We start from the raw sequence: 114,323 nt of genomic DNA on the forward strand, positions 1-114,323 counted from the left end.
CGGCCGAACAGTGTCTGGGTATAACCCACCTTGCGCGCCTGCTCCACCACCTCGTACAGGTAGTCCCGGATGCCGCCGAAACGGGCGAAGTAGACCTCCATCTGCTCCTTCGCCTCGGCGGTGCTGATCTTCAGTTGCGCGGACAGACCGTAGGAACTCAACCCGTAGGCCAGCCCGTAGGACATCGCCTTGATCCGGCGGCGCATCTCCGGGCTCACCTCGGAGATCGGGATGTCGAACGCTTTCGACGCCACGAAGCTGTGCAGATCCTCGCCCGAGTTGAACGCCTCGATCAGCCCCTCGTCCCCGGACAGATGCGCCATGATCCGCATCTCGATCTGGCTGTAGTCCGCGGTCATCAGCGACTGGTAGCCGGCGCCGACGACGAAGGTGTCGCGGATCTGCCTGCCGGTGTCGGTGCGGATCGGGATGTTCTGCAGGTTCGGTTCGGTGGAGGACAACCGGCCGGTGGCCGCGATGGTCTGGTTGAACGTGGTGTGGATGCGGCCGTCCTCGGCGACACACTTGAGCAGGCCGTCGACGGTGACCTTCAGGCGGGTGGCGTCCCGGTGCGCGAGCAGGTGCTCCAGGAACGCGTGCTGGGTCTTCTCGTACAGCGACTCGAGCGCGTCCGCGTCGGTGGTGTAGCCGGTCTTGGTGCGCTTGGTCTTCGGCATGTCCAGCTCGTCGAACAGCACCACCTGCAACTGCTTGGGCGAGCCCAGGTTGATCTGCTTGCCGATCACGTCGTAGGCCGCCTCGGCCGCCTCGGCGACCCGGTCGGCGAACTGGCGCTGCAGCGTCGCCAGCTGGTCGGTGTCCACCGCGATGCCCGCCTCCTCCAAGGTGGACAGCACGCCGAGCAGCGGCAGCTCCATGTCCGCCAGCAACGGGGTGGACTCGATCTGGGCCAGTTCCCCGTCGAGCGCGTCGGCCAGGTCCGCGACGGCCCGCGCGCGCAGCATCTGCGCCCGCGCCAGTTCGGCGTCGACGGCGTCCTCGTCGTCGAGCAGCGACAGCTGCGGGGTCTCGCCGACCTCGGCGCGCAGTTCCCGGTGCAGGTAGCGCAACGACAGGTCGTCGAGGTTGAACGTGCGCTGGCCGGGACGGACCAGATACGCCGCCAACGCGGTATCGCTGGTCAATCCGCCAAGGGTCCAGCCGCGGCCGCGCAGGGCGTGCAGCGCGGCCTTGGCCTCGTGCAGCGCCTTCGGCACCGCCGGGTCGGCGAGCCAAGCCCCCAGCGCGGCCTCGTCCTCCGGGGTGAGCACCGTGACGTCGATGTAACCGCTCTCGCCGTCGCCCGCCGCGATGGCGAGCGCGCGCACGTCGCCACCGGCCGGAGAACCCGTACCGGCGATCGAGACACCATGGCGCACACCGGCTTTCGCGTGCTCGGCCAGCCAGCCCGCGACCGCGCCGATCTCCAGCGCGCCGCCGCTGATCTCGAAACCGGCCTCCGCCTCGGGCTCCGGCGGAGCCAGCGTCTCGAACAGCCGGTCGCGCAGCACGCGGAACTCGAGATCGTCGAACAGCTGATGGATCTTCTCGCGATCCCACGGCCCCTGCGCCAGCTGATCGGGGGTGTAGGGCAACGGCACCTCCCGCATCAGCTCGGTGAGCTGCCGGTTGAGCACCACGCTGCTCAGGTTCGCCCGCAGCGCGTCGCCGACCTTGCCCTTCACCTGGTCGACCTTCTCCACCAAGGTGTTCAGGTCGCCGTACTCGCGGATCCACTTGGCGGCGGTCTTCTCCCCCACCCCCGGGATACCCGGCAGGTTGTCGCTGGGATCACCGCGCAGCGCGGCGTAGTCGGGGTACTGGTTCGGGGTGAGGCCGTATTTGGCCATCACTTCCTCCGGCGTGAACCGGGTGAGGTCGGAGACGCCCTTGCGTGGGTACAACACCGTGACGTTCTCGTCGACCAACTGGATCGAGTCCCGGTCGCCGGTGACGATGAGCACGCGGAAACCGGCGGCCGTCGCCTGCGTGGCGAGCGTGGCGATGATGTCGTCGGCCTCGAAGCCGTCGATCGCCATCACCGGGATGCCCAGGGCGCCCAGCACGTCCTTGGTGAGTTCGACTTGGCCGCGGAACTCGTCCGGCGTCGTGGTGCGGTTGGCCTTGTACTCCGGGTACGCCTCGGCGCGGAAGGTCTGGCGCGAGACATCGAACGCGGCGGCCACATGCGTCGGCTTCTCGTCGCGCAGCAGGTTGATCAGCATCGCGGTGAAGCCGTACACCGCGTTCGTGGTCTGCCCGGTGACCGTCTTGAAATTCTCCGCCGGTAGCGCGAAGAACGCGCGGTAGGCGATCGAATGCCCGTCCAGCAGCAGCAGCGTCGGCCGGTCTGCCGAGCCGGGATCGCCGGAGCCGGACGCGGGGGCAGGACGGGGAGCGGTCGTGGGTGAACTCACGTCCCAGAGTCTAGGGACCGGCACCGACAAGGCGATACGCCGACACCCGGCAGCCGCGAGCGGCCGGGTACCGGTACTCCGGCTCGCGGGGCGCGGACGTCGGCCGCGCCCCGCGGCCTCACAGCGTGGCGACCAGTTCCCGCAGCACGGGCAGGCTCACCGACCCGGAACCGAGCACCACGTCGTGGAAGGCCTTGATGTCGAAGGCCGCGCCGAGCCGCTCGGTGGCCGCGACCCGCTGGCGCAGGATCTCCAGCTGACCGATCTTGTAGCCGACCGCCTGGCCCGGCATCGCGATGTAGCGGTCCACTTCCACGGTGATCTCGGCCAGCCCGACCGGCGCGTTGGCCACCATGAAGTCGATGGCCTGCTGCCTGCTCCATCCCTTCGCGTGCAGGCCGGTGTCGACCACCAGGCGGCAGGAGCGCCAGGAGTCCCCGGCCAGCATGCCGAGCCGGCCGAGATCGTCCTCGTACAACCCCATTTCGTCGGCCAGCCGCTCGGTGTAGAGCGCCCAGCCTTCGACGAAGGCGGTGTTGGCGAAGGACTGGCGCTGGAAGCGCGGCAGATGGTCGAGTTCGTTGGCGATGGTCAACTGCAGATGGTGGCCGGGAATCGCCTCGTGATAGGCCACCGACGCGGTCTCGAAGCGGCCGCGGCCGGTGGGATGGTGCTGGTTGACGAAATACGTGCCCGGCCGGGAACCGTCGGCCGCGGGCGGGAAGTAGTACGCCGCAGGCGCATCCGCGGCCAGGAACTCGGGCACCGGCACGATGTCGCAGGACTCCTTCGGCAGGCGCCCGAACCAATTCCCCATCTCGGCGGTGGCCAGGGCCAGCGCCCGGCGGGCGTCGAACATGATCTGCTCGGCGTCGTCGTAGCACAGCGCGGGATCCTCGCGCAGCCGGGCGAAGATCTCGCCGAGATCGGCGGCGCCGAACAGGCGCGCGCCCACCGTCGCGTATTCCTCGCGCAGCTTCGCCAGCTCCGCGAGCCCCAGGTCGTGGATCTCGTCGGCGCCGAGCTCGGGCAGCGTCGTGTGATGGCGCAGCAGCCGCCGGTAGATGTCCTCGCCGTCGGCGCCGAGCCAGCACAGGCCCGGCCGGTCGTCGGGACGGGCGGCCGGCAGCAGTTCGTCGTAGAGCGCGTCGCGGTAGACCTGGAACGCGGGCCGGATGACATCCCGCGCCACTTCGGCCAATTCGGACCGCCACGCGGCCTCACCGTCCCAGCCCTCCGGCCCGGGGAAGGTGACGAAGGGGTCGGCGGCGATGTCCGAGTCCAAGTAGCCGTCCAACTGGTTGAGCGAGCGCTCGATGGTGATCCGCGCGGGCGGGCGGCCCGCGGCGAGTCCGGCCCGGAAGCGTTCCACGGCCTGGCCGAGCATGTCGCCGAACTGCCGGTAGCGGCGCACCAGCGCCAGCGCGTGCTCCGGCTGCGGCGCGTTCGTCTGCGGCGCCACCATCAGCACCCCCGCGTGCACGCCGTTCATCTGGTCGGAGGCCAGTTCCACCGGCCGCCATTCCAGGTGCTCGACCGCGCCGCTCAGCTCGGTGCGCAACAAGCTGCGGGTGATGCGGTCGGCCGGGCTCAATAGGTCGGCGTCGAGCGCGTCGACCGCGCGCAGCAACTCGCGCCAGGTCGACAGCAGCCGCTGTTCGGCGTCGACGGACAGATCCTCGATCCGATCGTCGAAGCGGCGGTCGCCGAGCAAGGTCGCCTCGCTCGGCGCCGCCTCGAGCACCGCGTCCCAGTACCGCTCGGCCAGGCTCATCAGCTCGTCGTGACCATCCATGGTCACGATCATGCCTCGAGCCGGGCCGCGCGGCACCGGAGCGGACACGCCCGCCGGGCGAAGCCGCCTAACCCACGCCGAGATACGCCGACTTCACCGCGGGATCGGTGAGCAATTCCGCGCCGCGACCGGTTTTGGTGACCTCCCCGGTTTCCATGATGTAGGCGCGGTCGCTGCGAGCCAGCGCCTGCTGGGCGTTCTGCTCCACCAGCAGCACCGTGGTGCCCTGCCGGTTGATCTCGCCGATGATCCGGAAGATCTGCTGGATCACCATGGGCGCCAACCCCATCGACGGCTCGTCGAGCAGCAGCAGCCGCGGCCGCGCCATCAGAGCGCGGGCGATGGCGAGCATCTGCTGCTCACCACCGGACAGCGTGCCGCCGACCTGCTTGCGCCGCTCCAGCAACCGGGGGAAGAGCTCGAAGACCCACTCCAGCGTCCGTTCGTACTCGGCCTTCTGCCGGAAACCCCGTCCGTAGCAACCCATGTCGAGGTTCTCCTGCACCGTCATGCCGGGGAACACGCCCCGGCCCTCCGGCGCCTGGATCAGCCCGTGCGTCACCCGCTCGTGCGCCTTCATCCGGGTGATGTCGCGGCCCTCGAACATGATCCGGCCCCGGGTCAGCGGCAGCAGTCCGGACATCGCACGCATCGTGGTCGTCTTGCCCGCGCCGTTGGCGCCGAGCAGGGTGACCAGCTCGCCCTCGGCGACGGTCAGCGAGATCCCGTGCAACGCCTGGATTCTGCCGTAATTGACGACCATGTCCTCGACTTCGAGCAGCGGCGCCGCGCCACCGTCGGCCTGCTTGCGCGCCGCCTCGGTCACCGGCTCGGTGACCGCCGTCTTGCCGAGCGGCACCGCTGCGGGTTCCGGACCCGGCGGCGTGACGTCGCCGGTCTCGCCGTCTCCGGTCGCGCTGCTCGCGGATTCGCTCACCTCGCTGTCCGGCACGCCCAGGTACGCCGCGATCACCGCGGGGTTGTCCCGGATGTCCGCGGGCAGCCCGTCGGCGATCTTGCGGCCGAACTCGAGCACCACGATCCGGTCGGTCACACCCATGACCAGTCGCATGTCGTGCTCGATCAGCAGGACGGTGAAGCCGTCGTCGCGGATCTTGCGGATCAGATCCATGAGCGCGGACTTCTCACTCGGATTGAACCCGGCCGCAGGCTCGTCCAGGCACAGCAGCTTCGGCTCGGTGGCCAGCGCGCGGGCGATCTCCAGACGACGCTGGTCGCCGTAGGACAGATTGCGCGCCTTCTCCACCGCGCGCGGGGCGATGCCGACGAACTCCAGCAGCGCCATGCCGCGCTCGATGGCGTCGCGTTCCTCGCGCCGATGCCGCGGCGTCCGGAACACCGCGCCCGGCACCGACGTCTTGTGCCGTGCGTCCGTGCCGACCACGACGTTCTCCAGCGCGGTCATCTCGCCGAACAGGCGCACGTTCTGGAACGTGCGCGCGATGCCGAGGCGGGTGATCGCGTTGCGCTTGGTCTTGGTCAGCGGCTTGCCGTCGAAGTACACCAGGCCGGCGGCGGGCTGGTAGACGCCGGTGATCGCGTTGAAGCAGGTGGTCTTGCCCGCGCCGTTGGGCCCGATGAGGCCGAGGATCTCGCCGCGGCGGATCTCGAAACTCACCTGGTCCAGGGCGGTGAGACCGCCGAACCGCACGGTGAGGCCCTCGGTGCGCAACAGCGGCTCGCCCACCGCGGTCTCGATATCCCGGTGCGGGGCGACGACTTCCGCGACGGTCTCGGCGTCCGCGAGGTCCGGGATCACCTGGGTGACGTCGACCGTGCCCGCGGACTCGACCTGCGGTTCGGCCGCGTAGCCCGCGGCCATGTCCTCGTTGTCGAACAGCGCGTCACCCGCGCCCGGCCCGGTCATCGGCCCGCTCCGATCGGCTCGGCCGCGGCCGGTCTGCGCACGGCCTGATACACCTGCCTGCCGTAGGTGAGCAGCTTCTGCCGCACCGGGAACAGACCCTGCGGACGCAGAATCATCATCACCACCAACGCGATACCGAAATACAGATATTTGAGGTCGCCCAGCGACTGCGCGCCGCCCTTGCGGAACAGCAGCACGCTGCCGAGCAGCAACAGCGCCAGCACGCCGGTCACCACCATGCCGGTGATCACTCCGCGGCGCGGCCACACCCCCAGCCGGGCGGCCCACAGCCGCCAGACGACGATCAGCGCGACGAACACCGCCACGTCGATCGCCAGCAGGACGTAGCCGGTCGACTCGTCGCTGACCAGCTTCACCGACTGCAGCCGGGCGGGCAGATAGGCGATGACGAACGCGCCGAAGATGACGCCGAGTTTGTTGCCCTGCCCGCCGATGACCACCGCACACAGGAACAGCATCGAGTTGATGATGTTGAAGCCGGTGGGATTGATGAACTGCACCTGCCCGGCGTAGATCGCGCCGGACATGCCGCCCACCGCGGCGCCGATCATGAACGCCCACAGCTTGAACTTGAACGTCGGCACGCCCATGATCTCGGCCGCGTCCTCGTCCTCGCGGATGGCCACCCAGGCGCGGCCGACCCGGCTGCGCTCCAGATTCCCGACCACCAGCAGCACGACGACCACCAGCGCCATGCCGAACCAGTACCAGTAGGTGCCGTAGCTGGCGCGGTCGAGCAGGTTGACGCTGTCCGGGTCACCGCTGTTGCCACCGGAGAACACGCCCTCCGGTTTGCTCGCGGATTCGCCGACGTGCGGGTAGGCGACACCCGACAGGCCGAGGCTGCCGTTGGTGATCTCGGTGAGGTTCTCGGCGAGCAGCCGGACGATCTCACCGAAACCGAGCGTCACGATCGCCAGGTAGTCGCCGCGCAGACGCAGCGTCGGCGACCCGAGGATCAGGCCCGACACCGCGGTCACCGCGACCGCGATCGGCAGGCAGGCCAGCCAGGCCCACTTCGGATCCAGCCAGCCGCCGTCGGTCTGGTTCCACGGGCTGTTGGGGCTGGTGAGCAGGCCGACGGTGTAGGCGCCGACGGCGTAGAAACCGACGTAGCCGAGGTCGAGCAGGCCCGCCTGGCCGACCACCACGTTGAGGCCGATGGCCAGCAGCGCGTACATCGCCACCTGCGCCATCACCAGGCCGAAGTTGTAGGAAGGAGTGTTCAGCAGCGGCGGCGGGAACAGCGGAAGCAGCGCGAGCAGCAGGAGGATCGGGACGCCGACGCCCCACTGCGCGGGCCTGCTCAGACCATCCCACCACGTGCGGATCGCGTCGCCGAGGCCGCGGCGCGCGGTGTCCGGCGCGGACGCCGTCTTGGTCGTGTCGGTCATGCCCGCGCCCTTCCGAGACTCTCGCCGAGGATGCCGGTCGGGCGCACCATCAGCACCAGGACCAGCACCACGAACGCGACCACGTCACGCCACTCGGTGCCGAACAGGATCTGGCCGTACTGCTCCACCACGCCGAGCACCAGCCCGCCCAGCAGCGCGCCGCGCAGGTTGCCGATGCCGCCGAGCACCGCGGCGCTGAACGCCTTGATACCGAGGATGAAACCGCCGGAGTAGATGATCCCGTTCGGGATCTTCAGCGTGTACAGCATCGCCGCCGCGCCTGCGAGCACACCGCCGATCAGGAAGGTCAGCATGATGACCCGTTCCCGCGAGACGCCCATCAGCGTCGCGGTATCGGGATCCTGCGCCACGGCGCGGATGCCGCGCCCGAACTTCGTCCGATTGATCAGCAATTCGGTGACGATCGCCAGCGCCACCGCCGCGATCACGATGAGCAGCATGATGTTGGTGACGTCCGCGCCGCCGAAACTGAACTGCACGGTGGGCTCGACGAGCCGGATGGCCTGCTGGGCGTTGGTGCCGCCGAGGTCGGGGCGGATCTTCGGCAGCACGAAGTGCACCAACTCCTGGAGCACGAACGACATGCCGATCGCGGTGATCAGGAAGGCCAGCGGTTTGGCGCCCCGCTTGCGCAGCGGTCGATAGGCCACCCGCTCCAAGCCGACGGCCGCGCCGCCGGATACCGCCATGCCCACGATCATCGCCAAACCCAGATAGACGACGGTGAGCACTACGCCTTGGGTGTAGACATCGGGACTGGCGACGAATCCGAAGATCATCAAGCCGATCAATTGCCCGAACAACCCGAGCATGAAAATTTCCGAATGGGCGAAATTGATCAGCCGCAATACGCCGTACACCAAGGTGTAGCCCACGGCGACCAAGGCATAGATGGCGCCGTAGGTCACGCCGTCCACGGTCAGTCGCCAGAAACTATCGATCAGCCCCTCGTAGTTGAAGTCGATCGAACCGGCCGCGAGTTGTATGCCACCGGCCAATGCCGTTTGTTTCATTTATTTCCGCCCTCATCCATTCGCCCACCGAACAACGGCACGTACAGGGATTCGGATGAACCCCCGTACGTGCCGTGCGCTCGGAATCCGGGACTACTTGACCTCGTACACCCAGATCAGCGCGTTCGACAGCTCACCGTTCGGGTTCCACTTGTACTGACGCGCGAGGCCGGCACCGTCGTACGTCCGCACATAGTCGAGCAGGTCGGGGCGGGTCACCTTGCCGCCGTCGATCCCCTTGGCCAGGATCGTGGTGAGGTCGTAGGCCTCGACCGAGTAGACGCCGGGCGCTTGGCCGTTGAGCGCCTCGTAGTCCTTGGCGAACTTCTCCGGCGCGGGACCGCACGGGCAGGACAGCTTCGCTCCCTTGGCCGCGCTGCCCGCCTGGGAGACGAACTGCGGGTCGTTGGTGCCGTCGGCGGAGACGAAGACCGCCTTGACGCCACCGGACTTCAACTGCTGGGCCAGCGGCGCGGCCTCGGAGTAGTAACCGGAGTAGAAGATGGCGTCCGGATTCGCGGCCGCCACCTTGGTGACCGTCGCGGAGAAATCCTTGTCGCCCTTCTTGATGCTGGCGGCGCACGCCGGGTCGGCGGCGGCGCCCAGCCCCTCCGTGATCGACTTCGCCAGCCCGGTGCCGTAATCGGTGTTGTCCTGGATGACGCAGACCTTCTTGTAGCCCGCGCTGTTGACCAGGTACTTCGCCACCGAGGGGCCCTGCACGTCGTCGTTGGCCAGACCGCGGAAGAAGGTGGTCCAGCCGTTCTGGGTCAGCGTCGCGTTGGTCGCCGAGGAGGTCACCGAGACGAGGCCCGCGTCGCTGAGGATCTTGCCGGTTGCCTTCGTCTCCCCGGAGAAGGCGGGACCCACCAGGCCGATGATCGAACGATCGTTGACGATCTGCGGGATCACCTGGGTGGCCTTCTGCGGATCACCCTCGGTGTCGAACTGCTTGAGTTCGATCTTGCACCCGGGGTTGGCTTTGTTGTGCTTGTCGAGGGCGAGCTTGACGCCGTTGACGATGTTGATGCCGAGCGCGGCGTCGGGGCCGGTCAGCGCACCCGCCATCGCGACCGCCGTGCCCGGTGCGCAGGTCGCCTTGCCGTCGCCCGCGGGATCGGCCGCCGCGGCCGCGTCGGCCTTCGGCACTTCCTTGCCCTGCTGGTCGACTTGCAGGAGCGGCTGGATGGACAGCCCACCGGCCCCGTTGGTACCCGAGGAATCCGAACCGCTGCTGGTGGATTTGTCGCTACAACCGGTCAGCACCAGCGCGGCGGCGGCGCCGACGGCCAGAACCGCTCGCATCGAGCGACTGCGCCATGTCGAACTAAGCACGTTACACCTCATCTAAGTTCTGTGCTCCCCCGGGATTGCCGAGGAGGCCGACTCACATCAGCCCGGTCAGAACATAGCGTCGGTACGTTAGTTCCGCATCACATTCGGATCATGCGCGCGACATCGTTTCGAATTCTTGTTCACGACGACGTTTCAGCTGCGTAAATTTTCTCGCTACACGGGCGCGGTCACTTCGGCGTCAGGTTCTCCAGCACCACCTCGGCGACCGCCTTCATGGTCGTGCGGCGATCCATTGCGGTGCGTTGAATCCACTTGAACGCCTGCGGCTCCGAAAGGCCCTGTGTCTGCATCAGCACACCCTTGGCCCGCTCGACCAGCTTGCGCGTCTCCAAGCGCTCGGCGAGATTCGCGACCTCGCTCTCCAACGCTGTGATCTCGTGGAAGCGGCTGGCCGCCAATTCGATGGCGGGCACCAGATCCGATTTCGTGAACGGCTTCACCAGGTAGGCCATCGCACCCGCGTCGCGTGCCCGCTCCACCAGATCGCGCTGGCTGAAAGCGGTCAGGATCACCACGGGGGCAACGCGTTTGGAGGCGATCTCCGCCGCCGCGTCGATGCCGTCGCGGCGCGGCATCTTCACGTCCATGATGACCAGGTCCGGCCGGTGCTCGACGGCCAGATCCACCGCCTGCTGGCCGTCGCCCGCCTCACCGACCACCTGATAGCCCTCTTCGGTCAGCATCTCGACCAGATCCATGCGGATGAGCGCTTCGTCTTCGGCGACGACGACCCGCTTCGCCCCGGCTTCCCGCTTGGTGCCGGCGCCCCCAGCTGCTGTGCTCATAGGTAGACCCCTCTGGTTCCGATGCCCTGTACCCGACCCAACCAAAGGAAAGCCGCGCTCGCACGGGGCGACCGCCGGCCGTCCATCGGGCTGTCGAGTGATGTAAAGAGTACCTTTCACTTCGGCATAGAACGCATATACCCTGCGCAAACCGCGCGCTCGCGCCGTACGGACCAACCCATTCGCGTCCACGCCACCCGACCCGCTATAGTTGCCACCCGGTGCGCCGAGTTGGCGGAACTGGCAGACGCGACGGTCTCAAAAACCGTTGTCCGAAAGGACGTGTGGGTTCGAGTCCCACACTCGGCACTCGCTCCTGGGTGTCCCCTGCTCGCGGAGAGCGCTTGCGGGGGGCGCTCGTTGTTTCTTCTGGGGGTGCAACCCCCAGGCCCCGCTCGGCGGGGCTTCGCCCCCCGAACCCCCCGAGACGCGTGGTTGCGTCAGGAGGGGATCAAGCGGTTTCGGTCCGGTCATCTACCGCAGGGTTCGTCCAGCACTCCCCTGCGGATTGAGCGTGCGGTGTTTCCGCTCTGGGTGTCCCCGAGACGCGTGGTGGCGTCAGGTAGGGATATGGGTGCATATGAGTGCGCTCTCGATCTCTCGAACGATGCCGCCTTCGCGCCAGGTGTGCGTCGCTTCGCCTTGCCGATTCGGTGGCCGCCCGGATGTTACGGTCGATGGCGCGTTCTGTTCATAGTTTTCTTCCCCGAGCGGCCCTCCCGGAGCGCGGCTACTCGGTGCACGGACCGGCCACACGGAGGCGGGCGGCCGATCGTCGGCAATAGGTCTCGGAGTAGTTCCGTTCGTTTCCGTCGAACCGATTCGGTCGCTGGATCGTTATTCCGTATGGCGGCATTGGGTGGCCGGGGCAGCGAGGTATGCGATGAGGGTGAACAGGACCACGGTGGACCTGTCCGAGTATCCGGATCTGGTGGTCATCTACATCGGCATGCGGGTGCGGCGGCCGCGGGGAATGCTGCGGCTGCTCGGGCTCGGGCCGAAACTCTATCGCTCGCACAAGGATCGGCCGGACGGGTTGCTGCTGCACGAAGATCTCGTCTGGGCGCTGTTCCCGCCGCACTGGGGCGCACGGCAGTACTGGCGCGATCTCGACAGCCTCGAAGCATGGACGCGGACCGCGCCGCACCGGGACTGGTGGCAGAAGTTCCTGCGCGACTCCGGTGGCACCGGGTTCTGGCACGAGGCCTATTTCGCCCGCGGCGGCATCGACGCCATGTACGACGACATGGACCCGCCGACCGGACTCGCACGGTTCGCACCGGTCGTCGCCTCCCGCGGTCACCGGTTCTCCACCCGCGGCCGGGTCCACGGCGGACCGGCCGGGATCGAACCCGTCGTGAGCGAATCCGTTTACTACCCTGGCGAATCCGAGTAGCCTGCCTGCCCGCCCCGGTCATATCACGAGGCAATCACAACGCAGCGCTTGAATTCGCGAACTCCGGGGTACAGCCAGGAGAAGAACCGAACGACACCACCTCTCGAAGTGACCTACATCGCAGGCCAACGGCCGAAAGCGGCGCACTTCGTGTACGGCGCGCTACGAACAGATGAATATGTTGTTCCCACATGTGGGACTAACGACTCGAGTCCGTCTGATAGCCTCTGCGCCGTTTATCGTTATCGGTATGCACGTCCTGTTCGTCTGCAACGGCAACGTTTGCCGTTCGGTGATCGCCGAGCGGCTCACGCGCGCCCTCGCGGTCGAACACGATCTCCCCTACCTCACCGCCGAGAGCGCCGGAACCCGTGCGCTCGTCGGATTTCCGGTCGAGCCGCTCGCCGCGCAGACCATCGCCGGGCTCGGCGCCGACGCGAGCAACTTCCGGGCCCGCCGGCTGAAGCCGGAGATGATCGACAAGGCCGACTTGGTCCTCACGATGACCGAGCAGATTCGCGAGCAAGTGATCGACCTGGCCTTCGGCGCCGGAGCGCGCACGTTCACGCTGCTGGAGGCCCACCGCATCGCGCACGTCACCGGCGCGCGCACGGTCGCCGAATTGCACCGGGCGCGCAACGACCTGTCGCTGGTCGGCCGGGAGAACATCGCCGACCCGGTCGGACTGTCGGCCCAGGCGTTCTGTGAAGTCGGCGATCGTATCGCCGAGGCGCTGGTGCCGCTGCTGCTGGCGCTGGCTCCACACGAACAACCGCGCTGGCCGCACGACGAGCGCCGGGGACTGGTGATCCGCCCCGGCGGCGCGCCCGCACCGCTGGCGACCTTCCTCGCCGCCCAACGCACCCGCTGACCCGGGGAACCTTCGCACTCGATAGCGCGCCCGGATCCACCGCGTATCAACCTGTTACCAACCGGCTGTGTTCTTTTCCGCGTCGGACGCACTAAACTCCCGCCGGACACCATTCCCGCCGTTGCTGGTTCGACACAGGACAGGAATCAGACATGCCGAAACGCATTTCGGATGTTTCGCTCCATGTTTATGTGACACCGGAAACCCTCGAACGCGTCGTCGACACCGTCCGCGCGGTGGTCGACGAACACCTCGCCGAGCGGGACGTGTTCGCCTGGCGCTTCACTTTGCCGGTCGACAGCGACGACCCGGCCCACGCGGAGCTGCAAAGCCGCTACCCCACGGATCCCCCCGACCCTGCTGCGGACCGCGCGACCTACGAGATCGCGCTCAGTCTGGTCGGCGCACCCGACCAGCTCACCGACGAGCACCTGGCCGCACTCGAACGCCAACTGCTGCGGGCCGTCTCAGCGTTGGCGCGAACCGAGCCGGGACCCGGGATCCCGGTCTCGATCCGCGCATCGCAACGCACTCACGTCGATCTCGACATCGATCGCGACCTAGAACTGCTGTGAACCCCGGACTGCGGCGAACCTCAGCGCCGCGCGGGGAAGTGGCGGATGAGCCCCTCTTGCACCGTGGTGGCCAGCAGATCACCGCTGCGGGAGTAGAAGCGGCCGGTCGCCAGGCCACGGGAGCCCGCGGCCACCGGTGACTCGGTGCAGTACAGCGCCCACTCGTCGAAACGGAACGGGCGGTGGAACCAGATCGAGTGGTTGACCGTCGCCGCGACGATGCGGTCCAGACCCCACGACAGCCCGTGGGTGGTGATGATGGAGTCCAGCACCGTGGTGTCGGACGAGTAGCCCAGCGTCGCCACGTGGATCAGCGGGTCGTCGGGCAGCCTGCCGTCCGCGCGCATCCACACGCGGTTGTGGTTGAGCCGCTCCCCCGTGCCCTTGAGAATCCACGCGGGGTCGTTGGTGTAGCGCATGTCGATCGGATGCGGCGCCTTGACGAACATCTCCAGCTTGTCCTCCAAGCCTTCGAAGCTCTCCTCCACCCGCGGCAGCGTCTCCGGATCCGGCACCTCCGGCTGGGCGTGCGCGTGCTCGAGCCCCGTGCCCCAGTCCTGGAACGCGGCGAGCATGACGAACAGCTCCTGACCGTCCTGGCTCGCGGTCACCGTCCGGTTGGCGAACGCGCGACCGTCGCGATGCCGGTCCACCCGGTACTCGATCGGCTTCTTCACGTCGCCACCGCGCACGAAGTGCGCGTTGACGGCGTGTACGGGACGGTCACCGACCGTGCGGCCCGCCGCGATGATGGCCTGCGAGACGAGCTGGCCGCCGAAGGTCCGGCTCCACACCTTCTCCGGGTGCTGGCCGACGAACACGTCCTCGTCCATCTGCTCGAGATCGAGCAGGCCGAGCAGCACATCCAGATCGGAACGCTGCGCATCCGGCTCCGCGACGCCGACGGGGCTGCTCAGGGAAGCACTCACTAATGGTCCTCCTCACCGATTCGGTGCACATGGATCAGGTTGGTGGAACCGACGGTACCGGGCGGCGACCCGGCCACGATGACCACCAGGTCACCCTTCTGGTATCGGTCCATCGACAGAAGTGCTACATCCACCTGGTGGATCATCGCGTCGGTGCTGTCCACGGTCGGCACGATGAAGGTCTCGGTGCCCCAGGTCAGCGCCAGCTGGCTGCGCACCTCCGGCAGCGGGGTGAACGCCAGCAGCGGCAGTGGCGTGTGCAGCCGGGCCAGGCGGCGCACCGTGTCGCCCGACTGGGTGAACGCGACCAGCGCCTTCGCGTTGAGCCGCTCGCCGATGTCGCGGGCGGCGTAGGAGATCACGCCGCGCTTGGTGCGCGGCACGTGAGTCAGCGGCGGCACCCGGGTCGACTCGGTCTCCACCGCGTGCACGATGCGCGCCATCGTGCGCACCGTCTCGATCGGATACTTGCCCACCGAGGTCTCGCCCGACAGCATCACCGCGTCGGCGCCGTCGAGCACCGCGTTCGCGACGTCCGATGCCTCGGCGCGGGTGGGACGGGAGTTGTCGATCATCGACTCCAGCATCTGCGTGGCGACGATGACCGGCTTGGCGTTCTCGCGGGCCATCTGGATGGCGCGCTTCTGCACGATCGGCACCTGCTCGAGCGGCAGCTCGACACCGAGGTCGCCGCGCGCGACCATCACCGCGTCGAAGGCCAGGACCACGGCCTCGAGGTTGTCGATCGCCTCCGGCTTCTCCAGCTTGCCGATCACCGGCACCCGGCGGCCCACCCGGTCCATCACGTCGTGCACCAGCTCGACGTCGGACGGGGACCGCACGAACGACAGGGCGATGAAGTCCACGCCGAGCTTCAGCGCGAACTCCAGGTCCTCGATGTCCTTCTCCGACAGGGCGGGAACCGACACATCCATGCCGGGCAGCGACACGCCTTTGTTGTTGGAGACCGGACCGCCCTCGGTCACCCGGCAGACCACGTCGTTGCCTTCGACACGGGTGACGATCAGGCCGACCTTGCCGTCGTCGACCAGGAGCCGATCGCCCGGCTTGGCGTCCTTGGCCAGTTCCTTGTAGGTGGTGGACACGCGGTCGTGGGTCCCGTCGATGTCGTCGACGGTGATGCGGACCTCTTCACCCGTCGCCCAGACGGTTCTGCCTTCCAGGAAGCGGCCGAGGCGGATCTTGGGACCCTGCAGGTCGGCGAGAATGCCGACAGCCCGGCCGAGGTGGTCGGAAGCCTGACGCACCTTCTTGTAGTTCTCGGCATGGTCGGAGTGCTCGCCGTGGCTGAAGTTCAGCCGAGCCACGTCCATACCGCTCTCGACGAGTTCGCGGATACGGTCCTCGGTGGCAGTGGCCGGCCCGAGCGTGCACACAATCTTCGTCCGTCGCATCACGAGTAGAGCCTAGTCCCGCTCGGTGTGCAGGTCCCGCCGTGGCCACGGTGAATCCTTGGTGAAAAAAATGAACGACAGCTCCATTGCAGGTACAAACGGGTAGTCATCGGGCGACATGACGGGCCAACCTCGTTTCCAGCCGGGTCTGCCCGAATCCGAGGATCAGGCAGATCACCCAGTAATACAGCGCCGCTACTCCGTAGAGCGCGAAGAAGTCGAACGTGGGAGCGGCCGCGAGCTGGGCGACGCGCAGCAGCTCGGTCACCAGGATGGTGGAGGCCAGCGAGGTGTCCTTCACCAAGGAGATCAGCGTGTTGGACAGCGGCGGCACCGCGATCCGCGCGGCCTGCGGCAGGATGACCAGCCGTAGCATCATCGGGTACGACATGCCGAGTGCCTGCGCCGCCTCCCACTGCCCCGTCGCGACGCTGAGAATCGCCGCGCGCACCACTTCGGCCGCGTATCCGCCGACATTGAGACTGAACGCGATCACCGCGGCGGGGAACGGGTCGATCACGATGCCGAATTGCGGCAGCGCGTAGAACACGATGAACAGCTGCACCAGCAAGGGCGTGCCGCGAATGATCGAGATGTAGAAGCGGGCGGCCGCGGACACCGGCCACACCGGCGACATCCTGGCCAGCGCGACGAACAGCGCGAGCACCAGGCCGATGGCGAAGCTGATCGCGGTGAGCGGAAGAGTCTTGGTCACGGTGGCCTGCAGCATCGGCCACAGGTTGTGCCAGATGAGGTCCCGGGTGGCGGCGTCCATCGACGATGCGGCTACTGGCTGACGTCGGTGCCGAAGTATTTCTCGGAGATCTTCGCCAAGGTGCCGTCGGCGCGCAGCTGGTTCAGCGCGTTGTCCACGTCGGTGATCAGCGCGTCGCCCTTGCGCGCGGCGAACGCCTGCTTGCTCACCGATCCGGTGCGGGCGGCGATCTTCACTCCGGTGTCGCCGGTCTTCTTGGTGTACTCCGCGACGGCGAGGTTGTCGTTGACGGTGGCGTCCACGCGGCCGTTCTTCAACAGCTGGATGGCCTGCACGAAGCCCTCCACCGCTTCGACTTTCGCGCCCGCGTCGGTGGCGACCTTGCTCCAGTTGCTGGTGGCCGACTGCGCACAGGTCTTCCCGTTGAGATCGGCGAGGCCGGTGACGGCGTTGTTGTCGGCCCGGGTGACGATCACACCCGCCGACGTGGTGTAGGGCGCCGACAGCGCGTATTTCGCCGTGCGCTCGTCGTTCACGGTCACCTGGTTGGCCACCAGGTCGAAGCGCTTGGACTCCAGCCCCGCGAAGATGGCGTCCCACGGCGTCTGCACGAACTCGACCCGCTTGCCCAGTTTGTCGCCGACCGCCTGGATCACCTCGACGTCGTAGCCGGTGAGTTTGCCGTCGGAGCCCTGGAAGCTGAACGGCGCGTAAGTGCCCTCGGTGCCGACCTTCAACACGTTCGGGTCGCTGTCGCCGCACGCGCTCAGCCCGGTGGCGGCGACGACGGCGAGCATGGCGGCGGCGAACAATCCACGACGCACGGGATCCCTCTCTTCGGTGCGTGGAGCTCCACACACGGCACACGAATCCGGTCATGCTACGCCCGTACCTCCGCAAGCGACAGTATCGCGATCATGGTGCGCCGAAGGGTTGGGCTCGAGGTCCGGCCCGCGACGGCATGGAGGCGGGCACGCGCCGTGCCCGCCTCCGGGTACTGCCGATACCGCCTCAGTCGCGCAGCGGGCGGCCGTTGCTGTCGGGCACCTTGCCGGTGAGCATCAGGATTCCGTCGACGATGCCCCAGATCCAGCCGACGGTGAAGCAGGTGAGCACGCTCACCACCAACTGGGCGATGCCCAGACCGGTGTATCCGAGGTAGAAACGGCCGACCCCGAAACTGCCGAGGAAGATCTGCAGCAGGCCCGCGACCAGTTTCTGCTTGTCCGACAGCGGCGCACCGAAGGGGTCGCGGCCCCAGGGCGCCTCCGGGTCGTTCGGGTTGTAGCCCTGCGGGACGCCCGGATACGGCGCGGGCGGGTAGCCGCCCGGCTGCTGACCGTAGGCGTCGACGGGCTGGCCGTACTGCGGCTGACCGTAGGGATCCGACGGCGGGCTGTACTGCGGCTGGCTCTGCGCGTCCAGTGGCTTGGTCAGGTCAGGGCCGGTGCCGGGCGGGCCGTACTGCGGGCCCCCGGCGCTCGGATTCTGCTGATAAGGGTCGGTCACTCATGTCCTCCTCATTAGTGCGGGCACCCTCTTGTCGGCCCCCGGCCTTACTGGACCGCCGAACCGCGCTCGCGACGATCGGGAGCCATTGTCACCGGGATCGACCGGCTTGTCGCCCCCGGAGGGTTCGGTCCTACGCGTGGTTATCGCCGCCGATCGCTCGATCGTTGCCCCCCGATGAGGATTCGCTGCCGACCCGACACATCACGGGGCGGGCCGAGTCCGCTCGCGCACCCGGCCCGCCCCGGACGATCAGTTCTTGTCCGAAGCCGTCTTTTCCGAATCCGCCGGTTCCGAGTCGGTTCCGGAGGGCTCGACCGTAGGCCCGGCGGTCTCATTCTCTCGTTGTCCTTCTATCGCATGGGATTCGGCCTCCGGTGCACTCTCCGCCCCATCGGCAGCGGTCCCGGTCTCGGGTCCGGCTGCCTGCGAGGGCTTCTCGGCCGGGGCCGCCCCGGCGGCACGCAGCGCGCGGAACTGCCACGGCCACGGCCGCGGGCTCCCGCCGGGTCGCAACTGCTCGGGCGTCTCGCGGCCTTTCGTCGCGAACAGGAAGTAGGCGATCGCGCAGAGGAACACGACGGCGGAGGTGAACGAATTGATCCGGATGCCCGCGATCTTCGTCGCCTCGTCGGCGCGCATCAGTTCGATGAAGAACCGTCCGAAGCAGTAGCCGGCGACGTACAACGCGAACAGGCGCCCGTGGCCGATCCGGAAACGCTTGTCCACGTACACCAGCAGCACGACGACGAGCAGGTTCCACAGCAGCTCGTACAGGAACGTGGGGTGCACGACCTTCTCCACCACACCGGTGGAGACGCCGTTCATCATGTCGAGCCGGCCGTCGTCGCCCACCCGCCGGTAGATCTCCAGACCCCACGGCAGGTCGGTCTCGCGCCCGTACAGCTCCTGGTTGAAATAGTTGCCGATTCTGCCGATGGCCTGCGCCAGCAGGATCGGCGGCGCGACGGCGTCGCCCAAGGGGGGCAACGGGATCTTGTACACCCGGCAGCCGATCCACGCCCCGACGCCGCCGAGGAGAACCGCGCCCCAGATCCCGAGTCCACCTTGGTAGATCTTCAGCGCGTCGACGGGATCGCCGTCCGCGCCGAAGTATTTCTGCCAGTCGGTGGCCACGTGATAGAGCCTGCCGCCGACCAGGCCGAACGGCACCGCGAACATCGCGACGTCCAGGATGGCGCCGGGCTGCCCGCCGCGGGCGCGCCAACGCCGTTCGCCCCACCAGATCGCGACGATGATGCCGAGGATGATGCACAGGGCATACGCCCGCAGCGGGAACGGCCCGAGCTGCCAGACGCCGCGCGCGGGGCTGGGGAGATAGGCCAGCACGGCGCCGCTGACGCCGCCGTCGGCCAGGACACTGTCTGCGAGGACTCGTAACGTCACGGGGCCACCGTAGCGGAGATGCCCGCCCGCCTCGCCACCACCGCACCGCCCTGGTCGTGGGCGGGCTCGCACACACGGCGCCGAGCGGCTGATCCGGGGTCACTGTGGCGACGGACCGGCCGGTAACGGCGACCGCCGATGCGCAGCAGCCCGTGCCCGGTCACAGGACCGGCGCGAGCGGTTAGGACGCGACGGTCGCCGACCGCACGCCCTCGGCGAGTTCCGCCGTGAGCGCCCGTACCGCGTCCAGTCCCTGCCCCGCCGCGCTCACCAGCGCCGAGCCGACGATGACGCCGTCGGCGTAGGACGCGATCTCGGCGGCCTGCGCCCCGGAGCGAACGCCGAGCCCGACGCCGATCGGGATGTCGGAATGCGCCCGGATTCGCGCGCACAACGCGGGCGCGGCCGAGGACACCATGTCCCGCGCTCCGGTGACGCCCATGGTCGAGGCCGCGTAGACGAAGCCGCGGCTGGCCTCCAGCGTCTTCACCAGGCGCTCCTCGGTGGACGACGGCGCGACCAGGAAGATGCGATCCAGATTGTGCGTGGACGAGGCGACGAACCAGTCGTCGGCCTCCTCCGGAATCAGGTTCGGAGTGATGATGCCCGAGCCGCCCGCGGCGGCCAGGTCCCGCGCGAAGCGATCCACGCCGTACTTGAGCACGGGGTTCCAGTAGCTCATCACGACGGCCTGGCCTCCGGCGCCGGTGATCGCCTCGACGACCGAGAACACGTCGCGCACCCGCACGCCGCCGCGCAGCGCCTGTTCGGCGGCGGCCTGAATGGTGGGGCCGTCCATCACGGGATCGGAGTAGGCGACGCCGACCTCGATGATGTCGCATCCGGCGTCGACCATGGCGCGCACGACCTCGATCGAGCCGGCCAGATCGGGGTAGCCCGCGGGCAGGTAGCCGATCAGCGCCGCGCGGCCCTCGGCGCGGCAGGCGGCGAAGGTGTTCGCCAAGCGGGACTGCTGGCTCACCGGCCCTGCTCCTTCGGCTCGTCGAACAGCCCGAACCACCGCGCTGCCGTGTCCATGTCCTTGTCACCCCGGCCCGAGAGGTTCACCAGGATGATCGCGCCCGGCCCGAGTTCCTTGCCCAATTGCAGCGCGCCCGCCACCGCGTGCGCCGACTCGATCGCCGGGATGATGCCCTCGCTGCGGCTCAGCAGCAGCAGCGCGTCCATCGCCTCGGTGTCGGTGATCGGCCGGTACTCGGCGCGGCCGACGTCCTTGAGATAGGCGTGCTCCGGGCCGACTCCCGGGTAGTCCAGGCCCGCCGAGATCGAGTGCGATTCGATGGTCTGGCCGTCCTCGTCCTGCAGCAGGTACGAGTAGGCGCCCTGGAACGCGCCCGGCGTCCCGCCGGTGAACGTGGCGGCGTGCCTGCCGGTGTCGACGCCGTCACCGGCCGCCTCGTAGCCGATCAGCCGGACGTCGGCGTCGTCGAGGAACGCGTGGAAGATGCCGATGGCGTTGGATCCGCCGCCGACGCACGCGACCACCGCGTCGGGCAGCCGGCCGGTGGCGGCCTGGACCTGGGCGCGGGCCTCCATGCCGATGATGCGCTGGAAATCCCGCACCAGCATCGGGAACGGGTGCGGGCCCGCCGCGGTGCCGAAGCAGTAGTAGGTGTCGTCGGCGTTGGTCACCCAGTCGCGCAGCGCCTCGTTGATGGCGTCCTTGAGCGTCTGGGAACCGGAGGTCACCGAGATCACCTCGGCGCCGAGCAGGCGCATGCGCGCCACGTTCAGCGCCTGGCGCGCGGTGTCGACCGCGCCCATGTAGACGACGCAGTCCAGGCCGAGCAGCGCGCACGCGGTCGCCGTGGCGACGCCGTGCTGGCCCGCGCCGGTCTCCGCGATCACCCGGTTCTTGCCCATCCGCTTGGCCAGCAGCGCCTGGCCGAGCACATTGTTGATCTTGTGTGAGCCGGTGTGGTTCAGGTCCTCGCGCTTGAGCAGGATGCGGGCGCCGCCCGCGTGCTCGGCCAGGCGCGTGCACTCGAACACCGGCGATGGGCGCCCGGTGTAGTCGCGCTGCAACCGGTCGAGCTCGTTGAGGAACGACTCGTCGAGCCGGGACTTCTCGTACTCGGCGGTGACCTCCTCGATGACCGCCATCAGCGCCTCGGGGACGTGCCTGCCGCCGTAGACGCCGAAGTGCCCGCCCACGTCCGGCTCGTGGCCGCTGCGCTGGGCGACGCCGTCGCTGGCCTGGGGTACCGCTGTCACGCCGGTCACCGGCCCCGCCGCGCCGGCTTCGGGCAGGACGGGTGGGTGCCCGCGGTCACCAGCTCGGAGACCGCCGCGCGCGGGTCGCCACTGGTCACCAGTCCCTCGCCGACGAGCACGGCGTCCGCGCCCGCGCCCGCGTAGGCCAGCAGGTCGGCGGTGCCGCGGATGCCGGACTCGGCGATCCGGATGACCTCGGTGGGCAGGCCGGGCGCGATTCGCGCGAACACGTCGCGGTCGACCTCGAGCGTCTTGAGGTTGCGGGCGTTCACGCCGATCACCGACGCGCCCGCCTCCAGCGCGCGGTCGGCCTCCTCCTCGGTGTGCACCTCGACCAGCGCGGTCATGCCCAGCGACTCGGTGCGGTCGATCAGCGAGGACAGCACGTCCTGCTCCAGCGCCGCCACGATCAGCAGGATGACGTCCGCGCCGTGCGCGCGCGCCTCGTGGATCTGGTACGGGCCGACGACGAAGTCCTTGCGCAGGATCGGGATGTTCACCGTGGCGCGGACCGCGTCCAGGTCGTCCAGCGACCCGTTGAAGCGGCGGCCCTCGGTGAGCACGCTGATGATCCGCGCGCCACCGTCCTCGTAGGACTTGGCCAGGCTCGCCGGGTCCGGGATGTCCGCGAGTTCGCCCTTGGACGGGCTTGCTCGCTTGACCTCGGCGATCACGCCGATGCCGTCCTCGAGCAGCGCCGCGCGGGCGTCCAGCGGCGCCGGCGCCGCCGCGGCGGCCGCCTTGACCGCCTGGAAGTCGAGAAGGGCTTCCCGAGCGGCCACATCCGCGCGGACCCCGTCGAGAATCGAGTCGAGTACCGTCATCTGGCTCGAATCCTTTCTGGGGAGACGGACTTGCTACCTGAGAATCCCCCCAGGCGCTGTCTCACCGATGCTGACAAAGAATAAATGGACCTACCGGGCGCGTATGCGCCGGGGCTCGGGTTGAACCACGCGGAAGGGCTCCGCGCAAGGTGGCACCCGCCACACCCGCCGCGCGGGGACAGCTCAGCGGCCACGTCGGCCCGCCTCGCCGTGATCCGGGTCCGCCGGCGGTTCGTGCCCGGCCGCGGGTTCGTCGGTCGGGTCCGTGCCCGCGTCCAGGGCGTCCCACAGCACGCGCTCGGACAGCTGCGGAGCGGACGGGTCGTCCGCGCGCCGCTGCGTGACTTCCGCCGAGGCGGCGGCGCGCCGGAACACCGGGTTGTCGTACTTGCCGGACAGCCGCGCCGACTCGGCGGGCATGCGGGCCAGCAGCGCGCCCGCGCCGAACGCGGCGATCGCGCCGAGCAGCGCGAGCACGGCCGGGAACGCCGACGTGGTCGCCGTCTCGACCTGGGCGCGCGCCGGGAGTTCGGCAAGCGTCGCGGCACGTTCGGCCGTCTTGCCGGAATGGGTCAGCAGCGCGAAGGCGGGTACCGCGGCCACCGCCGCGACCAACGCGATGAGCACGCCGACCACGCGGCGCAACCAGCCCTTCGTGGCCAGCACCGCCGCGATCGACGCGAGCAGCACCAGCGCCAGCGGGGTGAGCGCGCCGAACCAGACACCGCCGTCGAGGTGATCGGTGCGGGGCTGGGTGAGCCCGTCCGAGGAGGTGATAGTCACCCAGGTCATCCGGGACGACGCCCACAGCGCGGCGGCTGCGACGGCGAGCAACGCGACCGGCGCCACCGGGTAGTTGCGGCGCGGCTCGTTTCCGTCGCCCGCCTCCGCGTGCGTCGCGGAGTTCTCCGCCGCCGGCGCGTTCGCCTCCGGGACCGGTTCCCGCGCCCGGCCCGATTCGTCTTCGGGATGGGCAGCCGTCATAGCGACCCGCCGTCCGCCGTACCCGGTTCCGCGCCGTAGGCGCGCACCGTTTCGGCTGCCGCCACCGCCTTCAGCACCGCCATCGCCTTGTTGCGCGATTCCACGTCCTCGTACTCCGGATCCGAGTCCGCGACGACGCCCGCGCCCGCCTGCACGTAGGCTGTGCCGTCCTTCAGCAGCGCGGTGCGGATGGCGATCGCGGTATCGGCGTCACCGGCGAAATCCAGGTACCCGACGACGCCGCCGTAGATGCCGCGCCGGGTCGGCTCGAGCTCCTCGATCAATTCCATCGCGCGCACCTTGGGCGCACCGGACAACGTGCCCGCCGGGAAGCAGGCGCGCACCGCGTCCAGCGCGATGCGGCCGGGCGCCAACCGGCCCGACACCGTCGACACCAGGTGCATGACATGGCTGTAGCGCTCGATATGCCGGTACTCGGTGACCCGCACGCTGCCCGGCTCGCACACCCGGCCCAGGTCGTTGCGGCCGAGGTCGACGAGCATGAGGTGCTCGGCGTTCTCCTTCTCGTCGGCGAGCAGGCCCTTCTCCAGCAGCAGGTCCTCCTCCTCGGTGCCGCCGCGCCAGCGGGTCCCCGCGATCGGATGGGTCGTCGCCACACCGTCTTTCACGGTGACCAGCGCTTCCGGGCTGGAGCCGACGATGGAGAACGCGGTGCCGCCCGCGCCGTCCGGGATGTGCAGCAGATACATGTACGGGCTCGGATTGGACGCGCGCAGCATCCGGTACAGGTCGATCGGCGCCCCGTCGTAGTCCATCTCGAAACGCTGCGACAGCACCACCTGGAACGCCTCGCCCGCCTCGATCTCCTTGACCAGGCGGCGCACGCCAGCGCCGAACTCCTCGGTGGTGCGCCGGCGCCGGTACCGCGGCTCGGGCCGGTCGAACACCGACACGGTGGAATCCGCGGGCGCGCCGAGCGCGGCGGTCATCCGGTCCAGCCGGGCCACCGCGTCGTCGTAGGCCTCGTCGACCCGCTCGGCGGTGCCGTTCCAGTTGACCGCGTTGGCGATCAGCGTGATCGCCCCTTCGTGATGGTCGAACGCGGCCAGGTCGGTGGCCAGCAGCAACACCATCTCCGGCAGGTGCAAGTCGTCGACCGCCAGGCTGGGCAACCGCTCCATCCGGCGCACCGCGTCGTAGCCGAGGTATCCGACCATGCCGCCGGTCAGCGGCGGCAGCCCGGGCAGGCGCTCGGTGCGCAGCAACTCCAGCGTCTCGTGCAGGGCCAGCAGCGGGTCACCGCCGGAGGGCGCGTCGGCCGGGACGCTGCCCAGCCAGGCCGCCTCGCCGTCCACGACGGTCAGCGCCGAGGGGCTCCCGGCGCCGATGAACGACCAGCGCGACCACGACCGGCCGTTCTCCGCGGACTCGAACAGGAACGTGCCCGCCCGGTCCGCCGCGAGTTTGCGGTAGGCCGACAGCGGAGTCTCGGAGTCCGCCAAGACCTTTCGGATCACCGGGACCACCCGGTGCTCCGCGGCCAGCTGATGGAACTGTTCGCGGGTCGTGGTGGTGGGAGTGGACGCGCCTGGCATGCACTCATCATCCCAGGCCGGGCAGGGCGGCCGGTGAGCGGTGCCGATGTCGCGACGCCGGAGGCGACAAACCCGACAAATCAGGTCGACCGTCCGGTTCCCACGCGGCCGCCGGAGGTGTGGCGCCGCTCACTACACTCGCGGCGTTCCACGTCGCATGCGGTATCCATCTCGAGAGGAGACAACTGATGTACCCCTCGCCATCGGTAGCGCCCGAGGGTCCTCGGCACGTCCCGAACCACAGCGTCCCGCACCGCCACGCTCCACGGACGGCGGGCACGAGCGATCCGGTCCGCCATCACGGCGCTCCCGGCAATGCGCTCGCCTCCTTCGTCACCTACGTCAAAGCACTGGAGTCCCTGGACAAAAACCGTTTCCCCGACGAGTACGCCGTCCACAGCGACCGCATCAAAGAGCTGAGGCCGTTCCTGCGCGCCCACGGCATCCTCGATGTGATGGCGATCAAGAATCCTGAGGTGGCGGCGCTCATCGGCGCGTAGCCGCCCGCGCACCCCGGCTCGTGCCCGCCCACCGACGCGGCGATCGCATCCCAGGCGGCGCATCGACGGGCACGAGCGACAGGTTCCCGCCTCGGGAACGCGACACCACGATTCGACCAAGCGCCCGGTAGTGTTCCCGGGTATGCAGCAAGGACAGCTCGCCCCCGATTTCGAGCTTCCCGATCAGTCCGGCACCCCCCGTTCGCTCGGCGCGCTGCTGGCGGACGGCCCACTGGTCCTCTTCTTCTATCCCGCGGCCAATACGCCCGTGTGCACGGCCGAGGCCTGCCACTTCCGTGACCTCGCCGCCGAATTCGCCGCCCTCGGCGCCACCTGCGTCGGCATCAGCACCGACAAGGTCGGCACCCAGGCCGGCTTCGCCGAGAAGCAGCGCCTCGGCTATCCCTTGCTGTCCGACGCCGACGGCGCGGTCGCCGCGCAGTTCGGGGTGAAGCGCGGACTGCTGGGCAAACTCGCGCCGGTGAAGCGGCAAACGTTCGTCATCGATACCGACCGCACCATCCGCAAGATCATCACCGGCGAATTGCGCGCCGCCGTGCATGCGGACGAAGCCCTGAACTACCTGCGTAGCCGGTAGCCCGCGCGCCGCAGCCGGTTTCCGCCGACGGGGCGGCCTAGGCTGGAACCATGACTCCGACCGACGTTCAGCCGGGCGAGCGCAAACCAGCGGCAGCCGTCTGGCGCACACGGATAATCGGCGGCGCCGTCCTCGTCGCGGTCCTGGTCGTCTGCTACGTCATCCTGTCCGCGTTCATCCCGCGCTGGTGGGCGCAGCGGGTCGGGTCGATGGTGCACGGAAGCTTCGCCAAGGGCATCGGCTGGGGTCTGTTCTTCGGCGGATTCTGCACCGTCGTCGCACTTTTCCTGCTCCTGTTCGCCGTGCTGGTGTGGCGGCGAAAGGCGGGCAAGTTCCTGGCCGGGGCGGCCGCGATCGTCGCGATCCTGTTCGCGATCCCCAACTTGATGACGCTGACCATCGTGCTCGGCAACAGCAGCGCCGCCCACGCGGGCGAGCGGATCCTCGATGTCGACGCGCCCGCGTTCCGGGGCGCCGCGCTCACCGGCGCCGTGATCGCGACGGCGCTGTTCCTCCTCGCCGTCGCGCTGTTGCTTCTGCGCAGGTGGCGGCGCACACACCCGGCTACTCCGAAGACCGAGGACACGCCGGCGCGGGACGTGTGAGTGAAAACACGCCACGCAGCATCTTTATGACGGTCGAGCGAAGTCGTGGCAAACTCGATGTCGCGGGTGACTGTGCACAGGCTTTTCGACAATCACTAGGACAACGAACAAGACCACGTCACTTGGCTTGAAAGAAGGCACACAGTGACGAAGTGGCTCGACCCGGTCGAACAACGCGCGTGGCGGGCGATCGTGGCGTTGATGACGCGGCTGCCGGGGGCTCTGGATACCCAGCTGCAGCGCGAGTCCGGCGTGACGCATTTCGAGTACTGGGTACTGACCCTGTTGTCGGAGGAACCGGGCCACCGACTGCAGATGAGTGAGCTCGCCCACAAGGCAAATGCATCGTTATCGCGGCTGTCGCACGTGGTCTCCAAGCTGGAGCGCATGGGGTGGGCGCAGCGCTCCGCCACGGCGGGGCGGCGCGGCGTGCACGCCGTGCTCACCGACGAGGGCTACCTGAAGGTCGTCGAAGCCGCCCCCGGATATTTGGAGGCGGTGCGTCACTTGGTCTTCGACGGCTTGGACGATGCGCAGAAAGCCCAGGTCGCCGACCTCGGCGAGCTGCTGGCCGAGCGGCTCGCCGACACGCTCGACCAACGCGGCGGACTCGCCCCGGCCAGTCGGGACGACCACCCGAACGGCGGCTAGCCTGCCGCCGGTTCAGGAGCCCGCGGCCAGGAGCACGTCCGAATCGAAGCAGGTGTGCGTGCCGGTGTGGCAGGCCGCGCCCTCTTGATCGACCACCAGCAGGATCGTGTCGCCGTCGCAGTCGAGCCGCACTTCGTGCACGTACTGGGTGTGGCCGGAGGTCTCCCCCTTGACCCAGTACTGCTGCCTGGAGCGCGAATAGTACGTCGCCTTGCGGGTTTCCAGCGTGCGCGCCAGCGCCTCGTCGTCCATCCACGCGACCATCAGCACGTCACCGGTGGCGCGTTCCTGCGCGACGGCCGACACCAGCCCGGCATCGTTGCGCTTGAGACGGGCGGAGATTGCGGGATCGAGACTCATAGCACCGTTATAACAGGGCCGTCCGCGGCCGACGTGCGCGGTCAGCCCACGCGGGAACGCTGGAGTTCACCCAGCACCGCCCAGGTGCGCCGCTGGTCGTCCGGGGTGGTCAGATCGGTCTGCGCGAACACCACCTCCGTCGCGCCCGCCGCGAAGTACTCCGCGACGCGGGCCGCGATCAGTTCCTCGTCACCGATCACCACCAGCTCCGCCGCCCGGGACGCGCCGGACAGCTCGATCACCCGGGCATAGGACGGGATGTCGTCGTAGAACGCCGTCTGGGCCGCGGCGGCCGCACGGGCGGCGTCGACGTCGGCGGTGACCACGCCGGGGACCAGGACGGTGATCCGCGGCGCGGGGCGACCGGCCCGCTCGGCAGCCGCGGTGACGGGTGCGACGATGTGCTCCTCCAGCGCCTTGGGGCCGACCAGGTAGGGCAGGGTGCCGTCGGCCAGCTCACCGGTGACGCGCAGGGCCTGCGGGCCCATGGCAGCCACCAGGATCGGCGCGGGCGGACGCGCCCCGGCCACCGCGGCGGGCAACGGCGCCGCGGCGGTGAGCGTCTCGCCGTGGAAATCCACCGTGCCGGTGTGCAGCACGGTGCGCAACGCGGTGAGGAACTCGCGCAGCCGGGTGATGGGCCGGTCGAAGGATCCACCGAACACCGGTTCGGCGAGGAATCTCGCGCCGAGGCCGAGCCCGAGGGTGAACCGGCCTCCGGTGGCCGCCTGCGCGGTCTGCGCCTGACTGGCGATCAGCAGCGGATGACGGGCGGTGATCGGCACCGCGGAGGTGCCGACCGTCAGTCCGGGCACGGCACGGCCGACGATTCCCGCCAGCGCGATGGCGTCGTAGCTCAGCCGCTGACCCAACCACACCGACGAGACTCCGGCGGCGGCCGCCGCCGCACCCAGCGCCACCGCCGTGTCCACGGCGTTGCCGGTGGCGTCGATGGCGGACGGCGGCAGAACGATTCCGATGGTCATGCCCGATGCAACCGCACGGGGACCACCCGCCTTCCGGCGCGGCGGATTTCCGCCGATCGCTACCGGATGACGATCTTCTCCGCCCGCATCGACTCCTTGACTCGGCCGATGGTGAGGTCGCCGAAGTGGAAGACGCTGGCCGCGAGCACCGCGTCGGCGCCCGCGTGCACGGCCGGGGCGAAGTGCTCGACCGCGCCCGCGCCCCCGCTGGCGATCACCGGCACCGTGACCGCCGCCCGCACCGCGCGAATCATCGGCAGGTCGAAACCGGCCTTGGTGCCGTCGGCGTCCATCGAATTGAGCAGGATCTCGCCCACTCCGAGCTCGGCCCCGCGCACCGCCCACTCCACGGCATCGATGCCGGTGCCGCGTTTACCGCCGTGCGTGGTCACCTCCCAGCCGGAAGGCGTGTCCGGCTGCCCTTCCGGCACGGTGCGCGCGTCCACCGACAGCACGATGCACTGCGAGCCGAATCGCTCGGACATCTCGCGCAGCACCTCGGGCCGCGCGATCGCCGCGGTGTTCACCGAGACCTTGTCCGCGCCCGCGCGCAGCAGGCGGTCCACGTCCTCGACCGTGCGCACCCCGCCACCGACGGTGAGCGGGATGAAGATCTGCTCGGCGGTGCGGGTCACCACGTCGATCATGGTGCCGCGGTCGCCGGTGGAGGCGGTCACGTCGAGGAAGGTCAGCTCGTCGGCGCCCTGCGCGTCGTAGAGGGCGGCCAGTTCGACCGGATCGCCCGCGTCGCGCAGATTCTCGAAGTTGACGCCCTTGACCACGCGTCCCGCGTCGACGTCCAGACACGGGATCACCCGTACGGCCAACGTCATTGCCTCACCCTTTCTCCGCGGCCGCCGGGTCGGCCACCGTGCAGATCATGTCGAGCAGTTCCTCGTGCACGCCGGGCGCGGCCGCGAGCACGGAGCCGGAGGTGATGGTCCACGGCCGGCCCACCAGGTCGGTGACCACCCCGCCCGCCGCCCGCACCAGGGCGACGCCCGCCGCGTTGTCCCAGGGATGGTGCCCGAACACGATCGCGCCGCCGAGCACGCCGGAGGCGGTGAACGCCAGATCGATGCCGGTCGAGCCGTGCATGCGCACCCGGGAGGACAGCCTGCTCAGCGGGCCGAGCAGGTCGAAGCGGAACTGTCCGGGGATGCGGCCGTGCGAGTCCACGTTGAACGCGCCGAAACCGATCATGGCCTCGGCGAGCCTGCCGCGCGGCAACGGCGGCAGCGGCCGCCCGTCCAGCAGCACCGGACCGCCCGCCATGGCGGCGTAGCGGCGGCCGAGCAGCGGCAGCCAGGTCAGTCCCAGCACCGGTTCCCCGTCGCGGACCAAAGCGAGCAGCATGCCCGACAGCGGATGACCGGAGGAGTAGTTGAACGTGCCGTCGATCGGGTCCAGCACCCAGGCGGTGCCGGAGGTGAGCTGCGGTCCGCCGAATTCCTCGCCGTGCACCTCGATGCCGGTGCGCCGCAGCAACTCGGCGGACACGGTGCGCTCCAGCTCCAGGTCGAGTTCCGTGGCGAAATCGTTGCGGCCCTTCTCGACCGCGCTCGGCGCGCCGATGCCCTCGGCGAACCGCGAGCGCACCGAGTCCAGGACCTCGCTCGCCTCGGCGAGCAGTCGTGACAGCTCCTGGGTCATCTCACCGCGGCCAGCGCCTCGGGCAGGGTGAACCGGCCCGCGTAGAGCGCCTTGCCGACGATCGACCCTTCGACGCCGTCCGGCACCAGTTCGGCGATCGCGACCAGGTCCGCGATGGTGGAGACGCCGCCGGAGGCGATGACCGGGGCGTCGGTGGCCGCGCACACCTCGCGCAGCAGGTCCAGGTTCGGGCCGGTGAGCGTGCCGTCCTTGGTCACGTCGGTTACCACGTAGCGCGAGCAGCCGTCCCGTTCCAGGCGCTCGAGCACCTCCCACAGGTCGCCGCCGTCGCTGACCCAGCCGCGGCCGCGCAGCCGGTGCTCGCCGTCGACGATGCGCACGTCCAGGCCGACGGCGATGCGCTCGCCGTGCCGGGCGATGGCCTTCGCGCACCAGACCGGGTCCTCCAGCGCGGCGGTGCCGAGGTTGACCCGGGCGCAGCCGGTCGCCAGGGCGGCCTCGAGGCTCTCGTCGTCGCGGATGCCGCCGGACAGTTCCACTTTGACGTCGAGTTCGCCGACGACGCCCGCGAGCAGTTCCCGGTTCGAGCCGCGCCCGAAGGCCGCGTCCAGATCGACCAGGTGCACCCATTCCGCGCCGGCTTCCTGCCACGCCAGGGCCGCCTCGCGCGGCGAGCCGTAGCTGGTCTCGCTCCCGGCTTCTCCTTGCACGAGGCGCACGGCCTCTCCGTTGGCGACATCGACGGCGGGTAGCAGCACAAGACTCACGAGAGCAGCCTAGTGGTTACCCGGCCGCGTCCGGGCGCTGGGCCTGCGCGGATGCGACCTCGATCACCGCGGCGAACCGGCCGCGTGGGCGTCCAGGATGCGGGTGAGCAGCGTGACCAGGGTGTGCCGATCCCGTTCGGAGAAGCCGGGGAGCAGTTCGTCCTGGGCGGCCGTCAGTCGCTCGTCGAGGTCGTCCAGGTGGCGGGCGCCTGCCGCGGTGAGGGTGACGATGTTGCGGCGGCGATCGGCGGGATCGGGGCTGCGCTCGACGAACCCCCGCTCGGCCAGGTCGTTCACCGCGGCGACGATGTCGCTGCGGTCGATGCGGGTGCGCCTGCCCAGCTCGGCCTGACTGGCCGGACCGAATTCCGCGAGCGTGGCCAGCAGCGCGTAATGGTGACGACGGGAGCCGGTGGGCTCCAGCGCCCGCTCGCTGGCCCGGTTCGCCACGAGAGCGACCTGATTGACCAGCCTGGTCGGCAGGGCCCGGAGCCGTTCGGCGGCGCCCGCGTGCGGGATGTCCATGCGGTCACAGTACCAAAACTTGTTGGCGCTACCCACAATCTGTTACGTTGGCCTTACCAACGTTGGACTCGCCAACGTTTTACCGAAAGGTATGTCGATGCGCACGCTCCGCCTCGTTCTCCCCCTGCTGACCCTGCCGCTGGCCGCGCTCACCGCCGCCTGCGCCGCGACCACCGCGACCCCGGCCGCCGAAGTGCGCGAGCTGCTGGACCGCAGGCAGATCACCGACTTGGTCGACCGTCTCGGGCGCGCCTTGGACGAGGGCCGTTTCGACGACCTGCGGACGATCTACACCCCCGACGCGACCGCAAAGACGCCCGGCGGCACGGCGGAGGGCCGCGCGGCGCTGATCGCGCAGGCGAGCCGGAACCACGGCGCCGACCTGCGCATTCAGCACGTCATCGGCAACGTGCTAATCGACCTGCGCGGCGATGCGGCCGACGTCCGGGCCAACCTGATCGCCACCTTCGCATCCGCCTCCACCGACGGGACGATTCCACAACCGCGGTACACCCTCGGCGAGGTGTATCGCTTCGACGCGGTCCGGACCACGGAAGGCTGGCGCCTGTCCCGGGTGGAGACCACCCCGATCTGGTCCACCGGCACGCGTCCGTGATCAGCGCGTGGCGAGCGCGCGGCGGTAGCAGGCCAGGGCGGCGAGCACCGCGCACACCGCCGTCGCCGCGGCCGCGGTGATCCCCAGACCCTGACCGACCTGGAACTCCGTCGCCGCGCGTTCGATCTCGGCGAGCGTGTGCGCATGGCGGTCGTCGAACAGAATTCGGGTGACGCGGGCGGTATCGTCTCCGCTCGGCGATCACCCCCGGTCGCCGCTTCCCTTCGCACCGAGGAAGTGCATGTCACGATCCACACTGGCTGCCGCCCTGTCGCTTTCGGCAGCCGCCTGCTCCGCGGCGTTCGTCGCCGCACCCGCCGCCACCGCCGCGCCGCCGGAGGAGGCACGCCTGGCGGGCTGCGAATTCGGTTACGCCGCGGCGACTTACGACTACGCGCGGTTCGGCGAGCACGCCCGCCGGATGCTCGACCTCAGCACCGGAGAGTTCCGGGCGGAGTTCGAGAGCTTCCGCGCCAACATCCAGTCGAGCGCGGAGGCCGCGCACATCCGCGCCGAGGCCAATTCGGCCGACTGCCGCATCGTCTCCGGCGACGACCGCCGGGCCGAGGTGGACGTCGACGTGGTGCGGACGGTGACCAGCGACGAAACCGACGGTCTTCCGCAGACCAGCCGCATGGCGATGACCGTGACCGTGGACAACGCCGACGGACGCTGGCTGGTCAGCGAGGTCCGTAAGCACTGACCGGGCGGGCGGTCCCGCGCCCGATGCGCGGGACCGGCCCTACAGCGAGTTCACCCAGTTGCGCAGCAGGTGGGCGCCCGCGTCACCGGATTTCTCCGGGTGGAACTGGGTCGCCGACAGCGCGCCGTTCTCCACCGCCGCCAGGAACGGCACCCCGTGCTCGGACCACGTCAGTTTGGGCGAGGCGAAATGCTCGCTGGGCGGCAGATCCCAGGTCTGCGCGGCATAGGAGTGCACGAAGTAGAAGCGGGTGTCCGCGTCCAGCCCCGCGAACAGGACGCTGTCGGACGGGGCGGACACGGTGTTCCACCCCATGTGCGGCAGCACCGGCGCGGACAGCCGTTCCACCGTGCCGGGCCATTCGGCGCACCCATCGGTCTCCTCGCCGAATTCGACGCCCCGCTCGAACAGGATCTGCATGCCGACGCAGATGCCGAGCACCGGCCGGCCGCCCGCGAGCCGCTGACCGATCAGGCGCTCGCCCCGCACGCCGCGCAGTCCCGCCATGCACGCGGCGAACGCGCCGACACCGGGGACGACCAGGCCGTCGGCGGCCAGCACGGCCTCCGGGTCGGCGGTCACCTCGACCTGCGCGCCCGCCCGGGCCAGCGCCCGTTCGGCGGAGTGCAGGTTGCCGGAGCCGTAGTCGAGCAGAGCCACCGATTTCGCGCTCACAGCGTCCCCTTCGTCGACGGGACCCCGCTCACCCGGGGGTCGAGTTCCACCGCGGCCCGCAGCGCCCGCGCCACCGCCTTGAATTCGGCCTCGGTGACGTGGTGCTGATCGCGTCCGTAGAGCACCCGCACGTGCAGGGCGATGCGCGCGTTGAGCGCGATCGACTCGAACACGTGGCGGTTGAGCACGGTGGAGTACGGCGCGCCGGGACCGGAACCGGGAATCACCGTGTGCACCAAGTGGTCCGGCTCGCCGGTGTGCACGCAGTAGGGGCGGCCGGACACGTCGACGGCGGCGTGGGCCAGCGTCTCGTCCATCGGGATGTAGGCATCACCGAACCGGCGGATCCCCGCTTTGTCGCCCAGCGCCTTGCCCAGCGCCTGCCCGAACACGATCGCGGTGTCCTCCACCGTGTGATGCGCCTCGATCTCGATGTCGCCCTCCGCGCGCACCGTCAGATCGAAGCTCGCGTGCGCGCCCAGCGCGGTCAGCATGTGGTCGTAGAACGGCACGCCGGTGGCGATCTCGGTCTTGCCGGTGCCGTCCAGATCCAGCTCGACGACGATGCTGGATTCCTTGGTGACCCGCTCCACCCGGGCGGTCCTACTCATGCTCACGTCCAATCGGATCGGCGCCGAAGGTTGCTCGGCGCTGGTTCATCGCGGTGCCAGGTCGGTGCTCGCCAGCACCGCGCTGACCCGCAGCAGTTCGTCGTTCTCGGCGGCGAGGCCGATGGTGGTGCGCAGATAGCCGGGGAGGCCGACGTCGCGGATCAGCACGCCGTGGTCCAGGTAGCGCTGCCAGCTGGCGGCGGCGTCGGCGAAACGGCCGAACAGCAGGAAGTTGGCGTCGCTGGGAATCACGTCGTAACCGAGTTCGCGCAGTGCGGCCGCCACCCGGTCGCGCTGCGCGGCCAGTTCGGCGACGCTGCCGAGGGTCTCCTCGGCGTGCCGCAGGGCCGCGCGCGCGGCGGCCTGGGTGACCACCGACAGGTGGTAGGGCAAACGCACCAGCAGCATCGCGTCGATCACCGCGGGCGCGGCGACCAGATAGCCGAGCCGCCCGCCCGCGAACGCGAAGGCCTTGCTCATCGTCCTGGTGACCACCAGCTTCGCGGGGAACCGGTCGATCAGCCCGATGGCGCTGGGCTGCGCGGAGAACTCGCCGTAGGCCTCGTCGACCACCACGATGCCGGGCGCGGCCGCGAGGATGCGAGCCAGGTCGTCCGGCGGGATGCTGTGCCCCGTGGGGTTGTTCGGGCTGGTCACGAACACCACGTCGGGCGAGCGCTCGGCGATGGCGGCCAACGCGTGGTCGACGTCGAGGGAGAAGTCGGCGCTGCGCTCGGCTTCGATCCATTCGGTGTCGATGCCTTCGGAGATGATCGGGTGCATCGAGTAGGAGGGCACGAAACCCAAGGCGCTGCGGCCGGGCCCGCCGAATGCCTGCAACAGCTGCTGCAAGATTTCGTTGGAGCCGTTGGCCGCCCAGACGTTGCCGGCGCCGACCTCGACGCCGGTCTGCGCGGTCAGGTACCGCGCCAGGTCGGTGCGCAGCGCGACCGCGTCGCGGTCGGGATAACGGTGCAGGTCCGCGGCGGCCGCGCGGATCGACTCGGCGACGTCGTCGATCAGCGCCCGGCTGGGCGGATGCGGGTTCTCGTTCGTGTTCAGCTGCACGGGGACCGTCAATTGCGGTGCGCCGTAAGGCTTCTTGCCCCGCAGGTTCTCCCGCAGCGGCAGGTCGTCCAGGGTGAGGCCGGCGCCGGGCGCGCTCGCCGCGCGCGTCACGACAGGGCCTCGAAACGCGCCTGCACCGCCTGGCCGTGCGCGGGCAGGTCCTCGGCGTTCGCCAGCGCCACCACGTGGCCCGCGACGTCCTCGAGGGCCGCTTCGGTGTACTCCACGACGTGGATGCCGCGCAGGAAGGTCTGCACGCTCAGGCCGGAGGAGTGCCGCGCGCAGCCCGCGGTGGGCAGCACGTGATTGGAGCCCGCGCAGTAGTCGCCCAGGCTGACCGGCGCGTACGCGCCGACGAAGACCGCGCCCGCGCTGCGGACCCTGGCCGCGACCGCTGCCGCGTCGGCGGTCTGGATCTCCAGGTGCTCGGCGGCGTAGGCGTTGACCACGCGCAGGCCCTGCTCGATGTCGTCGACCAGGACGGTGCCGGACTGTTTGCCGCGCAGCGCCTCGCTCACCCGGTGGGCGTGCTTGACCACGGTCAGCTGCGCGGTCAGCGCCGCGTCCACCGCGTCGGCCAGCTGCTCGCTGTCGGTGACCAGCACGCTCGCGGCCAGCACGTCGTGCTCGGCCTGGCTGATCAGGTCGGCGGCGACGTGCACCGGGTCCGCGGTCGCGTCGGCGAGAACGGCGATCTCGGTGGGCCCCGCCTCGGCGTCGATGCCGACCAGGCCGCGGCACAGCCGCTTGGCCGCGGTGACGTAGATGTTGCCCGGGCCGGTGACCAGATCGACCGGTTCCAGCTGCGCGCCGTCGGTGTCCAGGCCGCCGTAGGACAGCAGCGCGACGCCCTGGGCGCCGCCGACCGCCCACACCTCGTCGACGCCGAGCAGCTGCGCGGCGGCCAGGATGGTGGGGTGCGGCAGCCCGCCGAACCGCGCCTGCGGCGGCGAGGCCACCACCAGCGACCCGACGCCGGCCGTCTGCGCGGGCACCACGTTCATCACCACGCTGGACGGGTAGACGGCGTTGCCGCCCGGCACGTACAGGCCGACCCGCTCGACGGGCACCCAGCGCTCGGTGACGGTGCCGCCGGGCACCACCTCGGTGGTCTTGTCGGCGCGCCGCTGATCGGCGTGCACCTTGCGCGCCCGGGCGATGGACTCCTCGAGCGCGGCGCGAACCGCCGGGTCCAGCCGCTCCAGGGCGGCCTCCAGCTCGGCCGCGGGCACCCGCACCGTCGCCGGGATCACCCCGTCGAAGCGCTCGCTGAACTCCAGCGCCGCCGACACGCCCCGATCGCGGATCGCCTCGACCACCGGACGCACCTGATGCAGCACCGAGTCCACGTCGACTCCCCCGCGCGGCAGCGCGGCGCGCAGCTCGGCGACGGAGGGAGTACGACCGCGCAGATCGACGCGGGCGAGCTCGATGCGGGATGTCATGTGGTGTCGGTCCTTGTCTCCAGCTGATTCCGCAACAGGAAAGTTGCCGCTACCAGCCTAATGGGCCGCCGCCAGCCGTTATCCGCGTGGTCGGGGCGGCCGGGCCGCGCCGGGCCGGTGTGCGCAGGTCCGGCCGCCGGAGACGTGCCCGGTGTGCGCCGAAGTGTGGCGTCGCTCTCGTCCGACCTACTGCGAGCTGTTTCCGATGAAGCTGCGGAACCTGCACGCCCCGTCAGCGGGTGTCGCTGTCGATGAGCGAGGACCCGTTGCCGGGGTTGACCAACCGGAGCGTCACCGATTTGTTCCGGCCGCCGTAGGTCACGCTGGCCACGTTGACGTCCACCGAACCGTCCGCATTGGTGCCGGACCCGCCACCGGCCGCGTCGACGGTGTTGAAGCCCGTGACCCGGTTCTGCGTCCAGTAGGTCTCGAACGCCTGCTGACTGCCGTAGACCTGCTGGGCGGCCGGGGTCAGCTGTTTCCACGCGGCGGAGAAGCTCGAGTACGTCAGATTGTTGTAGAAGTCCACCACTTGATCGATGGACTGCCGCGGGTCGGCCTTGCCGACGCTCTTCGTCTCCCCCACCGGCGCCGCGGCCGACGTCGTGTTGCCGCCCGGTCGCGTCGACGCGACCACCGACGAGGAATTTCCCTGCGCCGCATTGGTGTTCGAGCCCGATGAGCTCAGCAGGTTCACCATGAAGGCTCCCGCCACCACGATCGCTCCGATCAGCGCGCCGATCAGCACCGCGCGGCGCTTGCCCGACGACCCCTGCCGCGGCACCGGACGCGGCTGCGCCATGGTGCGCGGATGCGACGCGGTGTCCGGCTGCACCGGCGGCGCGGGCGCGGGGCGGGGACGCGGCTGGCGCTCGGTCGGCGTGTAGGGCGCCGAGGCCATCGCCGAGGGCCGCAGCTCGCGGGTCGCCGATTCCGGCTGGCCCGCTCTCGGCCGGGTGAAGGCCTCGCTGGCGGGCACGAACCCGGCGGCCACCGGGGCCGGACCGGCGTCGGCGAACGCGGCGAGGTGGTCGCGCGCGGCCCGCATGCTCGGGCGCTCGCGCGGCTCGGGGCTGAGCAGGTCGAGCAGGAAATCCGTGGCGGGCCCGGCGTTGCGCGGTTCGCTCAGCTGACCGTTGGCGGCGGCGTAGAGCACCGCGAGCGGGTTGGAGCCCGCGCCGTAGGGCGGCTCACCCTCGAGCGCGTGGAACAGCGTGGCGCCCAGCGCGAACACGTCGGAGGCGGGGCTGGGGTCGGAGCCGCGGGCGACCTCGGGCGCGAGGTAGGCGGCGGTGCCGCAGATCAGTCCGGTTTCGGTCAGGGTGACGTCGCCGGTGGCGCGGGAGATGCCGAAGTCGGTGATCTTCACCGTTCCGTGATCGTCGAGCAGGATGTTGCCCGGTTTCACGTCGCGGTGCACGATGCCCGCCTGGTGAGCGGCGATCAGCGCCGAGGCGACCTGCTCGCCGATCCGCGCGACCTGGGTCAGCGGCAGGGTGCCCTGGGCGGCGATCACGGCGGCGAGACTCTTGGACTTCAGGTACTCCATCACCAGGCAGGGGTCGCCCTCGTGCTCGGTGATGTCGAACACGACGATCGCGTTCGGATGCTGGAAGCGGGCGGCGTTGCGGGCCTCCCGGATCGCGCGCTGGCGGACCACGTCGCGTTCGGCCTCGGGCAGGCTCGGTTGGATGTGGATCTGCTTGACGGCCACGGAGCGCTGGAGGCGTTCGTCGACGGCACGCCAGACCACGCCCGTGCCGCCGCTACCAATCCGCTCGACCAGGCGGTAATGCTCCGCGATCAACTGACCGGTATCGATGGCGCCTACTCCGAACCTTCTCGAAATCGTGACATCCCGCATATTGATTACTCACGCGGTCCGGGGATGAGTGTAGCGGGCGCCGGAATGCTCGCACGCGTCAGCCGGGGCATCGCGCGGCCCCAAATCGCCCGAAACGGACTATTCGCGGGCGCGCAGCATCCGCCCCGCGGCCTCCACCGCGGGGGCGGAGCTGCCCGCGTCGCTGATGAACACCGAAAACGCCAGGTCGCCGTCGATGCCGACGAACCAGCCGTGCGCGTGCTTGTCATCGATGTACTCCGCGGTACCGGTTTTGCCGAGCAGCCCGGGAAGATCGCGCAATTGCGTCGCGGTGCCGTCGGTGACGGTCTCGCGCATCATGGCTTTCAGCTGGTCGTCTACCTGCGGCGGCAGTGCGTCCGGAGTCCGGTCGGGGGTGCCGGGCTTGCCGGCGACGAGCGTGGGAGCGGGCACGGCGCCGCGGGCGATGGACGCGGCGACCAGGGCCATCCCGAATGGCGACGCTGTCACCTGCCCTTGACCGATCGCCGACTCCACTCGCTGCGCGGAGGTGCCCGCCGCCGGAACTTTTCCGGTGACCGTGGTCAGGCCCGGTGTGACGTAATCGATGCCGAGCCCGAGTTGTGCGGCCGCTTTCGTCAGCGCGTCGGCGGGCAGTCGCACGGCGAGGGAGCCCATCGTGGTGTTGCAGGACCGGGCGAACGCGGTGTGCAGCGGCACCGAGCCGAGATCGAAGTTGTTGTCGTTGGGGATGCGGCGGCCCTCGATGTTCGCGGTGCCGGGGCAGGGCAGCACGGTATCGGGTGTCACGCTTCCCGCCTGCAACGCGGCGGAGACGGTCACCGTCTTGAACGTCGAACCCGGCGGGTAGAGCCCGGTCAGCGCGATCGGCCCCTGCGCGTCGGCCGGGGCGTTCTGCGCGACCGCGACGACCTCGCCGGTGGACGGTCGCAGGGCGACGATCGCGGCGGGCTGGGCGACCGGGGCGAGCGCCGCCTCGGCCGCGCGCTGCACGCCGAGATCGAGCGTGGTCGCGATGTCCGCGGTGGGCGTGGGATCGGTCCCGGCGACGCGCTCGGTGCCCTGCGGCGTCTGGGCCCGCACCGCCCACCCGGCGTGCGCGTCGGCGGACTGCTGCCACAGCTCGGCCAGTCCGGACAGGGTCGGCGCGGCCAGCGCCTTGTCGGTGGTCAGCAGCCGGGTCTGCGGCGCGAGGGTGACCCCGGGCAGCGCGCTCAGGCGATCCCGGATCGGGGCGAGGTCCGTCTCGCGAAGGGTGATCGCGGTGACCGGCTTTCCTTGCGCGGCGGCCAGTTCCGCCTGCAGCGACTGCGCGGAGAGGCCGGGCGCGAGCGGGCCGAGCAGATCCGCGACCGCGGGGAGGTCGGCACTGGGAGCGATGTTCACCAGCGTGACGATCTGCTCGGTCATCAGTTCGCCGCCCGCGGCGTCGAGGATGCGGGCCGGCGCCGGATAGACCCTGCTGTAGCTCAACGGTCCCGCGGCAAGCCCGGGGGCGACCGTGGCGGGATCCCACTTCACCCGCCACCCGTTCCCGTCGTCGTGGGCGGTGCCGTCGGTGGTGTAGGTCCACTCGGACTTGCCGTCGTCACCCAGCTTCCAGGTGGCGGCCAACGCGAAACCGTTGTCGCCGACCGAGCGGACCTCGAAGCGGACGTCCTTGCCGAGCCCCTCGTACAGCGCGCCGAGGGTGTCGGAGGCCGCCGCGGGGTTGTCGGTGAGCGCGGCCGCCGCGGCGATGTCGTCGCTGTTCAGCGCTTCGGCGAACTGCCCGGCCACGGTGTCGGGCTGGTCCGGTCCGGACGAGCAGGCGGCGAGCACGAGCACCGGTGCGGTGAACAGGACGAGAGAGTTCCGGTTGGTACGCACGCCGACGACCCTAGCGGGCCGCGGCGGGCCGCGAGTTCAGTCGCGCGACCACCGGGCCTGCGCCAGGGCGGCGGCGTCGCCGTCGGACAGGTCGATGTCGAAGACTTCGGCGAGGATCTTGGGCAGGTCGGCGGGTTCCAGTTCGCGCGTATCGCTCGTGCCGTCGGGGTACTCGGTGACGAAGGTGGTGCCGTCCAGCACATGGTGCACGTCCGGGTGGAAGCGCTGCACGTAAGGCCGGGTGGTGAACGGGGAGCGGGGCGAGGTCGACACGAAGTGGTTGCCGACGGCGTAGTCGATGCGGTACTGCGGATTCAGCGTGAAACTGTGCCGGTCGATCCACCCGTCGCGGCCGTATTGGTGCAGCACCCACAGCTCGGAATCCAGCTCCCCGCGGGTGCGCTCCAGCCGGAACTTCCACTCGCCCGCCGCGAATTCTCCGGTCTCCGAAGACAACTCGAACGGCGCGAGCGGTCCGGCGCCGAAGCCGACGTCGCACAGCCAGACTCGGTCGTCTGCGGCGGTCGTCACGCGCAGCAGCGCGTGGGTGGCGGGGCGCAATCCCGCGCCCGCGCCCATGCTCACCCGGCCGCTGAGCCCGGTGACGCCGAAACCGAGTCGTTCCAGCGCGGCCGCGAACAGTCCGACGTTCTCGTAGCAGTAGCCGCCGCGGCGGCGGTGCACGATCTTGTCTTGCAAGCTCGCCAGGTCGAGGGGTATCGACCGGCCGAGGATGATCTCGAGGTTCTCGAACGGGATCGCCGTGGTGTGCGCCCGTACCAGCTCGTGCAGCGTCTGGACGGTGGGGGCACGCTCACCGTCGAAACCGATCCGGGCCAGATAGGCGTCCAGGTCCAGTTCCGGTCCGTCCCAGTGGTAGGCCGGGTCTTCCGGCTTGCTCATCGCGTCCTCGCTTCGTCGTCGGTCTTCTCCGTCAACCGCGCGCAGACACGATCGTGTTCCCGCCTCACGCCGCGCACTTCGCGCCCGCGGGAGCGGGCGGTGCGGTGACGACGCCGTGCGCGACGTCCACCAGGTAGTCGCGGTCGGGGCCGTCGACCGGTTCCGTGCCGAGCAGCAGCCGCTCGACGACGCAGCCGCCCTCGAAGAAGGCCGGGCCGACGCTGTGGTCGCCCGGGGCCACCCGTCCCTCCAGGTCGCGCCCGGTGAGGACGGTGTACAGGGAGGTGGGCTTGCCCGCGGCGGCGAGCCCGGCGCGCATCTCGAGGCTGGTGGCGTAGGGCACCACGTCGTCGGCGGTGCCGTGCACGAGGAACGCGCGCCGCAGGTCCATCCGGGCGGCCAGCAGGGCGGGTGAGCGTTCGGCGTAGGCGAGCGGACAGGCGGCAGGCGGGCAACCACCCGCGTCGCGCTCGATCTGGGCGGGCAGTGCCGGATCCACCACCGCCGCGCCCAGCCACATGGTGAAATCATCGGCGGGACCGTAGTTGTCCACCCAGTAGTCGAACATCCCGCGCGGCCCGTGCGCCGCCGCGAGGCCGCTGGTGATGCCGCCCTGACTCCAGCCCCACAGCACCGTGCGGGTGATCGAGCCGTGGGTCTGCTGATACCACGCGGTCGCGGCGACGACGTCGCGCCAGCCCGCCCACAGATTCCAGTCTCCGGTGCGCCACGTGCTCTGCGCGGAGCGCAGGTCCATCGCCAGGATCGGCGTCGCGGTGCGCCGCGCGATCGACTCGAGATACGCGGCGAAGTCCGCCGACGACCCGCCGTGCCCGTGCACCGCGACCACGAGCGCCCGCGGAGTCACGTCATCCGCGGCGCACCGGTAGGGCTCGTACACCCGCCCGGTCGCCTCCTCGCCGTCCACGGGCAGCGACACCGGGCGCACCACGACCCCCGGCGTGCAGGCCGGCTCCGCCGAAACATGTGGGGCGACAGGAATTGTCACGAGCACGCCGGCCAGCGCGCAGCACAGTACGAGTACCGGATATGCCCGTCGCATCCTCGGATGATGTCACGTCGTCAGCGTCTCGGAACACCCCGTCGCAGGCGCGTCACGACGAGCGCCCCGCCCGCTGCCGCGGCGATCCCCACGACCGCGCCGAACGCGGTCACCCCGGCGCTCAACCCGTAGGCGTCGCCGAGGAGACCGGCGGTCAGCGGCAGCACCGCGGCCGGGAGATACCCGCCCACGTTCTGCGCGGCGTTCGCCTCGGCCAGCCGCTCGCCCGGCACGCTCGCGCTGATCGCCGTCAGGCCCCCGAACTGGCCGAGGCCTTGACCGGCCCCGGCGAGCACGGCCGCCGCGACGAACAGCGGAAGCGAGGCCGCGACCAGCGACCCCACCAGCGCCGCCATGCTCGTCACGGTCGCGACCGCACCGCCGAGCAGAATGACGCGCACACCGAACCGTCGTGCCAGAAATTGGATTCCGGTCGCGGCCAGGAACATGGCGAACGCCACCGCCCCGGCGAGCACGCGGTCGGCGGCGCCCAGCAGATGCGCCAGCACCGACGGCCCCAGCGACAGCACGAACGACGTCGCGGTGATGCCCGGGCCGAACACCGCGATCCCGAGCAGCACGGCGGTCCGGCCGTCCGGCGCGACCGACGGGATCCGGATCCACGGGCCGCGTTCTCCGGACCCGGCGGGCAAAGGCAGCCGGACCACGACCGCGAACGCCGTGGCGAGCACGGCAATCTCGACGAGGAACACCGTCACCGTGGGGCCGGGCAGCGTTTCGGACAGGACACCGGCCAGCAATGGCCCGCTACCGGCTCCGAGCACCATCGCGGTCGAGGCGGCCAGCGCGGCGACGCGTTTGCGCTCGGGACCGCCCACATCCGTGACCGCCGCCATTCCCGCCGACACCGCCGCGCCCACCGCCAGGCCGGTGAGCAGCCGCGCGAGCGCCAAGAGCAGGACCGACTGCGCGACGGCGAACAGCACGCAGGCCGCCGTGGCCGCCACCACCGCGGGCAGCAGCACCGGCTTGCGCCCCACCCGGTCCGACACCACACCGGCGACCAGCAGCGCCGCCAGCAAACCGGCGATGTAGCAAGCGAACACCGCGGTCAGCGTGCCGGAGGAGAACCCGATCTCCCGCTGCCACACCACATACAGCGGGGTCGGCGCGTTCGACAACACGAACACCGCGAACACCGGCCACGCCGCTCGCCACACCGGATAGCCGCCTGCCCGGCCGTCTTTCGCGTGCGGCTCCGTCACCGTCGATGCCATCATCCCTCCTTGGTTCGACTTTTCTCGTACTGGTACGACAGTAGTCGAACTTAACACCTAGTACGATATAACTCGTACAAGGGGGAGAACGGAAGGAGACGCGATGCCTGCGGCCACGGAGACGAGCACGACGCTGCCCGAGCCGGACCGCGCCGATCTGCGGCTCGACCACGTCCTCGCCGCGCTCAGCGATCCCCTGCGCCTGACCATGGTCCGCCGTCTCCTGCTGGACTCCCCGGAGACCGACCGGCCCTGCTCCTGGTTCGGCATCGATCGCCCCAAATCCACGCTGACGCACCATTTCCGGGTGCTGCGCGAGGCGGGCGTCACCCGGCAGCGGCGCTACGGATTGGAACGCCGCAGCCAGGTCCGCGTCGACGATCTGGAAGCGCGCTTCCCCGGCCTGCTCGACCTGGTCCGCGCCTGGGAACCGGAGAACTGATCCCGATTTTTGGGGGCAGGCCGCGGCGTTCGAGCCCTGTTACGGTCCGGGTATTCATTCCGAGTCCGGATGGCACGGGTCCGCGCGTTCGGACGTCCTCTCATGGAGTCAGCCATGACCTTCGCACCCCGCCGCATCCCCGACGCGACCCTGATCCACACGGCCGAGACCACCGCGGTCTGGCGAGCGCAGCTACTCGCCCAACGGAACGCATTGCGCGGGGCGAATTTCCGGGACGCCGCCGTCGCCTTGTGCGCGCTGGTGGCCGTGGCCGACGGCGCCACCGCGGCGAGGGACCACGCCCTCGTCGCCGAACTGGTCACGACGGACCCGGTCCTGCGCAATTTCCCGGTGGACGACTTGCGCGCCCTGTTCGAGGACAACTGCAATCGGCTGGCGAACGATCCGGTCCTCGGTTGCGCGCACGTGCTGCGGCAGATCGCCAAAGCGGGAGCCCGGCCGGCCGAGGCGGACGCGGTGATCCGCACCGGCATCCTGATCGGCAGCGGCGCGGGCGCCTGCGGCCCGGCCGCGACGGACGCGCTGCGCGACGCCTGCCGGGCGCTGCGCCTGGCCCCCGAGCGCTTCGGCCTCTGAACCACGATCCGAACGCTACGATTCGCCTATGCGTTCGATTGATGCCGCGCAGCGGCGCGCGCGGCTGGCGGTGCGGCACCGGCTGGCCACTCCGGAGCGAGCCGGGCAGGTCGCGGACATCGCCCGCTCGCTGGTGGCCCTGCACGCGACCGATCCGGCGACCGTCTTCCTGTCCGTCGCCGCCCGCGCCGTGGGACTGACGCCCGCGGATGTCGAACAGGCGCTCTACGAGGACCGTTCACTGCTGCGGATGCTGGCCATGCGCCGCACCATGTTCGTCGTGCCGGTGGAGTCGGTGCCGATTCTCCAGGCGTCGTGCGCGGACGCGCTGGCGCACAAGCAGCGGCGCACCTACGGCAAGTACCTGGAACAGGCGGGCATCGGGGACGGCGACGTGCGCCGCTGGTGGGCCGAAGTCGAGACCGAGACGCACAAGGCGTTGCTCGACCGCGGCGCGGCGACCGGCGCCCAGCTGAGCAAGGACGTCCCCCGGTTGCGCACCCAGGTGAACACCGCGCCGGACAAGGCGTATTCGAAGCCGACCAACATCACCACCTGGGTGCTGGTGACCCTCGGCTGCGAGGGCCGCATCGTGCGCGGCAGGCCGAACGGCGGCTGGACCAGCAGTCAGTACACCTGGGCGCCGATCGAGTCGTGGTTGCCCGACGGCGTCGCCGCGCGGCCCGCCGCCGAGGCGCGGGTCGAACTCGTCCGCCGCTGGTTGCGCGCCTTCGGACCCGCGCCGGTGTCCGATCTCAAGTGGTGGACCGGGTGGACGCTCGGCGAGGTGCGCGCGGCACTCGGCGCCCTGGATCTGGTCGAGGTCGACCTGGACGGCGTGCCCGGCGTGCTGCCGGCCGACGACCTGGACCCGGTTCCCGCACCGGAACCCTGGGCGGCGTTGCTGCCCGCCCTCGATCCCACCCCGATGGGCTGGCAGGCGCGGGAGTGGTACCTCGGCCCGCACGCGCCGCGCTTGTTCGACCGCAACGGCAACGTGGGCCCCACCGTCTGGTGGGACGGGCGGATCGTCGGCGGCTGGGCGCAGCGCAGAGACGGCGAGATCGTCTACCGCCTCCTCGAGGACGTGGGAGCGGACGCCGAAGCGCTGATCGCCGCGCAAGCGCAGCGCGTCGCCGAATGGTTCGGCGAGGTGCGCGCCATTCCCCGTTTCCGGACGCCGCTGGAACGCGAGCTCACCGCCTGAGCCGCGGGACGGCACCCGCCGGACCGGCGGGTTCGCGGATTCACCGCGACCGAACTGTGCTGCGTGCCTTGTCGGTTCGCGCACGTGCGGATCGCCGACCGACTCGCTGCGAGTACAGCCGGAATACGAGGCGGCGGTCCGCGTCTACATGTCCAGCCCGAGGTCGAGCACCCGGACCGAGTGGGTGAGGGCGCCGACGGCGAGGTAGTCGACGCCGGTGCGGGCGTAGTCGGCGGCGACATCCAGGCTCAGGCCCCCGGAGGACTCCAGTTTCGTCTGCGGGGACGCGGCGTTGCGGCGCTGCACCGCCGCCTGGGTCTGCCAGAGCGGGAAGTTGTCCAGCAGCACCAGTTCCACGTTCTCGGCGAGAACGGCGTCGAGCTGTTCGAGGCTGTCGACCTCCACCTCGCAGGCGATGTCCGGGGCGGCGGCGCGGACCGCGCGCAGCGCTTCGACCACCGATCCGGCGGCGACCACGTGGTTGTCCTTGATCAGCGCGGCGTCACCGAGGCCCATCCGGTGATTGACCCCGCCGCCCACGCGCACGGCGTACTTCTGCAACGCGCGCAGCCCGGGCAGCGTCTTGCGGCTGTCCCGGATCCGGCAGTGGGTGCCCGCGACGGCGTCCACCCAGGCGGCGGTCGCCGTGGCGATGCCCGACAGGTGGCACACGAGATTGAGCATGGTGCGCTCCGCGGTGAGCAGTCCGCGCGTCGGAGCGATCAAGGTGAGCACGGATTGTCCCGGCGACACCCGAGTGCCGTCGGCGACCCGATCGGTGACCTCGTAGGCGTCCGCGCCGATCACCTCGTCGAGCACCAGCAACCCGGCGTCGAGCCCGGCAACGGTCCCCGGTTCCCGCGACACCACCGACGCCTTGATCACCGCGTCAGCGGGTACGGTGGCCGCCGTCGTGACGTCCGGTCCATAGCGGAGATCCTCGTCCAGCGCGGCGCGAATGACGCGCAGCACCTCGTCGCGATCCAAGGCGGCATCCAGAGCCATCGAAGTGTCCTTCCTCGCCGAGCGGACGGCGGTCCCACCGGGTACCCGCTCGGCGGCTGTGATCAGGGAATGGGTGCGTACTCGGGCACGCCGTCGCCGTTCAGCCGGATCGGGAGGGCGTGCCGGAGTTCGGGCACGGCGTCCGGGTGATCCGACCGGGTGTGGCAGCCGCGGCTCTCGGTGCGGGCGAGCGCGGCGAGCAGCAGGGCGCGGGCCGTGAGCGTGAGCGCGGCGTCCTCGATCCCGGCGATCGGATCTGCGGCGGCGGTACGCGTGTCGCGGCGGGTGACCACGTCGTCGAGCCGCTTGAGCGCTTCGGCGAGCCCCGCACGGTCGCGGACCACCGAGGCGTGCGTGGTCATCAGGCGCTGCACCACGGCACGGTCGGCGTATTCGGCGGAGCGCGCGGGGATCTCGTGCACCCCGGCGCGCTCGCCGAGCCGTTCGGCCGCGGCGGCTCCGGCGCGCTCGCCGACCACCAGACCCTCCAGCAAACTGTTGGACGCCAGCCGGTTCGCCCCGTGCAGACCGGTCCGCGCGACTTCACCCGCCGCGTACAGACCGGGCACTCCGGTGCGGCCGTGGGTGTCGGTGACCACTCCCCCGCACTGGTAGTGCGCGGCAGGCGCGACCGGGATGAGGTCCGTGCGCGGATCGATGCCGGCCGCCAGGCAGGAGGCGGTGATCGTCGGAAACCGTTGCGGGAACCCGTCGATCGAGCGCGCGTCCAGGTAGACGTGCTCGGCGCCGAGCGCTCGCATGCGCGCGGCGATGGCACGGGAGACGACGTCGCGGGGAGCGAGGTCGCCGCGCGGATGCACGCCCGCGGTCACCGGGTCGCCGTCGGTGTCGACCAGGCTCGCCCCTTCGCCGCGCACCGCTTCGCTGATCAGCGGCCTGCGCCCCAGGCCACCCGGGGTGTACAGCACGGTCGGGTGGAACTGCACGAACTCGAGATCGGCGACGGTCGCACCAGCCCAGAGCCCGAGGGCGACGCCGTCCGCGGTGGCGCCCGGCGGATTGGTGCTCAGTGCGTACAGCTGTCCGAGGCCGCCGGTGGCCAGCAGCACGGCGGGCGCGTGTACGACGCCGAACCCCCGCTCCGACACCGCTACGACGCCGCGCACGCCGTTCGGCCCGGTGACGACGTCGGCGACCGCCGCGCCGAACAGCACCGGCAGCCCGGCCTCGTTCAGCGCCCGCTGCACCTCCGCACCCGTGGCGTCGCCCCCGGCGTGGATGATGCGTCGGGTGCTGTGCCCGCCTTCGCGGGTCCGCGAGATCTGGCCGTCGCGGCCGAGGTCGAACACCGCGCCCAGATCGGTGAGTGCGGCGACGGCGGCCTGCCCGCCCTCGACGATGGAGCGCACCGCGTCCACGTCGCACAGTCCGGCGCCCGCCTCCACCGTGTCGTGCACGTGCGATTCGACCGAGTCGCCGTGCGGCGCCACGACGGCGATGCCGCCCTGGGCGTACTGGGTGGACGTGTCCGTCGGCCCGCCTTTGCTGAGCGTGAGCACCCGCAGGCCACGCAGTGACGCGGTGCGCGCCGCGGTCAGTCCCGCGACGCCGCCGCCGATCACGACCAGATCGGCCTCGGCCTCCCAGTCGATCGAAACCCGGGTTGTCATCGGCCCGCGCCTCTCCGTCTTCCGATCCGCGAACACTCTCCGGTGCGGGCGCCGCGATCAGCGCGTTCCACCGGAGAGCGACCCGCCGCCAGGGCAGCGGTCGGACTCATTCACCGCCGCCGGGATTGCCGATCGCGATCATCCGCTGCACCGAGTTACGCCCCAGCGCAGCGGTTTCCGGATCGACGTGCACCTCGTCGCGGCCCTCGACCAAGCAGCGCAGCAGCGCCGCCGGGGTGATCATCTTCATGTACTTGCACGAGGCCCGGTCGTTCACGGCCTGGAAGTCGATGCCAGGGGCGGCCTTGCGCAGCTGATGCAGCATGCCGACCTCGGTCGCCACCAGCACCTGATTCGACTTCGCCGCCTTGGCCGCGTCGATCATGCCTCCGGTGGACAGGATGTGCACCCGCTCGGCCGGGAACGCGCCCTCGCCCGCCAGGTACAGCGCCGAGGTGGCGCAGCCGCATTCGGGGTGCACGAACAGCTCCGCGTCCGGATGGGTGCGCGCCTGCTCGGTCAGCTCGTCGCCGTTGATGCCCGCGTGCACGTGGCACTCGCCCGCCCAGATGTGCATGTTCGCGCGACCGGTGACCCGCTTGACGTGTGCGCCGAGGAACTGGTCGGGAAGGAACAGCACCTCGCGGTCCGGGTCGATCGAGGCGACCACGTCCACCGCGTTGGACGAGGTGCAGCAGATGTCGGTGAGGGCCTTCACCTCGGCCGTGGTGTTCACGTAGGACACGACCACCGCGTTCGGGTGCTCGGCCTTCCAGGCGCGCAGCTCGTCGGCCGTGATCGAATCCGCGAGCGAACATCCCGCGCGCTGATCCGGGATGAGCACGGTCTTGGCGGGGCTGAGAATCTTCGCGGTCTCGGCCATGAAGTGCACGCCGCAGAACACGATCGTGTCCTCGGGCGCCTCGGCCGCGATCCGCGACAGCGCCAGCGAGTCGCCGACGTGGTCGGCCACGTCCTGGATCTCCGGCAGCTGGTAGTTGTGCGCCAGGATCGTCGCGTTGCGCTCCCTGGCCAGTCGCTTGACTTCCTGCGCCCACTCCGGCCCAGCCTCGACACCCGCGAACCCGGAGGGTCCGTCGAACACCTGCCCCATCAGCGGAGGCGCCAGTTTCGCACCCGTCGTCGCCATGGATGGCTCCCTTCCTCGTGCGGTCGGCTACACCGCCGATTCGCACCAAACCAGGTTTTCGACTTATAATCGAAAACGTGGCCCATAGTAGCACCATCCACGAATCGCTCACCGCGGTGTTCCAGGTTCGTCGCTTCCCCCGGGACATCGCCGCAGGTCGCAGCTCCGTGGACCGCGCGGAGGGCATGCTGCGACGCTGTCCGCCCGATCAGCGGACCGAACTCGCGGTGCTGCTGTGGGAACGGGCGCTCGACCCGCAGAAGGGCACCTGGTCGCTGCCCGGCGGCCGCCTGCGCGACGACGAGGACCTCGACACCTCCGCGCGCCGACAGCTCGCCGAGAAGGTCGACGTGCGTGAGCTGAGCCATCTGGAGCAGCTCTCGGTGTTCAGCGCACCCGACCGGGTGCCGAGCCCGCGCCGCATCGCCTCGGCTTACCTCGGCCTCGTTCCGCTGACCGCCGACCCCCAGCTGCCCTCGGACACCGCGTGGCACCCGGTCTCGGCATTGCCGGACATGTCCTTCGACCACCGCACGGTGGTCGACCACGCCCGCACCCGCCTGGCCGCGAAACTGTCCTACACCAACATCGCCTTCGCCCTCGCGCCGGACCGGTTCACGATGTCCACCTTGCGCGAAATCTACTGCGCCGCACTCGGTTACGACGTGGACCCGACGAACCTCCAGCGGGTTCTCTCCCGCCGCAAAGTCATCACGCCCACCGGCGCCACCGCCGCACCCGGCCGGGCGGGCGGCCGCCCCGCCGCGGTCTACCGCTTCAGCGACTCCGGCCTGCGCGTCACAGACGAATTCGCCGCCCTGCGCCCGCCCGGGGCATCCTGATCAACGGCGCCCTCTGCGCGAAGCACTGTTCACACTCGCACGGCTGCTCCGTGCGCGGCCCACCCGCGAGCACTTGCGCGAAGGGGCTTCGGGTCAGTAGGCGGTGGCCACTTTCCGGTGCTTGTCCTTGCGTCGATACTGCCGCTTGCTCCGTACCGGGCGCGCGGCGTTGCTGCGGCGCAAGGCATCTCGCCGCCGCCAAGCCGCTAGATCCGCGCGCTCCGCGGCGACAGGAGGCGTCTGCGGCACCGTTTGATGTACTCGATTCATCGCTCCGCCTCCTTCGACACGCTCGCGGCTGCATCCGGTCGCCCACGCTATCCCCGCTACCGGTCCCCTTCCACTTGTTTTCGCCGCGGGCGAGCGGTGCACCCCTGCGGACCGGATACGACGGCCACGCGGAGGGCCTCGCTCACATCCCCGGGGAGGTCCGCGCACCCGCAGCCCAGCATCACGGCAGCCGACCGGGCCAGATGCCGCTGGACCGAGCGAGCCGGCCGCCCCACGCCCGGATCCGGCGTGTCACGCCGTGGAATAGGCGAGGACCGCTTGTGTCGGTTAGCTCACAAACCGAGGCGCACGGTGTCGCGAAGCGTCGGTTCGTGGCAGTGTCGACTGTTGAGACCGGGCTTTCGATGTGATCCGCTCGGCTCATCTACAGAAAAGAATGAAGTAAGCAATGGCTCAAGGCAGTGTGAAGTGGTTTAACAGCGAAAAGGGCTTCGGCTTCATCGCGCAAGACGGTGGCGGCGCCGACGTCTTCGTTCATTACTCCGCCGTGTCCGGCTCGGGATTCAAGTCCCTCGAAGAAGGACAGCGCGTGGAGTTCGAGATCGGCCAAGGACAGAAGGGCCCGCAGGCCCAGGACGTTCGCGCGATCTGATCGACGTAGCCAGGTAGGAGCCCCGCACCTTTCCGGGTGCGGGGCTTTTGCGTGTTCCGGCGCGACGTCGTAACCGATCAGGCGGTTTTCATCTGCGGGTCGGGTGGCGGGGCCTCGGTCCGCTGCGTCACCCGCGATGCGGCCCAGAAGGCCAGTTCGACCAGCCAGAACAGCAGGAGGAACACCGTCACCACGGTCACGGGAACGGCGAGGAAGAACACCGAGGGAACAGCGACGACGACGAACCGGGCGGCATCGCCCGCGCTCGCGCCACGCAACCGGTGGGCCGCGCGCACGGCCGCCCACATCATCCAGCGGCGCGGCAGCGACACCCCGAGTTCGTGCAGGCTCCGGCGGAAGATGCCGTCGGCGTCGGCCACGCTCACCGCGTTCGAACTGAGCAGATAGTCGTGCAGGATCGCGGCGCGGGTGTAACTGCCGTACCGCGGGATCAGCCAGACCAGCGCGCGCGGCACCGAGGCGAAATCGGTGCGGAAACCGGCAGGAACCACGAATTCCGCACTCGCGCCGCGATAGACGAGCGGTTCGGTCACCCGCCAGAACTTGGCGTCGAGCTCTTCGACGATCGGCCCGCCGCCGACAAACGTCACGTCCTGTTCCTTCCGCGCACGCTTCGTTCCACACCGACGGCGGGACGAAAAACCCTCCGCCGACGCGGCTGCCCGCCGGACGACGCGTCAGTACCGCGGTCGGTATTCGGGAACCGAGTACTCCTCCGAGGCAGGCTCGTAGCCACGATAGGGCAGCTCGCCCCCACTCGCAGCCGCACCGTAGGGGACCGCGGCGGGGGTGTCGTACCCCTCCTCGTCCCGGGCGGTGCGACGGCCGCTGCCGAGATCCTCCGACGTGCTGAGCGCGGCGAGGAACAGCATCACGAACGACGCGATCAGCGGCTGCACGATCAGCGCGAGCGCACTACCCAGTTCGATCGGCAACGTGACGATCTGGCCGACCGGCGGGTCGCTCGGACGCGGATGCGACCAGGCGGCGATCTGCTCCCCCACGGTGGCCATCACCCATGCGCCTACGCCGGAGCCGATCAACAGGCCGATCTGCAGCAGCGGCCCGCGTGCCGAGCGCCACCGCCACACGGCGAGCGCGCAGAGCAGCCCGAGCACCGCTCCCGCCAGCACGAAAATCGCCAGCGCGTCGAATTGATGCGCGCTCTCCCCGGTCAAGGCGACCCCGCGGCCCGGCTCCACCACGAGCAGCCGCTCGGTCGGCGACCAGAAGCCCCATGCGACACCGGCGAGCGCGCTCACCACCACCACGGCGACGGCGACCACCGCCGCCGCGCGCACCTCGCCCCGCACCGACGCCACTAGCGGCGTTCCGATGCGGCCGAGTCGATGACGCCGTGCCGGGAGCACTTGGCCCACCAGCCGTCCGGGCTCACCTGCACGATCATGCGGCGACCGCACTGTTCGCAGAAACGCGGCGGCTCCAGGCCCAGCGCGGCGGCTGCCGGGATGGCGTCGTCGAGGCCCGGCACGATTCGCTTGCCGGTGAACGGGTTGTAGCGCTCGTCCATAGTCATGACAGTACCCATGCTCGCCTGCCTCATCCTCGCAACCGAGCCGGTCAGAGCGTTTCGTTGAGCGCCTTGATCGGCATCTTCAGCTCGCCGAGCAAGTCCAGGTCCTGTTCGGCCGGGCGACCGAGGGTGGTCAGGTAATTGCCGACGATGACGGCGTTGATGCCGCCCAGAATGCCCTGCTTGGCGCCCAGATCGCCCAAGGTGATCTCGCGGCCGCCCGCGAAGCGCAGCATGGTGCGCGGCAGCGCGAGCCGGAACGCGGCGACGGCCCGCAACGCGTCGGACGCGGGCAGCACCTCCAGGTCGCCGAACGGGGTGCCCGGTCGCGGGTTGAGGAAGTTCAGCGGCACCTCGTCGGGCTCGAGTTCGGCCAGGTTCGCGGCGAACTCCGCGCGCTGCTCCAGCGTCTCGCCCATGCCCAGGATGCCGCCGCAGCACACCTCCATGCCCGCTTCGCGAACCATGCGCAGGGTGTCCCAGCGCTCCTCCCAGGTGTGCGTGGTGACCACGTTCGGGAAGTAGGAGCGCGAGGTCTCCAGGTTGTGGTTGTAGCGGTGCACGCCCATGGCGGCCAGCTGGTCGACCTGCTCCTGGGTGAGCATGCCGAGCGAGCAGGCCACCTGGATGTCGACCTCGTTGCGGATCGCCTCGACGCCCGCGGCCACCTGCGCCATCAGGCGCTCGTCGGGACCGCGCACCGCGGCCACGATGCAGAATTCGGTGGCGCCGGTCTTCGCGGTCTGCTTGGCGGCCTCGACCAGGCTCGGGATGTCCAGCCACGCGGCGCGCACCGGGGACTGGAACAGGCCCGACTGCGAGCAGAAGTGGCAGTCCTCCGGGCAGCCGCCGGTCTTGAGGCTGATGATGCCCTCGACCTCGACCTCGGGGCCGCACCACTTCATGCGCACCTCGTGGGCGAGGGCGAGCAGTTCCTCCAGCCGGTCGTCGCCCAAGCGCAGCACCTCGAGGGTCTGCTCCTGGTTCAGCCCTTCCCCGCGCTCGAGCACCTGCTCGCGGGCGATCGACAGAATGCCGGTGTCTACAGGTGCCTGGGTCACTGCAACGAATCCCTTCGTCCGGCCGAGGTGGCCGTACAACTTGAACGGTGTTCAGGCTAGGGTAGCGGTAGGAGTGAGTCAAAGCACGACGGGAAGGGCATCGAGTGCAACTGCACCGGGCGGACGTGGTCGACGGCGCCATCGCGATTCTGGACCGATACGGCCTGGCCGACCTGACCATGCGCAGACTGGCCGGTTCCCTCCAGGTCCAGCCGGGCGCGTTGTACTGGCACTTCCCCAACAAGCAGGCGCTGCTGGGCGCGGTCGCGGACAAGATCCTCGCGCCGATGGAGGACCCGATCGAGGCCGGGGAATGGTCGGGGCAGATCACCGAGTTGGCCCACCGGCTGCGCGACTGCCTGCTGGCATACCGCGACGGCGCCGAGTTGGTCTCGGCGACATACGCTTCCCGGCTCACCACGAGCAAGGGACGGGAACGTCTGGTGAGCGCCGCGATCCGGGCGGGCATGCCGCGCGAAGAGGCCGAACTCGCGGCGTTCACGCTGCTCTACTACGTCCTCGGCGAGACCGTGGACGAACAGTCGAGGATGCAGATGGACTCGGTGGGCGCCCTGCCCGAGGGCGCGTCGCCGATGGAGGAAACCACCGACGCCACCGCCCGTTTCGACTTCGGCCTGCAATTGTTCGTCGCGGGTGTGCGGCACCTGCTGGGCACCCGCGTCCGCTGACGCGGTGCGCGTCGCCACGGCGGTTCCGTATTCGGTGTAGCGAGGGGCTGCCGACAGGATCGATCGCCTCCGCCTCGCGGGTGCGCGCTCGGTGTCAGCGCAGATGCGTGTTCAGGAAGGCCAACGCATCCGGAAGCGAAGCCAGGAACGCGCCGCTGTGATCCTTGCCCGCGTATTCTTCGACCGTCACCCGTATTCCGGTATTCAGCTCCTGCAGGCGCTTCCCGTAATCGTCGGTGCCGGTGGGAAGGACGTCGATGTCGGCGGTGCCGTAGCCGATCATGAGATCACTGATGAACCGGTCTTCCGGGTACCCCGCCAAGGCGGTGATGTCGTCGGCGAATGTCGGCGTCGGCCGGTCGGGGTCGGCGAACAGGGCCGCAGGTCGGCGCCCCTCGGCGCGCATGACCAGATCCGAAAGGCATTCGTCGGCGGCCTTCTGCACGAATTCCCTGCCGAAATCGGAGAGGTACGGGATGACACTGCCGGGTTTCCACTCCTCCAGCGAGGCCAGGAAGTACGCCGCATAGGCGATCTGATTCTTCGAGCCGGTCGAAGTCGGCCGGAACATCTCCGGCAGGCTCGTGCTCGGGTCGGTCCGCAGACCGGTGGCTATCACCCCGCTCAATCCCGGCGCGGAACCGCCTTTCTCGGCATACAGGGCCGCAGCGCTCATCGCGGCGTGCGCACCTTCCGACTGGCCGATGACAACCCACCTGTGCGACAGCGGGATCGGAGTCGCGCGCAGCGCCGCGACCGCGTCCACTATCGACATGCCCTCGACGTTCGCGTTGTAGTAGCTGAACTGCCCGCCGGTGCCGAGCCCCTGATAGTCGGGAGCCAGCACCGCGTATCCGTGGTTCAGTATCTGATCGAAATAGGTTTTGTTCCGCTCGGACTGTGGCCGGCGCGAGGGTGCGCAGGCATCGCCGATGCCCGCCGTTCCGTGGGCCCACACCACCAATGGCCAGCCGCCCAGCGGCGGCAATCCCGCGGGCAGATAGAGCGCGCCGGACGCCTGCGCGGGCGCGCCGTGCTGATCGGTCGTGGTGTAGCCGATCCCGAAGGACACCGCGGCCGCGGGGAACGACCACGCGGTGTCGAGCAGCTCGAACGCGCTCAGCTGCCCGGCCTTCGGGCTTTCCGCTGTCGCCGGCGCCACCCCGAGCGTGACCGCGACGCACATGCCTATCGAGGCGGCGAGGAGACCGGATCGCCGGAGGAAGGATGTGGACATGCCGCAGCACCCTACCGACGGACGCCGGTGATCGTGCCCGAGCGACACCGGCCACCAGTGGCAATTTCCATCCCGCGGAACGGATGCGAAAGCCGTCTACCCGGTCTCGGCGGACGGCTGCCGCGCCGGTGGCGCGACCACGCCCGGAAACCATCGATGCATCGCGTAGGCGCCCGCCGCGGCGGTGAGCGCGAGCGCGATGGCCGCTCCGCCGAGCACGGTCACGGCGCTGATCGCGCCGACCGCCACCGGCCCGGCGAACATGCCGATGTCGTGGGTGAGCCGCCAGGCGCCGAGGAACTCCGCGCGCTGCCCGTCGGGCGCGACGTCGGCGCCCACCGTCATGATCAGCCCGTTGCTCATGCCGTTGGCGAGCCCGAGCAGTAGGGCGGCGCAACCGAGACCGAGCACCGAGGAGGTCCACGGCAGCACGCCGAAACCGGCGGCGAACAGGAGCATCGACGGCACGCCGGTGGCGCGTCTGCCGTAGCGATCCAGCCACACCCCCGCCGGATACGACATCAGCACGTCCATCGCGCCCGCGACGCCGAACACCAGGCTGGTGGTCGACGCGCTCACCCCGAGGTGCGCCGCCCACAACGGCAGCAGCGCCAGCCGCGCCGCCCGTGCCGCGCCGACCAGCAACGCGGCCAGGCCGAGCGTGCCGAGGGTCCTGCGGTGCTCGACCACGATCGCTGTCAACGCATGCCCCGCGCCCGGCCCACCCGATGCTTCGGGTGATCGGATCGCCGCCATGGCCGCGCCGGACACCACCGTGGTGACCAGTTGCAACCACAGCGCGCCGTGGGGACCGACCGAATGCACCACGGCCGCACCGAGAAACGGTCCACAGAAGAAGCCCAGCCGCATCGAACCGGCCAGCGTCGACATCGCGCGCCCGAGGTCGTGCGCGGGGACCACGGTTACGAGATAGGACTGGCGAGCCAGGCCCCACACCGCGCTCGCCGCGCCGTTGAGCAGCATGCCCAGCGCGAGCACGCCGACGTTCGGCGCGACGATCGCCGCGAGCACGCCGATCGCGCCGAGCACCGAACCCACCGCCAGCGCGCCGCGCTCCCCGATCGTGGCGACCACCCGTCCGGCGGGCAGATCGGTGAGCACCATGCCCAGCCCGGACAGCGCGACGACGACTCCGGCCAGACCGGCCGAAGCCCCCAGATCCAGCGCGCGCAGCGCGTACATCGGGGCCGCCGCGCCGGACCCGATGCCGTACACCACCATCGGCACGAACACGGTCCAGACCAGCGACCGCAGCCGCACCCCCGCGACTTCGCCGACCGCAACAGAACGCTCGCTCATCGCATCACCGACGGGGTGTGCCGGGAGCGTCGCCGCGCTGGGCTCCGGCTGGTCGGTTCCCGTCCGCGGTCACCGGCCGAGGCGAGGCTGTCTCGTGCCGACCACGCGCCACACCGGAGCGCGACTCGCTGGTCGCCGCCGGTCCGCGCACCGTCTGCATCCAGCAGGCGCGGGGCAGCGGGACAGTCGCTGCCGTCGGCGCCGCTCACCGGGTCAGCGCGGGCTGCCGGGCGAAGCGGCTGTCGGGGCGGGGCAGGCCGAAGTGGTCGCGCAGGGTGGTGCCGGTGTACTCGGTGCGGAACAGGCCGCGCTCCTGCAGGATCGGCACGACGGTCTCCGCGAAGACCTCCAGGCCGCCCGGGTAGTACGGCGGCATGACGTTGAATCCGTCGGCGGCGCCGTTGCGGAACCATTCCTCGATGGTGTCGGCGACCTGCTCGGGCGTTCCGGCGAACACCCGGTGACCGCGCGCACCGGCGAGGCGGTGCAGCAGACCGCGCACGGTCGGCCGCTCGCGCTGCACGATGCCCGCCACGACCTGCAACCGGCTCTGCCCGTTGTCGGTGACATCGCCCGCGTCGGCGAACAATTCGACCGGGATGGGCTCGTCCAGCGGCAGATGCCGCAGGCTGATCCCGGCGATGCCCTCGAGCTGGGTCAAGCCGTACTCCGGCACGGTGAGCTCGTTGAACTCCCGCTCCAGCTTCTTGGCCGCCGCCTCGGTGTCGGCGATGAACGGGCTGATGCCGGGCAGGATCTTGACGTGCTCGGGGTCGCGCCCGAAGCCGCGCGCCCGCGCCTTGATGTCGGCGTAGAACGCCTGCGCGTCGCTGAGCCGCTGATGCGCGGTGAAGATCGCCTCGGCGTACTTGCCCGCGAACGCCCGGCCGTCGTTCGACGAGCCCGCCTGCACCAGCACCGGGTGACCCTGCGGCGTGCGCGGCGCGTTGAACGGCCCTCGCACGCGCAGGTGTTCGCCCTCGAAGTCGATCCGGTGGATCTTCTCCGGGTCGGCGTACACGCCCGCGGCCCGGTCCAGCACGATGGCGTCGTCTTCCCAGCTGTCCCACAGCGCGAGCACGGCGTCGACGAATTCCCTCGCCCGCGCGTATCGCTCGGCGTGCTCGGGATGCTTGGCCAGGCCGAAGTTCGCCGCCGCGAGGTCGGTGCCGGTGGTGACGATGTTCCAGCCCGCGCGGCCGCCGGAGATGTGGTCCAGCGTGGAGAACAGCCTGGCCAGGTTGTAGGGCTCGTAGTAGGTCGTCGACGCGGTGGCGATGAGACCGAGACGCGTGGTCGCCGTGGCGATCGCGGTGAGCAGGGTGATCGGCTCCAGGCCGGAGGCCGCGTTGTGCTTGACCTCGGTGCGCAGGGCCGGACCGTCGGCGAAGAACACCGCGTCCAGCTTCGCCGCTTCGGCGGTGCGGCCGATCTCCTGGTAGTACGCGACGTCGTAGATCCGCTCGGGGCTGCTCCACGGATGCCGCCAGGCGGCCTCGTGGTGGCCGGAGGGGTAGATGAAGGCGTTGAGGCTGAGTTGGCGCGATGCGGTCATGAGGCTTTCTTCTCGTCGGTGGGCGTGTCCGCGACGTCGACACCCAGGCTGGCCAGCAGCAGGGAGCGGTGCCGCAGGAACGCGGGGTCGCCGTGGCGGCGCGGACGTTCCAGGTCGATGCGCTGGTCCACCGCGATGCGCCCGTCGTCGAGCACCAGGACGCGGTCGGCGAGCAGCACCGCCTCGTCCACATCGTGGGTGACCAGCAGGACGGCGGGCCGGTGCTTGGCGCACAGATCCTGCAACAGCGCGTGCATCTTGATCCGGGTCAGCGCGTCCAGCGCGCCGAACGGCTCGTCCGCCAGCAGCAGTTCCGGTTCGCGGACCAGCGAGCGGGCCAGCGCGACGCGCTGTTGCTCGCCACCGGAAAGCTCCTTGGGCCAGGCTTTCTCCCGTCCCGCGAGCCCGACCTCGGCCAGCGCCGCGCGACCGCGACCGGCCGCGTCCGAGCCGCCGAGCCCGAGGGTGACGTTGTCGAGCACACGCGCCCAGGGCAGCAACCGGGAGTCCTGGAACACCACGGAGCGCTCGGTGGGCACGCTCAGCTCGCCGGATCCCGGCACGTCGTAGTCCAATTCGGCCAGCGCCCGCAGCAGCGTGCTCTTGCCGGACCCGCTGCGGCCGAGCAGGGCGACGAACTCACCACCGGCGATGTCGATGTCGAGGTCGCGCAGCACGACGCGGTCGCCGAAGCCACGGCGCAGCCGCCGGGCGCGGACGACGTTCAGTCCCCGAGTGTCTGCCGCCATGACAGCGCCTTCCTTTCCGCCGCGCGCACCAGGATGTCGCCGAACAGGCCGAGCAGGCCGTAGATCACCAGGCCGACCACGATGATGTCGATCTGGCCGTAGGTGCGGGCCTGGGTCATCAGATAGCCGATGCCGCTGGTGGCGTTGACCTGTTCCACCACGACCAGCGCCAGCCACGAGATGGTGACGGCCAGCCGCAGGCCGGTGAAGAAGCCGGGCAGCGATCCCGGCAGCGCGATCCGGCGGATGAACCCCCGCCGCGACAGCCCCACCGTCTGGGCGAGTTCCACGTACCTGGCGTCGACGCTGCGCAGGTGCGCGTGCGTGTTCAGGTAGATCGGGATCGCCACGCTGGTGGTGATGACCACCAGCTTCATCTCCTCGCCGATGCCGAACCACACGATGAACAGCGGGATCAGCGCGAGCGTGGGAATGGCGCGCTTGATCTGGATCGGGCCGTCCACCAAGGCTTCGCCGATCCGGCTCAGCCCGGCCAGCAACGCCAGCACCAGGCCGATCGCGACACCGAGAGCGAGCCCGATCGCCGCGCGCTGCACGGAGGTCAGCAGATTGCTCTGCAGACGGCCGTCGGCGAGCAGGTCACCGGCGGTCTCGGCGACCGTCCACGGGGCGGGCAGGGTTTCCGGATCCAGTGTGCCCGTGGCGGAACCGAGCACCCACGCCGCGATCAGCAACGCGGGTCCCAGCGCGATGCCGAACGGAATCGGGCGGCCGGGTCCAAGGCGCGGCCGGGCCGGTTTGCGTTTCGCCAGTGCGGGCCGGGCTTCGGTGCGGCCGCGCCCGATGCGGCGCAGCACGCCGGCGTCGAGGGTCGCCATCAGCGTGCCTTCGGTTCGAACGAGGCGCCGCTCTCGGTGACCGCCTGCGTGACCGCGGCGTCGAAGCGCAGGTCGAAACCGGTCGACGCCTGCACCTTCCTGGGCAGTTCGCCCGCCTTGGCGATGGCATCGATGGTGGCCTGCTGCCGGTCGACGAGCTGCTGGTCCAGATGTGGGAAGACGTAGACACCCAGCGACTCCACGATGCGCTTGGCGTCGTCGGCGCTCACCTTCTGGTTCTCCACGTAGTACCGGCGCGCCCAGTCCTCGGGGTGGGTGTTGGCCCACTGGTAGGCCCGGACGAACGCGCCGACCAACGCGCGCGCGGCGGCCGCCTTCGCCGGGTCCCGCACGACGGCGCGGCGGGCGTAGAGGTAGGCGAGCCCGCCGTAGATGCCCGCGGTCTCGGAGTCGGGCACCAGCGAGGCGCCGGGGGTGCGCAGGAACCGGGTGACGTTCGGTTCGATCAGCGGTGCGACGTCGACCTGCCCGGTGCGCACGGCATCGGGGAATTCGGCCAGCTGCAGCCGGATCAATTGCACGTCGGAGGTGGTGAGACCGGCCTTGTCGATGGCGCGCAGCACGGCGGCCTGCTGGGCGGTGCCTTCGGCGTAGGCGATCTTCTTGCCCTTCAGATCCGCCAGTTTCGGCACCGACTTGCCCGGCGCGACCGCGAGTTTCAAGGCGGTGGTGCTGGTCTGATAGGACGCGATGATCGGCACGTCCTGCCCGGCTACCAAGGCGTGGATCGGCGGGACGTCACCGACCTGCGCGACATCGGCGGCGCCCGCGCGGAACGCCTCCAGGATGGCCGGACCGCCGATGAAATTGGCGAACTCCACCTTGAACGGCAGCTTGTCGAGCTCACCGGAGAGGCGCAGCACGGACTGCAGGCGCTCGGATTGGTCGGCGACCACCAGGGTGGTTCCGGCGGGAACCTCGGTGGGCAGCGGTCCGTCGGCGGTGGGACCGACCGGCTTGTCGTCCTTCGCGCAGCCGGTGAGTCCGAGAGTCGCGACGGTCGCCACGGCGAGCAATGCGGCGGTCGCGCGGCCGCGGAGGCCGGACCGGAACGTACTTGGTCGGAACATAGCCGAATTGAAACAAGACGAAACCGGCGCGAGAACGGTTTGTCTCAGCCTGGTTCGAACCCTCTCAGCGGGGCGGCGCGGCCACCGTCGTCGACCGGACCTGCTGCTGATAGCGCTGCACGAACGGCAGGATCTGCTGCTCGATCACCGTGTTGTACTCCCGCGGGCGCTGCATCGGATTGGCGTGCCCGGTGTTTCGCGCCAGCACCACCAGCAGCGTGCCGTCCACTCCGCCGGACTGCTCGATCAGCACCCGGTGGGAGTACTCGACGTCGACCACGCGGTCGGCGCTCGCGTCGCGCGGCCGGATGAAGACGATGGCGGGCCGCGGCTTGTCCGCGACGGGCTGGGCCAGGGTGCGCAGGTCGTCGGTCGCGCCACCGGCCACGATGGCGGTGAACTGCGATTCGATCAGACCGTTGCTCGCGGCGTCGCGCGAGACGATCTTCTCCCGCAGCACTTCCGTCAGCACCTCGCCCAGCTTGCCGAAGCGGATACCGGGGACACTGTCGCCGCGGTCGAGGAAACGGTCGCGACGGGCATAGGTCTCCACGGCCAGCCGCAGCGCCCGGCTTTCGCGGGCTCCGGGCAGCCAGCCCATCCAGCGCAGCATGTCCTCACCGCGCCCGCGGCTCTCCGGCCGGACGGCGTTCAGGTCCACCGGCGTGCAGTCCAGCACCACCCCGACCAGTCTGCGATCGCTGTCGCGGTGAATGTGTTCGGCGACCTCCAGCGCGATCACACCGCCCATGCTGTGGCCGACGAGCACGACGTTGCGCAGGCCGGACAGTTCGGCGGCGCGCACCACGAGGTCGGCGATCACCTTGGTGTCGAGGCCCTCGTTGTCGTAGCGGATCGCCCACACCATGCCCATTCTGCGCAGAGCGGGCAGCGCGGCGGCGGTGTCACTGGCGTCGAGCCCGCCGAGCCCGACCAGGTCCACCACGACGGTGTCCCAGTTCTGCGGGTCCACCGGCGGGGCGACGGGCAGGATGGCCGGCTCGGTGCGCGCCAGTCGCACCTGTTCCGGCGCGACGTCGTACTTCCAGTACTGCGCGAATACCACGAGTCCGGTCAGCAGCAGTGCGGCCACCCTGAGCAGCGTCACCTTGGTACGGCGCAACGTCTTCCACCCGTGCCCCAGGCTCGTGTCCCGCAGCCGAGCTCGGCGTCGCGCGTCGTCCCAGTCGGAGACGGTGGACGGGTGCCGGGCGTCCATCGGCGACATCCATCCCACTGTAGGCACGGGAGTGGACGGTCGCCACGAACCCGCTACCGCTCAGCGTGCTGCCTCGGCGATCGCCGCGAGTTTGCCGAGCGAGATCCGCCAGCCGAGTTCGTTGTCCTCGGGGGTGATGGCATCCGGAAGACCTTCGTGCATCGCCACGATATCGGTGCCGCCCCCGGCGTCGCCGAGGACATAGGTGATGGTTTGCTTGCCGGTCGCCGCTGGATCGTCGGTCTCGACCTGAATGACCCCCACCACCTGCTCGTCCGGGATCAGCCGGGCGAAACGACCGTGGTAGGTGTCGCCGTTCGTGGTGGTGTCGCCGGTACCGGTGGGCTCGTCGGCGGTGAACGTGATGCGGAACACGCCGCCTTCGGTGGGATCGAATTCGTGCACGCGGCTGGTCATTCCCTCGGGCCCCACCCAGTGCCGCACCGATTCCGCGTCCAACAGCAGGCGGTAGACAGTCGCGCGGGGCGCGCGCACGTGCCACCGGATCCATGTCGCGGTCATGCGTCTCACTCTAGGCAGCGGCACCGACATACTCACGCAGCGCTTTGCGCCGAGCGGGGCGAGGGCCAGTGATCCGGCTCGGCGGAGGACCCGGTCCGCGCCGTCTTCGCCGTGACGCCCGAACATGGCAGCGGCGTCAGCACTTCCGATGAACTCGGCCAGCTCCTCCGCCCCGTCCCCGGGCACGACCGCGCACCCGAACTTCCGAACAACCCGACCAGCCCCTCCGCCCGCAACCCCGGACACGACCACGCACCCGAACTTCCGAGCGACTCGGCCAGCTGATCCGAGGTTTCGCCCGCGGGCGACTCGTCAGCGGAACGGTGACCAAGCGGGATCGAACCAGCCCGGGGCGGCGGCGGTGAAACGCGCACGCTGCCAGCCGCCCGCTCCCTCCGGCACCGAGCCCACCAGATCGACGCCGGTGACGCGGGACAGATCGGTGCGGTTGCACTCGGCGGCCAGGTCCGGTTCGGCGGGCCAGGAGCCGATCACCAGGCCCGCGCATCGCACGCCCGCCGAGTGCAGTGCGCGGGTGGTCAGTTCGGTGTGGTTGAGCGTGCCCAGCCCGGCCGCAGTGACCAGCAGGACGGGCGCGCCGAGTTTCTGCGCGAGGTCGAGCAAGGTGAAATCACCGAGGCGCACCAGCAATCCGCCCGCGCCCTCGACCAGGACGAGGTCCGCGTCGGACAGGGCGTCGACGGCGGCGGCGGTGTCGGCGAGGGTCAGTTCCGGCAGCCCGGCGCGGCGGGCTGCGGTGTCGGGCGCCAGCGGGTCCGGGTAGCGGGCGAGTTCGACCGTCCGGGTGACGCCGGACAGCCGCTGGATCTCCGCGAGGTCACCGGGTTCGCCGGCCGCGACACCGGTCTGGCCCGGCTTGCACACCGCCACCGAACGACCGTTGGCCCGCGCCATGGCGGCGACCGCCGCGGTGACGACGGTCTTGCCGACGTCGGTGGAGGTTCCGGTGATCAGCAGGACGGTCACGCGGGCACCGCCTCGCGCGCCTCGGCCAGTACGTCACCGAGCACCGTCGCGATGGCGTCGAGTTCGGCAGCGGTGAGATTCGCCCGCGCGGTCAGCCGCAGTCGCGACGTGCCCTCCGGAACCGTCGGCGGACGGAAGCAGCCCACGGCCAGCCCGCGCGCCCGGCACGCCTGGGCGGCGTCGAAGGCGACCTGCGCCGGGCCGAGCACGACCGGCACCACCGCCGAGGGGGGCGTGGGCACACCGGCGATCCGCGCGATGTCCGCGGCGCGAGCCAGTACCCGCCCGGCCAGCTCCGGTTCGGCGCGCAGCACGCGCAGGGCGGCCCGTGCGGCGCCGACGGCGGCGGGCGCGAGCCCGGTGTCGAAGATGAACGTGCGCGCGGCGTCGACGAGGTGGGCGCGCACCCGCGCACTCGCCAGCACCACACCGCCTTGCGCGGCAAGGGATTTCGACAGGGTCGCGGTGATCACCAGGTCCGGCGCGCCGGCCAGGCCCGACTCGTGCACCAACCCGCGCCCGCCTGCGCCGCGCACGCCCAGGCCGTGCGCCTCGTCCACCACCAGCACCGCCGCGTTGGCCCTGGTCACCCGATGCAGTTCGGCCAGCGGGGCGAGGTCGCCGTCGGCGCTGAACACCGAATCGGTGAGCACCAGCGCACGGTCCTCGGTTCGCTCCGACAACAGCCGGTCCACCGCCGCGACGTCACGGTGCGGCGCGATCTCCACCCGGGCGCGGGAGAGCCGGCACGCGTCCACCAGCGACGCGTGGCTGCCCGCGTCGGAGACCACCAGCGAGCCGCGCCCGGCGAGCGCGGTGACCGCGCCCAGGTTGGCCGCGTACCCGGAGGCGAACACGAGTCCGGCTTCGGCGCCGACGAATTCGGCCAGCTCGGTTTCCAGCAGTTCGTGCTCGGTGGTGGTCCCGGTGACCAGGCGCGACCCGGTCGCCCCCGCGCCCCAGCGGCGCACCGACTCGATCGCGCCCTCGATCACGTCGGGATGGTGGACCAGGCCGAGGTAATCGTTCGAGGCGAGGTCGATCGATGTCGCCCGCGCGGCGCGCGGGCGCAGCTCCCGGCGCAGTCCCGCGGCCGCGCGCGCGGCCGCGCGTTCGTCCAGCCAGCTCAGCGGATCGGTAGTCACAGCTGAGCAGCATACTTGAACACCGTTCAGGACGCCCGCTGGTACCGTGGGGCAGTCGTTGGTGATGGTCACCGGCCCGCGGTGACGAAGTTTCACCGGGGAGGAACACGGCCGGATGCCGCGGTGGGCGATAGTCGTCGAGGAAACAACGGGCTCGGGCGAGCACAAGCGCTGGTCACCCCGGATCCTCACGGAAGTGGTCGGCACGCGCGCGCAGGCACTGGCGAAGCTGGCCGGGGTACTGCCCACCTACACGCCGGAGCATCCCAAACTGCGCGGCCGCCGCGTCGTCCTGCGCGACGGCGACACCTATCTGCTGATGGTGCGCGGCTGGTCGGACGATTACCACTGCATCTTCCGGGTCTGGGAGATCTTGTCGGACAGCGATCGTCCCGAGATCGCGGGGAATCCGCCCGGCGCGCACGGGCGGCTCACGGACCGGTGAACCAATTCGGCGTGTCGAGCCGGAACAGTTCGCCGGGCGTCAGCTCGCGCAGATCGCGTTCCAACGCGGCCAGCCGGTCCGCGCCGAGCCGCTCGGCCCAGCGATCGCGGATCCGGTCGAAGGTGCGCGCCGAGCGCGTCAGCACGTCCTCCGCCCGTTCGGTCAGCGTGTAGACCTTGCGCCGCGCGTCGGTCGGATCGTGTCCGCGACGCAGGTAGCCCAGCCGCTCCAGCGCCTCGATGTGCTTGCCCGCGGCCTGTTTCGAGACGCCGAGCGCGCGCCCGAGGTCCGCGGCCGTACACCCGTAGGGCCCGCCCGCGCGGCCGACCGCCTGGAAGACGAAACCGTGCATCGGCCGCAACGCGCCGTGCCCGTGCTCGGCCAGGTCGGCGTGCACCTCGTCGATCACGGTGCGGAAACCGAGCAGCATGCGCAGCGGCAACTCGTAGCCACCCGCGTCACTTGACATGATGGACAACCTCGTTGACTATATGGACAACCTTATTGTCTATCTTAGAGGTGGTAGCCCGATGACCGTCATCCGACACTCCGACACCCGCCGCACCGAGACCCCGAGCGGCGTCATGACCACGCTCGCCTCCCCCACCCAGGGCGGCTCGCAGCTCGCGCTGTGGCGGGTCGAGGTTCCCGCGGACACCGCGGGACCGCTGCACTTCATCGACGCCGAGCAGATCTGGACCGTCCTCGCGGGGCGGATCGACGTCGCCATCGACGGCACGGAACTGACAGCGGCCGAGGGCGATACGGTGATCCTTCCGCCGAACGCGCTACGGCAGGTGCGCACCGCGGAGGGCTTCACCGCCATCGTCACCGCACCGGCGGGCGCCCGGGCCGGAACTCCCGACGGCGACGGCACGATCGTCCCGCCGTGGATCGCCTGACCGGTCACCGACCGTCCTGCGCGGCCACCGCGGCGCGCATCCCGGCGGTGATCGTGGCGATGTCGGCGGAGGTGCTGATGAACGGCGGCATGGCGTACACCAGGTTGCGGAACGGGCGCAGCCACACCCCGGCCGCCACCGCGGCATCGGTCGCGGCGCGCATGTCGACCGGGCGCTCCAGCTCGATCACCCCGATCGCGCCGAGCACCCGCGCGTCGGCCACGCCGGGCAGGTCGCGCGCCGGAGCCAGGCCCGCCGTCAGCTCCGTTTCGATCCGGGTCACCTCGCCGCGCCAGTCGCGCGAGCGCAGCAGCTCGATCGACGCGACGGCCACCGCGCAGGCCAGCGGGTTGCCCATGAAGGTGGGCCCGTGCATGAGCCCGCCGTGCGCCGCGCTGATCGTCTCGGCGATCCGCGTGGTGCACAGCGCGGCGGCGAGGGTGAGGTAACCACCGGTCAGCGCTTTGCCGACGCACATCACGTCCGGGCTGACCCCCGCCTGGTCGGCCGCGAAAAGAGTTCCGGTGCGGCCGAATCCGGTCGCGATCTCGTCGAAGACCAGCAGCACGCCGTGTTCGTCGCACAGCCTGCGCAGGTCGGTGAGGTAATCGGGGTGATGCCAACGCATCCCGCCCGCGCCCTGCACCACCGGCTCCACGATGACCGCCGCGAGTTCACCCGCGTGCGCGGCGATCAGGCGATCGAGTTCCGCCACATACTCCGGCCGGTAGTCGCGCGGCGGCACCGGCGCGAACACCTGGTCGGCCAGGATGTCGGTCCATAGCGAGTGCATGCCGCCTTCCGGATCGCACACGCTCATGGGAGTGAACGTGTCGCCGTGATACCCGCCGCGCCAGGTGAGCAGGCGACGCTTTTCCGGTTTGCCCAGCGAACGCCAGTACTGCAGGCACATCTTCACCGCGACCTCGACCGACACCGAGCCGGAGTCGCACAGGAACACCTTGTCCAGCCCGGCCGGCGTCGCTTCGACCAGCAGCTCGGCCAGCCGGGCCGCCGGCTCGTGGGTGAGCCCGCCGAACATCACGTGACTCATCCGCCGCGCCTGGTCGAGCAGCGCGGCGTCGAGCGCCGGATGCCGGTAGCCGTGGATCGCGGCCCACCAGGAACTCATGCCGTCGACCAGCTCGCGCCCGTCGGCCAGGGTCAGCCTGGTTCCCGCGGCGGCGGCCACCACCAGCGGTTCGGTCGTCGCGGGGAAGCCGCCGTAGGGATGCCAGACGTGCTCGGCGTCGAGTGCGGTGATCTGGTCGGGGGTCAGTGCCACAGGAATCCTCGCGTCACGGCCCCGGCCGTCCGGGGCGGCTTGAACGCCGTTCAAGTTAGCACCCGAGCTGGGCGGGTCCGCAAGGGTGGGCGAAGTTCCACCGTTTCCCCACTCGGCAGCGGCGACGCGGAATATTCTTTGACGAAGTCAAAGATTGGAGCCGACGTGACCGCTGCCGCACCCGCCGACATCGCCGCCGTCCGCGAATTCAACCGCCACTACACCCGGGTGATCGGCGTACTGGGCGAAGGACTGCACGACAGCCGGTACTCGCTCACCGAAGCACGGATCCTGTTCGAGCTGGCCGCATCCGACACGACCGAAGTGGTCGCGCTGCGGCATGCCCTCGACCTCGACGCCGGCTATCTCAGCCGCATCCTGGCCCGCTTCGAACAGGCCGGCCTGGTGCGGCGCAACCGCTCCGGCAGCGACGGCCGGCGCCAGGAAGTCCGGCTGACCGATCAGGGCCGGGAAGTCTTCGCGACGCTCGATCGGCGCTCCAGCGACGAAGTGGGCGCGTTGCTCGACGCGCGGCACCCGGCGGCCCGTGCCCGCCTGATCACCGCCATGCGCACCATCCAGCAGATCCTGGACCAGCCCGCCGATTCGCCTTCGTGCACGCTGCGCGCGCCGCGCTCCGGCGACTACGGCTGGGTGATCCAGCGCCACGCGGAGCTCTACGCGAACGAATACGGCTGGGACGGGACCTACGAGGAGCTGATCGTGCGCATCGTGGCCGACTACCTGGCTTCCCGCGACGAGCAGCGCGAGCGTGCCTGGATCGCGGAGTCCGACGGCCGTCCGGTGGGCAGTGTCTTCTGCGTCCGCGAGGACGACACCACCGCGCGGCTGCGCCTGCTGCTGGTCGAACCCACCGCCCGCGGCTTGGGCGTCGGCTCGGCGCTGGTGGACGAATGCTTGCGTTTCGCCACCGCCGCGGGATATCGGGAGATCGTGTTGTGGACCAACGACGTGCTCACCGCCGCGCGGCGCGTGTATCAGCGGGCGGGGTTCGAACTCGTCGACCAGAGCCCGCATCACAGCTGGGGACACGACCTGGTCGGTCAGACCTGGCGGCGATCGCTCACGCCCGCGGACTGACGCGCGCCCGGCCCGCGCGCGGTGCGTCACCACCCCTGCCCGCCGGTCGGCCGGATCCACCTGACGCGCCACCAGCCACGCACTCGGCGGCCTGGCGCACCTCGCGATACTTCTCGGCTACCGCCGCCGCTGGTTGGAAAACCTCTCCGACCTCCCCTGATCAACTCGGCCACAACCACCCGCACAGCGGAGCGCCCGGCTGCCGCTACTGTCGTTGCCATGGCTCAGCCCGACGCAGCGCCCGGCGACGCGACACCACTGGGTGTCTGGCCCGGCACCGCCTATCCCCTCGGGGCCACCTACGACGGCGCGGGCACCAATTTCTCGGTGTTCTCGGAAGTTGCCGACGCGGTCGAACTCTGCCTGATCGAGGGGGACGGCGCCGAGACCCGGATCGCGCTCGACGAGGTAGACGGCTACGTCTGGCATGCCTACCTGCCGGGGATCGATCCCGGGCAGCGTTACGGGTTCCGGGTGCACGGCCCGTACGACCCCGACCGTGGCCTGCGCTGCGATCCGAGCAAGTTGCTGCTCGATCCGTACGGCAAGGCGTTCGACGGTGACTTCGACGATCACCCCTCGCTCTACACCCACGGTCTGGACTCCCTCGGCCACACCATGACCGGCGTGGTGATCAACCCGTACTTCGACTGGGGCGCCGACCGTGCGCCCAACCGCCCCTACCACGAGACGGTGATCTACGAGGCGCACGTCAAAGGCATGACGATGACCCATCCCGAGGTGCCGGAGGAATTGCGCGGCACCTACTCCGGCATCGCCCACCCCGCGATCGTCGACCATCTGAAGGGATTGGGCGTCACCGCGATCGAACTGATGCCGGTGCACCAATTCCTGCACGATCGCGTGCTGCTGGACCAGGGACTGCGGAACTACTGGGGGTACAACAGCTTCGGCTACCTCGCGCCGCACAACGAGTACGCGACGATGGACCGCGCCGGGTCAGCGGTCACCGAGTTCAAGGCGATGGTGCGCGCGCTGCACGCCGAAGGCATCGAGGTGATCCTCGACGTGGTCTACAACCACACCGCCGAGGGCAACCACCGCGGCCCGACGATCGGTTTCCGCGGCATCGACAACGCCGCCTATTACCGCTTGGTCGACGACGACCCGTCGCACTACATGGATTACACGGGCACCGGCAACAGCCTCAACGTGCGTCACCCGCACACCTTGCAGCTGATCATGGACTCGCTGCGCTACTGGATCCTGGAGATGCACGTCGACGGCTTCCGCTTCGATCTGGCCGCGACGCTGGCGCGGGAGTTGCACGACGTGGACCGGCTCTCGACGTTCTTCGACCTGGTGCAGCAGGACCCGGTGGTCAGCCAGGTCAAGCTGATCGCCGAGCCGTGGGACGTCGGCGAGGGCGGCTACCAGGTGGGCAACTTCCCCGGCCTGTGGACGGAGTGGAACGGCAAATACCGCGACACCGTCCGCGACTACTGGCGCGGCGAACCGGCGACGCTGGGCGAGTTCGCCTCCCGGCTCACCGGCTCCTCGGACCTGTACGAGGCCACCGGCCGCAGGCCGAGCGCCAGCATCAACTTCGTCACCGCGCACGACGGGTTCACGTTGCGCGACCTGGTGTCCTACAACGAGAAGCACAACGAGGCCAACGGCGAGGGCAACCGGGACGGCGAGAGCTGGAACCGCTCGTGGAACTGCGGCGCCGAAGGCCCGACCGACGATCCGGGCATCCTCGCCCTGCGCGCCCGGCAGAGCCGCAACCTGCTGGCGACGCTGATGCTCAGCCAGGGCGTGCCGATGCTCGCGCACGGCGACGAGATGGGCCGCACCCAGCACGGCAACAACAACGTCTACTGCCAGGACTCCCCGCTGGCCTGGATGGACTGGTCCCTGCGGGAGGAGAACGCCGATCTGCTCGAATTCACCCGCGCGGTGGTGGCGTTGCGCACCGAACACCCCGTCTTCCGGCGTCGCCGCTTCTTCGCGGGCGGGCCGATCCGGTCGGCGGACAACGCCCGCGATATCGCCTGGCTCACCCCGTCCGGCGAGGAGATGACCGAAGCGGACTGGGACAGCGGATTCGGCAAGTCGCTGGCGGTCTACCTCAACGGCGAAGCGATCCCCGAACCGGGCCCGCGCGGCGAGCGGATCACCGACGATTCGTTCCTGTTGTGTTTCAACGCCCATGACGCGGCTATCGACTTCGTGCTACCGAGCACCGGCGACGGCACGGAGTGGTCGGTAGCACTGGATTGCTCGACGCCGACCGGCCTGGCCGACGCCGGGTATCCCGGCGGCGCGACCGTCGCCGTCGAAGCTCGCTGTCTCCTCGTCCTCCGCCTGGCCGCCTGACCCGAATGCCGATGAACGCACCCGATTCCACCGAGACGCACGTGACCGACCCGGTATCCCTGCGCCGCAAGCCCGCACTCCAGACCACGATCCGCAGCGCCTACCGGCTACAGCTGCGCCCGGACGCGCTGACCTTCGCCGAGGCGCGCGCCATCGCGGAATACCTGCAGCAGCTGGGCATCTCGCACCTGTATCTGTCGCCGATCCTCACCGCGACACACGGTTCGACGCACGGCTACGACGTCACCGACCCGACCACGGTCTCCGCCGCGCTCGGCGGCCCCACCGGGCTCAAGGCCCTCGCCGACGAGGTGCGCAGCCGTGGCATGGGACTGATCGTGGACTTGGTGCCCAATCACGTCGGCGTGGCCGATCCGCGGCAGAACGTATGGTGGTGGGACGTCCTGCGCAACGGCCAGGAGTCGCGGTTCGCGCCGTACTTCGACATCGATTGGAGCCCGGGCAACGGCGCGGGCGGACGGCTGGCGCTGCCGGTGCTGCAGAGCGAGAACGACCCGGCCGCGTTGACCGTGGACCGATCCGGCGCCGAACCCATGCTCGCCCTGCACGATCTGCGTTTCCCGATCGCGCCGGGCACCGACGGCGACAACGCCCTGCGCATCCACGACAAACAGCACTACCGGCTGGTGAGCTGGAAGGCCGGGCTGTGCACCTACCGGCGGTTCTTCGCGGTCAGCAGCCTGGCCGCGATCCGGCAGGAGAACCCCGAGGTCTTCGAGCTCACCCACCGTGAGCTCGCCGCCTGGTGCGAGCACGACCTGATCGACGGCGTGCGGATCGACCATCCGGACGGCCTGGCCGATCCCGCCGGGTACCTCACCCGGTTGCGCAGGCTGATCGGCCCGCACCGGCTGCTGCTGGTGGAGAAGATCCTGGCCAACCGTGAGCCGCTGGACGCGACCCTGCCGATCGACGGAACCACCGGCTACGAGGCGCTCGCCGACTTCGGCGGCGTGCTGATCGATCCGCGCGGCGAGCACGCGCTCACCGAGCTCTCGCGCCGCGTCGCCGGGCACGGCAGCGACCGGGCCTGGATCGGCGAGACCGAGCACCGGATCAAGCGCGCGGTCGCGGAGACCATTCTGGCGCCGGAGATCCGGCGGCTGGTGGCCGCGATCAAACAGGACGCGAACGCCGAGAGTTTCGACACCATGGCGCTGACCAACGCCACCATCGAGGTGCTGGCGTTCATGCCGGTGTACCGGGCCGACTACGCGCCGCTGGCCGGGATGGCGGGCGCGGTGATCGCCGAGGTGGAGAAGCGCAACAGCGAGCTCACCGCGCCGCTGGCGGTCCTGGTCGCGGCGCTGGCCGCCGACGGGGCCGCGGCGGTGCGCTTCAGCCAGGTCTGCGGCGCGGTGACCGCGAAGGCGGTCGAGGACACCATGTTCTATCAGGCCGCGCGGCTGGTCTCGTTGCAGGAGGTGGGCGGCAACCCGGCGCGTTTCGGCCACTCGCTCAACGAGTTCCATCTGTCCATGAGCCAGCGCGCGCAGCTGTGGCCCGCCACGCTGACGACGCTGTCCACCCACGACACCAAACGCGGCGAGGACGTGCGCGCCCGCATCGGCGTCCTGTCCCAGGCCGCGGAGACCTGGGCGCGCAACGTCGACTCCTGGCTGGAGACGGCCCCCGCGCCGGACGGTGCGACGGCGCTGTTCCTGCTGCAGAACATGTTCGGCGTGTGGCCCGCGGACGGCAGGCCCGCCGCGTCGGTGCCCGGTCTGCGCGAACGGTTGCACGCGTTCGCCGAGAAGGCGATGCGGGAGGCGAACACCAAGACCTCCTGGGAGGAGCCGGACGCCGAGTTCGAGGCCGCCGTGCACGCCTGGCTGGACGCGGTGATCGACGGGCCGGTGGGCTCCGAACTCGGCGATCTGGTGCACGAGCTGGCCCCGCACGCTTGGTCGGACGCGCTGGCGCAGAAACTGCTGCAACTGTGCGGGCCGGGCATCCCGGACGTCTACCAGGGCTGCGAGCTGTGGGAGGACTCCCTCGTCGACCCGGACAACCGCAGGCCGGTGGACTTCGCCGCCCGCGCGGGCATGCTGCAATCGCTCACCGGCACACCGGCGCTGGACACCACCGGCGCGGCGAAGATGTGGATCGTCGCCTACGCGCTGTGGTTGCGTCGCGAACGTCCCGACTGCTTCGTCGGCGGCGCCTACCGGCCGCTGTTCGCGACCGGCGACCACGCGAGCAAGGTGGTGTCCTACGCCCGCGGCCGTGCGGGCGAGCCGCCCGAGGTGATCGTCGCCGCCACCCGCCACAGCGTGGGCCTGGCCGAGACCGGATGGGGCGACACGTTCCTCGACCTGCCCGCGGGCAGCTGGACCGATCGGCTGACCGGGCACACCTTCCAGGGCCGGGCGCGGCTGGAGAAGATGTTCGGCAGGCTGCCGGTCGCCCTACTGGTGCGCTGAGAGCTGGAGCGCGGACGCGTCGGCCGGCACGGGGACGTGCTCGAGCTCCTTCTCGAACACACCGCGTACCTGCTCGAAGGTCTTCTCCGGGATCACACCGCCCAGCTCCGCGCGCCACCGGCGCAGGTTCGCGGGCTGGTAGTCCAGCGCGTCCTGCGTGCTGGCCGACAGCCGCACGCCCTGATCGGTGGGCGTGGCGATCCGCCGCCAGGAGTCCCAGTGGAAGCGGGGGCTGCGCGGATTGCGCAGCGTGCGCAGTACGTTCAGGATGCGGTAGCCGATGCTCAGCGAATCGTGCAGCCGCATGTGATCGCCGTCGGTGGTGTCGCAGCGCTTCGACAGCGCGGCCAGCCGGTCGCGGTCGAAGGCCAGACCGACCGACTCCGCCTCGCGGACCATCCACTGCAAGGTCGCGTCGGACAGACCGCATTCGGCGTAGCCGCCCCCGATATCGCTGTGCACGCCGGGGAACCACACCTGCTTGACCCGCTCGAACCCGCGCCGGTACTTCACGGTCGGTTCGACCGGCACCTCCCACACGGACGGCTCGAAGTTGCGCCGCCGCTCATCGATGGCCAGCGCCTGGCGGGCGCAGTGCACGTGACGCGAGAGCTTGACATCGTGGAAGCGGTGGCGCAGCGAGGTGATGCCGGGGACGCCAAGCGCGCCGACGGTGTCGAACACGCCGAGGAAATCGATCTTCGCTCTCCTGCAGTGCTTCCGGCGGAACTCCTGCCACTCCCGCGGCTCCGCCGGGTCCGGGTCTTCGGGCGTGGGCGCGGGCGGGGGCTGCCGGTAGATGCGCAATGCTTCCGGGTACTTGCCCTCGATCATCGCCTCCGGGGTCATGATCCCGATGCGGCTGATCAGGCCGGCCAGGCTGCGCGCGGTGAACGCGCCGCGACTGAAGCCGAAGATGTAGATCTCGTCGCCCTTCTCCCAGTTCAAGGCGAGATGCCAGTAGGCGGACGACAGGTTCGCCTCGAGACCGAGACCGAAGGCGCCGCCCATCAGGCGATCGCTGAGAAAGCCGCGCGCGCCCGGACCGGAGACGTAGGTGACCCACTGCTGGATCGTCTCTCCCGCAGGCCCCGGCGCGTCGAACCGGATCGTCTGGGCGATCTTGACAATATTCGAAACCGTGCTGCTCGATTCGGCCTTCCAGGTGCCGTCGCAACATACAACCAGGCGTTTCATGCGCTGATCCTCCCGCTGGTATCCCATCGAAACCCGCGTACTCGACTACTCGAATTCATCGCGTGGGACGGGAGAGCGTTAATGCGGAGGACTTACGGCGTGCCGCCGGACCGGTCGTCGAGACCCGCGAACGCCATGCCGATCAGCCACCGGGCCGCGCCGAGCGCCGCCGCGACGAGGACCGCGATCTGCGACGATCCTGTGATCAGGGCCAGGACCAGGCAGCTCACCAGCCCGACGACCAGTGCGTCGAGCTTGTAGGCCGGCCACGCGGAGCCCGCGATGTCGATCGTGGTGCCGCGCGCCGAGGAGTGAACGACCGCCATCTGCTCAGGGTAGTCGGAATTCGAAGTTCGGGCCAGCGAACTTTTGTCGCAGGGAACACAGCGAATCGCCGCGGCGTTGCCGCAGACATGCCATTGACAGGTGAATACGAACCGAGCACATCCGGCTGGGCCCGCGAGCAAGCCGAGAAGTACGAGAACTCCGGCGGCACCGAGGGCGCGACCTTGCAAGGCAAGCCGATCATCCTGCTCACCACCAAAGGCGCGAAGACCGGCAAGCTGCGCAAGACACCGCTGATGCGGGTGGAGCACAACGGCGAGTACGCCGTGGTCGCCTCTTTGGGCGGCGCGCCGAAGCACCCCGTCTGGTACTACAACATCAAGGCCGAACCGCATGTAGAGCTGCGCGACGGCACGGTCAACAAGGATTACACCGCGCGCGAGGTCTTCGGCGAGGAGAAGGCGCGGTGGTGGGAGCGCGCGGTCGAGGTGTGGCCCGACTACGCGAACTATCAGACCAAGACCGACCGTCAGATCCCCGTCTTCGTCCTCACGCCCAGGTAGCTCCTACGCAGGTAGCCAGCGTGTCACCGCCACCCGCCGCAGGTCACCGCCGCAGCGGGTGGCACCATGATTCGGGTGTCCAATCCGCTTGATGTCCTCGACGCATTGTCCGCTTCTCGCCCCGCGCTCACCGCGGACGAGATCGATGCTGCCCACAAGCGAATTGCCGACGTCATCGATCCGACCCCGCTACAGCGCAGCGAACGGCTGTCCCAGCTGACCGGGGCGAACGTCTACCTGAAGCGCGAAGACCTCAGCCCGGTGCGCTCCTACAAGCTGCGCGGCGCCTACAACCTGGTGGTCCAGCTGACCGAGGACGAGCGCGCGGCGGGCGTCGTCGCGGCCAGCGCGGGCAACCACGCCCAAGGCGTCGCGTTCGCCTGCCAGGCGATGGGGATCAAGGGCCGCATCTACGTGCCGACCACGACGCCGAAGCAGAAGCGTGACCGTATCCGGGTGCACGGCGGCGAGTTCGTCGAACTGATCGCGGTCGGCGAGACCTACGACGCCGCCGCCGCGGCCGCCGCCGCCGACGTGGAACGCACCGGCGCCACCATGGTGCCGCCGTTCGACGACACGCGCACCGCGGCAGGTCAGGGCACCATCGCCGCGGAGATCCTGGAGCAGCTGCCCATCTCGCCCGACCTGGTGATCGTGCCGGTGGGCGGCGGCGGCTGCCTGGCCGGTATCGGCACCTACCTGCGGGCGCGCTCGCCACAGACCGCCATCCTCGGCGTGGAGCCCGCGGGCGCGGCCTCGATGACCGCGGCGCTGGTGGCCGGAGGTCCGGTTACGCTGCCGGAGATCGATCCGTTCGTGGACGGCGCCGCGGTGCGCCGGGTCGGCACCGTGCCGTACGCCGCGGTGTCCGGTTTCGGCGGGCGGGTGGTCTCGCACGCCTCGCTGCCGTTGCTCACCACCACCGAATCTCCGCGCGGCGCGGGAGCTTTCCAGATGATGCAGGTCGACGAGGGCGCGATCTGCACGACCATGCTCGACCTGTACCAGAACGAGGGCATCATCGCCGAGCCCGCGGGCGCGCTCACCACCACGGCGCTGGCGGAGATCACCGTGGAGCCGGGCTCGACGGTGGTGTGCCTGGTATCCGGCGGCAACAACGACGTGTCCCGCTACGGCGAGATCATCGAACGCTCGCTCGTGCACAGGGGCCTCAAGCACTACTTCCTGGTGGATTTCCCGCAGGAACCCGGTGCGCTGCGCCGTTTCCTCAACGAGGTGCTCGGCCCGGACGACGACATCACGCTGTTCGAGTACGTCAAGCGCAACAACCGGGAGACGGGCGCGGCGCTGGTCGGCATCGAACTCGGCGCGCCGGACGGGCTGGCGCCGTTGCTGGACCGGATGCGGCACTCTCCGATCCAGTGCGAGCGCCTCGAGCCCGATTCCCCGGCTTACCGCTACCTGACCTGACCCGGAATCCGTGCGCGTCCGGTGTCAGCGTCTACACCGCCGGTACCGGGCGCGTCTGCCCTCCCGAACATCACGCCGCCGGTACCGGATGCCCCCACGCCCTCGGACGTCACGCCGCCGGTACCAGCCCCTTCGGACATCACCCCACCGGTGCACCGGGCCACGTCACGCCGCCTCGGCCGTCACGCCGCTGAACGCCTGATGCCCTCGGACGTCACGCCACCGGTGCGGGACGCCGTTACGCCCTCTCGGAAACGTCACACCACCGGTCTAACGGGTGCCTCGAGCCCGCTCGGACAGCACGCCGGGGGCCTCAGGCCGCCTTGGGCGTCTCCGTGGCCGGGATCCGGCGCCGGGAAGCGCGTAGGCAGTTCAGCATGAGCGGCAGCAGCCAGAATGCCACCGTCTGGTCGTAGCTGAGCTGGGCGGCGGACAACCGGTTGTGCACGAAGCCGACCGACAGGCCCAGCCGTGGTTCGGCCCAGCCGAAGGAGCCGCCCAGGCCGATGTGCCCGAACCCGGCGTGAGCGCCCGGCATCGGCAGGGAGTGGTAGCCCAGGCGCCACATCATCGGCAGGTAGAACAGCGCGCGATCGGGCTGGTAGGTCTCGATGCGGCGCAGGGCTTTCATGGTGTGGCGACCGAGGTATCTGCGGTCGGCCACGGTGCCGTCGCCCGCGAGCGCGCCGTACAACTGGGCCAGCGCGGGGGCAGTGGCCACGCCGTTGCCCGCGCCGAGTTCGGTGTCCAGGATCGGCGGGCTCGCGCCTTCCAGAATGGCTTCCAGGCCGGGGAGGAACAGGCAGCGGGTGGCGGCGCCGAGCGCGCCGGGGATCCGGTGACTCCGGCCGAGAACAGCCGCACCCAAGGGTTTTCCGAGCGCGCTGAGCTGGGTGCCCGCCAGCGGGGCGTAGATGGTCGGCGAGCCGGCGGGCGGCTTGCCCAAATGCAGTCCTTCGATGCCGAGTGGTTCGGCGACCTCCGTGCGGATCAATTCCCCCAGGCTGATGCCGGTGATCGAGCGAGTCAGGCCGCCGATCAGCCAGCCGAAGGTGAGCGCGTGGTAGGTGGGCACGCCGAGCAGGCGGTCGGGCTTCGCCGCGGCCAGGCGCTGTTCCATGAGCTCGTGATCCAGCACGTCGGCCAGGCCGCCGGTCGCGATGGGGGCCAGCGCGGACAGTCCAGCCCGGTGGGTGAGCAGATGGCGAACGGTGATCTTGCGCTTGCCGTTGGCGCCGAACTCCGGCCAGTACTCCGCGACCGGGGCGGAGTAGTCGAGCAACCCGCGATCGGCGAGACGATGCACGACGGTGGCGGCGATCCCTTTGGTGGCCGAGAAGATGATCGTGCCGGTGTCCCTGGTCCACGGAGCGTCACCACCGGAGCCGACCCAGATGTCCACCAGCGGCTCTCCGTGCCGGTGCAGCGTGAACGCCGCGCCCGCACCCCGGCGATTGCCGAACGCCCGTGCGAAAGCGCGCACGAACGGTGCGAATTCGGCGGCGGCGCTGCCACCCATCCCCGGGGGAAGAACCGCGAGGTCCCCGGAAGCGACGTTGCTCATCTCTCCACGGTAATGGCATGGGACGATTCCGGCAAAGTACCTGTCTCGGACAGTTGTACGCCCGTTACCGGGCGACCGCCCGAAAGCCTGCCGCGAGCTGGGGTTCCACGCGCTCAGCGCGGGCCGGGCGGGGCGGTTTCCAGCAGGGTGAAGGAGTGGCCGGGAACGGTTGTGGCGGAAGGGCCGATCGTCGGCGACTCCCAGGACAGCAGCGGGATGCCCGCGATCGGCACCGCCACCTGGTCCTCGCCGAGGTTGCACACCAGGGCCAGCGTGCCCCGGCGCAGGACGATCCATCGGGCGGCCTCGTCGTAGTCCACCGAAACGTGGGTCAGCCAGGGGTCACTGAGCTCCGCCCGGTCCCGGCGCAGGGCGAGCAGGGTGCGATAGCAGGACAGCAGCCGGGCGTGCCCCGGTTCGTCGGCTTCGGTCCAGTCGAGCTTGGAGCGCAGGAACGTCTTCACGTCCTGCGGGTCCGGCACCTCGCCCGCGGGCCAGCCGTGGGCGGCGAACTCTTTCTTGCGCCCGGATGCGGTGGCGGCGGCGACCTCTGGATCGGTGTGCGAGGTGAAGAACTGGAACGGCGTGCGCGCTCCCCACTCCTCCCCCATGAACAGCATCGGCGTGAACGGCCCGCACAGCACGAGGGCGGCTTTGATCGCCAGCTGCCCATCGGTCAGGTAGGCGCTCGGGCGGTCGCCGAGTGCCCGGTTGCCGATCTGGTCGTGATCGCAGGTGTAGGCCAGCAGCGCGCTGCCGGGGATCAGGCTCCGATCGATCGGGCGGCCGTGCGTGCGCCCGCGGAAACTGGAATACGTTGCGGCGTGGAAGTAGCCGTGCTTCAGCGTGCGGGCCAGGCAGCGCAGCGAACCGAAGTCGGCGTAGTAGCCCTGCCGTTCGCCGGAGACGGCGGTGTGCACGGCGTGATGCAGGTCGTCGTTCCACTGGGCGGTGAGGCCGTAGCCGCCGGCCGCGCGCGGGGTGATCAGCTTCGGATCGTTCAGGTCGCTCTCCGCGACCAGCGTCAGCGGCCTGCGCACGTGGGTGGCGAGCCGCTCGACGGCGACCGACAGTTCGGTCAGCAGGTGTGTGGCGGTGCGGTCCACCAGAGCGTGCACGGCGTCCAGACGCAGGGCGTCGATGTGGAAATCCCGCAACCAGCGCAACGCGTTGTCCAGGATGTGGGCGCGCACGTGATCGGACTGCGGGCCGTCCAGGTTGAGGCTCTGGCCCCACGTGTTGCGGCCCTCCGTCAGGTAGGGCGCGAAACGGGGCAGGTAGTTGCCGGACGGGCCGAGATGGTTGTAGACCACGTCCAGGCAGACCGCCAGCCCGCGCAGATGGCAGGCGTTCACGAACCGCTGCAAACCGTCGGGGCCGCCGTAGCTCTCCTGCACCGCGTACCAGAGCACGCCGTCGTAGCCCCAGTTGTGCGTGCCGTCGAAGGCGTTCACCGGCATCACTTCGACCACGGTGACGCCCAGCCGGACCAGATGGTCGAGCCGTTCGATCGCCGCGTCGAAGGTGCCTTCGGGGGTGAATGTTCCGATGTGCAACTCGTAGTAGACCGCCCCGGCCTGCGGCCGCCCGGTCCAGTGCGCGTCGGTCCACCCCGCCGGATCGAGGGTGTGCAGGGCCGAGCGGGCGTGTACTCCGTCGGGCTGGCGCGGGGAACGGGGATCGGGCAGGACGGTCGGGTCGTCGTCGAGCAGGAAGCCGTATCCGGCCCCGTCCGCGGCCGGAACATCGGTGCGCCACCACCCGTCCGGCGACCGCCTCATCGAGTGGACGACACCCTCCAGATCCAGTCGCACCGCCTCCGGCCGCGGCGCCCACACCTCGAACACAGTCACCGCGCCAGCATCGCACGGGCACGCCCGGCCCGCCGGATACGGACACCGGCCTCGATGCAGCAACCCCTGATGCGCGGCAACCGGCCGGTGCACGTGGTCCGCGCGACCAGATCCGCGACCGACAGTGCCGGCCCGCGCCCGCTACATTCCCGTACGCGGCGCCGCTCGTCCCACGGGGCTGACCCGACATCACTCGCGCGGCGGTGGAGCCGACCGACCGCGACGGGATCGACGGCCTCACCATGCACCCCGGCCAGTGCGCCCGGCGTCGCCACCGCCATGCTCTAACGCCACTTCCCGACCGGGAAGCGCTCCTGACGAGGATCGCGGGAGCTGGTGCTCGCCGAGATCCCGCCGCCCGGGACAAGGCGCACCAGAAGTGGCGCCTCTAACGCAGGCACCCGTGGATGCTGCAGCTACTGGCGCACGCGCGCCCCGGCCGGCGTGACGTCAAGACGTCCGCGGTCGAGGGCGTGACCGGCCGAGCGCAGGAATCCGCCTGGCAAATGGTCGTGGGGCCCTGGTCTGAACAGGTCGTGCCTGCGAGAGTGGAGAGGTGGGCGTCTATGCGGAGCACGTGGTCCCCCGGATCGTCGACCTTGCCTGCGGGTTGCAGGACTTGAAGCCGTTACGTGAGCGGGCGTGCGCCGGCCTGCACGGGCGGGTCGTGGAAATCGGTTTCGGTTCCGGATTGAATGTGCCGTTCTACCCGGCGGCGGTCGAGAAGGTGTGCGCGGTCGAGCCCGCCGATCTCGGCTGGCGGCTGGCGAGCGGCCGCCTCGCCGCCGCCACCGTGCCGGTCGAGCGGGCCGGGCTGGACGGGCAGGCGCTGCCCTTCGCCGACGACACCTTCGACTGCGCGCTGTCGACCTGGACGATGTGCACCATCCCCGACATCGCCGCCGCGCTCGCCGAGGTGCGCCGGGTACTCGTCCCTGGCGGCACCCTGCATTTCGTCGAACACGGACGGGCACCGGACGAAAAAGTGCGAGTGTGGCAGAACCGGCTGAACCCGGTTCAGAAACGACTGTTCGGCGGCTGCCACCTCAACCGCGACATCCGCGGCCTGGTGACAGACGCCGGTTTCGAGATCCGCGACGCCGAGTCGTTCTACGGGGAGCACGCTCCCCGCTTCCTGGTCGCCCAGACGCTCGGTGTCGCGGTGTCGCCCTGACGATCAGACGATGCGCACCGACAAGGTGTAGGTCGCGTTGCCACGGCTCGGCTCCACCGAGATGGTGTAGTAGCCGCTCTTGGGCAACGTGATCCGGCTCCAGGTCTCCTCCGCGCACAGGACGCGCCCGTCCGGGCCGCTGGTGGTGAACCGCGCGTTGGCTTCCACCGAGCTGAGGTCGAGGGTCAAGGTCTGCCCGGCCCGCGCCTCGAACGCGAAGGTGTCGGCATCGCCGCGGACTACTGCTCCGTCGACCGACGTGTGATCGCTTCCCGGCGCGAACTCGATCTCGTAGACCGAGCCCGCGTTCGCCGCGCCCGCCCCGACCGCCGCGACGGCGAACGCGGGCACGAACAGCGTGACGCCGAGCACGAGCAGGCGCAGGGTGCGCAGGATGGCTTGCATGGTGATCCTCGTTTCCTGGAGTGGACGACTTGCTCCAGAACTGTCCGCGCACCCGCCTATCGAATGCTTAACAGCGCCTTGCGGTTTGAAACACCGCAGGTCACAAGCCATCGGCCAGATATTGGAACGATCTGTTCAAAACTGTGCTAGCCTGAACCCATGCCACGACCCAGATCGTTCGACGAGGACCGCGCGGTGGACGCGGCGATGCACGCCTTCTGGCGCGCGGGATACGAGGCGACCTCCACCGAAGACCTCTGCGCCGCGACCGGGCTCGGCCGCAGCAGCATCTACAACACCTTCACCAGCAAGCGCGACCTGTTCGGCCGCGCCCTGCGCCGCTACATGACGACGAAGAACGCCGCGACGTTCGATCTGCTCGACAGCCCGGCGGAGGTGCGCGTCAAGATCCACGCTTTGTTGTGGCAGATCGCCGAGGCCCCCGACGAGGACCCGCTCGGCTGCCTCGTGGTCAATTCGATGATCGAACTCGCCCCGCGCGATCCCGAACTCGCCGCCGTGCTCGCCGCCGATCACGAACGACGGCTCGCCGCGCTCATCGACGTCTTCGACAGCGCCCGGCGCGCGGGCGAGATCGCGCCGGACAAGGATCCGCGAGCGCTGGCCCACTTCGTGATCGCCACGATCAGCGGGATGCGGGTGGCCGCGCGCGGCGGCGCGGACCGCGAAACGCTGGCCGCCATCGCGACCACCGCGCTCGACGCCCTCTGAACCCTCTCGGCTCGGCGACGGCTTCGCCGCGCCCACATTTTGGATAGATCAGTACAAAACAAGGAGGTACCGATGCCCGTGGCGATCTACGTCCTGGGTCTGTCGATCTTCGCCCAGGGCACCTCGGAGCTGATGCTCGCGGGCCTGCTCACCGAGATGGCCGGAGACCTGGGCGTCTCCGTGCCGCGCGCGGGGCTGCTCATCTCCGGGTTCGCCCTGGGCATGCTGGTGGGCGCGCCGGTGCTGGCGGTGGCGACGCTGCGCTGGTCGCGGCGGACGGCGCTGCTGGCCTTCCTCGCGGTGTTCGTCGGCACGCACGTCGTCGGGGCGCTGACCTCGGACTACTGGGTGCTGTTCGCGACGCGGGTGGTCGGCGCGTTCGTCTACGCCGGGTTCTGGGCGGTGGCCGCGACCACGGCGATCAGCCTGGTTCCTGTCACCGCGCGCGGCAAGGCGATGAGCATCGTCGCGGGCGGGCTCACCTTGGCCATCATCATCGGGCTCCCGGCGGGCACCGTGATCGGGCAGCAATTGGGCTGGCGGGCGGCGTTCTGGGCGGTCGCGCTGTTGTCGGCGGCGGCCGGGATCGGCGTGCTGGCGAAGATCCCCGGCGGACGGACCGACGCGCCGCTGCGACTGCGCACCGAACTGCGGACCATGATGCGTCCCGCGCTGTGGCTGTCCTACGCCACCACCGCGCTGTCCATCGCCGCGCTGATGGTCACCTTCGCCTACCTCGGCGCTCTGCTGTCCCGCACCACCGGCCTGGCGGACGGCTGGATTCCGGTGGTACTCGGCGTCTACGGACTGGGCGCCTTCCTCGGCATCGTCCTCGGCGGGCGCACCGCCGACGATCACCCGCTCACCAGCCTGTACGTCGGCATCACCGGTGGCGTGCTCACCTCCGCGCTGCTCGCCCTCACCATGGAACACGCCGTGCCGGTCGTGCTGCTGTCATTCCTGTTGGGCGCGTTCGGCTTCGGCATCAACCCGACCCTGAACAGCCGCGTCTTCACCCTCGCCGGCGACGCGCCCACCCTGGCGGGAGCCACCAACATCTCCTCGTTCAACGTCGGCATCACCGCAGGCCCTTGGCTCGGCGGGCTGGCCATCGGCGCGGGCCTCGGCTACCCGGCGGTCGCGTGGATCGGCGTGGTCCTCGGCGTGGCCGCCCTCGCCGTCGTCGCGGGCAGCCACGCCCTGCAACGCAAGGAGGCGGCGCGAGCGTCGGCCGGCGCGCCTGCCCCGGCGCTGGCCGAAGTGGGATAACCCCTGCCCACCCAGGCAGCGGCCCTGGCCCGACGATGCAGATCGGGTGCGGGGCCACTGTCGTTCTGCGTGGGAACCCGTTCAGGCCGGCCGGTCGAACTCGCCGTCACGAACGGCATCCCACCGGCCTGGCGGGGCCACGCAGATCAAGATCACGGCACATGGTGGAGAGCTCTTCCGCTCGCGTTTCGCCGCAGCCATGTGCCACTCGACGTCACAACCCCGGGTGGGCATGCAGCCGACGAATGGCCCGTGCGCAGCATGCCGCTCAGCTCGCCAGGCAGCCTGGGCCCAGCAGCGCCTTCAGGTCGCCCATCAGTGCCGACGACGGGGAGACGCGTAGGCGGTCGTCGAGTTTCAGCAGCGTGGTCTTGTCTCGGGCGCCGACGTGCCGGATGTGGACATCCGACGTGCCGGGATGCCTGGACAGGACCCGCTTGAGTTCGCCGATCTTGTCCGGTGTGCACATCCGGGTGGTGATGGTGACCGCGAGCGGCTTGGCGACGCCGACGGCGGACAGGTCGGGCACGGCGAGATCGTTCGCGATCAGCGAGATCCGGTCGTCGCGGACCGAGACGCGCGCTTTGACCAGCACCACGGCGTCCTCCACGACGTCCATCCCGTACACGGAGTACGCCTGCGGGAAGAACAGCACCTCGATGCCACCGGTGAGGTCTTCCAGCTGGGCCGAGGCCCAGGCCAGGCCGTTCTTGTTGATGCGCCGGTTCACCGAGGCGAGAATGCCGCCGACGGTCACCTGCGTGCCGTCCTTGATGTCGCCTTCGAGGATGGCGGGAATCTGCGTGTCGGCCTGCGCCGCGAGGACATGCTCGACGCCGTTGAGCGGATGTCCGGACACGTACAGCCCGAGCATCTCCCGCTCCAGCGCGAGACGGTGCTTGGACTCCCACTCCTCGTCGGGCACCTTCACGTTGAACACCGAAGTCACCGACTCGTCCGCGTCCAAGCCGCCGAACAGATCGAATTGACCCATCGCCTCGGCCTTCTTGGTGGCCATCACGGCATCGATCGCGTCGGAGTGGATCAGCATCAGGCCCTTGCGCGGGTGCCCGAGCGAGTCGAAACCGCCTGCCTTGATCAGCGATTCGGTGACCTTCTTGCTCGCGGCGATCGCGTCGATCTTGTTCAGGTAGTCGGAGAAGTCGGTGAACTTCGACTTCTCCTTGCGCGCCTGGATGATCGAGGCCACGACGTTCGCGCCGACGTTGCGCACCGCGCCGAGACCGAAGCGGATGTCCTTGCCGACGGAGGCGAAGTTCTGCTCGGACTCGTTGACGTCCGGCGGCAGCACGGTGATGCCGAGGCGGCGGCAGTCGGACAGGTAGACCGCGGCCTTGTCCTTGTCGTCGCCGACGGAGGTGAGCAGACCCGCCATGTACTCGGCCGGATAGTTGGCCTTGAGGTAGGCGGTCCAGAACGAGACGAGGCCGTAGCCGGCGGCGTGCGACTTGTTGAACGCGTAACCGGCGAAGGGAAGGATGGTGTCCCACAACGCCTTCACCGCGGCCTCGGAGAAACCGTTCGCGGTCATGCCCTCGTGGAAGCCCTTGTACTCGGCCTCGAGCACTTCGAGCTTCTTCTTACCCATGGCCTTGCGCAGCGCGTCGGCCTTGCCCATCGAGTAGGAGGCGACCTTCTGCGCGATGAACATGATCTGCTCTTGGTAGACGATCAGGCCGTAGGTCTCGGCGAGGATGTCCCTGAGCGGTTCCTCCAGCTCGGGGTGGATCGGCTTGATCGGCTGCCGCCCGTTCTTGCGGTCGGCGTAGTCGTTGTGCGCGTTCATGCCCATCGGGCCGGGCCGGTACAGCGCGAGCACGGCGACGATGTCGTTGAAGCCGGTGGGCTGCATGCGGCGCAGCAGGTCGCGCATGGGGCCGCCGTCGAGCTGGAAGACGCCGAGAGTGTCACCGCGCGAGAGCAATTCGTAGGTGGCCGGGTCGTCCAGCGGCAGGTTGTCCATGTCCAGGTCGATGCCGCGGTTCGCCTTGATGTTGTCCAGCGCGTCACCGATGACGGTGAGGTTGCGCAGGCCGAGGAAGTCCATCTTCAGCAGGCCGATGGCCTCGCAGGACGGGTAGTCCCAGCCGGTGATGATCGCCCCGTCCTGGGGCCGCTTCCACACCGGGATGGCGTCCATCAACGGCTCGGAGGACATGATCACCGCGCAGGCGTGCACACCGGCGTTGCGGATCAGGCCCTCGAGGCCGCGCGCGGTCTCGTAGATCTTGGCCACGTCGGGGTTGCTGCCGATGAGCTCACGGACCTCGGCTGCTTCCTTGTACCGCTCGTGATCGGGGTCCATGATGCCCGACAGCGGGATGTCCTTGGCCATGATCGGCGGCGGGAGCGCCTTGGAGATCTGGTCGGCGATGGCGAAGCCGGGCTGGCCGAACTGGACGCGCGCGGAGTCCTTGATCGCGGCCTTGGTCTTAATGGTGCCGAACGTGATCACCTGGGCGACCCGGTCGCTGCCCCACTTCTCGGTGGCGTAGCGGACCATCTCACCGCGCCGGCGATCGTCGAAGTCGATATCGATATCGGGCGCGGACGGACGCTCCGGGTTGAGGAACCGCTCGAACAGCAGGCCGTGCGGCAGCGGGTCGATGTTGGTGATGCCGAGCGCGTAGGCCACCAGCGAACCGGCCGCCGAACCACGGCCGGGACCCACCCGGATACCGACTTCCCGCGCGTGCTTGACCAGGTCGCCGACGACGAGGAAGTAGGCGGGGAAGCCCTTCTGCTTGATGACGTCGAGCTCGAAGTAGGCGCGGGTGTAGTACTCCTCGGGCACGCCGCCCGGGAACCGGCGCGCCAGGCCGCGGTCGACCTCCTTGCGCAACCAGGAATCCTGGTCCTCGCCCTCGGGCACCGGGAAGACCGGCATGCGGTCCTTGAAGGCCCACACGTCGTCGTAGGACTGGACCCGCTCGCCGATCAGCACCGTGTTGTCACACGCGCCGGGCACCTCGGCGTCCCACAGCGCGCGCATCTCCTCGGCGGATTTCAGGTAGTAGCCGTCACCGTCGAACTTGAACCGCGTGGGATCCGACAGCGTCTTGCCGGTCTGCACGCACAGCAGCGCCTCGTGGTTGGCGGACTGGTCCTTGGTGACGTAGTGGCAGTCGTTCGTGGCCAGCGCCGGAATGCCCAGCTGCTTGCCGACGTTCAGCAATCCCTCGCGGACCCGGCGCTCGATGGACAGGCCGTGGTCCATGACCTCGAGGAAGAAGTTGTCCTTGCCGAAGATCTCCTGCCACTTGGCCGCGGCCTCCAGCGCCTCACGCTCGTGCCCGAGGCGCAGGCGGGTCTGCACCTCGCCGGACGGGCAGCCGGTCGTCGCGATGATGCCCTCGGCGTACTGGGCGATGATCTCCGCGTCCATGCGCGCCCACTTGCCGAGCTGGCCCTCGATCGAGGCCAGCGAGGAGAGCTTGAACAGGTTGCGCAGGCCGGTCGCGTTCTCGGCGACCATGGTCATGTGGGTGTAGGCCCCGGAGCCGGAGACGTCGTCGCCCTTCTGGCTGGGATCGCCCCACTGCACGCGCTTGGTGTCGAACCGGGAGGCGGGCGCGATGTAGGCCTCGATGCCGATGATCGGCTTGATGTCGTGCTTCTTGGCCGAGTTGTAGAACTCCGACGCGCCGTACATATTGCCGTGGTCGGTCATCCCGACCGCGTTCATCCCCAGCCGTTTCGCCTCGGTGAACAGTGGCGAGATCTTGGCCGCACCGTCGAGCATGGAGTACTCGGTGTGGTTGTGCAGATGGACGAACGATCCGGACGAGGCGGCCAAGACGGTCCTTCCTCCCAAGGTCTCGACGGGGGTTGGCTGGACCGATTCTAGGCGGGCCCACCGACCGGTTCGGCACGGCTCGCTGGCGTCGCGCAGGTGCCCGGCGTGTCGGTGAGGATGATCACCGGCGCGTCCTGGCGACTCGCCGTGTGAGCGGCCGATTTCCGCGAGTGTCGGGACTGCACGGAATGCCGCAACCACCGGCCGAGGGCCATGACACGGCGGTACGCTCTGCTTCCCTCCCCGCGACGCTGCCGGGCGCTTCCGGGGACGGACGAGCACGACAGGCAGGATTGTTTTCCCGAAATCGTGGAGGTGTCGATGAATTCGACCACAGCACTGTTGACCGTACCCCTCACCGCGATGGCGGCCATGGTCGCGACGGCCGCGCCCGCGACCGCCGCGCCCGCCGCGTTCGCCACCGTGTACACCCTGGCTCAGGGGCCGTGCGTGGGTCAGGTGCAGATGTCGGTCAACGGCAACGCCTACCCCAACCAGGCGGCGTTCACCGTGGGCGCGACGCTGGTCGGCACCGGGCCGTGCACGCTGCCGATCACGCTGAACTGGCACAACGTCGGCACCGGCCAGGAAGGCACGTTCCAGGTGGTCGCCCAGGGCCCCGGCTACTGGGGCAACAGCAGCCACTCCACGCTGTTCGCGCCCGGCATCGGCCAGTTCACCGCGACCGTCACCATCGGCGCGGCGCACTTCCCCGACCCGGGCACCGTCGAGTTCACGGTGCCTCCGTACCAGGGCTGAGACTCCCATAGGCGGACCGCGCCCTCGCCCGGCGGCGACGCGGTCCGCGCTCGACTCGAACCGGCCGGCTTGTACGGCCGCTGTGGCGATCGTTTGCCGCGAGCGCTCGATCGCCACCCCGCACCCGATCGCCGGGGACCGCGGCGGCCGGCCACTCTCACCGGCTCCAGCCCCCTCGCGCGACGCTGTCGCCCGTGCCCGCGCTCGACCGCACGCCGTCTTCGCGCTACACGGCCGCCACCGCCCAGCAACCGATCAGATCGGATAATCAGCCCATGAAACCCCCGCGCCGCTGCCCGCCATGACCACCGCGCTCGCCGTCGCGGCCACGGCCGCGTTGATCGCCGGTGCGCTGCTGATCTGGTCGCGCACCCGCAGAGTGGTGACCACCCCCGCCGAGCGGGCGGTGCATTCGGCGCTGCACATCGCGTCGCTGGCGGCGGTACCGCTGCGGCGCGGGCTCACCGAGCAGTCCGCCCGGGAGGCGGCGCCGCACCTGCGGGCACTCACCGGGGCCGAGGCGCTCGCGCTGGCCGATCCCGACGGCACCCTGCTGGCCTGGGACGGGCCGCACGCCGAACTGGCCGAATACTTCGGCGAAGCCGCCGAGCGCGCCGTCGCGGGCGAGCGTCCGGTGCTCGTCGCCGGACCGGGCCGGGGCGAACACGCGGGGCGCACCCTGATCGCGCAACCGCTGCTGATCGAATCCAACGGCGTGGCCGGCGTCCTGGGCGTGGTGAGCACCGGCCAGCCGGGACCCGGTCGGCTCGGCGCGGTCGCCGAAGTGGCCCGGTATGCCTGCGGACAGCTCGAGCTGGCCGAACTGGACGCGTCACGGGCCCGGCTGGACCGCGCCGAGGTCCGCGCGCTGCGGGCACAGATCAGCCCGCACTTCATCTACAACGCGCTGAACACCATCGCCTCGTTCGTCCGCACCGACCCGGCGCGGGCCAGGGAGCTGATCCTCGAATTCGCCGACTTCACCCGGTACTCCTTCCGGGCCGCGGGCGAATTCACGGTGCTGTCGGACGAGTTGCGCAACATCGAGCGATACCTCGCGCTGGAACGCGCCCGTTTCGGCGACGCGCTGCAGGTGCGGCTGCGGATCGCGCCCGAGGTGCTCGGGGTGGTCCTGCCCTTTCTGGCGCTGCAGCCGCTGGTGGAGAACGCGGTGCGGCACGGGCTGGCGGGCACCGCCCACGGCGGCACCGTCAGCATCGTCGCCACCGACGCGGGCACCGACTGCGTGATCAGCGTCGAGGACGATGGCGTCGGCATGGACCCGGACCTCCTGCGCTCCGGCGCGCTGGACGCCGTCGACGCCGGGACGGGCCCCGCCGGGTCCGGAGAGGCCGCCCACGTCGGACTGGCCAACGTCGACGACCGATTGCGCGCGGCCTTCGGCGACGACTACGGGTTGGTCGTGGAAACCGCCCCCGGCGCGGGGACAAAGGTCAGCTTGCGCGTTCCCAAATTCCGCGCGGGCATCCGGCCGTGAAATCGGCGCACGCGACACCCTCGACCCGGGCGCGTGCCGCCCGGTCGGCGGTCCGGCACGGGAGCTTTACGATGGTGCGATTGTGACCCGCGTTACCGGCAAGCCGGCGGGCGCGCTGCGCGTGCTCGCCGTGGACGACGAGAAACCCGCTCTGGACGAGCTGGTGTATCTGCTGCGCGCGCGGACCGAGATCGGGGAGATCCACGCGGCGGGCGATGCCACCAGCGCGCTGCGGGTGCTGCGCGCCCACCCCGTCGACGCGGTCTTCCTGGACATCAACATGCCCGGCCTGGACGGCATGGAACTGGCGGGCATCCTCTCGGAGTTCGCCAATCCGCCCGCCGTGGTCTTCGTGACCGCGCACGACGACCGGGCGATCGCCGCGTTCGATCTGGGCGCGGTGGACTACCTGCTCAAACCGCTGCGCGAGGCCCGGCTCGCCGAGGCGGTGCGACGGATCGCGGCGGCCCGCAGCGCGCCGCACCAGCCCGCCGCCGACGCGCGCGCCGACCCGAGCGAGGTCATCCCGGTGGAGCTGGGCGGGGTGACGACGCTGGTGCCGAGATCGAGCGTGAGCTGGGTGGAAGCCGACGGAGACTACGCGCGGCTACACACGAGCGGCGGGTCGCATCTGGTGCGGATCCCGTTGTCGGCGTTGGAAGCACGCTGGCACGACGCGGGCTTCTTGCGCGTGCACCGCTCGTATCTGGTGGCGCTGCGGTTGGTCACCGGGCTGCGCACGGTGGGTTCCGGCACTGTGGTGTGCCTGCGCGCCGAGGGCGACGCGCGAGCGGTCGAACTGCCGGTGAGCCGACGACAGGTGCGCGAGCTGAAACAGCGGCTGGTGCACCGGCCTAGGCAACACTGGGGCAATCAGTGACCACGCCGCAGCGCCGGCGCGTGGTGCTCTCCGAGCGACGGGGCGCACGCCGGGTGCGCACGCGCGTGGAGGTCGCCGAGCAGACCGAATTCGGCGAAGCGCTCATCGGCGGCCTCATCCGCGCGCAACTCGGGCTGGCGCTGCGCGTGGGCCTGGTGACGATCGCGCTGCTGTGCGCGCTGCCGGTGCTGTTCCGCACCGGCTCGATCGGATCGATGACGGTGCTGGGCATCCGTTTGCCGTGGCTGCTGCTCGGCGGCGCGGTATACCCGTTGCTGTTCCTGGTCGGCCGCACCTACGTGCGCTTGGCCGAACGCAACGAACAGGATTTCCTCGAACTGGCCGAGGACTGACCGTGCACCCGGCCCGAACTCATCCCGCGGCACGGACGCCCGGTTCCGCCCGCCCGCACATGGCCCGTGCCGATCCGTGCCCTCCGGCCGGCGCGCGGGAGTCCCGGCCACCCACCCGGAACCGGTGGACCCGGAGCCCGTCACGATCCTCATTGGGCGCGTCGACCACACCGGTGACCAGGGCCGCATCGCATACCGAACCGTCCCACTCGCCCACCGGCCGAAACGTCCCCAGGACCCAGGTAACGCGCGGATCCAGCCAACCCGCCCAGAGGTGCGCCCCGACGTCGGGCACGACGTCCACGCCGCCGCGGGCCGCATCGCACAACGAACCGTTGCGCTCGCCCACCGGTCGAGATGTCGCGGGGGCGTACCGCGCCGATCCGTCCGGCTCGCCCGGAGGCACGCCGTGATGCCGGGCACGGCTCCCGCGCTGACGGTGGCGGCGCTGGTGCTCGCGGCGCTGGCGACGGTCGCGATCGGCGCGTACGGCGTGCGCCTCGCCCGCACCACGTCGGATTTCCTCGTCGCTTCGCGCAGCGTGGGGCCGCGCTGGAACGCCGCCGCGATCTCCGGCGAATACCTCTCGGCTGCCTCGTTCCTCGGCGTGGCCGGGTTGATCGCGAAGTACGGCGCCGACGCGCTGTGGTACCCGGTGGGCTTCACCGCCGGGTACCTGGCGCTGCTGCTGTTCGTCGCCGCCCCGCTGCGCCGCTCCGGCGCGTACACGGTGCCCGACTTCGCCGAATTCCGGCTGGGCTCAGTGCGTTTGCGAAGACTCGCGGCCACCGTCGTGGTGCTCATCTGCGCGGTGTATCTCATCCCGCAGTTCCAAGGGGCCGGGTTGACGCTGCACATCCTGCTCGGTGTTCCGGACTGGGTGGGCGCGGTGGCGGTGGGCGCGATCGTGATCGCCAACGTGGTCGGCGGCGGGATGCGCTCGATCACCCTGGTCCAGGCGTTCCAGTACTGGTTGAAGCTGACAGCGGTGGCGCTGCCCGCGCTGGTGCTGCTCGGGCACTTCCTGGCCGACGAGCGCGAGCTGGGCGCGCCCGCCCCGCCGGTAGTGTCCGAGCGCACCACCGTCGACGTGACCACCGACGTGGTGGTGCGGGTCGGCGCGCCGCAGCGTGTCTCGATCACCGGAACCCTGGACGAGCACGTGGTCGACGGCCCGGTGCCGTTGGCACCCGGCACGCACGAGCTGGCGGCGGGAACGAGGTTGGTGCTCGAGGCGGGGGCGGCGGTGCCGGTGGTGGCGGGCGCACCTGCCGACGGCGCGGGCTGGCTGGCGCCCGGCCGCGGCTTGGGCGGACCGCATCCGACCTACCAGGTGTATTCGCTGATCCTCGCGACCTTCCTCGGCACCATGGGTCTGCCGCACGTGCTGGTGCGTTTCTACACCAACCCGGACGGGCGGGCCGCGCGCGCGACCGCGCTCGCGGTGATCGGTCTGGTCGGGCTGTTCTACCTGTTCCCCGTCCTGCTGGGCGTGTTCGCCCGGCTGTACGTGCCACAGTTGCTGATCACGGGGACCAGCGACGCCGCGGTGGTGCTGCTGCCCGGGTCGGTGGTGGCCGGGCTGCCGGGCCAGTTGCTCGCGGCGCTGGCCGCAGCCGGCGCGATCGCCGCCTTCCTGTCCACCTCGTCGGGACTGCTGGTGAGCATCGCGGGCGTGCTCAGCACCGACATGCTGCGCGGGCGGATCCGGGACTTCCGCACCGCGGCCCTGGTCGCGGGCTCGGTACCGCTGGCGCTGTCGCTGACGGTGGTGTCGCTGGATCTGTCCCGCACCGTCGGCCTGGCCTTCGCGGTGGCCGCCTCCACGCTGTGCCCGCTGCTGGTGCTGGGCATCTGGTGGCGCGGGCTGACCGCGACGGGCGCGGCGGCCGGTCTGATCGCCGGCGGCCTCGCCGCGGGCACCGCCACCGCCGTCTCGGTGACCGGCGGATTCTCCGACGAGGTCGCGGACGGCTGGCCCGCGGCGCTGCTCGGCTATCCGGCGGCGATCAGCGTGCCGCTGGCGTTCGCCACCATGGTGCTGGTCAGCTCGGTCACCCGGGGACTGGAGACCAGGACGGTGAGCCGGATCTTCGTCCGGATGCACGCGCCCGAGCGACTGGGCATGGGTGCCGATCGCGAGCGCAGTCTGCGCTCGGACTGACCAGGGACCGCACCGCGGGCCGACCGTTCGTCGCGCGGTATCGACCGCTCACCGCAGATTCGGACACCTTCATGGAGTGACCCACACCACAGCCTACTGGCGCACCCCGGGACTGGCTTACCGTCCTCGAGAAGTAAGCCACGTCACTTGGTAGGACCATCATGACCAGTACCGAACTCGACGACACCGCCCCGCGGCGAGCGCCGAGCGCAGCAGAATTCGCCGAAGTCCAGGCGAGCCCCCAATTCCAGGAACTGCGAATGCGCTTGCGTCACTTCGTGTTTCCGATGACCGCGTTGTTCCTGCTCTGGTATCTCGGTTACGTCCTGCTCGGCGCGTACGCCCACGACTTCATGAGCCACCCGGTGTTCGGCAACGTCAACGTCGGATTGCTGCTCGGCCTCGGCCAATTCGTCTCCACCTTCGCCATCACCGCGCTCTACGTCCGGTTCGCCAACCGGGAACTGGATCCGCGCGCGGCGAAGATCCGTGGCTACCTCGAGGGAGAACGCGCGTGAACACCGTGCACACCTACGCCGCCGCCGCGACGGTCGGCAACCCGGTCGCGAATATCGCCATCTTCGGCGTCTTCGTCGTGTTCACCATGATCGTGGTGATCCGGGCCAGCCGGAACAACGCCACCGCCGCCGACTACTTCACCGGCGGGCGCGGCTTCTCCGGCCCGCAGAACGGCGTCGCCATCGCGGGCGACTATCTCTCGGCCGCGAGCTTCCTCGGCATCGCGGGCGCCATCGCGGTCTACGGCTACGACGGATTCCTCTACTCCATCGGATTCCTCGTCGCCTGGCTGGTCGCGCTGTTGCTGGTCGCCGAGATGCTGCGCAACACCGGCAAATTCACCATGGCCGACGTGCTGAGCTTCCGGCTGAAGGAAGGCCCGGTGCGCACCGCCGCCGCGCTGTCCACGCTCACGGTGTCGCTGTTCTACCTGCTCGCTCAGATGGCGGGCGCGGGCGGGCTCGTCGCGTTGCTGCTGGACATCTCCGATAAGACCGGACAGTCCGTCGTGATCGCCGTCGTCGGTGTGTTGATGATCGTGTACGTGCTGGTCGGCGGCATGAAGGGCACCACGTGGGTGCAGATCATCAAGGCCGTGCTGCTGATCGTGGGCGCGGCGCTGATGACCGTCATGGTGTTCGCCAAGTTCGGTTTCAACGTCTCCGACATCCTCGGTTCCGCGCAGGAAGCCGTCTCCGAGTCGTCGAACAAGGCCGTCGCCGCGCGTGACGTCCTCGCCCCCGGCGCGCAGTACGGCGGCAGTGAGACCTCGAAGCTCAACTTCCTGTCCCTCGGTCTGGCGTTGGTGCTCGGCACCGCGGGGCTGCCGCACGTGCTGATGCGCTTCTACACCGTGCCCACCGCCAAAGAGGCGCGGCGCTCGGTGGTCTGGGCGATCGGCCTGATCGGCGCGTTCTACCTGTTCACCCTGGTGCTGGGCTACGGCGCGGCGGCGATCGTCGGGCCGGACCGCATCCTGGCGGCCGCGGGCGGGCAGAATTCGGCGGCGCCGCTGCTGGCCTTCGAGCTGGGCGGCGTGGTGCTGCTCGGCGTGATCTCCGCGGTCGCCTTCGCCACCATTCTCGCGGTGGTCGCGGGCCTGACCATCACCGCGTCGGCGTCGTTCGCCCACGACATCTACGCCAACGTCATCAAGCGCGGCAAAGCCGGTGAGCGCGAACAGGTCCAGGTCTCCCGGATCACCGCGGTGGTGATCGGCGTGCTGGCCATCGCCCTGGGCATCCTGGCGAACGGCCAGAACGTCGCCTTCCTGGTGGCGCTGGCGTTCGCGGTCGCCGCGTCGGCGAACCTGCCGACCATCCTGTACTCGCTGTTCTGGCGGCGGTTCAACACCACCGGTGCGCTGTGGAGCATGTACGGCGGCCTGATCTCGACGATCGTGCTGATCGTGTTCTCCCCCGCGGTCTCCGGTACCAAGACCGCCATGCTGCCCGGCATGGACTTCGACTGGTTCCCGCTGTCCAACCCGGGCATCGTGTCCATCCCGTTGGCGTTCCTGCTCGGCGTGCTCGGAACCTTCGTCGGCGGCAGGTCCGAGGACCCGGCCAAGGCGGCGGAGATGGAGGTCCGCTCGCTCACCGGCGTCGGCGCGGAGAAGGCGGTGGTGCACTGATCGTCGCCCGGCATACCTCGCCCCCCTTGCTCTTTCGTTAGGAGATCTCGCGTGACCAGCGCAACCACCGATGACCGCGACACCACCGCCGCTTACCCGCCGGCCCCGGAGTTCGCCGCCCAGGCGAACGCGAGCGACGCGCTCTACGACCGGGCGCGGTCCGATCGGCTGGAGTTCTGGGCCGAACAGGCCCGCAGGCTGCACTGGCACGAACCGTTCACCCAGGTGCTGGACTGGAGTGACGCGCCGGTGGCGAAGTGGTTCGTCGGCGGCAAGCTCAACGTCGCCTACAACTGCGTGGACCGCCACGTCCTGGACGGACACGGCGACCAGGTCGCCATCCACTGGGAAGGCGAACCCGGCGACTCGCGCGCCATCACCTACCGCGAACTGCTCGACGAGGTCTCCCGCGCCGCGAACTACATCACCGAACTCGGCCTCGAGACCGGGGACCGAGTGGCGATCTATATGCCGATGGTGCCCGAAGCCATCGTCGCCATGCTCGCCTGTGCCCGCTTGGGCCTGACTCACTCCGTCGTCTTCGCCGGATTCTCCCCCACCGCCCTGCGCCAGCGCGTCGACGACGCCCGCGCCCGCCTGATCATCACCACCGACGGGCAGTGGCGGCGCGGCAAGGCCGCTCCCCTGAAGGAGGCCGTCGACGAGGCCCTCTACGCCCACGGTGACACCCCCTCCAGCGTCGAGCACGTGCTGGTCGTGCGCCGCACCGGCATCGAAGTCCCCTGGACCGAGGGCCGCGACCTGTGGTGGCACGACACCGTCGCCCACGCCTCCCCCACCCACCACGCCGAAGCCTTCGACGCCGAACACCCCCTGTTCATCCTCTACACCTCCGGCACCACCGGAAAACCCAAAGGCATCCTGCACACCACCGGCGGCTACCTCACCCAAACCGCCTACACCCACCACAACGTCTTCGACCACAAACCCGGACACGACGTCTACTGGTGCACCGCCGACATCGGCTGGGTCACCGGCCACAGCTACATCGTCTACGGCCCCCTGGCCAACCGCACCACCCAAGTCGTCTACGAAGGCACCCCCAACTCGCCCACCGAACACCGGCATTTCGAGATCATCGAGAAGTACGGCGTCACCATCTACTACACCGCCCCCACCTTGGTCCGCACCTTCATGAAATGGGGCAGGGAGATACCCGCCGCCCACGACCTGTCCAGCATCCGGGTGCTCGGTTCGGTCGGCGAGCCCATCAACCCGGAAGCCTGGCGCTGGTACCGGGAGGTCATCGGCGGAAACCGCACCCCGATCGTGGACACCTGGTGGCAGACCGAGACCGGCGCCATCATGATCTCCCCCCTGCCCGGCGTCACCACCGCCAAACCCGGCGCCGCCATGACCCCGCTGCCCGGTATCTCCGCCCAAGTCGTCGACGAAGAAGGCAAACCCGTACAACGCGGCGAAACCGAAGCCAACGGCTACCTCGTTCTCGACCAGCCCTGGCCGTCGATGCTGCGCGGCATCTGGGGCGACCCCGAACGCTACAAAGCCACCTACTGGGAACGCTTCGCCGAGCAAGGCTGGTACTTCGCCGGCGACGGCGCCAAACTCGACACCGACGGCGACCTGTGGGTCCTCGGCCGCGTCGACGACGTCATGAACGTCTCCGGCCACCGAATCTCCACCGCCGAAGTCGAATCCGCCCTCGTCGGACACCACACCGTCGCCGAAGCCGCCGTCGTCGGCGCCACCGACCCCACCACCGGCCAAGGCATCGTCGCCTTCGTCATCCTCACAGCCGAAGCACAAGACACCGGCACCACCCTCATCGACGACCTCAAAGCCGAAGTCGCCCGCGAAATCAGCCCCATCGCCAAACCCCGCGAAATCCACATCGTCCCCGAACTCCCCAAAACCCGCAGCGGCAAAATCATGCGCCGCCTCCTGCGCGACGTCGCCGAAGGACGCGAACTCGGCGACACCTCCACCCTCGTCGACCCGAAGGTGTTCGAATCGATCGCCCGCGGGTAACCACCCAAGAGCGGCGGACCCGGCCACGAACAGATGAGGGGGTCCGGGTCCGCCGCTCGCTTCCTCGGCCCGTCCGCACCTCGCCGCCCGCGCCACGACACGCCCGACAGCGACACTCGAGCACACCGAATTGAACCGCGGGACCGCCCTACTCCGTTGACCAGGCGGAAAGCGGCACCGGCGCAATGCCTGCCGCGCCTTCGAGCCGCACAGCGGCCTCGTCTTCGGAACGGAACGCGACATGACATTCGACGAACAGCTCCGCACCCGCCGCAGGGCGGTCATCGCCGGTGCGGGCATCGCCGCCGCCGCGGCGGTCACCGCCTGCACCGCCTGCACCGCCTACGGCAAGGGCGATTCCGCGCCGGATACCGCGTCCACCGCTCCGGAAGACCGGCCGATCAATGCGGACCGGCCCGCGAACGCGCTCGCCGAGACCGCCGACATCCCGGTCGGCGGCGGCGTGATCGTCGGCGACACCGTGGTGACCCAGCCTGCCGCGGGCACCTTCGTCGGGCTCTCCTCGGTGTGCACGCACGCCGGTTGCAAGGTCGCGACGGTGTCCGGCGGCACCATCAACTGCGCCTGCCACGGCAGCAAGTTCGCGCTGGACGGCACGGTGGTCGCCGGCCCGGCCACGCGGCCGCTCGCGCCGAAGAGCGTCCGGGTCGCCGGTGGTTCGGTGGTCGCCGGGTGAGCCGTCCGGCTCAGGAACCGCCGAACAGGTCGGCCATCCGGCGATCCATCTCGTCGGGCGGCACGTCCTCCACGTGGGTGGCCACGGTCCACCGGTGCCCCCAGGGATCCTCGAAGGCGCCGCTGCGGTCACCGTAGAACTGGTCGGTCATCGGCGTGAGCTCCTTGGCGCCCGCGGCCAGCGCCGCGGCGAAGGCGGCGTCGGCGTCCTCGACGTACACATACAGGTTGACGGGGGTGCCGCCGACCGTCTTGGGGTCGAGGAAGTCCATATCGGGCGCGGGATCGCCGAGCATCACGACCGAATCGCCGAACATCAGCTCGCAATGCGCGATCTTGCCGTCCGGACCGGGCATCCGCATGCGCTCGGTGGCGCCGAAGATGTTCTTGTAGAAATCGATCGCCGCCGCCGCGCCGTCGATCGCCAGCCCCGGCGAAACCACCGGATATCCCTCGGGAACGGGTTTGACATCAGACATGGAAAACCTCCGGTCGAGGCGTTGTGTCGGACCATGCCGAGCCTATTCCGGCGACCGGCGCAATTGGCCGGATCGTCGGAAATCAGGGACCTGCGACCCCCTGCAGACGGCGCACCTGGGCCGCGGTGAGCGCGCCGAGCACACCGGGGTCCACCGCCTCCGGCGCGGTTACCGCCACCTGCAACAACGTGCTCTCCACCTGGACGATCGCGACCGACGAGCCCAGCGTGAGCCCTTCGCTGGTGGCGCGGACCTGGAAGGCGGTGGCGGCCGCGCCGGCAGCGGGCTGGGCGAGTCCGCCGATCCGGTAGTCCACCGCGATATCGGTGGCGTCGTCCCCGGAATAGCGCGTGCACCGGCGTAGGGTCTCCTGCACGGCCGAGAACGCGCCCGCGAGCGCGTCCCGCGGATAACTCGCCGCATCGATATCGATGCTGGAGAAATTCGGCCCGGCGTATTGTGTGGCGGCCTGGGCGAGTGCGCCGGGGTATTGCGCGCCGAGCGGACTGAGGACTTTCGCGCATTCCGCCGGATTCGTCACCGACGAGCCGGCCGGGGTGGCCCCGGGGTCGGGGCGGGGCGGCAGGGCGGTGAAGCCGGGCGGTAGATCCGTGTCACCGAGCAGCCGTGCGGCCAACCGCCCGGAGTCGGTCTCGGGTGCGGACGTCACCGGCGCAGCGGCCACCGCGGGCCCCAGCGGCGGCAGCTCCGGCGCTTTCGCGGCGGGCGCGGAGGACCCGCACCCCACGACGACAGCGACGGACGCCACCGCGATCGGCAGGCCGTACGCCCGGCTCACTCGGCCCACGACACCTGCGTATCGATCGTCTGCCGCAGCGTGCTGTCACTGTTCGGATCGCGGTAGGCCTGGTGACCGCCGACGGTGATGGACCCGGCCACCGGCAGCGGCAGGCCCAGATCCACCGTGATGGTGCCCGCACCCTGCATGACGTAGTCGCGGATGTCCAGGGTCCCCGCGTTGTTCGGCAGGTTCCACACCGGCGACTTGGGCTTCTGGGTGACGTGCAGCTCGATGGTGAGCCGGTCGCCGTCGCGTTTGCTCAGCGTCGCGGTGGTCACCTGGTCGAGCAGGACGCCGCTGCTCACCTCCTGGCGCACCGTCCACACCGCGCCCTCGCCGACGGGCTCGTCGGGGAACGCGATCGACCGGTAGACGGCCTGATAGAACGCCTGCTCGAGCGCGGCACGGGCGGTGTTGGACGTGTCCGGCGCCGGCTCCAGCCGCAGCGCGGTGATCGCGCCCAGATCGCTGAGATCGAAGCCCGCGTGCGAGCCGCCGATCTTGGTGAGCGCTTTGGCCATCGTCGGGTCCGGCGAGGTGACCGTGCCCAGGGTCAGATCGATGCCCTCTGCGGTGGTCTGCGCGGTCATCGGGATGGTCAGCGCGGGCGTGGAGAAGTCGCGCTCGGGCTGTTCATCGATCTGCTGCTCGATGTGGTGGGCGGTGTAGAGCGTGACCCGCTGCACCGTGCCGGCCGGATACTCCGGCCGCAGCAGCGAGCGGGGCTCCGCGCCGGCCGATTCGACCGTGGCCACCGCGGCCGCGATCGGCACGGTCACTTCCTTGCCGATGCCGAGCGGCTCCGTTCCGTCGGCCTCGCCGGTCGACTCGGCGCCGTCACCGCAACCGACGCCGAAGGCCGAGAGCCCGAGCGCGAGCACCATGAGCAGCACACCCGAGCGCGCGCTCCGTGCGAAGCCGGCGCTCCGATGAAGGCGGGGGGAAGACAACACCGTCACGAGCATCAGGGTACGACCGCTTCCTGAGTGTCAGCTGGGACGTCGGCTGTGCGCCGCTCGGCGTGCCCGCGACCCCCGGGCGCCGGGCGGGCAATCGGACGCGCGCACCGGCCCCGATTCCGCTCGAGCGATGATGGTCGGTGTGAGTGACGACCGGCCGCCCGAGGAAAACCCAGCGAACACCGCCGATCCGACGACCACGTCGGCTCCCCCCCAGCGCCTGCGGGCGCTGCTCGTCCTCGCCGCGGTGGTGTTCGGACTGGATCTGCTCACCAAGACCATCGCGGTGGCGAACCTGACGCCGGGCGAGCCGGTATCCATCGTCGGCGACTTCGCGCGGCTGAGCCTGGTGCGCAACCCGGGCGCGGCGTTCTCCATGGCCACCGGCATGACCTGGTTGCTGACCCTGGTCGCCGCCGCCGTCGTCATCGGCGTGGTGCGCATCGGCCGCACCCTGCGGTCCCTGTGGTGGGCGATCGGACTGGGCATGGTGCTCGGCGGTGCGCTGGGCAACCTGGTGGACCGGCTGTTCCGCGCGCCCGGCCCGCTGCAAGGGCACGTGGTGGATTTCGTGGCGGTCGGTTGGTGGCCGGTGTTCAACGTGGCGGACTCCGCCATCGTGTGCGGCGCGATCCTGCTCGTCGTGCTCACCGTGTTCGGCTTCGAGCCGAACGGCACCCGGGTGGGCCACGGCAAGCCCGGCGGCGCGAGCGAGGGCAGCGCGGCATGAGGGAGACCAGGACCATGCCCGTCCCCGACGGGCTCGACGGCATGCGCGTCGACGCGGGGCTGGCCCGGCTGCTCGGCCTGTCCCGCACCGCGGTGGCCGCGCTCGCCGAGGAGGGTTCGGTGCAGCTCGACGGCGTCGCCGCGGGCAAATCCGACCGGCTCACCGCCGGGGCCTGGCTCGAGGTGATCTTCCCGGAGCCGAAGCGGGAACTGACCATCGAGGCCGAACCGGTGGAGGGCATGAAGATCCTCTACGCCGACGACGACATCGTCGCGGTGGACAAGCCGGTCGGCGTGGCCGCGCACACCGGCGTCGGCTGGACCGGCCCGACCGTCGTGGGCGGCCTCGCCGCGGCCGGATACCGCATCTCCACCTCGGGGGCCCACGAACGGCAGGGCATCGTGCACCGCCTGGACGTCGGCACCTCCGGAGTGATGGTGGTCGCGCAGTCCGAGCACGCGTACACGGTGCTCAAGCGCGCGTTCAAGCAGCGCACCGTCGACAAGCGGTATCACGCCCTCGTGCAGGGGCACCCGGATCCGAGCAGCGGCACCATCGACGCCCCGATCGGACGGGCCCGCGGCAACGACTGGAAGTTCGCCGTCACCGCCGACGGACGGCCCAGCGTCACCCACTACGACACCGTCGAGGCGTTCCACGCGGCCAGCCTGCTCGACATCCACCTGGAGACCGGCCGCACTCATCAGATCCGGGTGCATTTCTCCGCGATCCGCCACCCGTGCTGCGGTGATCTCACCTACGGCGCCGATCCGCGCCTGGCCGAGCGGCTCGGGCTGCAACGCCAATGGCTGCACGCCCGGTCGCTGGGCTTCCAGCATCCCGCTGACGGCCGCTATCTGGAGATCACCAGCGAGTACCCCGATGATCTGAGACACGCGCTGGACGTCCTGCGCGATGCCTGACCGCCGGGTGCCGCCGTGGCGCGGGATCATCCTGGGCGCGGCGGCGCTCGCGCTGATCGTGCTGATCTATGCGCTGGGGGCGCTGCGACCGCCGTATCGCCCCGCGGTCTCCACCGACCGGCTCGGGCCGGATCAGGGCGAGCAGGTCGCGGATTACCTCGCCCGATCGCGCGATTCGCTCAGCGCGGGCGGTGACGAACCGCGCTGGGCGCTGGTGTCGTTCACCGAACCCTTGGTTCCCGGCCGGATCCCCGCGCACAGCGGCGGCTTGCGCATCTCCCAGGTGCTCTACCGGGTGCCGATCGACCGCGTGCAGACGCCGCTGGTGGCCGTGCCCGTCCCGGAAGGCATTGCCGCTGCGGTGGATTCGGCGCGCGACGCGGCCTGGCTGCTCCCCCGCCCCGTCGACGATCGCGCCGCTCGGGTGGTCGCGTTCTCCGCCGCCCGGCTGCGGGACGGTTGCGGCTGCGTCGTCGGGCTCGTCGTCCGCGGCTCCCCGGCGCGGTTGCGCGAACTGGCCGGGGGCAACGGCATCCGCGCGGTCCAGGCGCTGCCCGCCGACGCGGTAGCGGGCAGCTTCGCGGTCGCCCCGCTGCTGCCCGAGTACCGCGACGTCGTCGCGCCCGGCCCCGACGACGGACCGGTTCCGCAGCCGTGAGCGCCAGCGCGGTCAGTCCGGCAGAGTGACGACGCCGTCGAGGTAGCGGCGGCACCGTCCGAACAGCAGCACCCGCTCGCCCGCCAGTTCGCAGCGCAGGCTGCCGCCCCGGCGCGAGAGCTGCCGGGCCCGCAGTTCGGTGCGACCGAGCCGCTCGCTCCACAGCGGAACCAGCTGGGCGTGCGCCGATCCGGTCACCGGGTCCTCCGGGACGCCCACACCCGGGCCGAAGAACCGGGAGACGAAATCGACCGAGTCGCCGGGGGCGGTGACGATCGCGGCGCGCGGTAGGGCGGGGAACGCCGACAGCACCGGCGCGGCATCGCGCACCTCTTGTTCGGTCGCCACGACGATCACCTCGTCGGTGCCGGAATACGCGCGCACCGGACGCACGCCGAGCGCCGCGACGAGCGCCGGATCGGGCCGCACCGGAATGCTCGGCACGACCGGCAGGTCGAGCACGAACTCGTCGTCGTCGGTGCGGTCGACGTGCAGCCAGCCGCTGCGCGTGTAGAAGCTCACCCGGTCCTCGCCGGGATGCATGTCGACCAGAATCTGCGCGGCGCTGGCCAAGGTGGCGTGCCCGCACAGCGCCACTTCCACCCTCGGCGTGAACCACCGCAGGTGGAAGGCGGGCCACTCGCCGGGCGGCACGCCCGCCTCGGGAGGTAACCGCGAGGTGTAGAACGCGGTTTCGGCGAGGTTGTTCTCCTCGGCCAGCTGTTGCAGCAACGCATCCGGCAGCCACGACGGGAGCGGCATCACCGCGGCCGGGTTGCCCGAGAACGGTGCGTCGGTGAACGCGTCGATCTGGTGCAGCAGTACCTCCATAATCTCCAGAAGGTACTCCAACTCTGAATGCCCGCTTCGCACAAGGCTTCTCGTGGCGCGGCGAGTCAGGCGTCCAGTCTGTCAGGCGGCCCCGCCGGGCGAGCTGGGCAGCAGTTGCCGCTTGTCGCCGAGCAGCGCCGCGCTCACCCACCACGCGGCTTCGACCAGCACGATGCCCACCACGCCACAGGCCACCGCCGCACCGGTGAGTGCGGGGTTGGAAGGGTCGAGTTTGAAGAACTCCCGGGTGAACGGGACGGTGAACAAGAAGACGTACGCCGCCACCGACACCGCGATCAGCACCACCTTCCACCAGACGTACGGCCGAGCGACGATGGCCAGCACCCACACCGCGATCATGATCAATGTGATGAGCGCGGTGGTGCCCGCCTGGACCTTCTGCTCCTCGGTGGCATCCGGCCCCGCGTAGGCGATCAGGTACGCGACGAAGGTGGCCGCGCCGATCACCACGCCCGACGGGATGGCCAACCGCATGACGCGCCCCACGAAGCCCGTGCGGGCCCGCTCGTTGTTGGGCGCGAGCGAAAGGATGAACGCCGGAATGCCGATGGTGAACCAAGCCGCGATCGTGACGTGGCGCGGCAGGAACGGATACCCGATGGGCTCGTAGTCGAAGATCTGCGAACCTGCCCCGGCGACGCCGACCAAGAACGCGAGCAGAACGGAATACACGGTCTTGGTGAGGAACAGATTCGACACGCGCTCGATGTTGCCGATCACCCGGCGACCCTCGCCGACCACATACGGCAGTGTGGCGAACTTGTTGTCCAGCAGGACGATCTGCGCCACCGCCCTGGTCGCGGGGCTCCCCGAGCCCATCGCCACGCCGATGTCCGAGTCCTTCAACGCGAGCACGTCGTTGACTCCGTCACCGGTCATCGCCACGGTGTGCCCGCGCGACTGCAGTGCCGACACCATGGCGCGCTTCTGGTCCGGGCGGACCCGGCCGAAGGTGGTGTTGCCGTCCAGCACGTCGGCCAGCCCGTCGCGGTCCTCCGGCAACGTCCGCGCGTCGATCGGATGCTCGCCGCCCGGCAGATCCAGCGAGGACGCCACCGCGCCGACCGAGACGGCGTTGTCGCCGGAGATCACCTTGATCGCCACCTGTTGGCTCGCGAAGTAGTCGAGAGTGTCGCGAGCGTCGGGCCGGACCTTCTGCTCCAGCACGACCAGCGCGGCGGGCCGCACGACGCCGGGAGCGTCCGCCGCGTCCACCGGACGGTCGCCGCGCGCCAGCAACAGCACGCGCAGACCCGACGCGCCGAGTTCCTCGGCGACCCGCGCGTCCGCTGAGCCCGGGTCGAGCAATACGTCCGGCGCGCCGAGCAGCCAGTCGCCGTGCTCGCCGTAGGAGCAGCCGCTCCACTTCTTGGCCGAGGAGAACGGCGCGACGGCGGTGCGCTGCCAGCCGGGACCGTCCGGCAGGGCCTCGGCGATCGCCTGCACGCTCGCGTTCGGGCGCGGATCGTCGGCGGCGAGCGCCGCCAGCGCGGTACGCACCTCGGCGTCGTCGAAGGTGCCCAGGGTCTTCAGGTCCGACAGCCGCATGCCGTTCTCGGTCAGGGTGCCGGTCTTGTCCGCGCACACCACGTCCACCCGGGCCAGCCCCTCGATCGCGGGCAGCTCCTGCACCAGGCACTGGCGCCGGCCCAGCCGCACGACGCCGACCGCGAACGCGATCGACGTCATCAGCACCAGTCCCTCGGGCACCATCGGCACCAGCGCGGCCACCATGCCGGTGACGGCGGGCCGCCACGACTCCCCGCTGGAGACCAACTGGTTGTAGATGCTCAGCAAGCCCGCGGGGATCAGCAGATAGGTGATGAACTTCAAGATCTTGTCGATACCACTGCGCAGTTCGGAGTGCACCAGGGTGAACTTGCTCGCCTCCTCGGCCAGCCGCGCGGCGTAGGCGTCGCGGCCCACCTTCGTCGCCCGGTACGCGCCGGACCCGGACACCACGTAGCTGCCCGACATCACCGTGGCGCCGACGGCCTTGTCGATCGGATCGGCCTCGCCGGTGAGCAACGACTCGTCCACCTCGAGCTGCGCGGACTCCTCGACCGTGCCGTCCACCACGATCTGATCGCCGGGACCGAGCTCGATCAGGTCGTCGAGCACCACCTCGTGCGGCGCGACCTCGACGGCCGTGCCGTCTCGGCGGACGGTCGGCTTGGCCTGGCTGACGATGGCCAGCTGGTCCAGGGTGCGTTTGGCGCGGATCTCCTGGATGATGCCGACCGCGCTGTTGGCGACGATCAGCAGGCCGAACATGCCGTCGATGATCGACCCGGTGGCCAGCACCAGCACGAACAGGACGCCGAGGATGGCGTTGATCCGGGTGAAGACGTTCGCGCGCACGATGTCCCGGACCGAGCGGCTCGCCCGATCCGGGACGTCGTTGGTCAGACCCTCGCGGCGGCGTTGCTCGACTTCGCCCGCGGTCAGTCCGGTGGCGCCGGACGCCTGCACGGTAATCGACATGACCGCAAGGCTACGGGACAACTACGTTCGTGATCGTGCGGCGAAGCAGGTCCATCCCCGGTGTAGCGTTCGGAGCGAGCGCGTACTTCTTGTGGGGGCTGTTCCCCGCGTTCTTCGGATTGCTGGCGTTCGCCGGTGCGGGTGAAGTGGTGGCGCAGCGGATCGTCTGGACGCTGGTCGTCGTGCTCGCGGTGCTCGCCGTGAGCGGACGGATCCGCGAGTTGCGCGGCATCGGCGCCCGCGTCTGGCGTCTGGCGGCCGTCGCCTCCGCCGCGATCGCGCTCAACTGGGGCGTGTACGTCTACGGGGTCACCTCGGGCCACGTCGTGGAGTGCGCGCTCGGGTATTTCATCAACCCGCTGGTCACCGTCGCGTTCGGTGTGGCGCTCTTTCGTGAGCGGCTGACCGGCGCCCAGTGGGCCGCCCTCGGGCTCGGCGCGGCCGCGGTGGCCGTGCTCACCGTCGACTACGGCAGACCACCGATCATCGCTCTCGCCCTGGCCTGCTCCTTCGCCACTTATGGCTTGGTGAAGAAGGTCATCCCGCTGGACGCGCTACGCGGCATCGCCGCCGAGGGCGTTGTCGCCGCGCCCTTCGCGCTGGCGTTCGCGATCGCCCTCGCGCTCGCCGGGCACAGCGAATTCGCCTCCGGCCCCGCGCATACCGCCCTGATGGTGGCCACCGGACCGGTCACCCTGGTTCCGCTACTGCTGTTCGCCGTCGCGGCCCAGCGCGTCGCGCTGTCCACCATGGGCCTGCTGCAATACCTCACCCCCGCGCTCCAGATGGCCTGGGGCGTCGCGGTCGCGCACGAGCCGATGCCCGCCTCCCGCTGGGCCGGTTTCGCGCTCATCTGGGCGGCGCTGGCGATCTTCACCGCCGACGCGCTGGTACGAGCCCGCCGCGCGCGGCGCACCTCCCCGGTCACCCCCGAATCCGGCGCTCCCGCGAACGAAACGCAGTCCCCAGCATGAACACCGCACAGGGGCAGGTCGCCGAGTTCATCTCGACATCTCGGCGGCGTCAGTGGGTGCCAGCCTCGGAAGTCCTCCGGGAACTGGTTCGCCCGGGCCCGGATAGCACGGGCGTCCGGCGGGAATTGCGCGAGATCCTGAGCGACACGACGGACAGCCTTTCGTCACACAGGACGGCAATTAGCCGCGATGCCCGACTTGAAATGTAAAGCTGCGTCGGAAATGGTCGCAGAAGTGTCGGATCCGACACTTCTGCCGGGCTACGGCCTCCTCGTAGCGTCGACACATGACCGCGCTCAGACCCCTTCGCCCCCGCACCGGCACCGGGCAGCCACCGGCCGAGAACACTCACGACCTGCTCGGCATGACCGGACGGGAAATCCTGCAGGGAACGCTCGACGGGCGATTCCCGAGCGCGCCGATCCTGAGCGCACTCGGGTTCCGGCTGGCCCAGGTGGGCCACGGGACCGTGGTGTTCGAGGGAGAGCCGGGCGATGACTTGCTCGGCCCGGCGGGCGGTATGTATGGCGGCTTCATGGCGACCCTGCTCGAATCGGCCCTCAGCGCGGCAGTGCTGACGCGATTGGCGGGCGGGACGCGTTCCACCTCGGTCAAGATCGGTATCGACATCCACCGTGCCGTGCGCGGCGAGACGCGCACGCTGCGCTGCACGGGTACCGCGATCCACGTCGGCCCCACCACGGCCAGCGCGGAGGCACGTCTGATCGGCGCCGAAGACGGCGAGCTGTACGCGCAAGCCACCTCGATGTACGCGATTCTGCGCATGCTCTGAGCGGCGCACCGGGGCCGAAGGTCAGCGAACTACGGTATGCGGCAGAGCATTACGCACGACGACCGGCCCGGTCGCCGAGAAGAGGCGCGGCGACCGGCCGGTCGGGTGAACTCAGCTGCAGGCCGCCGACTGCTGGCCGAGGTTGGTCAGCATGGTGCAGGCCCACTGCTTCTGGATCTTCCACTTGCCGTTGTCGGCGACGAACGGCACGTCGACGATGTTCTCCTGGCCGTTGAGGATGAACTTGGCCTTCGCGTTCACGCTGTCGCCGAACGAGGTGACGTCGGTGACCTCGATCTTCACGTCGGCGCCCGACGCGGCCTGGGACAGGCGATCCGGCAGGGTCGGATCGGCCTCGGCGCCCTGAACGTTGTCCAGCTTCTCGGCGGCGGGCACCGACGGGTCCAGCGCACGGGCGAGGGCGGTGTTCAGCTCCGCGGGGGTGGGGACCGGCGGCAGGTTCGCGCTCGCGGTCGCCGACGCCTTGGCGCTGGTCGACGTCTTGGCGGCGGGCTTGCTGTCCTTGTCGTCGCCACCGCAGGCGGTCAGGCCAAGCGCGGCGACGATGGCCAGCCCGGCGATCGCGATGCGTCCAGTCTTACGAAGCTTCAACTGCTCGTCCTTTGCGTTCGAGAGGTCCGTGTCGTGTTCCACCATGGCAGCCGCCCCCGAACCGGCGGCGCTGCACGAGGTCCCAGGCTACCGGCACCGGGCGGCGCCGCTCGGATCCACACGGGACCGTCGATGGTCGTCGGCAGCGAACGTACGCGCCCGGCCGGGCGATGTCGAGCCGCGGGCCGCGCCCGTCAGAGCAGGCTGCCCAGCGGATCGGCCCGGGTGAGCGCGGGATCGTCGGCGGCGAAGGTGTGCGCGGGACCCGGACCGGTGGACCGTGTTTCGAAGCGGACGGTCACGACGCCGAGCCCAGCGCCCTGCACCCAGCCGTGGCCGTGCTCGGGGTGCGTCACGTCCATCCCGGGATGCCAGACGGCGACGGGCAGGACCTGCGCGGCAGCGTCGAGGTCGGCCGAGTGCGCCGGCTCGGCTTCGGGTGGCGGGGTGGCCATCTCGGCGGCCGGTGCCCGATCCAGTTCGGGGAACAGCGATTCCTGCCGGACGGTCGACAGGCCGCCGTAGCCGACGCCGACGAGGCGGATCGGACCCAGTTCCCTCGGGTCGATCGCCGAACGCTGCGCGGCCGCGGCGAGGGTGGCCAGGTCCTCGGTGGCGTAGGGCAGGGTGAAGGAGCGGGTGACGATGCTCATATCGGACTTCTTCAGTTTGAGCACCACCGTGCGCGCCGCACGTCCGTCACCGGTCAGGCGCCGGTGCGCCGCGGCGGCCATGTCCTCGATGGCCGGACGCAGCTGCGCGAGGCTGACGATGTCGGTCTCGTAGGTGGTCTCCGCGCTGATCTGCTTCGCCTCGGTACGTTCGGCCACCGGGCGGTCATCGATGCCGCGCGCCAGCCGGTGCAGTGCGGCGCCCACGCTGCCGCCGAGAATCGACATCGCCTCCGATTCCGGCAGGGCCGCGAAGGCGCCCACGGTCTCGATACCCAGCGAACGCAACCGGCTCTCCGCGACCGGCCCGATGCCCCACAGTTTGCGCACCGGCAGCCCCGCGAGCAGGCGCGGCTGTTCGACCGGCGAGATCACTCGAACCCCATCGGGTTTGGCCAGGCCGGAGGCGATCTTGGCCAATTGCTTTCCGGTGCCCGCGCCCACCGAGGCGGTCAACCCGGTCTGTTCGCGCACCACCGCGCGCAATTCCTCGCAGAACGCGTGCACCCGGGCGACCGTCGCGCCGGCCAGTTCGGCGGGCTCGCCGAACGCCTCGTCGAACGACAGCGTCTCCAGCACCGGGATCCGGCTGCGCAGCGCGTCGAAGACCTGCCCGCTGACCACGCCGTAGACCGCTCCGCGCGGCGGCACCACCACCGCGGTGACACCCACCAACCGGCGCGCCTGATGCATCGGCATCGCAGACCGGGCGCCGAACACCCTCGCCTCGTAGCTGGCCCCCGCCACGACCCCGCGCCCGCCGGTCCCGCCGACGAGCACCGGCCTGCCGCGCAACGTCGGCCGGGTCAGCTGTTCGACCGAGGCGAAGAACGCGTCCATATCAATGTGCAACACCCAACGCCGGGCGGCGCTGTCCGCATCGGCAGGCACCGGCAGATGCTGCGGAGGCACCACGCCGTCGCCGCGTGCCGTCCCGGTCCCGGTCGACGGCGCGGTCACCCGCTCGACGCGCGGTTGCTCGGTACGCACGGGTGCAATGTACGCCCGTCCACCGACAACCGGAGCGGGCGGCGACGCTGTCGGATGGCTGTGCGCTAGCTGTCGGTTACCTGCCGGTATCGGCGCAGGCTCGAGCGCGGCTCCGGTGGCCCTTTCGTCCCGCCGCGACGGCCATGATCTGCCCTTTTCCACGCCGGACCAGGCATGCGGCAGTCTCGAAACACCCCGCCGACGTGCCGCGGGCGCGCAGCCGGGCACACGGTCCGATATGTGATGATCGGACCCATGAATATCCGCAAGGCCGTCATCCCGGCCGCCGGTATCGGCTCCCGGCTGCTTCCGCTGACCAAGGCGATCCCCAAGGAGATGCTGCCGGTCGGCGACAAGCCGGTCATCGAGCACACGGTCCGTGAGCTGGTCGCTTCGGGCATCACCGACATCACCATCGTGGTCAGCGGCGGAAAGTCATTGATCCAGGACCACTTCCGCCCCAACCCCGCGCTGGTGGCCCAGCTGCGCGCGGACGGCAAGACCGCCTTCGCCGACGCGGTCGAGGAGGTCGGCGAGCTGTCCCGGCTCGGCCACATCACCTACCTCGACCAGCACGGGCCGTACGGCAACGGCACCCCCGTGCTCAACGCCGCCCGCAATCTCGGCGACGAGCCGATGCTGGTGCTGTGGCCGGACGACGTGTTCGTCGCCGAGGTGCCGCGCGCCCAGCAGCTCATCGATGCCTACGAGGCCACCGGAGCGCCCGTCCTCGCGCTGATGCCGATGGACCCCGCCGAGTCGCAGCGCTACGGCGTGCCGGTGGTCGCCGACGACCACGGCAACGGCCTGCTGCGCATCACCGGGCTGCGCGAGAAGCCGAAGCCGAAGGACGCGCCGTCGTCCTTCGCCGCGATCGGCGGCTACGTCGTCACGCCCGGCATCATCGAGGAACTGCGCAGGCAGACCGAAGCGTGGTACGAGCACCGCACCGGTGAGGTGTATCTCACCGACGCGATCAACGTGCACGCGGCGAACAACCCGGTCTTCGGCCAGGTGATCCGCGGCCGGTGGTACGACACCGGCAACCCGGCCGACTACCTGGTGGCGCAATTCGCCTCGGCGCTGGCGCATCCGCAGTACGGCCCCTCGCTGCGCGACCTGGCCGACGGCCTCGACCGCTGACCTGCGGGCCGCACCGCCGCGGCGACCGAACCGGCGGCGCGGCCCGGCTCCACCAACGGCAATCGCCGCGGACCGTCCCTCTACCAGGACGGCAGTCGTCGTCCGCCGGTCGAGCCGACCGTCATCTGTTTCGGCCGGGCAGCGCCGAGCCGACACGGCCCCGACCACACTGCTGGTCGGGGCCGTGTCATGCCGGGAGCAGCCGCGATCGGCATCGCGCGCCCTCGACGGCGCACGCTCAGAAGCGGCGGATGGCGTAGATGTCGAATTCGTCGAGCGGGGTGTAGCCCACCGGCACACCCCAGTCGTACGCGTTGAGCACCTGTCCGTTACCCGCGTAGATGCCGACGTGCGAGCCGTCCCGGTTCAGCACCACCACGTCGCCGAGCGACAGCGAGCCCATCGGGACCGGCGCGCCCGCCTTCGCCTGCTGCCAGGTGGTCCGCGGAATGCTCACGCCGACTTGGCGGTAGGCCCATTGCACCAGACCCGAGCAGTCCCAGCTGTTGGGGCCGGTCCCGCCCCATTCATATGGCTTGCCGATCTGCGTCGTCGCCGCGGCCAGCGCGCCGACGCCGAACACACTGGGCACCGGCAGGAAGCCCGAGCCGCTGGCGCTGCCGGAGTCGCCGCCGGGACCGCTACCCGAGGCCGAACCGGAGGAGGCGCTGCCCGGCCCGCTGCCGGAGGCGCTGCCGGTGTCGGCCCAGCCGGGTCCGGCGAGCAGAACGATTGCGATGGTCGAGAGCAGGAATCCGAGTGCGATGCGGTGCAACGATTTTCTCGGCACGTGCTCGCCCCTTCCATGGGCGCAGTTGACTTGGCCACCGATCGGCAGCCTGGCTAACACATGGCATCGACAGCGGTCCCCGATATGGAGCCGCGGCCACCCGCGCCGGATCTGTTCCCGGCACGGCCAAATTCCACGTACGACACGCCGAAAAGAGAAACTGCCGTCCCGGAGATCACCTGGGTCACAGCAGCGACACCGCAGATTGTGCCTGGGATATCGGCGAATTGTCGGGAATCAGCAAACTCTCAGCATGTGATCTATATCACTAAAGAGGCGCAGCGGGCGGCGCTGGAACTCGATCGCGCCTTGCCATCGAGTTGCCCTTTGATAGCGCATGATGCGCGACTGGACCGCCGCGCAGGTCCACCTCGAGCGGCCGGGAACAAGCCGACCGTGGCGCAGATGTTTCCGGCCCGGCCGAGAGCATCGACCTATTCGGCGTGTGCCGCACGACCTTCGCCGATCGCTGCCGCGCGGCACAAGGCCGCTCGGAACAGCAGTCGGGGCGGAACCCTCAGGTTCCGCCCCGATTCACTCGGTACCCGGCGCTCAGGCCTTCGCGATCGTCGCGCGCACACCGCCGACCAGATCGGCGGCCTCCGGACCCGCGTCGCCGAAGGTCAGCGTGGTGGCGAGGATCTCGCCCGCGATCAGGTCACGGTGGGTCCGCGCCCACTCGGCCCGATCCGCGGGGACGTCCAGGACCACGGTGATGCGGTCGGAGACGTCCAGCCCGGCGGACTTCCTGGTCTCCTGGAGGTCGCGGATCAGGTCCCGCGCCCAGCCCTCGGCCTCCAGCTCCTCGGTGACCACCGAATTCAGCACTACGAGACCGGCGTTCCCGGGCAGCGCCGCGGTCGACTCCGGTTCGGCCGCGACCAGGCGCTGGGTGTACTCCTCGGGCAGCAGGGCGATCCCGGCCGCGCGGACCGTGCCGTCCGCGTCCTCGGACCACTCGCCGGCCTTGACCGCCTTGATCACCGTCTGGACGTCCTTGCCCAGGCGCGGACCCGCGGCGCGGGCGTTGACCACCAGCTCGAAACGGCCGTGCGCGTCCACGTCGGTGGTCAGGTCCACCTTCTTGACGTTGACCTCGTCGGCGACGATATCGGCGAACGGCGCCAGCCGCTCGGCGTCGGCCGCGGCGATGGTGACCTCGGCCAGCGGCAACCGCACCCGCAGGTTCTGCGCCTTGCGCAGGCTCAGCACCGTCGAGCACACCACCCGCACCTCGTCCATGGCGGCGACCAGCTCCGGATCGTCCGGCAGTTCGCCCTCCTTCGGCCAGTCGGCCAGGTGCACCGAGTCGCCGCCGGTCAGACCGCGCCAGATGACCTCGGTGATCAGCGGCAGCAACGGCGCCGCCAGCCGGGTGACCACCTCGAGCACCGTGTGCAGGGTGTCCACCGCGTCGCGGTCCTCGCTCCAGAACCGCGACCGCGACCGCCGCACGTACCAATTGGTCAGCGCGTCGGCGAACGAGCGCAGTTCCTCGCAGGCGCCCGCGATGTCGTAGACCTCCAGCGCCGCGGTGATCACGTCCCGGGTCCGCGCCAGCTTCGCCAGGATGTAGCGGTCGAGCACGTGCGGCGAATCGGTCCGCCACACTCCGGGCTTCGACGCGTACAGCTGCAGGAACGTCCACGCGTTCCACAACGGACGCAGC

108 protein-coding genes, 1 tRNA gene and 1 pseudogene (2 of these 110 cut by a window edge) are annotated in these 114,323 nt (G+C 70.1%); 41 read left to right on the forward strand and 69 right to left on the reverse strand.

Going from position 1 to position 114,323, the window contains the following annotated elements; genetic code table 11:
- The 8 genes and pseudogenes from polA to QMG86_RS21435 all read right to left on the reverse strand — a co-directional run.
- Positions 1–2,417 carry the 5' portion of a DNA polymerase I gene (polA, locus tag QMG86_RS21400; protein ID WP_281874429.1) on the reverse strand. Its footprint begins 328 nt before the window's first position, so the window shows 2,417 of its 2,745 coding nt (coding positions 1–2,417); its start codon is at positions 2,415–2,417; its stop codon lies off the left edge, out of view.
- 118 nt (positions 2,418–2,535) lie between these two features.
- A complete protein-coding gene (locus tag QMG86_RS21405; protein WP_281874431.1) occupies positions 2,536–4,212 on the reverse strand; it encodes a DUF885 domain-containing protein in 1,677 nt (558 codons plus the stop codon).
- A gap of 67 nt (positions 4,213–4,279) precedes the next feature.
- Positions 4,280–4,975 carry an ABC transporter ATP-binding protein gene (locus QMG86_RS21410; RefSeq protein WP_281881058.1) on the reverse strand — a complete coding sequence of 232 codons (696 nt, stop codon included), beginning with the start codon at positions 4,973–4,975 and terminating at the stop codon, positions 4,280–4,282.
- A 168-nt stretch (positions 4,976–5,143) separates the two neighbouring features.
- Positions 5,144–6,100 (reverse strand): annotated as a pseudogene (locus QMG86_RS21415) (ABC transporter ATP-binding protein); the annotation flags it as partial.
- A complete protein-coding gene (locus QMG86_RS21420; protein WP_281874432.1) occupies positions 6,097–7,515 on the reverse strand; it encodes a branched-chain amino acid ABC transporter permease in 1,419 nt (472 codons plus the stop codon). The pseudogene QMG86_RS21415 and the gene QMG86_RS21420, both read right to left, overlap by 4 nt.
- Entirely contained in the window at positions 7,512–8,549 is a 1,038-nt protein-coding gene (locus tag QMG86_RS21425; RefSeq protein WP_281874433.1) for a branched-chain amino acid ABC transporter permease, read from the reverse strand. The genes QMG86_RS21420 and QMG86_RS21425 overlap by 4 nt, the downstream gene beginning before the upstream one ends.
- Before the next feature lie 93 nt (positions 8,550–8,642).
- On the reverse strand, positions 8,643–9,854 hold the full coding sequence (locus tag QMG86_RS21430) for a branched-chain amino acid ABC transporter substrate-binding protein (protein ID WP_281874436.1): 1,212 nt from the start codon (positions 9,852–9,854) through the stop codon (positions 8,643–8,645).
- A gap of 218 nt (positions 9,855–10,072) precedes the next feature.
- Positions 10,073–10,690 carry an ANTAR domain-containing response regulator gene (locus QMG86_RS21435; RefSeq protein ID WP_195087817.1) on the reverse strand — a complete coding sequence of 206 codons (618 nt, stop codon included), beginning with the start codon at positions 10,688–10,690 and terminating at the stop codon, positions 10,073–10,075.
- Between the two features lie 225 nt (positions 10,691–10,915).
- On the opposite strand from QMG86_RS21435, the gene QMG86_RS21440 reads away from it, so the two are divergent.
- The 4 genes from QMG86_RS21440 to QMG86_RS21455 all read left to right on the forward strand — a co-directional run bounded on the left by QMG86_RS21440 (position 10,916) and on the right by QMG86_RS21455 (position 13,532).
- A tRNA-Leu gene (locus tag QMG86_RS21440) sits at positions 10,916–10,999 on the forward strand.
- 574 nt (positions 11,000–11,573) lie between these two features.
- Complete coding sequence (locus tag QMG86_RS21445; protein WP_281874441.1) at positions 11,574–12,086, forward strand: monooxygenase family protein; 513 nt, start codon at positions 11,574–11,576, stop codon at positions 12,084–12,086.
- Between the two features lie 250 nt (positions 12,087–12,336).
- Positions 12,337–12,957 carry an arsenate reductase/protein-tyrosine-phosphatase family protein gene (locus tag QMG86_RS21450; RefSeq protein ID WP_281874443.1) on the forward strand — a complete coding sequence of 207 codons (621 nt, stop codon included), beginning with the start codon at positions 12,337–12,339 and terminating at the stop codon, positions 12,955–12,957.
- 191 nt (positions 12,958–13,148) lie between these two features.
- Positions 13,149–13,532: a hypothetical protein gene (locus tag QMG86_RS21455; protein WP_281874444.1), complete on the forward strand. Its 384-nt coding sequence runs from the start codon at positions 13,149–13,151 to the stop codon at positions 13,530–13,532.
- Positions 13,533–13,552: 20 nt separating this feature from the next.
- On the opposite strand, the gene QMG86_RS21460 is transcribed toward QMG86_RS21455, so the two are convergent.
- The 11 genes from QMG86_RS21460 to QMG86_RS21510 all read right to left on the reverse strand — a co-directional run bounded on the left by QMG86_RS21460 (position 13,553) and on the right by QMG86_RS21510 (position 25,106).
- Positions 13,553–14,365: an acyl-CoA thioesterase gene (locus QMG86_RS21460; RefSeq protein ID WP_245676355.1), complete on the reverse strand. Its 813-nt coding sequence runs from the start codon at positions 14,363–14,365 to the stop codon at positions 13,553–13,555.
- Between the two features lie 95 nt (positions 14,366–14,460).
- Positions 14,461–15,879: a pyruvate kinase gene (pyk, locus tag QMG86_RS21465; RefSeq protein ID WP_281874446.1), complete on the reverse strand. Its 1,419-nt coding sequence runs from the start codon at positions 15,877–15,879 to the stop codon at positions 14,461–14,463.
- 103 nt (positions 15,880–15,982) lie between these two features.
- Entirely contained in the window at positions 15,983–16,651 is a 669-nt protein-coding gene (locus QMG86_RS21470; RefSeq protein WP_281874448.1) for an amino acid ABC transporter permease, read from the reverse strand.
- Between the two features lie 11 nt (positions 16,652–16,662).
- A complete protein-coding gene (locus tag QMG86_RS21475) occupies positions 16,663–17,388 on the reverse strand; it encodes an amino acid ABC transporter substrate-binding protein (RefSeq protein WP_350356470.1) in 726 nt (241 codons plus the stop codon).
- 214 nt (positions 17,389–17,602) lie between these two features.
- Entirely contained in the window at positions 17,603–18,100 is a 498-nt protein-coding gene (locus tag QMG86_RS21480) for a TM2 domain-containing protein (RefSeq protein ID WP_281874452.1), read from the reverse strand.
- A gap of 252 nt (positions 18,101–18,352) precedes the next feature.
- Positions 18,353–19,507, reverse strand: a complete 1,155-nt coding sequence (lgt, locus tag QMG86_RS21485) for a prolipoprotein diacylglyceryl transferase (protein WP_281874454.1) — start codon at positions 19,505–19,507, stop codon at positions 18,353–18,355.
- A gap of 181 nt (positions 19,508–19,688) precedes the next feature.
- Entirely contained in the window at positions 19,689–20,489 is an 801-nt protein-coding gene (trpA, locus tag QMG86_RS21490) for a tryptophan synthase subunit alpha (protein WP_281874456.1), read from the reverse strand.
- Positions 20,486–21,742, reverse strand: coding sequence for a tryptophan synthase subunit beta (trpB, locus tag QMG86_RS21495; RefSeq protein WP_434085520.1), 1,257 nt, complete (start codon positions 21,740–21,742; stop codon positions 20,486–20,488). Before trpB ends, trpA begins: the two co-directional genes overlap by 4 nt.
- 5 nt (positions 21,743–21,747) lie before the next feature.
- Positions 21,748–22,566, reverse strand: coding sequence for an indole-3-glycerol phosphate synthase TrpC (trpC, locus tag QMG86_RS21500; protein WP_062970871.1), 819 nt, complete (start codon positions 22,564–22,566; stop codon positions 21,748–21,750).
- A gap of 183 nt (positions 22,567–22,749) precedes the next feature.
- Complete coding sequence (locus QMG86_RS21505; protein WP_281874460.1) at positions 22,750–23,550, reverse strand: TIGR02234 family membrane protein; 801 nt, start codon at positions 23,548–23,550, stop codon at positions 22,750–22,752.
- Entirely contained in the window at positions 23,547–25,106 is a 1,560-nt protein-coding gene (locus QMG86_RS21510; protein WP_281874462.1) for an anthranilate synthase component I, read from the reverse strand. Before QMG86_RS21510 ends, QMG86_RS21505 begins: the two co-directional genes overlap by 4 nt.
- A 188-nt stretch (positions 25,107–25,294) precedes the next feature.
- On the opposite strand from QMG86_RS21510, the gene QMG86_RS21515 reads away from it, so the two are divergent.
- The 4 genes from QMG86_RS21515 to QMG86_RS21530 all read left to right on the forward strand — a co-directional run bounded on the left by QMG86_RS21515 (position 25,295) and on the right by QMG86_RS21530 (position 27,460).
- Entirely contained in the window at positions 25,295–25,606 is a 312-nt protein-coding gene (locus tag QMG86_RS21515; protein ID WP_281874464.1) for a hypothetical protein, read from the forward strand.
- 142 nt (positions 25,607–25,748) lie between these two features.
- Positions 25,749–26,204, forward strand: a complete 456-nt coding sequence (locus QMG86_RS21520; RefSeq protein WP_281874465.1) for a peroxiredoxin — start codon at positions 25,749–25,751, stop codon at positions 26,202–26,204.
- Positions 26,205–26,254: 50 nt separating this feature from the next.
- Positions 26,255–26,809, forward strand: a complete 555-nt coding sequence (locus QMG86_RS21525) for a permease (protein ID WP_281874467.1) — start codon at positions 26,255–26,257, stop codon at positions 26,807–26,809.
- 201 nt (positions 26,810–27,010) lie between these two features.
- Complete coding sequence (locus tag QMG86_RS21530; protein ID WP_281881061.1) at positions 27,011–27,460, forward strand: MarR family winged helix-turn-helix transcriptional regulator; 450 nt, start codon at positions 27,011–27,013, stop codon at positions 27,458–27,460.
- 12 nt (positions 27,461–27,472) lie between these two features.
- Here QMG86_RS21530 and hisI read toward each other — a convergent pair whose 3' ends face one another.
- The 6 genes from hisI to QMG86_RS21560 all read right to left on the reverse strand — a co-directional run bounded on the left by hisI (position 27,473) and on the right by QMG86_RS21560 (position 31,712).
- Positions 27,473–27,820 carry a phosphoribosyl-AMP cyclohydrolase gene (hisI, locus tag QMG86_RS21535; RefSeq protein WP_281874469.1) on the reverse strand — a complete coding sequence of 116 codons (348 nt, stop codon included), beginning with the start codon at positions 27,818–27,820 and terminating at the stop codon, positions 27,473–27,475.
- A 41-nt stretch (positions 27,821–27,861) separates the two neighbouring features.
- Positions 27,862–28,806, reverse strand: a complete 945-nt coding sequence (locus QMG86_RS21540) for a TIGR03564 family F420-dependent LLM class oxidoreductase (protein WP_281874470.1) — start codon at positions 28,804–28,806, stop codon at positions 27,862–27,864.
- A 59-nt stretch (positions 28,807–28,865) separates the two neighbouring features.
- Positions 28,866–29,639 carry an imidazole glycerol phosphate synthase subunit HisF gene (hisF, locus tag QMG86_RS21545; RefSeq protein WP_281874471.1) on the reverse strand — a complete coding sequence of 258 codons (774 nt, stop codon included), beginning with the start codon at positions 29,637–29,639 and terminating at the stop codon, positions 28,866–28,868.
- Between the two features lie 4 nt (positions 29,640–29,643).
- Positions 29,644–30,459 (reverse strand): inositol monophosphatase family protein, encoded by an 816-nt coding sequence (locus tag QMG86_RS21550; RefSeq protein ID WP_281874473.1) that lies wholly within the window; start codon positions 30,457–30,459, stop codon positions 29,644–29,646.
- Positions 30,456–31,187, reverse strand: coding sequence for a bifunctional 1-(5-phosphoribosyl)-5-((5-phosphoribosylamino)methylideneamino)imidazole-4-carboxamide isomerase/phosphoribosylanthranilate isomerase PriA (gene priA / locus QMG86_RS21555; RefSeq protein WP_063022395.1), 732 nt, complete (start codon positions 31,185–31,187; stop codon positions 30,456–30,458). Before priA ends, QMG86_RS21550 begins: the two co-directional genes overlap by 4 nt.
- Before the next feature lie 63 nt (positions 31,188–31,250).
- Positions 31,251–31,712: a MarR family winged helix-turn-helix transcriptional regulator gene (locus tag QMG86_RS21560; RefSeq protein ID WP_281874474.1), complete on the reverse strand. Its 462-nt coding sequence runs from the start codon at positions 31,710–31,712 to the stop codon at positions 31,251–31,253.
- 97 nt (positions 31,713–31,809) lie between these two features.
- Here QMG86_RS21560 and QMG86_RS21565 point away from each other — a divergent pair, with 97 nt between their 5' ends.
- Positions 31,810–32,328, forward strand: coding sequence for a nuclear transport factor 2 family protein (locus QMG86_RS21565; protein ID WP_281874475.1), 519 nt, complete (start codon positions 31,810–31,812; stop codon positions 32,326–32,328).
- A 241-nt stretch (positions 32,329–32,569) separates the two neighbouring features.
- Positions 32,570–33,031 (forward strand): Rv1363c family protein, encoded by a 462-nt coding sequence (locus QMG86_RS21570; RefSeq protein ID WP_281874477.1) that lies wholly within the window; start codon positions 32,570–32,572, stop codon positions 33,029–33,031.
- A 39-nt stretch (positions 33,032–33,070) separates the two neighbouring features.
- Here QMG86_RS21570 and hisH read toward each other — a convergent pair whose 3' ends face one another.
- The 9 genes from hisH to QMG86_RS21615 form a co-directional block, all read right to left on the reverse strand.
- Complete coding sequence (gene hisH, locus QMG86_RS21575) at positions 33,071–33,706, reverse strand: imidazole glycerol phosphate synthase subunit HisH (protein ID WP_281874479.1); 636 nt, start codon at positions 33,704–33,706, stop codon at positions 33,071–33,073.
- A complete protein-coding gene (gene hisB, locus QMG86_RS21580) occupies positions 33,703–34,317 on the reverse strand; it encodes an imidazoleglycerol-phosphate dehydratase HisB (RefSeq protein ID WP_281874481.1) in 615 nt (204 codons plus the stop codon). The genes hisH and hisB overlap by 4 nt, the downstream gene beginning before the upstream one ends.
- Before the next feature lie 45 nt (positions 34,318–34,362).
- Entirely contained in the window at positions 34,363–35,496 is a 1,134-nt protein-coding gene (locus tag QMG86_RS21585) for a histidinol-phosphate transaminase (protein WP_281874482.1), read from the reverse strand.
- Entirely contained in the window at positions 35,493–36,830 is a 1,338-nt protein-coding gene (hisD, locus tag QMG86_RS21590; protein ID WP_281874484.1) for a histidinol dehydrogenase, read from the reverse strand. Before hisD ends, QMG86_RS21585 begins: the two co-directional genes overlap by 4 nt.
- Positions 36,831–37,062: 232 nt before the next feature.
- The gene (locus QMG86_RS21595; RefSeq protein ID WP_281874485.1) at positions 37,063–38,694 is read right to left on the reverse strand and encodes a serine/threonine-protein kinase; all 1,632 of its coding nucleotides are present in this window, start codon (positions 38,692–38,694) and stop codon (positions 37,063–37,065) included.
- A 99-nt stretch (positions 38,695–38,793) separates the two neighbouring features.
- Positions 38,794–40,545: a penicillin-binding transpeptidase domain-containing protein gene (locus QMG86_RS21600; RefSeq protein WP_281874487.1), complete on the reverse strand. Its 1,752-nt coding sequence runs from the start codon at positions 40,543–40,545 to the stop codon at positions 38,794–38,796.
- Positions 40,546–40,581: 36 nt separating this feature from the next.
- A complete protein-coding gene (locus tag QMG86_RS21605; RefSeq protein WP_281874489.1) occupies positions 40,582–41,448 on the reverse strand; it encodes an arylamine N-acetyltransferase family protein in 867 nt (288 codons plus the stop codon).
- Between the two features lie 64 nt (positions 41,449–41,512).
- Entirely contained in the window at positions 41,513–42,388 is an 876-nt protein-coding gene (locus QMG86_RS21610) for an alpha/beta hydrolase family protein (protein ID WP_281874491.1), read from the reverse strand.
- A 143-nt stretch (positions 42,389–42,531) separates the two neighbouring features.
- Entirely contained in the window at positions 42,532–43,749 is a 1,218-nt protein-coding gene (locus QMG86_RS21615) for an MFS transporter (RefSeq protein ID WP_281874492.1), read from the reverse strand.
- Between the two features lie 103 nt (positions 43,750–43,852).
- Between QMG86_RS21615 and QMG86_RS21620 the strand changes: the two genes are divergently transcribed.
- The 3 genes from QMG86_RS21620 (at position 43,853) to QMG86_RS21630 (ending at position 45,995) form a co-directional block, all read left to right on the forward strand.
- Complete coding sequence (locus QMG86_RS21620) at positions 43,853–44,191, forward strand: ArsR/SmtB family transcription factor (protein WP_281874494.1); 339 nt, start codon at positions 43,853–43,855, stop codon at positions 44,189–44,191.
- Between the two features lie 114 nt (positions 44,192–44,305).
- Positions 44,306–44,788, forward strand: coding sequence for a TerB family tellurite resistance protein (locus QMG86_RS21625; RefSeq protein ID WP_281874495.1), 483 nt, complete (start codon positions 44,306–44,308; stop codon positions 44,786–44,788).
- Positions 44,789–44,816: 28 nt separating this feature from the next.
- On the forward strand, positions 44,817–45,995 hold the full coding sequence (locus QMG86_RS21630; protein WP_281874496.1) for a winged helix DNA-binding domain-containing protein: 1,179 nt from the start codon (positions 44,817–44,819) through the stop codon (positions 45,993–45,995).
- Positions 45,996–46,139: 144 nt separating this feature from the next.
- On the opposite strand, the gene nadC is transcribed toward QMG86_RS21630, so the two are convergent.
- From nadC to nadA, 3 genes are all read right to left on the reverse strand, one after another.
- Positions 46,140–47,000: a carboxylating nicotinate-nucleotide diphosphorylase gene (gene nadC, locus QMG86_RS21635; RefSeq protein ID WP_281874497.1), complete on the reverse strand. Its 861-nt coding sequence runs from the start codon at positions 46,998–47,000 to the stop codon at positions 46,140–46,142.
- Positions 47,001–47,062: 62 nt separating this feature from the next.
- A complete protein-coding gene (locus QMG86_RS21640; RefSeq protein ID WP_281874498.1) occupies positions 47,063–48,631 on the reverse strand; it encodes an L-aspartate oxidase in 1,569 nt (522 codons plus the stop codon).
- Positions 48,632–48,737: 106 nt separating this feature from the next.
- Positions 48,738–49,781: a quinolinate synthase NadA gene (nadA, locus tag QMG86_RS21645; protein ID WP_039797226.1), complete on the reverse strand. Its 1,044-nt coding sequence runs from the start codon at positions 49,779–49,781 to the stop codon at positions 48,738–48,740.
- 77 nt (positions 49,782–49,858) lie between these two features.
- Between nadA and QMG86_RS21650 the strand changes: the two genes are divergently transcribed.
- Positions 49,859–50,623, forward strand: a complete 765-nt coding sequence (locus QMG86_RS21650) for an NUDIX hydrolase (RefSeq protein WP_281874499.1) — start codon at positions 49,859–49,861, stop codon at positions 50,621–50,623.
- Between the two features lie 93 nt (positions 50,624–50,716).
- Here QMG86_RS21650 and QMG86_RS21655 read toward each other — a convergent pair whose 3' ends face one another.
- Complete coding sequence (locus tag QMG86_RS21655; protein WP_281874500.1) at positions 50,717–50,893, reverse strand: hypothetical protein; 177 nt, start codon at positions 50,891–50,893, stop codon at positions 50,717–50,719.
- A gap of 409 nt (positions 50,894–51,302) precedes the next feature.
- On the opposite strand from QMG86_RS21655, the gene QMG86_RS21660 reads away from it, so the two are divergent.
- Positions 51,303–51,506: a cold-shock protein gene (locus QMG86_RS21660; RefSeq protein ID WP_040741190.1), complete on the forward strand. Its 204-nt coding sequence runs from the start codon at positions 51,303–51,305 to the stop codon at positions 51,504–51,506.
- A gap of 77 nt (positions 51,507–51,583) precedes the next feature.
- Here QMG86_RS21660 and QMG86_RS21665 read toward each other — a convergent pair whose 3' ends face one another.
- The 4 genes from QMG86_RS21665 to bioB form a co-directional block, all read right to left on the reverse strand.
- The gene (locus QMG86_RS21665; RefSeq protein WP_281874501.1) at positions 51,584–52,117 is read right to left on the reverse strand and encodes a DUF1353 domain-containing protein; all 534 of its coding nucleotides are present in this window, start codon (positions 52,115–52,117) and stop codon (positions 51,584–51,586) included.
- Positions 52,118–52,204: 87 nt separating this feature from the next.
- The gene (locus QMG86_RS21670) at positions 52,205–52,849 is read right to left on the reverse strand and encodes a DUF2567 domain-containing protein (protein ID WP_281874502.1); all 645 of its coding nucleotides are present in this window, start codon (positions 52,847–52,849) and stop codon (positions 52,205–52,207) included.
- On the reverse strand, positions 52,849–53,076 hold the full coding sequence (bsaP, locus tag QMG86_RS21675; RefSeq protein WP_281874504.1) for a biotin synthase auxiliary protein BsaP: 228 nt from the start codon (positions 53,074–53,076) through the stop codon (positions 52,849–52,851). Before bsaP ends, QMG86_RS21670 begins: the two co-directional genes overlap by 1 nt.
- A 32-nt stretch (positions 53,077–53,108) precedes the next feature.
- Entirely contained in the window at positions 53,109–54,122 is a 1,014-nt protein-coding gene (gene bioB / locus QMG86_RS21680; RefSeq protein WP_195087734.1) for a biotin synthase BioB, read from the reverse strand.
- A 104-nt stretch (positions 54,123–54,226) separates the two neighbouring features.
- Here bioB and QMG86_RS21685 point away from each other — a divergent pair, with 104 nt between their 5' ends.
- Positions 54,227–54,811 (forward strand): TetR/AcrR family transcriptional regulator C-terminal domain-containing protein, encoded by a 585-nt coding sequence (locus QMG86_RS21685; protein WP_281874506.1) that lies wholly within the window; start codon positions 54,227–54,229, stop codon positions 54,809–54,811.
- 94 nt (positions 54,812–54,905) lie between these two features.
- Here the strand turns inward: QMG86_RS21685 and QMG86_RS21690 are convergent, their stop codons facing one another.
- The 10 genes from QMG86_RS21690 to QMG86_RS21735 form a co-directional block, all read right to left on the reverse strand.
- Positions 54,906–56,048, reverse strand: coding sequence for an alpha/beta hydrolase family protein (locus tag QMG86_RS21690; RefSeq protein WP_281874508.1), 1,143 nt, complete (start codon positions 56,046–56,048; stop codon positions 54,906–54,908).
- A gap of 96 nt (positions 56,049–56,144) precedes the next feature.
- The gene (locus tag QMG86_RS21695; RefSeq protein WP_281874510.1) at positions 56,145–57,368 is read right to left on the reverse strand and encodes an MFS transporter; all 1,224 of its coding nucleotides are present in this window, start codon (positions 57,366–57,368) and stop codon (positions 56,145–56,147) included.
- 205 nt (positions 57,369–57,573) lie between these two features.
- Positions 57,574–58,923 (reverse strand): LLM class flavin-dependent oxidoreductase, encoded by a 1,350-nt coding sequence (locus QMG86_RS21700; RefSeq protein ID WP_281874512.1) that lies wholly within the window; start codon positions 58,921–58,923, stop codon positions 57,574–57,576.
- Entirely contained in the window at positions 58,920–59,672 is a 753-nt protein-coding gene (locus tag QMG86_RS21705) for an ABC transporter ATP-binding protein (protein ID WP_281874514.1), read from the reverse strand. Before QMG86_RS21705 ends, QMG86_RS21700 begins: the two co-directional genes overlap by 4 nt.
- Positions 59,648–60,511, reverse strand: a complete 864-nt coding sequence (locus tag QMG86_RS21710) for an ABC transporter permease (RefSeq protein WP_281874516.1) — start codon at positions 60,509–60,511, stop codon at positions 59,648–59,650. The genes QMG86_RS21705 and QMG86_RS21710 overlap by 25 nt, the downstream gene beginning before the upstream one ends.
- Positions 60,511–61,602 (reverse strand): ABC transporter substrate-binding protein, encoded by a 1,092-nt coding sequence (locus QMG86_RS21715; protein ID WP_281874517.1) that lies wholly within the window; start codon positions 61,600–61,602, stop codon positions 60,511–60,513. The genes QMG86_RS21710 and QMG86_RS21715 overlap by 1 nt, the downstream gene beginning before the upstream one ends.
- Positions 61,603–61,666: 64 nt before the next feature.
- On the reverse strand, positions 61,667–62,830 hold the full coding sequence (locus tag QMG86_RS21720) for an alpha/beta fold hydrolase (protein WP_281874518.1): 1,164 nt from the start codon (positions 62,828–62,830) through the stop codon (positions 61,667–61,669).
- 51 nt (positions 62,831–62,881) lie between these two features.
- Entirely contained in the window at positions 62,882–63,343 is a 462-nt protein-coding gene (locus QMG86_RS21725) for an SRPBCC domain-containing protein (protein WP_281874519.1), read from the reverse strand.
- 312 nt (positions 63,344–63,655) lie between these two features.
- Entirely contained in the window at positions 63,656–64,330 is a 675-nt protein-coding gene (gene bioD, locus QMG86_RS21730) for a dethiobiotin synthase (RefSeq protein ID WP_281874520.1), read from the reverse strand.
- A complete protein-coding gene (locus QMG86_RS21735) occupies positions 64,327–65,475 on the reverse strand; it encodes an 8-amino-7-oxononanoate synthase (RefSeq protein ID WP_281874521.1) in 1,149 nt (382 codons plus the stop codon). Before QMG86_RS21735 ends, bioD begins: the two co-directional genes overlap by 4 nt.
- A gap of 115 nt (positions 65,476–65,590) precedes the next feature.
- Between QMG86_RS21735 and QMG86_RS21740 the strand changes: the two genes are divergently transcribed.
- Complete coding sequence (locus tag QMG86_RS21740) at positions 65,591–65,920, forward strand: hypothetical protein (protein WP_281874522.1); 330 nt, start codon at positions 65,591–65,593, stop codon at positions 65,918–65,920.
- Here QMG86_RS21740 and QMG86_RS21745 read toward each other — a convergent pair.
- Positions 65,907–66,389 carry a MarR family winged helix-turn-helix transcriptional regulator gene (locus tag QMG86_RS21745; protein ID WP_281874523.1) on the reverse strand — a complete coding sequence of 161 codons (483 nt, stop codon included), beginning with the start codon at positions 66,387–66,389 and terminating at the stop codon, positions 65,907–65,909. The genes QMG86_RS21740 and QMG86_RS21745 overlap by 14 nt on opposite strands.
- A 61-nt stretch (positions 66,390–66,450) precedes the next feature.
- Here QMG86_RS21745 and QMG86_RS21750 point away from each other — a divergent pair, with 61 nt between their 5' ends.
- The gene (locus QMG86_RS21750) at positions 66,451–66,822 is read left to right on the forward strand and encodes a cupin domain-containing protein (RefSeq protein ID WP_281874524.1); all 372 of its coding nucleotides are present in this window, start codon (positions 66,451–66,453) and stop codon (positions 66,820–66,822) included.
- Positions 66,823–66,826: 4 nt separating this feature from the next.
- Here QMG86_RS21750 and QMG86_RS21755 read toward each other — a convergent pair whose 3' ends face one another.
- On the reverse strand, positions 66,827–68,107 hold the full coding sequence (locus QMG86_RS21755; protein WP_281874525.1) for an adenosylmethionine--8-amino-7-oxononanoate transaminase: 1,281 nt from the start codon (positions 68,105–68,107) through the stop codon (positions 66,827–66,829).
- A gap of 165 nt (positions 68,108–68,272) precedes the next feature.
- Here QMG86_RS21755 and QMG86_RS21760 point away from each other — a divergent pair, with 165 nt between their 5' ends.
- The 3 genes from QMG86_RS21760 to treY all read left to right on the forward strand — a co-directional run bounded on the left by QMG86_RS21760 (position 68,273) and on the right by treY (position 73,992).
- The gene (locus tag QMG86_RS21760; RefSeq protein ID WP_281874526.1) at positions 68,273–69,208 is read left to right on the forward strand and encodes a bifunctional helix-turn-helix transcriptional regulator/GNAT family N-acetyltransferase; all 936 of its coding nucleotides are present in this window, start codon (positions 68,273–68,275) and stop codon (positions 69,206–69,208) included.
- A gap of 219 nt (positions 69,209–69,427) precedes the next feature.
- On the forward strand, positions 69,428–71,548 hold the full coding sequence (gene glgX, locus QMG86_RS21765) for a glycogen debranching protein GlgX (protein WP_281874527.1): 2,121 nt from the start codon (positions 69,428–69,430) through the stop codon (positions 71,546–71,548).
- 11 nt (positions 71,549–71,559) lie between these two features.
- Positions 71,560–73,992: a malto-oligosyltrehalose synthase gene (gene treY / locus QMG86_RS21770; protein WP_281874528.1), complete on the forward strand. Its 2,433-nt coding sequence runs from the start codon at positions 71,560–71,562 to the stop codon at positions 73,990–73,992.
- Here the strand turns inward: treY and QMG86_RS21775 are convergent.
- Both QMG86_RS21775 and QMG86_RS21780 read right to left on the reverse strand, forming a co-directional pair.
- Positions 73,978–75,189: a T6SS phospholipase effector Tle1-like catalytic domain-containing protein gene (locus QMG86_RS21775; protein ID WP_281874529.1), complete on the reverse strand. Its 1,212-nt coding sequence runs from the start codon at positions 75,187–75,189 to the stop codon at positions 73,978–73,980. The genes treY and QMG86_RS21775 overlap by 15 nt on opposite strands.
- 92 nt (positions 75,190–75,281) lie before the next feature.
- Complete coding sequence (locus tag QMG86_RS21780) at positions 75,282–75,515, reverse strand: hypothetical protein (RefSeq protein ID WP_281874531.1); 234 nt, start codon at positions 75,513–75,515, stop codon at positions 75,282–75,284.
- Positions 75,516–75,602: 87 nt separating this feature from the next.
- On the opposite strand from QMG86_RS21780, the gene QMG86_RS21785 reads away from it, so the two are divergent.
- Together QMG86_RS21785 and ilvA are read left to right on the forward strand one after the other, a co-directional pair.
- Positions 75,603–76,037: a nitroreductase family deazaflavin-dependent oxidoreductase gene (locus tag QMG86_RS21785; protein WP_281874532.1), complete on the forward strand. Its 435-nt coding sequence runs from the start codon at positions 75,603–75,605 to the stop codon at positions 76,035–76,037.
- Positions 76,038–76,112: 75 nt separating this feature from the next.
- A complete protein-coding gene (gene ilvA / locus QMG86_RS21790; RefSeq protein WP_281874533.1) occupies positions 76,113–77,468 on the forward strand; it encodes a threonine ammonia-lyase IlvA in 1,356 nt (451 codons plus the stop codon).
- A gap of 313 nt (positions 77,469–77,781) precedes the next feature.
- Here the strand turns inward: ilvA and QMG86_RS21795 are convergent, their stop codons facing one another.
- Together QMG86_RS21795 and treZ are read right to left on the reverse strand one after the other, a co-directional pair.
- The gene (locus QMG86_RS21795) at positions 77,782–79,032 is read right to left on the reverse strand and encodes a serine hydrolase domain-containing protein (RefSeq protein ID WP_281874534.1); all 1,251 of its coding nucleotides are present in this window, start codon (positions 79,030–79,032) and stop codon (positions 77,782–77,784) included.
- A 113-nt stretch (positions 79,033–79,145) separates the two neighbouring features.
- Complete coding sequence (treZ, locus tag QMG86_RS21800; protein WP_281874535.1) at positions 79,146–80,885, reverse strand: malto-oligosyltrehalose trehalohydrolase; 1,740 nt, start codon at positions 80,883–80,885, stop codon at positions 79,146–79,148.
- A gap of 556 nt (positions 80,886–81,441) precedes the next feature.
- Between treZ and QMG86_RS21805 the strand changes: the two genes are divergently transcribed.
- Positions 81,442–82,059, forward strand: a complete 618-nt coding sequence (locus QMG86_RS21805; protein WP_281874536.1) for a class I SAM-dependent methyltransferase — start codon at positions 81,442–81,444, stop codon at positions 82,057–82,059.
- Positions 82,060–82,062: 3 nt separating this feature from the next.
- Here QMG86_RS21805 and QMG86_RS21810 read toward each other — a convergent pair whose 3' ends face one another.
- On the reverse strand, positions 82,063–82,464 hold the full coding sequence (locus QMG86_RS21810) for a PPC domain-containing protein (RefSeq protein WP_281874537.1): 402 nt from the start codon (positions 82,462–82,464) through the stop codon (positions 82,063–82,065).
- Between the two features lie 159 nt (positions 82,465–82,623).
- Between QMG86_RS21810 and QMG86_RS21815 the strand changes: the two genes are divergently transcribed.
- The gene (locus tag QMG86_RS21815; protein WP_281874538.1) at positions 82,624–83,196 is read left to right on the forward strand and encodes a TetR/AcrR family transcriptional regulator; all 573 of its coding nucleotides are present in this window, start codon (positions 82,624–82,626) and stop codon (positions 83,194–83,196) included.
- Positions 83,197–83,268: 72 nt separating this feature from the next.
- Positions 83,269–84,465, forward strand: a complete 1,197-nt coding sequence (locus QMG86_RS21820; protein WP_281874539.1) for a Cmx/CmrA family chloramphenicol efflux MFS transporter — start codon at positions 83,269–83,271, stop codon at positions 84,463–84,465.
- 268 nt (positions 84,466–84,733) lie between these two features.
- On the opposite strand, the gene dnaE is transcribed toward QMG86_RS21820, so the two are convergent.
- The gene (dnaE, locus tag QMG86_RS21825; protein ID WP_281874540.1) at positions 84,734–88,282 is read right to left on the reverse strand and encodes a DNA polymerase III subunit alpha; all 3,549 of its coding nucleotides are present in this window, start codon (positions 88,280–88,282) and stop codon (positions 84,734–84,736) included.
- A 321-nt stretch (positions 88,283–88,603) separates the two neighbouring features.
- Between dnaE and QMG86_RS21830 the strand changes: the two genes are divergently transcribed.
- The 9 genes from QMG86_RS21830 to QMG86_RS21870 all read left to right on the forward strand — a co-directional run bounded on the left by QMG86_RS21830 (position 88,604) and on the right by QMG86_RS21870 (position 98,795).
- A complete protein-coding gene (locus QMG86_RS21830; RefSeq protein ID WP_281874541.1) occupies positions 88,604–89,041 on the forward strand; it encodes a hypothetical protein in 438 nt (145 codons plus the stop codon).
- 301 nt (positions 89,042–89,342) lie between these two features.
- The gene (locus QMG86_RS21835; protein WP_281874542.1) at positions 89,343–90,539 is read left to right on the forward strand and encodes a sensor histidine kinase; all 1,197 of its coding nucleotides are present in this window, start codon (positions 89,343–89,345) and stop codon (positions 90,537–90,539) included.
- A gap of 82 nt (positions 90,540–90,621) precedes the next feature.
- Positions 90,622–91,419, forward strand: coding sequence for a LytR/AlgR family response regulator transcription factor (locus tag QMG86_RS21840; RefSeq protein WP_281874543.1), 798 nt, complete (start codon positions 90,622–90,624; stop codon positions 91,417–91,419).
- Complete coding sequence (locus QMG86_RS21845; protein WP_281874544.1) at positions 91,416–91,772, forward strand: hypothetical protein; 357 nt, start codon at positions 91,416–91,418, stop codon at positions 91,770–91,772. The genes QMG86_RS21840 and QMG86_RS21845 overlap by 4 nt, the downstream gene beginning before the upstream one ends.
- Positions 91,773–92,184: 412 nt before the next feature.
- Positions 92,185–93,936, forward strand: coding sequence for a sodium/solute symporter (locus QMG86_RS21850; protein ID WP_281874545.1), 1,752 nt, complete (start codon positions 92,185–92,187; stop codon positions 93,934–93,936).
- Between the two features lie 161 nt (positions 93,937–94,097).
- Entirely contained in the window at positions 94,098–94,454 is a 357-nt protein-coding gene (locus tag QMG86_RS21855; RefSeq protein WP_281874546.1) for a DUF485 domain-containing protein, read from the forward strand.
- Positions 94,451–96,088 (forward strand): monocarboxylic acid transporter, encoded by a 1,638-nt coding sequence (locus tag QMG86_RS21860; RefSeq protein ID WP_281874547.1) that lies wholly within the window; start codon positions 94,451–94,453, stop codon positions 96,086–96,088. Before QMG86_RS21855 ends, QMG86_RS21860 begins: the two co-directional genes overlap by 4 nt.
- 51 nt (positions 96,089–96,139) lie before the next feature.
- The gene (gene acs, locus QMG86_RS21865; RefSeq protein ID WP_281874550.1) at positions 96,140–98,098 is read left to right on the forward strand and encodes an acetate--CoA ligase; all 1,959 of its coding nucleotides are present in this window, start codon (positions 96,140–96,142) and stop codon (positions 98,096–98,098) included.
- Positions 98,099–98,339: 241 nt separating this feature from the next.
- On the forward strand, positions 98,340–98,795 hold the full coding sequence (locus tag QMG86_RS21870) for a Rieske (2Fe-2S) protein (protein ID WP_281874551.1): 456 nt from the start codon (positions 98,340–98,342) through the stop codon (positions 98,793–98,795).
- Between the two features lie 10 nt (positions 98,796–98,805).
- Here QMG86_RS21870 and QMG86_RS21875 read toward each other — a convergent pair whose 3' ends face one another.
- The 3 genes from QMG86_RS21875 to QMG86_RS21885 all read right to left on the reverse strand — a co-directional run bounded on the left by QMG86_RS21875 (position 98,806) and on the right by QMG86_RS21885 (position 100,959).
- Positions 98,806–99,273, reverse strand: coding sequence for a VOC family protein (locus tag QMG86_RS21875; RefSeq protein ID WP_281874552.1), 468 nt, complete (start codon positions 99,271–99,273; stop codon positions 98,806–98,808).
- Positions 99,274–99,355: 82 nt separating this feature from the next.
- On the reverse strand, positions 99,356–100,081 hold the full coding sequence (locus QMG86_RS21880) for a hypothetical protein (protein WP_281874554.1): 726 nt from the start codon (positions 100,079–100,081) through the stop codon (positions 99,356–99,358).
- Positions 100,069–100,959: a hypothetical protein gene (locus QMG86_RS21885; RefSeq protein WP_350356415.1), complete on the reverse strand. Its 891-nt coding sequence runs from the start codon at positions 100,957–100,959 to the stop codon at positions 100,069–100,071. The genes QMG86_RS21880 and QMG86_RS21885 overlap by 13 nt, the downstream gene beginning before the upstream one ends.
- A 205-nt stretch (positions 100,960–101,164) precedes the next feature.
- On the opposite strand from QMG86_RS21885, the gene lspA reads away from it, so the two are divergent.
- Genes lspA through QMG86_RS21900 form a run of 3 tightly spaced genes read left to right on the forward strand, consistent with a single transcriptional unit; the run spans position 101,165 to position 103,345 of the window.
- Entirely contained in the window at positions 101,165–101,764 is a 600-nt protein-coding gene (gene lspA, locus QMG86_RS21890; protein ID WP_281874557.1) for a signal peptidase II, read from the forward strand.
- Positions 101,761–102,687 (forward strand): RluA family pseudouridine synthase, encoded by a 927-nt coding sequence (locus QMG86_RS21895; RefSeq protein ID WP_281874558.1) that lies wholly within the window; start codon positions 101,761–101,763, stop codon positions 102,685–102,687. Before lspA ends, QMG86_RS21895 begins: the two co-directional genes overlap by 4 nt.
- The gene (locus QMG86_RS21900; protein ID WP_281874559.1) at positions 102,680–103,345 is read left to right on the forward strand and encodes a hypothetical protein; all 666 of its coding nucleotides are present in this window, start codon (positions 102,680–102,682) and stop codon (positions 103,343–103,345) included. The genes QMG86_RS21895 and QMG86_RS21900 overlap by 8 nt, the downstream gene beginning before the upstream one ends.
- A 12-nt stretch (positions 103,346–103,357) precedes the next feature.
- Here QMG86_RS21900 and QMG86_RS21905 read toward each other — a convergent pair whose 3' ends face one another.
- Together QMG86_RS21905 and QMG86_RS21910 are read right to left on the reverse strand one after the other, a co-directional pair.
- Positions 103,358–104,176: a PhzF family phenazine biosynthesis protein gene (locus tag QMG86_RS21905; protein WP_281874560.1), complete on the reverse strand. Its 819-nt coding sequence runs from the start codon at positions 104,174–104,176 to the stop codon at positions 103,358–103,360.
- Positions 104,177–104,257: 81 nt separating this feature from the next.
- On the reverse strand, positions 104,258–106,681 hold the full coding sequence (locus QMG86_RS21910) for a cation-translocating P-type ATPase (RefSeq protein ID WP_281874561.1): 2,424 nt from the start codon (positions 106,679–106,681) through the stop codon (positions 104,258–104,260).
- Between the two features lie 32 nt (positions 106,682–106,713).
- On the opposite strand from QMG86_RS21910, the gene rarD reads away from it, so the two are divergent.
- Together rarD and QMG86_RS21920 are read left to right on the forward strand one after the other, a co-directional pair.
- Positions 106,714–107,655, forward strand: a complete 942-nt coding sequence (rarD, locus tag QMG86_RS21915; RefSeq protein ID WP_434085658.1) for an EamA family transporter RarD — start codon at positions 106,714–106,716, stop codon at positions 107,653–107,655.
- Positions 107,656–107,941: 286 nt separating this feature from the next.
- Complete coding sequence (locus tag QMG86_RS21920; RefSeq protein WP_281874563.1) at positions 107,942–108,448, forward strand: PaaI family thioesterase; 507 nt, start codon at positions 107,942–107,944, stop codon at positions 108,446–108,448.
- 111 nt (positions 108,449–108,559) lie between these two features.
- On the opposite strand, the gene QMG86_RS21925 is transcribed toward QMG86_RS21920, so the two are convergent.
- Together QMG86_RS21925 and QMG86_RS21930 are read right to left on the reverse strand one after the other, a co-directional pair.
- The gene (locus tag QMG86_RS21925; RefSeq protein ID WP_195090679.1) at positions 108,560–109,060 is read right to left on the reverse strand and encodes a WKL family lipoprotein; all 501 of its coding nucleotides are present in this window, start codon (positions 109,058–109,060) and stop codon (positions 108,560–108,562) included.
- 194 nt (positions 109,061–109,254) lie between these two features.
- Positions 109,255–110,571, reverse strand: coding sequence for a DNA polymerase IV (locus QMG86_RS21930; RefSeq protein WP_281881062.1), 1,317 nt, complete (start codon positions 110,569–110,571; stop codon positions 109,255–109,257).
- A 405-nt stretch (positions 110,572–110,976) separates the two neighbouring features.
- On the opposite strand from QMG86_RS21930, the gene QMG86_RS21935 reads away from it, so the two are divergent.
- A complete protein-coding gene (locus QMG86_RS21935) occupies positions 110,977–111,864 on the forward strand; it encodes a UTP--glucose-1-phosphate uridylyltransferase (RefSeq protein WP_281874564.1) in 888 nt (295 codons plus the stop codon).
- 238 nt (positions 111,865–112,102) lie between these two features.
- Here QMG86_RS21935 and QMG86_RS21940 read toward each other — a convergent pair whose 3' ends face one another.
- Together QMG86_RS21940 and ileS are read right to left on the reverse strand one after the other, a co-directional pair.
- Positions 112,103–112,654, reverse strand: coding sequence for an NlpC/P60 family protein (locus QMG86_RS21940; RefSeq protein ID WP_281874565.1), 552 nt, complete (start codon positions 112,652–112,654; stop codon positions 112,103–112,105).
- Positions 112,655–113,206: 552 nt separating this feature from the next.
- Positions 113,207–114,323: the end of an isoleucine--tRNA ligase gene (ileS, locus tag QMG86_RS21945; protein WP_281874566.1), read on the reverse strand. The gene runs 2,018 nt beyond the window's last position; 1,117 of the gene's 3,135 nt are visible here — the last part of the coding sequence; its start codon lies off the right edge, out of view; its stop codon occupies positions 113,207–113,209.

It is taken from the genome of Nocardia sputorum (genome assembly GCF_027924405.1).
Lineage (GTDB): Bacteria > Actinomycetota > Actinomycetes > Mycobacteriales > Mycobacteriaceae > Nocardia > Nocardia sputorum.

Coding starts and splice junctions, on each gene's coding strand:
- QMG86_RS21425 (WP_281874433.1), bottom strand. CDS start 8,549: ATGAAACAAACGGCATTGGCCGGTGGCATACAACTCGCGGCCGGTTCG.
- QMG86_RS21780 (WP_281874531.1), bottom strand. CDS start 75,515: ATGGCGGTCGTTCACTCCTCGGCGCGCGGCACCACGATCGACATCGCG.
- QMG86_RS21605 (WP_281874489.1), bottom strand. CDS start 41,448: ATGAGCAAGCCGGAAGACCCGGCCTACCACTGGGACGGACCGGAACTG.
- QMG86_RS21725 (WP_281874519.1), bottom strand. CDS start 63,343: ATGACCGCGACATGGATCCGGTGGCACGTGCGCGCGCCCCGCGCGACT.
- QMG86_RS21445 (WP_281874441.1), top strand. CDS start 11,574: ATGAGGGTGAACAGGACCACGGTGGACCTGTCCGAGTATCCGGATCTG.
- QMG86_RS21710 (WP_281874516.1), bottom strand. CDS start 60,511: ATGGCGACCCTCGACGCCGGCGTGCTGCGCCGCATCGGGCGCGGCCGC.
- QMG86_RS21435 (WP_195087817.1), bottom strand. CDS start 10,690: ATGAGCACAGCAGCTGGGGGCGCCGGCACCAAGCGGGAAGCCGGGGCG.
- glgX (WP_281874527.1), top strand. CDS start 69,428: ATGGCTCAGCCCGACGCAGCGCCCGGCGACGCGACACCACTGGGTGTC.
- QMG86_RS21550 (WP_281874473.1), bottom strand. CDS start 30,459: ATGACCCAGGAGCTGTCACGACTGCTCGCCGAGGCGAGCGAGGTCCTG.
- QMG86_RS21910 (WP_281874561.1), bottom strand. CDS start 106,681: ATGTCGATTACCGTGCAGGCGTCCGGCGCCACCGGACTGACCGCGGGC.
- QMG86_RS21620 (WP_281874494.1), top strand. CDS start 43,853: ATGCCTGCGGCCACGGAGACGAGCACGACGCTGCCCGAGCCGGACCGC.
- QMG86_RS21885 (WP_350356415.1), bottom strand. CDS start 100,959: ATGGTGCTCGCGCTCGGGCTCTCGGCCTTCGGCGTCGGTTGCGGTGAC.
- QMG86_RS21595 (WP_281874485.1), bottom strand. CDS start 38,694: ATGCGGGATGTCACGATTTCGAGAAGGTTCGGAGTAGGCGCCATCGAT.
- QMG86_RS21895 (WP_281874558.1), top strand. CDS start 101,761: ATGAGGGAGACCAGGACCATGCCCGTCCCCGACGGGCTCGACGGCATG.
- QMG86_RS21720 (WP_281874518.1), bottom strand. CDS start 62,830: ATGTCGCCGATGGACGCCCGGCACCCGTCCACCGTCTCCGACTGGGAC.
- QMG86_RS21875 (WP_281874552.1), bottom strand. CDS start 99,273: ATGTCTGATGTCAAACCCGTTCCCGAGGGATATCCGGTGGTTTCGCCG.
- QMG86_RS21690 (WP_281874508.1), bottom strand. CDS start 56,048: ATGTCCACATCCTTCCTCCGGCGATCCGGTCTCCTCGCCGCCTCGATA.
- QMG86_RS21520 (WP_281874465.1), top strand. CDS start 25,749: ATGCAGCAAGGACAGCTCGCCCCCGATTTCGAGCTTCCCGATCAGTCC.
- QMG86_RS21405 (WP_281874431.1), bottom strand. CDS start 4,212: ATGGATGGTCACGACGAGCTGATGAGCCTGGCCGAGCGGTACTGGGAC.
- QMG86_RS21420 (WP_281874432.1), bottom strand. CDS start 7,515: ATGACCGACACGACCAAGACGGCGTCCGCGCCGGACACCGCGCGCCGC.
- QMG86_RS21615 (WP_281874492.1), bottom strand. CDS start 43,749: ATGGCATCGACGGTGACGGAGCCGCACGCGAAAGACGGCCGGGCAGGC.
- QMG86_RS21870 (WP_281874551.1), top strand. CDS start 98,340: ATGACATTCGACGAACAGCTCCGCACCCGCCGCAGGGCGGTCATCGCC.
- QMG86_RS21625 (WP_281874495.1), top strand. CDS start 44,306: ATGACCTTCGCACCCCGCCGCATCCCCGACGCGACCCTGATCCACACG.
- QMG86_RS21815 (WP_281874538.1), top strand. CDS start 82,624: ATGCCACGACCCAGATCGTTCGACGAGGACCGCGCGGTGGACGCGGCG.
- QMG86_RS21740 (WP_281874522.1), top strand. CDS start 65,591: ATGCCGCGGTGGGCGATAGTCGTCGAGGAAACAACGGGCTCGGGCGAG.
- QMG86_RS21820 (WP_281874539.1), top strand. CDS start 83,269: ATGCCCGTGGCGATCTACGTCCTGGGTCTGTCGATCTTCGCCCAGGGC.
- QMG86_RS21695 (WP_281874510.1), bottom strand. CDS start 57,368: ATGAGCGAGCGTTCTGTTGCGGTCGGCGAAGTCGCGGGGGTGCGGCTG.
- QMG86_RS21560 (WP_281874474.1), bottom strand. CDS start 31,712: ATGGACATCCCGCACGCGGGCGCCGCCGAACGGCTCCGGGCCCTGCCG.
- QMG86_RS21475 (WP_350356470.1), bottom strand. CDS start 17,388: ATGCTCGCCGTCGTCGCCGCCACCGGGCTGAGCGCGTGCGGCGACAGC.
- QMG86_RS21810 (WP_281874537.1), bottom strand. CDS start 82,464: ATGCAAGCCATCCTGCGCACCCTGCGCCTGCTCGTGCTCGGCGTCACG.
- QMG86_RS21855 (WP_281874546.1), top strand. CDS start 94,098: ATGACCAGTACCGAACTCGACGACACCGCCCCGCGGCGAGCGCCGAGC.
- QMG86_RS21525 (WP_281874467.1), top strand. CDS start 26,255: ATGACTCCGACCGACGTTCAGCCGGGCGAGCGCAAACCAGCGGCAGCC.
- QMG86_RS21745 (WP_281874523.1), bottom strand. CDS start 66,389: ATGTCAAGTGACGCGGGTGGCTACGAGTTGCCGCTGCGCATGCTGCTC.
- nadA (WP_039797226.1), bottom strand. CDS start 49,781: ATGGCGACGACGGGTGCGAAACTGGCGCCTCCGCTGATGGGGCAGGTG.
- QMG86_RS21540 (WP_281874470.1), bottom strand. CDS start 28,806: ATGACCATCGGAATCGTTCTGCCGCCGTCCGCCATCGACGCCACCGGC.
- QMG86_RS21640 (WP_281874498.1), bottom strand. CDS start 48,631: ATGACAACCCGGGTTTCGATCGACTGGGAGGCCGAGGCCGATCTGGTC.
- QMG86_RS21510 (WP_281874462.1), bottom strand. CDS start 25,106: ATGCCAGGCGCGTCCACTCCCACCACCACGACCCGCGAACAGTTCCAT.
- QMG86_RS21410 (WP_281881058.1), bottom strand. CDS start 4,975: ATGGTCGTCAATTACGGCAGAATCCAGGCGTTGCACGGGATCTCGCTG.
- QMG86_RS21530 (WP_281881061.1), top strand. CDS start 27,011: ATGACGCGGCTGCCGGGGGCTCTGGATACCCAGCTGCAGCGCGAGTCC.
- QMG86_RS21930 (WP_281881062.1), bottom strand. CDS start 110,571: ATGGACGCGTTCTTCGCCTCGGTCGAACAGCTGACCCGGCCGACGTTG.
- nadC (WP_281874497.1), bottom strand. CDS start 47,000: ATGGCTCTGGATGCCGCCTTGGATCGCGACGAGGTGCTGCGCGTCATT.
- QMG86_RS21785 (WP_281874532.1), top strand. CDS start 75,603: ATGCCATTGACAGGTGAATACGAACCGAGCACATCCGGCTGGGCCCGC.
- QMG86_RS21835 (WP_281874542.1), top strand. CDS start 89,343: ATGACCACCGCGCTCGCCGTCGCGGCCACGGCCGCGTTGATCGCCGGT.
- hisB (WP_281874481.1), bottom strand. CDS start 34,317: ATGAGTAGGACCGCCCGGGTGGAGCGGGTCACCAAGGAATCCAGCATC.
- QMG86_RS21830 (WP_281874541.1), top strand. CDS start 88,604: ATGAATTCGACCACAGCACTGTTGACCGTACCCCTCACCGCGATGGCG.
- QMG86_RS21920 (WP_281874563.1), top strand. CDS start 107,942: ATGACCGCGCTCAGACCCCTTCGCCCCCGCACCGGCACCGGGCAGCCA.
- hisD (WP_281874484.1), bottom strand. CDS start 36,830: ATGACATCCCGCATCGAGCTCGCCCGCGTCGATCTGCGCGGTCGTACT.
- lspA (WP_281874557.1), top strand. CDS start 101,165: ATGATGGTCGGTGTGAGTGACGACCGGCCGCCCGAGGAAAACCCAGCG.
- QMG86_RS21935 (WP_281874564.1), top strand. CDS start 110,977: ATGAATATCCGCAAGGCCGTCATCCCGGCCGCCGGTATCGGCTCCCGG.
- QMG86_RS21715 (WP_281874517.1), bottom strand. CDS start 61,602: ATGTTCCGACCAAGTACGTTCCGGTCCGGCCTCCGCGGCCGCGCGACC.
- QMG86_RS21705 (WP_281874514.1), bottom strand. CDS start 59,672: ATGGCGGCAGACACTCGGGGACTGAACGTCGTCCGCGCCCGGCGGCTG.
- QMG86_RS21630 (WP_281874496.1), top strand. CDS start 44,817: ATGCGTTCGATTGATGCCGCGCAGCGGCGCGCGCGGCTGGCGGTGCGG.
- QMG86_RS21795 (WP_281874534.1), bottom strand. CDS start 79,032: ATGAGCAACGTCGCTTCCGGGGACCTCGCGGTTCTTCCCCCGGGGATG.
- QMG86_RS21750 (WP_281874524.1), top strand. CDS start 66,451: ATGACCGTCATCCGACACTCCGACACCCGCCGCACCGAGACCCCGAGC.
- QMG86_RS21565 (WP_281874475.1), top strand. CDS start 31,810: ATGCGCACGCTCCGCCTCGTTCTCCCCCTGCTGACCCTGCCGCTGGCC.
- QMG86_RS21850 (WP_281874545.1), top strand. CDS start 92,185: ATGCCGGGCACGGCTCCCGCGCTGACGGTGGCGGCGCTGGTGCTCGCG.
- QMG86_RS21655 (WP_281874500.1), bottom strand. CDS start 50,893: ATGAATCGAGTACATCAAACGGTGCCGCAGACGCCTCCTGTCGCCGCG.
- bsaP (WP_281874504.1), bottom strand. CDS start 53,076: ATGGGTACTGTCATGACTATGGACGAGCGCTACAACCCGTTCACCGGC.
- QMG86_RS21900 (WP_281874559.1), top strand. CDS start 102,680: ATGCCTGACCGCCGGGTGCCGCCGTGGCGCGGGATCATCCTGGGCGCG.
- QMG86_RS21700 (WP_281874512.1), bottom strand. CDS start 58,923: ATGACCGCATCGCGCCAACTCAGCCTCAACGCCTTCATCTACCCCTCC.
- QMG86_RS21515 (WP_281874464.1), top strand. CDS start 25,295: ATGTACCCCTCGCCATCGGTAGCGCCCGAGGGTCCTCGGCACGTCCCG.
- QMG86_RS21430 (WP_281874436.1), bottom strand. CDS start 9,854: ATGCGAGCGGTTCTGGCCGTCGGCGCCGCCGCCGCGCTGGTGCTGACC.
- treY (WP_281874528.1), top strand. CDS start 71,560: ATGAACGCACCCGATTCCACCGAGACGCACGTGACCGACCCGGTATCC.
- QMG86_RS21905 (WP_281874560.1), bottom strand. CDS start 104,176: ATGGAGGTACTGCTGCACCAGATCGACGCGTTCACCGACGCACCGTTC.
- QMG86_RS21570 (WP_281874477.1), top strand. CDS start 32,570: ATGTCACGATCCACACTGGCTGCCGCCCTGTCGCTTTCGGCAGCCGCC.
- QMG86_RS21450 (WP_281874443.1), top strand. CDS start 12,337: ATGCACGTCCTGTTCGTCTGCAACGGCAACGTTTGCCGTTCGGTGATC.
- hisI (WP_281874469.1), bottom strand. CDS start 27,820: ATGAGTCTCGATCCCGCAATCTCCGCCCGTCTCAAGCGCAACGATGCC.
- hisF (WP_281874471.1), bottom strand. CDS start 29,639: ATGACGTTGGCCGTACGGGTGATCCCGTGTCTGGACGTCGACGCGGGA.
- QMG86_RS21460 (WP_245676355.1), bottom strand. CDS start 14,365: ATGGACGAGGACGTGTTCGTCGGCCAGCACCCGGAGAAGGTGTGGAGC.
- QMG86_RS21775 (WP_281874529.1), bottom strand. CDS start 75,189: ATGAAACGCCTGGTTGTATGTTGCGACGGCACCTGGAAGGCCGAATCG.
- QMG86_RS21505 (WP_281874460.1), bottom strand. CDS start 23,550: ATGACGGCTGCCCATCCCGAAGACGAATCGGGCCGGGCGCGGGAACCG.
- QMG86_RS21470 (WP_281874448.1), bottom strand. CDS start 16,651: ATGGACGCCGCCACCCGGGACCTCATCTGGCACAACCTGTGGCCGATG.
- trpC (WP_062970871.1), bottom strand. CDS start 22,566: ATGACGGTACTCGACTCGATTCTCGACGGGGTCCGCGCGGATGTGGCC.
- QMG86_RS21660 (WP_040741190.1), top strand. CDS start 51,303: ATGGCTCAAGGCAGTGTGAAGTGGTTTAACAGCGAAAAGGGCTTCGGC.